The organism is Azospirillum sp. A29, assembly GCF_042604625.1.
Taxonomy (GTDB): domain Bacteria; phylum Pseudomonadota; class Alphaproteobacteria; order Azospirillales; family Azospirillaceae; genus Azospirillum; species Azospirillum palustre.
Genome location: NZ_CP170460.1, coordinates 679,501 through 793,811, shown reverse-complemented (window position 1 = coordinate 793,811; position 114,311 = coordinate 679,501). Strand labels below are relative to the sequence as shown.

At 69.3% G+C, this 114,311-nt stretch carries 97 protein-coding genes (2 of these 97 only partly in view); 55 read left to right on the top strand and 42 right to left on the bottom strand.

Going from position 1 to position 114,311, the window contains the following annotated elements:
- The 4 genes in view from ABNQ38_RS03480 to ABNQ38_RS03465 are tightly spaced (at most 5 nt apart) and all read left to right on the top strand, a layout consistent with a single transcriptional unit that may run on beyond the window.
- A protein-coding gene (locus ABNQ38_RS03480) for an extracellular solute-binding protein (protein WP_377805719.1) crosses the window boundary here: on the top strand, positions 1–177 show its 3' end. 987 nt of this gene lie to the left of the window's left edge; only the last 177 of its 1,164 coding nucleotides appear in the window; its start codon lies beyond the left edge, outside the window; its stop codon occupies positions 175–177.
- A complete protein-coding gene (locus ABNQ38_RS03475; RefSeq protein ID WP_377805718.1) occupies positions 155–1,084 on the top strand; it encodes an ABC transporter permease in 930 nt (309 codons plus the stop codon). The genes ABNQ38_RS03480 and ABNQ38_RS03475 overlap by 23 nt, the downstream gene beginning before the upstream one ends.
- On the top strand, positions 1,081–1,902 hold the full coding sequence (locus ABNQ38_RS03470; protein WP_377805717.1) for an ABC transporter permease: 822 nt from the start codon (positions 1,081–1,083) through the stop codon (positions 1,900–1,902). Before ABNQ38_RS03475 ends, ABNQ38_RS03470 begins: the two co-directional genes overlap by 4 nt.
- A gap of 5 nt (positions 1,903–1,907) precedes the next feature.
- Entirely contained in the window at positions 1,908–2,663 is a 756-nt protein-coding gene (locus ABNQ38_RS03465) for an MBL fold metallo-hydrolase (RefSeq protein WP_377805715.1), read from the top strand.
- Positions 2,664–2,687: 24 nt separating this feature from the next.
- Here ABNQ38_RS03465 and ABNQ38_RS03460 read toward each other — a convergent pair whose 3' ends face one another.
- The 12 genes from ABNQ38_RS03460 to ABNQ38_RS03405 all read right to left on the bottom strand — a co-directional run bounded on the left by ABNQ38_RS03460 (position 2,688) and on the right by ABNQ38_RS03405 (position 29,872).
- Complete coding sequence (locus ABNQ38_RS03460; protein ID WP_377805714.1) at positions 2,688–4,379, bottom strand: AMP-binding protein; 1,692 nt, start codon at positions 4,377–4,379, stop codon at positions 2,688–2,690.
- Positions 4,380–4,386: 7 nt separating this feature from the next.
- The gene (locus ABNQ38_RS03455) at positions 4,387–5,622 is read right to left on the bottom strand and encodes a beta-ketoacyl-[acyl-carrier-protein] synthase family protein (RefSeq protein WP_377805713.1); all 1,236 of its coding nucleotides are present in this window, start codon (positions 5,620–5,622) and stop codon (positions 4,387–4,389) included.
- A complete protein-coding gene (locus ABNQ38_RS03450) occupies positions 5,619–5,897 on the bottom strand; it encodes an acyl carrier protein (RefSeq protein ID WP_109047467.1) in 279 nt (92 codons plus the stop codon). Before ABNQ38_RS03450 ends, ABNQ38_RS03455 begins: the two co-directional genes overlap by 4 nt.
- An 82-nt stretch (positions 5,898–5,979) precedes the next feature.
- Positions 5,980–11,286, bottom strand: a complete 5,307-nt coding sequence (locus tag ABNQ38_RS03445) for a hypothetical protein (RefSeq protein WP_377805712.1) — start codon at positions 11,284–11,286, stop codon at positions 5,980–5,982.
- A gap of 14 nt (positions 11,287–11,300) precedes the next feature.
- Positions 11,301–12,401, bottom strand: a complete 1,101-nt coding sequence (locus ABNQ38_RS03440) for a hypothetical protein (protein WP_377805711.1) — start codon at positions 12,399–12,401, stop codon at positions 11,301–11,303.
- Positions 12,402–12,406: 5 nt separating this feature from the next.
- A complete protein-coding gene (locus tag ABNQ38_RS03435; protein WP_377805710.1) occupies positions 12,407–14,050 on the bottom strand; it encodes a hypothetical protein in 1,644 nt (547 codons plus the stop codon).
- Positions 14,051–14,122: 72 nt separating this feature from the next.
- Positions 14,123–23,896, bottom strand: a complete 9,774-nt coding sequence (locus ABNQ38_RS03430) for a DUF6603 domain-containing protein (RefSeq protein WP_377805709.1) — start codon at positions 23,894–23,896, stop codon at positions 14,123–14,125.
- 5 nt (positions 23,897–23,901) lie between these two features.
- On the bottom strand, positions 23,902–25,023 hold the full coding sequence (locus tag ABNQ38_RS03425; protein ID WP_377805707.1) for a hypothetical protein: 1,122 nt from the start codon (positions 25,021–25,023) through the stop codon (positions 23,902–23,904).
- Between the two features lie 21 nt (positions 25,024–25,044).
- Positions 25,045–27,615, bottom strand: coding sequence for a hypothetical protein (locus ABNQ38_RS03420; protein ID WP_377805706.1), 2,571 nt, complete (start codon positions 27,613–27,615; stop codon positions 25,045–25,047).
- Between the two features lie 145 nt (positions 27,616–27,760).
- Positions 27,761–28,501 carry a hypothetical protein gene (locus ABNQ38_RS03415; RefSeq protein WP_377805705.1) on the bottom strand — a complete coding sequence of 247 codons (741 nt, stop codon included), beginning with the start codon at positions 28,499–28,501 and terminating at the stop codon, positions 27,761–27,763.
- Between the two features lie 38 nt (positions 28,502–28,539).
- A complete protein-coding gene (locus tag ABNQ38_RS03410; RefSeq protein WP_377805704.1) occupies positions 28,540–29,202 on the bottom strand; it encodes a hypothetical protein in 663 nt (220 codons plus the stop codon).
- Positions 29,203–29,212: 10 nt separating this feature from the next.
- On the bottom strand, positions 29,213–29,872 hold the full coding sequence (locus ABNQ38_RS03405) for a hypothetical protein (protein ID WP_377805703.1): 660 nt from the start codon (positions 29,870–29,872) through the stop codon (positions 29,213–29,215).
- Positions 29,873–30,318: 446 nt separating this feature from the next.
- Between ABNQ38_RS03405 and ABNQ38_RS03400 the strand changes: the two genes are divergently transcribed.
- The 9 genes from ABNQ38_RS03400 (at position 30,319) to ABNQ38_RS03360 (ending at position 37,211) form a co-directional block, all read left to right on the top strand.
- Positions 30,319–31,095 (top strand): aspartyl/asparaginyl beta-hydroxylase domain-containing protein, encoded by a 777-nt coding sequence (locus tag ABNQ38_RS03400; protein ID WP_377805702.1) that lies wholly within the window; start codon positions 30,319–30,321, stop codon positions 31,093–31,095.
- 163 nt (positions 31,096–31,258) lie between these two features.
- A complete protein-coding gene (locus ABNQ38_RS03395) occupies positions 31,259–32,395 on the top strand; it encodes a PepSY-associated TM helix domain-containing protein (RefSeq protein WP_377805701.1) in 1,137 nt (378 codons plus the stop codon).
- A gap of 7 nt (positions 32,396–32,402) precedes the next feature.
- Positions 32,403–32,861, top strand: coding sequence for a hypothetical protein (locus tag ABNQ38_RS03390; RefSeq protein ID WP_377805700.1), 459 nt, complete (start codon positions 32,403–32,405; stop codon positions 32,859–32,861).
- Positions 32,858–33,181, top strand: a complete 324-nt coding sequence (locus tag ABNQ38_RS03385; protein ID WP_377805699.1) for a hypothetical protein — start codon at positions 32,858–32,860, stop codon at positions 33,179–33,181. Before ABNQ38_RS03390 ends, ABNQ38_RS03385 begins: the two co-directional genes overlap by 4 nt.
- Positions 33,182–33,194: 13 nt before the next feature.
- Positions 33,195–33,764 (top strand): DUF6162 family protein, encoded by a 570-nt coding sequence (locus ABNQ38_RS03380; protein ID WP_377805698.1) that lies wholly within the window; start codon positions 33,195–33,197, stop codon positions 33,762–33,764.
- A 24-nt stretch (positions 33,765–33,788) separates the two neighbouring features.
- On the top strand, positions 33,789–34,718 hold the full coding sequence (locus ABNQ38_RS03375; protein WP_377805697.1) for a metal ABC transporter solute-binding protein, Zn/Mn family: 930 nt from the start codon (positions 33,789–33,791) through the stop codon (positions 34,716–34,718).
- Positions 34,715–35,455 (top strand): metal ABC transporter ATP-binding protein, encoded by a 741-nt coding sequence (locus ABNQ38_RS03370; RefSeq protein WP_377805696.1) that lies wholly within the window; start codon positions 34,715–34,717, stop codon positions 35,453–35,455. The genes ABNQ38_RS03375 and ABNQ38_RS03370 overlap by 4 nt, the downstream gene beginning before the upstream one ends.
- Complete coding sequence (locus ABNQ38_RS03365; protein WP_377805695.1) at positions 35,452–36,342, top strand: metal ABC transporter permease; 891 nt, start codon at positions 35,452–35,454, stop codon at positions 36,340–36,342. Before ABNQ38_RS03370 ends, ABNQ38_RS03365 begins: the two co-directional genes overlap by 4 nt.
- The gene (locus ABNQ38_RS03360; protein WP_377805694.1) at positions 36,339–37,211 is read left to right on the top strand and encodes a metal ABC transporter substrate-binding protein; all 873 of its coding nucleotides are present in this window, start codon (positions 36,339–36,341) and stop codon (positions 37,209–37,211) included. The genes ABNQ38_RS03365 and ABNQ38_RS03360 overlap by 4 nt, the downstream gene beginning before the upstream one ends.
- Before the next feature lie 30 nt (positions 37,212–37,241).
- Here ABNQ38_RS03360 and ABNQ38_RS03355 read toward each other — a convergent pair whose 3' ends face one another.
- Together ABNQ38_RS03355 and ABNQ38_RS03350 are read right to left on the bottom strand one after the other, a co-directional pair.
- Positions 37,242–39,173 carry a MacB family efflux pump subunit gene (locus tag ABNQ38_RS03355; protein ID WP_377805693.1) on the bottom strand — a complete coding sequence of 644 codons (1,932 nt, stop codon included), beginning with the start codon at positions 39,171–39,173 and terminating at the stop codon, positions 37,242–37,244.
- Positions 39,170–40,378 carry an efflux RND transporter periplasmic adaptor subunit gene (locus ABNQ38_RS03350; protein ID WP_377805692.1) on the bottom strand — a complete coding sequence of 403 codons (1,209 nt, stop codon included), beginning with the start codon at positions 40,376–40,378 and terminating at the stop codon, positions 39,170–39,172. Before ABNQ38_RS03350 ends, ABNQ38_RS03355 begins: the two co-directional genes overlap by 4 nt.
- Positions 40,379–40,663: 285 nt before the next feature.
- Here ABNQ38_RS03350 and ABNQ38_RS03345 point away from each other — a divergent pair, with 285 nt between their 5' ends.
- The 3 genes from ABNQ38_RS03345 to ABNQ38_RS03335 all read left to right on the top strand — a co-directional run bounded on the left by ABNQ38_RS03345 (position 40,664) and on the right by ABNQ38_RS03335 (position 44,754).
- Entirely contained in the window at positions 40,664–41,170 is a 507-nt protein-coding gene (locus ABNQ38_RS03345) for a sigma-70 family RNA polymerase sigma factor (RefSeq protein WP_377805691.1), read from the top strand.
- A complete protein-coding gene (locus tag ABNQ38_RS03340; protein ID WP_377805690.1) occupies positions 41,167–42,135 on the top strand; it encodes a FecR family protein in 969 nt (322 codons plus the stop codon). The genes ABNQ38_RS03345 and ABNQ38_RS03340 overlap by 4 nt, the downstream gene beginning before the upstream one ends.
- Positions 42,136–42,342: 207 nt before the next feature.
- Positions 42,343–44,754 (top strand): TonB-dependent siderophore receptor, encoded by a 2,412-nt coding sequence (locus ABNQ38_RS03335; RefSeq protein ID WP_377805689.1) that lies wholly within the window; start codon positions 42,343–42,345, stop codon positions 44,752–44,754.
- A gap of 66 nt (positions 44,755–44,820) precedes the next feature.
- On the opposite strand, the gene ABNQ38_RS03330 is transcribed toward ABNQ38_RS03335, so the two are convergent.
- Positions 44,821–45,717 (bottom strand): LysR substrate-binding domain-containing protein, encoded by an 897-nt coding sequence (locus ABNQ38_RS03330; RefSeq protein WP_377805688.1) that lies wholly within the window; start codon positions 45,715–45,717, stop codon positions 44,821–44,823.
- A 123-nt stretch (positions 45,718–45,840) separates the two neighbouring features.
- Here ABNQ38_RS03330 and katG point away from each other — a divergent pair, with 123 nt between their 5' ends.
- The 7 genes from katG to ABNQ38_RS03295 all read left to right on the top strand — a co-directional run bounded on the left by katG (position 45,841) and on the right by ABNQ38_RS03295 (position 54,427).
- A complete protein-coding gene (katG, locus tag ABNQ38_RS03325) occupies positions 45,841–48,072 on the top strand; it encodes a catalase/peroxidase HPI (protein WP_377805686.1) in 2,232 nt (743 codons plus the stop codon).
- Between the two features lie 217 nt (positions 48,073–48,289).
- Positions 48,290–48,496, top strand: coding sequence for a hypothetical protein (locus tag ABNQ38_RS03320; protein WP_109490655.1), 207 nt, complete (start codon positions 48,290–48,292; stop codon positions 48,494–48,496).
- A 235-nt stretch (positions 48,497–48,731) separates the two neighbouring features.
- A complete protein-coding gene (locus ABNQ38_RS03315) occupies positions 48,732–49,256 on the top strand; it encodes an RNA polymerase sigma factor (RefSeq protein ID WP_377805685.1) in 525 nt (174 codons plus the stop codon).
- Between the two features lie 99 nt (positions 49,257–49,355).
- Entirely contained in the window at positions 49,356–50,396 is a 1,041-nt protein-coding gene (locus tag ABNQ38_RS03310) for a FecR family protein (protein WP_377805684.1), read from the top strand.
- A gap of 161 nt (positions 50,397–50,557) precedes the next feature.
- A complete protein-coding gene (locus ABNQ38_RS03305; RefSeq protein ID WP_377805683.1) occupies positions 50,558–53,044 on the top strand; it encodes a TonB-dependent siderophore receptor in 2,487 nt (828 codons plus the stop codon).
- 55 nt (positions 53,045–53,099) lie between these two features.
- Positions 53,100–54,245, top strand: a complete 1,146-nt coding sequence (locus ABNQ38_RS03300; RefSeq protein ID WP_377805682.1) for a PepSY-associated TM helix domain-containing protein — start codon at positions 53,100–53,102, stop codon at positions 54,243–54,245.
- Entirely contained in the window at positions 54,242–54,427 is a 186-nt protein-coding gene (locus ABNQ38_RS03295) for a hypothetical protein (protein ID WP_377805681.1), read from the top strand. Before ABNQ38_RS03300 ends, ABNQ38_RS03295 begins: the two co-directional genes overlap by 4 nt.
- A 60-nt stretch (positions 54,428–54,487) precedes the next feature.
- Here the strand turns inward: ABNQ38_RS03295 and ABNQ38_RS03290 are convergent, their stop codons facing one another.
- Positions 54,488–55,924 (bottom strand): sulfatase-like hydrolase/transferase, encoded by a 1,437-nt coding sequence (locus ABNQ38_RS03290; RefSeq protein WP_377806215.1) that lies wholly within the window; start codon positions 55,922–55,924, stop codon positions 54,488–54,490.
- Between the two features lie 165 nt (positions 55,925–56,089).
- Positions 56,090–56,530, bottom strand: a complete 441-nt coding sequence (locus ABNQ38_RS03285) for a sulfatase-like hydrolase/transferase (protein WP_377805680.1) — start codon at positions 56,528–56,530, stop codon at positions 56,090–56,092.
- Between the two features lie 661 nt (positions 56,531–57,191).
- Here ABNQ38_RS03285 and ABNQ38_RS03280 point away from each other — a divergent pair.
- A complete protein-coding gene (locus ABNQ38_RS03280) occupies positions 57,192–58,205 on the top strand; it encodes an AAA family ATPase (RefSeq protein WP_109451103.1) in 1,014 nt (337 codons plus the stop codon).
- Positions 58,195–59,082 (top strand): ParB/RepB/Spo0J family partition protein, encoded by an 888-nt coding sequence (locus ABNQ38_RS03275; RefSeq protein WP_377805679.1) that lies wholly within the window; start codon positions 58,195–58,197, stop codon positions 59,080–59,082. Before ABNQ38_RS03280 ends, ABNQ38_RS03275 begins: the two co-directional genes overlap by 11 nt.
- 222 nt (positions 59,083–59,304) lie before the next feature.
- Here ABNQ38_RS03275 and ABNQ38_RS03270 read toward each other — a convergent pair whose 3' ends face one another.
- From ABNQ38_RS03270 to napE, 6 genes are read right to left on the bottom strand one after another with little or no spacing between them, the layout of a single operon-like run.
- On the bottom strand, positions 59,305–59,976 hold the full coding sequence (locus ABNQ38_RS03270; protein ID WP_377805678.1) for a NapC/NirT family cytochrome c: 672 nt from the start codon (positions 59,974–59,976) through the stop codon (positions 59,305–59,307).
- Entirely contained in the window at positions 59,973–60,458 is a 486-nt protein-coding gene (locus tag ABNQ38_RS03265) for a nitrate reductase cytochrome c-type subunit (protein ID WP_377805677.1), read from the bottom strand. Before ABNQ38_RS03265 ends, ABNQ38_RS03270 begins: the two co-directional genes overlap by 4 nt.
- A 15-nt stretch (positions 60,459–60,473) precedes the next feature.
- Complete coding sequence (napA, locus tag ABNQ38_RS03260) at positions 60,474–62,966, bottom strand: periplasmic nitrate reductase subunit alpha (protein WP_377805676.1); 2,493 nt, start codon at positions 62,964–62,966, stop codon at positions 60,474–60,476.
- 59 nt (positions 62,967–63,025) lie between these two features.
- Entirely contained in the window at positions 63,026–63,313 is a 288-nt protein-coding gene (locus ABNQ38_RS03255) for a chaperone NapD (protein ID WP_377805675.1), read from the bottom strand.
- A complete protein-coding gene (gene napF, locus ABNQ38_RS03250) occupies positions 63,300–63,845 on the bottom strand; it encodes a ferredoxin-type protein NapF (protein WP_377805674.1) in 546 nt (181 codons plus the stop codon). Before napF ends, ABNQ38_RS03255 begins: the two co-directional genes overlap by 14 nt.
- Positions 63,846–63,858: 13 nt before the next feature.
- Positions 63,859–64,014 (bottom strand): periplasmic nitrate reductase, NapE protein, encoded by a 156-nt coding sequence (napE, locus tag ABNQ38_RS03245; RefSeq protein ID WP_109048948.1) that lies wholly within the window; start codon positions 64,012–64,014, stop codon positions 63,859–63,861.
- A gap of 356 nt (positions 64,015–64,370) precedes the next feature.
- Here napE and ABNQ38_RS03240 point away from each other — a divergent pair, with 356 nt between their 5' ends.
- The 8 genes from ABNQ38_RS03240 to ABNQ38_RS03205 all read left to right on the top strand — a co-directional run bounded on the left by ABNQ38_RS03240 (position 64,371) and on the right by ABNQ38_RS03205 (position 73,546).
- The gene (locus tag ABNQ38_RS03240) at positions 64,371–64,616 is read left to right on the top strand and encodes a hypothetical protein (RefSeq protein WP_377805673.1); all 246 of its coding nucleotides are present in this window, start codon (positions 64,371–64,373) and stop codon (positions 64,614–64,616) included.
- Entirely contained in the window at positions 64,598–66,673 is a 2,076-nt protein-coding gene (locus ABNQ38_RS03235; RefSeq protein WP_377805672.1) for a 4Fe-4S binding protein, read from the top strand. The genes ABNQ38_RS03240 and ABNQ38_RS03235 overlap by 19 nt, the downstream gene beginning before the upstream one ends.
- An 86-nt stretch (positions 66,674–66,759) precedes the next feature.
- Positions 66,760–68,709, top strand: a complete 1,950-nt coding sequence (nosZ, locus tag ABNQ38_RS03230; protein WP_377805671.1) for a TAT-dependent nitrous-oxide reductase — start codon at positions 66,760–66,762, stop codon at positions 68,707–68,709.
- Positions 68,710–68,894: 185 nt separating this feature from the next.
- A complete protein-coding gene (locus ABNQ38_RS03225; RefSeq protein ID WP_377805670.1) occupies positions 68,895–70,256 on the top strand; it encodes a nitrous oxide reductase family maturation protein NosD in 1,362 nt (453 codons plus the stop codon).
- Positions 70,253–71,179 (top strand): ABC transporter ATP-binding protein, encoded by a 927-nt coding sequence (locus ABNQ38_RS03220; RefSeq protein WP_377805669.1) that lies wholly within the window; start codon positions 70,253–70,255, stop codon positions 71,177–71,179. The genes ABNQ38_RS03225 and ABNQ38_RS03220 overlap by 4 nt, the downstream gene beginning before the upstream one ends.
- On the top strand, positions 71,176–72,000 hold the full coding sequence (locus ABNQ38_RS03215; RefSeq protein WP_377805668.1) for an ABC transporter permease: 825 nt from the start codon (positions 71,176–71,178) through the stop codon (positions 71,998–72,000). Before ABNQ38_RS03220 ends, ABNQ38_RS03215 begins: the two co-directional genes overlap by 4 nt.
- A complete protein-coding gene (locus ABNQ38_RS03210) occupies positions 72,000–72,542 on the top strand; it encodes a nitrous oxide reductase accessory protein NosL (protein WP_377805667.1) in 543 nt (180 codons plus the stop codon). The genes ABNQ38_RS03215 and ABNQ38_RS03210 overlap by 1 nt, the downstream gene beginning before the upstream one ends.
- Positions 72,542–73,546, top strand: a complete 1,005-nt coding sequence (locus ABNQ38_RS03205; RefSeq protein WP_377805666.1) for an FAD:protein FMN transferase — start codon at positions 72,542–72,544, stop codon at positions 73,544–73,546. The genes ABNQ38_RS03210 and ABNQ38_RS03205 overlap by 1 nt, the downstream gene beginning before the upstream one ends.
- Positions 73,547–73,576: 30 nt before the next feature.
- On the opposite strand, the gene ABNQ38_RS03200 is transcribed toward ABNQ38_RS03205, so the two are convergent.
- Positions 73,577–73,957 (bottom strand): winged helix-turn-helix transcriptional regulator, encoded by a 381-nt coding sequence (locus ABNQ38_RS03200; RefSeq protein WP_377805665.1) that lies wholly within the window; start codon positions 73,955–73,957, stop codon positions 73,577–73,579.
- 73 nt (positions 73,958–74,030) lie between these two features.
- Here ABNQ38_RS03200 and ABNQ38_RS03195 point away from each other — a divergent pair, with 73 nt between their 5' ends.
- The gene (locus ABNQ38_RS03195) at positions 74,031–75,011 is read left to right on the top strand and encodes an SDR family oxidoreductase (RefSeq protein WP_377805664.1); all 981 of its coding nucleotides are present in this window, start codon (positions 74,031–74,033) and stop codon (positions 75,009–75,011) included.
- A 71-nt stretch (positions 75,012–75,082) separates the two neighbouring features.
- On the opposite strand, the gene ABNQ38_RS03190 is transcribed toward ABNQ38_RS03195, so the two are convergent.
- From ABNQ38_RS03190 to ABNQ38_RS03180, 3 genes are read right to left on the bottom strand one after another with little or no spacing between them, the layout of a single operon-like run.
- The gene (locus tag ABNQ38_RS03190; protein WP_377805663.1) at positions 75,083–75,994 is read right to left on the bottom strand and encodes a U32 family peptidase; all 912 of its coding nucleotides are present in this window, start codon (positions 75,992–75,994) and stop codon (positions 75,083–75,085) included.
- A gap of 13 nt (positions 75,995–76,007) precedes the next feature.
- Entirely contained in the window at positions 76,008–76,994 is a 987-nt protein-coding gene (locus ABNQ38_RS03185; RefSeq protein WP_377805662.1) for a peptidase U32 family protein, read from the bottom strand.
- 6 nt (positions 76,995–77,000) lie between these two features.
- Positions 77,001–77,714, bottom strand: coding sequence for an SCP2 domain-containing protein (locus ABNQ38_RS03180; protein WP_377805661.1), 714 nt, complete (start codon positions 77,712–77,714; stop codon positions 77,001–77,003).
- A gap of 85 nt (positions 77,715–77,799) precedes the next feature.
- Between ABNQ38_RS03180 and ABNQ38_RS03175 the strand changes: the two genes are divergently transcribed.
- From ABNQ38_RS03175 to ABNQ38_RS03165, 3 genes are all read left to right on the top strand, one after another.
- Positions 77,800–77,994 carry a hypothetical protein gene (locus tag ABNQ38_RS03175; RefSeq protein ID WP_377805660.1) on the top strand — a complete coding sequence of 65 codons (195 nt, stop codon included), beginning with the start codon at positions 77,800–77,802 and terminating at the stop codon, positions 77,992–77,994.
- 262 nt (positions 77,995–78,256) lie between these two features.
- The gene (locus ABNQ38_RS03170) at positions 78,257–78,397 is read left to right on the top strand and encodes a hypothetical protein (protein WP_377805659.1); all 141 of its coding nucleotides are present in this window, start codon (positions 78,257–78,259) and stop codon (positions 78,395–78,397) included.
- 173 nt (positions 78,398–78,570) lie between these two features.
- Positions 78,571–78,723, top strand: a complete 153-nt coding sequence (locus ABNQ38_RS03165) for a hypothetical protein (protein ID WP_377805658.1) — start codon at positions 78,571–78,573, stop codon at positions 78,721–78,723.
- Positions 78,724–78,758: 35 nt separating this feature from the next.
- On the opposite strand, the gene ABNQ38_RS03160 is transcribed toward ABNQ38_RS03165, so the two are convergent.
- Positions 78,759–79,421: a hypothetical protein gene (locus ABNQ38_RS03160; RefSeq protein WP_377805657.1), complete on the bottom strand. Its 663-nt coding sequence runs from the start codon at positions 79,419–79,421 to the stop codon at positions 78,759–78,761.
- A 275-nt stretch (positions 79,422–79,696) separates the two neighbouring features.
- Between ABNQ38_RS03160 and ABNQ38_RS03155 the strand changes: the two genes are divergently transcribed.
- Positions 79,697–80,404, top strand: a complete 708-nt coding sequence (locus ABNQ38_RS03155; protein ID WP_377805656.1) for a hypothetical protein — start codon at positions 79,697–79,699, stop codon at positions 80,402–80,404.
- A 74-nt stretch (positions 80,405–80,478) separates the two neighbouring features.
- Here ABNQ38_RS03155 and ABNQ38_RS03150 read toward each other — a convergent pair whose 3' ends face one another.
- From ABNQ38_RS03150 to ABNQ38_RS03130, 5 genes are all read right to left on the bottom strand, one after another.
- Complete coding sequence (locus ABNQ38_RS03150; RefSeq protein ID WP_377805655.1) at positions 80,479–81,381, bottom strand: SDR family oxidoreductase; 903 nt, start codon at positions 81,379–81,381, stop codon at positions 80,479–80,481.
- A gap of 126 nt (positions 81,382–81,507) precedes the next feature.
- Positions 81,508–82,029, bottom strand: a complete 522-nt coding sequence (locus ABNQ38_RS03145; protein WP_377805654.1) for a DUF2249 domain-containing protein — start codon at positions 82,027–82,029, stop codon at positions 81,508–81,510.
- 118 nt (positions 82,030–82,147) lie between these two features.
- Positions 82,148–82,639 carry a hemerythrin domain-containing protein gene (locus ABNQ38_RS03140; protein WP_377805653.1) on the bottom strand — a complete coding sequence of 164 codons (492 nt, stop codon included), beginning with the start codon at positions 82,637–82,639 and terminating at the stop codon, positions 82,148–82,150.
- On the bottom strand, positions 82,621–82,893 hold the full coding sequence (locus ABNQ38_RS03135) for a hypothetical protein (protein ID WP_377805652.1): 273 nt from the start codon (positions 82,891–82,893) through the stop codon (positions 82,621–82,623). Before ABNQ38_RS03135 ends, ABNQ38_RS03140 begins: the two co-directional genes overlap by 19 nt.
- A 163-nt stretch (positions 82,894–83,056) precedes the next feature.
- Entirely contained in the window at positions 83,057–83,827 is a 771-nt protein-coding gene (locus ABNQ38_RS03130; protein ID WP_377805650.1) for a Crp/Fnr family transcriptional regulator, read from the bottom strand.
- An 84-nt stretch (positions 83,828–83,911) separates the two neighbouring features.
- Here ABNQ38_RS03130 and ABNQ38_RS03125 point away from each other — a divergent pair, with 84 nt between their 5' ends.
- Positions 83,912–85,042 (top strand): NnrS family protein, encoded by a 1,131-nt coding sequence (locus ABNQ38_RS03125; protein ID WP_377805649.1) that lies wholly within the window; start codon positions 83,912–83,914, stop codon positions 85,040–85,042.
- On the opposite strand, the gene ABNQ38_RS03120 is transcribed toward ABNQ38_RS03125, so the two are convergent.
- The 4 genes from ABNQ38_RS03120 to ABNQ38_RS03105 form a co-directional block, all read right to left on the bottom strand.
- Positions 85,007–85,672: an alpha/beta hydrolase gene (locus ABNQ38_RS03120; RefSeq protein WP_377805648.1), complete on the bottom strand. Its 666-nt coding sequence runs from the start codon at positions 85,670–85,672 to the stop codon at positions 85,007–85,009. The two genes, ABNQ38_RS03125 and ABNQ38_RS03120, sit on opposite strands and share 36 nt — an antisense overlap.
- Positions 85,673–85,700: 28 nt before the next feature.
- The gene (locus ABNQ38_RS03115; protein WP_377805647.1) at positions 85,701–86,702 is read right to left on the bottom strand and encodes a glutathione S-transferase family protein; all 1,002 of its coding nucleotides are present in this window, start codon (positions 86,700–86,702) and stop codon (positions 85,701–85,703) included.
- 88 nt (positions 86,703–86,790) lie between these two features.
- The gene (locus ABNQ38_RS03110) at positions 86,791–87,375 is read right to left on the bottom strand and encodes a YceI family protein (protein ID WP_377805646.1); all 585 of its coding nucleotides are present in this window, start codon (positions 87,373–87,375) and stop codon (positions 86,791–86,793) included.
- A 46-nt stretch (positions 87,376–87,421) separates the two neighbouring features.
- Positions 87,422–88,267 carry a hypothetical protein gene (locus tag ABNQ38_RS03105; protein ID WP_377805644.1) on the bottom strand — a complete coding sequence of 282 codons (846 nt, stop codon included), beginning with the start codon at positions 88,265–88,267 and terminating at the stop codon, positions 87,422–87,424.
- A gap of 123 nt (positions 88,268–88,390) precedes the next feature.
- Here ABNQ38_RS03105 and ABNQ38_RS03100 point away from each other — a divergent pair, with 123 nt between their 5' ends.
- Positions 88,391–89,317: a LysR family transcriptional regulator gene (locus ABNQ38_RS03100; protein WP_377805642.1), complete on the top strand. Its 927-nt coding sequence runs from the start codon at positions 88,391–88,393 to the stop codon at positions 89,315–89,317.
- Here ABNQ38_RS03100 and ABNQ38_RS03095 read toward each other — a convergent pair.
- Positions 89,314–91,173 (bottom strand): DEAD/DEAH box helicase, encoded by a 1,860-nt coding sequence (locus tag ABNQ38_RS03095; protein ID WP_377805640.1) that lies wholly within the window; start codon positions 91,171–91,173, stop codon positions 89,314–89,316. The two genes, ABNQ38_RS03100 and ABNQ38_RS03095, sit on opposite strands and share 4 nt — an antisense overlap.
- A 300-nt stretch (positions 91,174–91,473) precedes the next feature.
- Here ABNQ38_RS03095 and ABNQ38_RS03090 point away from each other — a divergent pair, with 300 nt between their 5' ends.
- The 6 genes from ABNQ38_RS03090 (at position 91,474) to ABNQ38_RS03065 (ending at position 98,774) form a co-directional block, all read left to right on the top strand.
- Positions 91,474–92,532 (top strand): LacI family DNA-binding transcriptional regulator, encoded by a 1,059-nt coding sequence (locus ABNQ38_RS03090; RefSeq protein ID WP_377805639.1) that lies wholly within the window; start codon positions 91,474–91,476, stop codon positions 92,530–92,532.
- A 49-nt stretch (positions 92,533–92,581) separates the two neighbouring features.
- A complete protein-coding gene (gene xylB / locus ABNQ38_RS03085) occupies positions 92,582–94,033 on the top strand; it encodes a xylulokinase (protein ID WP_377805638.1) in 1,452 nt (483 codons plus the stop codon).
- Positions 94,030–95,352 (top strand): xylose isomerase, encoded by a 1,323-nt coding sequence (gene xylA / locus ABNQ38_RS03080; RefSeq protein ID WP_377805637.1) that lies wholly within the window; start codon positions 94,030–94,032, stop codon positions 95,350–95,352. The genes xylB and xylA overlap by 4 nt, the downstream gene beginning before the upstream one ends.
- 241 nt (positions 95,353–95,593) lie before the next feature.
- Positions 95,594–96,652 carry a D-xylose ABC transporter substrate-binding protein gene (xylF, locus tag ABNQ38_RS03075; protein WP_377805636.1) on the top strand — a complete coding sequence of 353 codons (1,059 nt, stop codon included), beginning with the start codon at positions 95,594–95,596 and terminating at the stop codon, positions 96,650–96,652.
- Positions 96,652–97,974 carry a sugar ABC transporter permease gene (locus tag ABNQ38_RS03070; RefSeq protein ID WP_377805635.1) on the top strand — a complete coding sequence of 441 codons (1,323 nt, stop codon included), beginning with the start codon at positions 96,652–96,654 and terminating at the stop codon, positions 97,972–97,974. Before xylF ends, ABNQ38_RS03070 begins: the two co-directional genes overlap by 1 nt.
- Positions 97,971–98,774: an ATP-binding cassette domain-containing protein gene (locus tag ABNQ38_RS03065; RefSeq protein WP_377805634.1), complete on the top strand. Its 804-nt coding sequence runs from the start codon at positions 97,971–97,973 to the stop codon at positions 98,772–98,774. Before ABNQ38_RS03070 ends, ABNQ38_RS03065 begins: the two co-directional genes overlap by 4 nt.
- A gap of 47 nt (positions 98,775–98,821) precedes the next feature.
- On the opposite strand, the gene ABNQ38_RS03060 is transcribed toward ABNQ38_RS03065, so the two are convergent.
- From ABNQ38_RS03060 to ABNQ38_RS03050, 3 genes are all read right to left on the bottom strand, one after another.
- On the bottom strand, positions 98,822–99,943 hold the full coding sequence (locus ABNQ38_RS03060) for a TAXI family TRAP transporter solute-binding subunit (RefSeq protein ID WP_377805633.1): 1,122 nt from the start codon (positions 99,941–99,943) through the stop codon (positions 98,822–98,824).
- Positions 99,944–99,991: 48 nt separating this feature from the next.
- The gene (locus ABNQ38_RS03055) at positions 99,992–101,329 is read right to left on the bottom strand and encodes a hypothetical protein (protein ID WP_377805632.1); all 1,338 of its coding nucleotides are present in this window, start codon (positions 101,327–101,329) and stop codon (positions 99,992–99,994) included.
- Positions 101,330–101,770: 441 nt separating this feature from the next.
- On the bottom strand, positions 101,771–102,325 hold the full coding sequence (locus ABNQ38_RS03050) for a sugar O-acetyltransferase (RefSeq protein ID WP_377806214.1): 555 nt from the start codon (positions 102,323–102,325) through the stop codon (positions 101,771–101,773).
- A 323-nt stretch (positions 102,326–102,648) separates the two neighbouring features.
- Between ABNQ38_RS03050 and ABNQ38_RS03045 the strand changes: the two genes are divergently transcribed.
- Positions 102,649–103,059, top strand: a complete 411-nt coding sequence (locus ABNQ38_RS03045; RefSeq protein WP_377805631.1) for a hypothetical protein — start codon at positions 102,649–102,651, stop codon at positions 103,057–103,059.
- A 98-nt stretch (positions 103,060–103,157) separates the two neighbouring features.
- Here ABNQ38_RS03045 and ABNQ38_RS03040 read toward each other — a convergent pair whose 3' ends face one another.
- Positions 103,158–104,348: a plasmid replication protein gene (locus ABNQ38_RS03040; protein WP_377805630.1), complete on the bottom strand. Its 1,191-nt coding sequence runs from the start codon at positions 104,346–104,348 to the stop codon at positions 103,158–103,160.
- A gap of 908 nt (positions 104,349–105,256) precedes the next feature.
- Between ABNQ38_RS03040 and ABNQ38_RS03035 the strand changes: the two genes are divergently transcribed.
- From ABNQ38_RS03035 to adhE, 8 genes are all read left to right on the top strand, one after another.
- On the top strand, positions 105,257–106,132 hold the full coding sequence (locus ABNQ38_RS03035; protein WP_377805629.1) for a helix-turn-helix domain-containing protein: 876 nt from the start codon (positions 105,257–105,259) through the stop codon (positions 106,130–106,132).
- Between the two features lie 11 nt (positions 106,133–106,143).
- Positions 106,144–106,812, top strand: a complete 669-nt coding sequence (locus tag ABNQ38_RS03030; protein WP_377805628.1) for a hypothetical protein — start codon at positions 106,144–106,146, stop codon at positions 106,810–106,812.
- 82 nt (positions 106,813–106,894) lie between these two features.
- Complete coding sequence (locus ABNQ38_RS03025; protein WP_377805627.1) at positions 106,895–107,971, top strand: UV damage endonuclease UvsE; 1,077 nt, start codon at positions 106,895–106,897, stop codon at positions 107,969–107,971.
- Positions 107,972–108,135: 164 nt separating this feature from the next.
- Positions 108,136–109,650, top strand: coding sequence for a PAS domain S-box protein (locus ABNQ38_RS03020; protein WP_377805626.1), 1,515 nt, complete (start codon positions 108,136–108,138; stop codon positions 109,648–109,650).
- Entirely contained in the window at positions 109,640–110,335 is a 696-nt protein-coding gene (locus ABNQ38_RS03015) for a response regulator transcription factor (protein ID WP_377805625.1), read from the top strand. Before ABNQ38_RS03020 ends, ABNQ38_RS03015 begins: the two co-directional genes overlap by 11 nt.
- Positions 110,336–110,459: 124 nt before the next feature.
- Positions 110,460–110,900 (top strand): response regulator transcription factor, encoded by a 441-nt coding sequence (locus tag ABNQ38_RS03010; RefSeq protein WP_247879936.1) that lies wholly within the window; start codon positions 110,460–110,462, stop codon positions 110,898–110,900.
- A gap of 154 nt (positions 110,901–111,054) precedes the next feature.
- The gene (locus ABNQ38_RS03005; RefSeq protein WP_377805624.1) at positions 111,055–111,783 is read left to right on the top strand and encodes a helix-turn-helix domain-containing protein; all 729 of its coding nucleotides are present in this window, start codon (positions 111,055–111,057) and stop codon (positions 111,781–111,783) included.
- Positions 111,784–111,943: 160 nt separating this feature from the next.
- On the top strand, positions 111,944–114,311 hold the 5' portion of the coding sequence (adhE, locus tag ABNQ38_RS03000) for a bifunctional acetaldehyde-CoA/alcohol dehydrogenase (protein WP_377805622.1). It continues 290 nt past the right edge of the window; the window shows 2,368 of its 2,658 coding nt (coding positions 1–2,368); its start codon is at positions 111,944–111,946; its stop codon lies beyond the right edge, outside the window.

The following is a 114,311-nucleotide window of genomic DNA, read 5'->3' as shown; positions in this document are numbered from 1 at the left end:
AACTGGTATCCGGGCATCGATGCCACCTACGTGCAGCCGAAGCTGGATGCGCAGACCTGGGCCAAGCTGTTCACCGACGTGAAGCCGGACGAGCTGGCGAGCAAGGGCAAGCCCTTCCCGCTGTCGGACTACTTCACCGACATCATGGAAGCCTATGAGCGCACCGTTGCTAACTGAGGCGGCCGGCCGTCCGGCTGCCCTCCCCCGCTCGCGCGGGGGAGACGGCGCCCCCGCCCTGCCCGCCGCCAGGATCGTTCCCGACTGGCTGTGGGGCGTGCTTCTGGTCCTGCCGGCGCTGGCGATGGTGGCGCTGTTCTTCCTCTATCCGCTCGGCCTGTCGGCGGTCAGCGCCTTCCAGGGCCGCGACGGCGGCTGGACGCTGGCGAACATCGCCAAGGCGTTTGAGCTGTACAGCCTCGACATGGCCTTCACGCTGGCCATCGTGCTGCTGTCCTCGGCGCTGGTGGCCGTGCTGTCGGTGGCCATCGGCGGCTATCTGACGCTCGGCGAGAACCGGCTGGCGGTCACCCTGCTGCGCTGGCTCTACCGCTGGCCGCTGTTCATCCCCTTCATCGTCGCCGCCCAGATGATGCGCTCCTTCCTCGCCAAGAACGGGTTGATGAACAACCTGCTGATCGGCGGCGGCATCATCGAGCCGTTGCAGGCGGCGAGCCTGCTCGACTGGCGCGGCGTGGTGGTGACCTTCGTCTGGAAGCAGACGCCCTTCGTGGCGCTGATGGTGGCAGGTGCCATGGCCTCGCTCGACCGCTCGACCATCGAGGCGGCGCGCGATCTCGGCGCCGGGCGGCTGCGCATCCTGGCCGAAATCGTCGTTCCCCAGGTCCGGCCGACGCTGGTCGTCGGGCTGATCCTCAGCTTCGTGACCATGCTGTCGGTGATGTCGGTGCCGATGATGATCAACCCCAACAGCCCGACGATGATCACGGTGGACATGGCCTATCGCATCAACGCCCACGGCGATTACGGCGTTGCCAATGCTCTCGGCTTCGTCTCCTACGCCATGGCCGGTCTGGTCGGCTGGTTCTACCTGCGGCACGGCGTGCGCCAGGGCGGTGCGCGATGACCTCCTTCATTCCAACACGGGCGCTCGCCTGGATTCCGCGCGGGCTGGCCCTTGGACTACTGGCCTTCGTCATCTTCGGGCCGCTGACCAACCTCGGCCTGTGGGCGGTGGCGGAGAAATGGTACTTCCCCCACACCCTGCCCCTGCAATACGGCTTCTCCTTCTGGGAGCGGGTGTTCGCCCCGCGCTCCAACGCCATGGCGTCGCTGGCGACCAGCGTCACCATCGCGCTGCTGACGGTGGCGGCCTGCCTCATCGTCTCGGTTCCCGCCGGCTATGCGCTGGCCCGGCTGCGGCTGCCCTGGCGGGGCGCGATCCTGCTGGCCTTCCTGCTGCCGCAGGCCTTTCCCAGCGTCGCCGTCTACATCAACGTGGCGCGCATCTTCTACACGCTGGGGCTGAACGGGACGGTGGCCGGCGTGGTTCTCGTCCACACCGTCCATGGGCTGGTCTTCTCCGTCTGGATCACCGCCGCCGCCTTCGCCGCCGTCGACCGCTCGCTGGAGGAGGCGGCGCGCGACATGGGCGCCGGCCCCCTGCGGACCTTCTTCGGCATCACCCTGCCGCTGGCGGCGCCGGGGGTGATGGCAAGCTCCATCTTCGTCTTCCTGGAATCGCTGGACGAGTTCACCGGCACCTATTTCGTCGGGGTGCCCGACATCTCCACCCTGCCGCTGCTCATGTTCAACGCCGGCATGGGCGGCAATTTCCAGATCGCCGCCATCACCGCCCTGATCCTGCTGGTACCCTCGGTGGGCTTCATGCTGGTGATCGAACGTTTCCTGAAGGCCGACGTGCTGGCCAAAGTCGGACATTGACCCCCATGGACATCCAGGCTCTGGGCGTCGGCGAAGCGGCCGACCCCTCCTTCGCCAATTCCTCGCTGATCGTCGCCGCCAACGGCTTCCGCCTGATGATCGACTGCGGCCATTCGGTGCCGCCCGTCCTGTGGCGCGAAGTGCCGGACCCCGACGCCATCGACGCGCTCTATTTCACCCACCATCACCCCGACCATTGCTTCGGTCTGGTGCCGACGCTGATCCGCTGGACCGACGACCGCCGCAGCAAGCCGCTGGACATCGTCACCACCATCGGCGGGTGGAAGCAGCTGGCCCTGCTGTTCCAGGCCGGCGCCACCGATCCCGAGCGGTCGCTCTCCTTTCCGCTGCGCTGGATAGAAACCCAGGAAGACGGCACGCTCGGCCCCTTCCACCTGCGCACCGCCCTCACCCGCCACTCCATGCCCAACCGCGCCATCCGGCTGGAGGCGGGCGGCGTCGCCTTCGCCCATTCCGGCGACGGCCGCGCCACGCCGGAGTCGGAAGATCTCTTCCGCGGTGCCGACCTGCTGTTCCACGAGTGCCTGACGGTGGAGCCGGATCCGCTTCAGCCCTTCCACGCCGCCTTCAGCCAGCTTGCCGATTTCCCCGAACGGCTCGGCGTCCGCGCGATGCGCCTCTATCATGTCCGCATGGGCGAACGGGACCGGCTGGCCGCCGCCTGCGCTGCCGACACGCGGATGAGTCTCGCCCAGCCGGGGGAGCGGATCGCCCTCCAGCCTCAAGCGCCTGCCGCCTGACCCGGCGGTCCGCCGCGATCCCGGTCAGGCCAGCTGCGGGATCGCACCGGCCTGCCAGCGGCGGCGGATGACCGCGGTGCGCTTCTTGCCGCTGGAGGTCTTCTCGATGGTTCCCTTCGGCACGACGGCGATGTCGGTCGGCACGAAGCCGAAGCCGTCGAGGATGCAACGCCGGATCGCCGTCAGCCGTCCGCTCACGACCGGCGGCGGCGACGTGGCGTTTCCTTCGACCAGCAGCACCTGACGCGGCCCGCCGGGCTCGTCGGCGGCGAACAGCACCGCACGTCCAGGGCCGACGAACGGCAGCGATTCGACCTCCAGCTCGACATCGGCGGGGATGACGTTGCGGCCGCCCACCACCAGCATCTCGTCCTTGCGGGCGACGAAGAACAGCTCGCCATCGTGCAAGAAGCCCAGATCGCCGGAGCGCATCCATCCCCGGCCGAGCGCCCGCTGCGTCATCGCCTCGTCCCGCCAGTAGCCGGGGGTGAGGCAGGGGCCGGCGACCGTGATCTCGCCCAGCCTCAGCTCGCCGAGCGGACATCCCGCCTCGTCGCGCACGACGAGGTCGCAGGCATCGTTGGGCCGGCCGACCGAGACGAGTTCCAGCGCTTCACCGTCACCACCATCATCGCCGTCATCGCCGGTCAGCACCCGGCCCCCCGGAGCGATGCGCACGCGCAGCCGGCGCAGCCCCGGTTCGCGACTGTGGGTGCAGCCCAGCGTGTATTCCGCCATGCCGTAGCCGGCGCGCAGCTGCGATGGCGGCATCCCCAGCGGCGCCAGCACCGCCGCCGCCTCGTCCAGCACCGCCGGGCTGATCTTCTCGGCGGCGACATAGAGGACCAGCGCCGACAGATCGCAGCCGCGGCCATGCAGGCGGCGCACCCCGCGCAGCGTCGCCGCCAGCACCGAACTGGTGGAGAAAGCCAGATCGCTGCCCCGCGCGGCCATCGCGGCGAACCAGCGTGCCGGATTGCGCATGTACCAGGCGGGGGGTGCCACCATGGCATCGGCGCCGGTGAACAGCGGCAGCAGAATGCCGATGAACAGCCCCATGTCGTGATAGAAGGGCAGCCAGGACGCGATGGAACGCGGCGGCCGGCCGCTGCCGGCAGCCGCATAATTGTCGGCGAGCTGGCGGAGCTGCGCCATCGCCATGGCGTGGGTGACCATCACGCCCTTGGGCTGCCCGGTGCTGCCCGAACTGAACTGGATCAGCGCCAGCCCGTCGGCCCTGCACTCGCCATCGCCGCCGGTCGGAGGCGACCGCTCGAGCGGCGCCTCCAGCGCCTCCACCGTGGTCAACAAAGGGTCGAGCTGCGGAACGGCGACGGGACGGTCGGTCACCACCAGCCGGGCATCGCTTCGCCGCGTCACCTCCAGCAGGAAGCGCAGGAAGCCGCCGCCCCGGTCGGTGCCGCCAGCCATCTCCGAAGCCGTTCCCGAGGTCATTCCCGACAGGGGCCGCAGCGGCACCGGCACGGCTTGCAGCTGCCACAGCGCCAGCAGCAGGCAGACCGCGGACGAGCCGGTGTCGAGCAGCATCACCACGCGGTCGCCCGGCCGGATGCCGCGGGCTGCCAGCCCGGCGGCGATGGCGCCGGAGCGGGTCCGCAGCTCCGAAAGCCGCCGGTCCATCCCTTCGGCGGGAAAATGCCACAGCGGGTCGCCTGCCGCCCCGCCATGGTCGAGCCAGTTCAGAAGCCCCGCCATCGCCGCCTCACACCGCCCGCACGGCAATCGCCGCATTGACGCCGCCGAAGGCGAAGGACTGCGAGACGGCGGCGTCGAAGCGATGGGCGCGCGCCTCGTTGGGAACGCAGTCGATGTCGCAGTCGGGGTCGGCGCCCTGGTAATTGACGGTCGGCGGCACCACGCCACGGGCGAGGCCGAGGATGGTGGCGATCAGCTCCAGCGCACCGGCGGCGCCGAAGGTGTGGCCGATCTGCGATTTGGTGGAGGACATCATCAGCCGCGCCGCATGGGGACCGAACACCGCATGGGCCACCGCCGTTTCCACCCGGTCGTTCAGCGGTGTCCCGGTGCCGTGGGCACTGAGATAGCCGATCTCATCGGTGTTGAGCCCGGCGTCGGCCAGGGCCTGCATCACCGCCCGGACCGGGCCGCGGATCGTCGGCTGCACGGTGTCGGTGGCGTCGCTCGACATGCCGAAACCGGCGATCTCCGCCAGCACCGGGGCGCCGCGCCTGTCGGCGGACTCCATCGTCTCGATGACCAGGATGCCGGAGCCTTCGCCCAGCGCCAGCCCGGAGCGGCCGGTGGAGAAGGGGCGGCAGGTGTCGGAGGCGATGGTCCGGGCCGCGTCGAAGGCGCGCATCACCGCATAGATGACGTTGGCTTCGGTCCCGCCGGTCAGCGCGCGTTCGGCATAGCCGTGACGCACCATCGTCGTCGCCTGCGAGATGGCGTGCGACCCCGAGGCGCAGCCGGTGGCGATGACGAAGGACGGCCCGAGGATTTCATGCTCGATGGCGATCATGCCGCAGGCGGCCTGATGGTTGGTGCGCGGCACCGTGGTCGGATGGGCGCGCGGCCGGCGGTTGGCGAACAGATGGATGGCCGTCTCTTCGCGCGAGATCTCGCCGCCGCCGCCGCAGCCGAGCACGATGGCCGCATCGGTCAGGTCGACGGAGGTCAGGCCGGCCCCGGCGATGGCCTCCCGGGCCGCCAGCAGCGCATACTGCACGAAGGGTTCGCAGGTCAGCAGCTGCGCCTCGCTGAAATGATCCAGCGGCCGGTAGCCGGCGACGGTCGCGGCCGGACGGACGACCTCCATCGCCTCGAAGGTCCGGCGGGTGGGCTGGATGGCCGTGCGCGCCTCGGTCACGCCCTGCCAGAAGGCGGGAAGGCCGACGCCGAAGCCGGTGACGGCGCCCACGCCGGTCACCACCACCCGGTGCGAGCCGTCGGGGCGGCGGTACCGACCGCCTGTCATGCCGTCACCTCTCTGGTGGCGGCCAGACGCCGGACCAGCACCTCCAGCTCGCCGCAGGTCTCGAAGACATCCAGCCCCTCGTCGACGATGCCGACGCCGAACAGCTCCTCGATCTCGAAGGTGATGGTGATGACCTGGATCGACGCCAGCCCCAGCCGGTCGAAGCGGGTGTCGGGAGTGAACTCGGTCTCACGCAGGCTGGGCACGACCTTGACGATACAGTCCTTGATACCGCCCCAGACCGGGCTGTCGGCGAAGGGGGTGGAGTCGGGCATCGGCGTTCCTTCGGTTGAGGTCGATCGGGTATCGGGGATCAGGGATCAGGGATCAGGGATCAGGATGGCGGCGCGGGCCGGGTCAGCCGGTGGTGACCGGCAGGTCCAGCTCGCTGGAGACCGGCGCCTGTCCGTTACCGGAGATGGTCAATGTTAGCACAGTCGAGGCCGATGGCGCTGTAATGGTTGTCTGTCCCGTCTGTTTTATCGTGTCGAGCGGAACCGATATCGCGGATTGGTTGCCGATTGCCAGGGTTGCCGACGTCGCGTTCAATGTCTGGTAGCTGACCGTCACGGTGGCGCCCGGGGTGGCCGGGCTCGGCGTCGCGCTGAGGAGCTGGACCTGGAGATACGGCCCCGGACCGAGATGGGCGACCAGCGGCCCGCTTCCCGCACCCGGACCATAGGCGGTCAGCGTATAGTCCTGACCGCTGCTGCTCACGGTCGGCGATCCGGGAGACGGATTGACCACGTTGTAGGTGACCTGGGTCAGGGTGGAGTCGGTGTAGCGGAACCAGCGGATCCGCACCGGGTTGAAGGTGACCGTCGCCGTCCGGTTGACCGGCCCCTGATAGCCCAGAGCCTGCAACGAGAAGGTCACGCTGGACTGGTTGCCGGTCAGGTAGCTGCCGGGAACCACGGTCTGCTGCCCCTGGGCGCCGACGCGCTGCGCACCGCTGGGGGTGGACAGATAGAGCGGGGTGACGGCGTAGGTGCTGCTCCAGTTCAACACCGCGCTGGCGTCGGTGTCGATCGGGCCGCTGGGATCGCAGGACAGCGTGGCGCTGACCGGCCCGAGATAGGCGGTGGTGACGTCCTGCTTGAACTGACGGTCGTCGGTGTAGAGCTGGAGCGTGTAGATCGTCTGTGCCTGCGACACCGGCATCTGCAGACTGTCGGTGAAGCTGCTGCCCTGCACCGGGCGCTTGATGTTGCCGGGCTGGATCAGCACGTAGCTGCCGCCCGAAACCGTCCAGTTCAGCGTCGTCGACTGCCCCTGCGCGACGGTGATGGGGTTGGTGTAGAATTGCTGGATCGCCAGCGGCTGGTTGGTTTTGGCGATGGTGACGGCCGTGGTGCCGCCGCCGGTGAAGCTTTCCTGGATCGGGAAGGCGGCGGTGCCGACCGCATCGTTGACCACCAGATTGTTGAAGTAGACCGACAGGCTTGCTCCCGCCGCCAGGGCCGGGCCGGTCAGCTTGATGTAGGGCGGGTTGGTGCTGAAGAAGGGCAGGGCCAGCCACGTCGGGGTGCTGGTGGTCACCGAAACCCCGCCCAGGCTGGTGGCGATGGCGTCGGCGCCGCTGCCCACCGGAATCTTGACGTAGATGGTCTGGGTGCCCGTCAGCGCGGTCGTCGCGTTGGGGTTAGTGACGGTCAGCGTCGGCGCGGTCGTCGCGCCGACGATCAGACTGTTGGGGTCGAACCGGTATTGGTAATAGGGCGGCGTGGTCGCTGTGGGGGCCGCTGCCATGGCTTTGTACCTCTCGTGGAACTGCATGTGGGCGAGTTTCTGGTCGGCGACGGCCCGGGTCGTCATGGGCGAGCCGCCGGACTGGCTGCTGGAGGGGGTGGGAACCAGCCCCAGCCAGCCTTCGCGCGCCGCCGGTATGGCCGTCGGCAGAAGCGCCTGGGGCTGGCTGCTCTTCAGGTTCGCGACCGTCTCCCACACGGTGACGCCGGTCCTGGCGATCCACGACCAGGTGCCGGAGACGTTGCCGGGCAGCGGCATCTGCACCTCGCGCGGGTCGATCAGCAGTGGGCCGACACGGAAGGTCGCCAGCAGGGTGTTCATCGCCGAAACGACCCCCGGCGGCAGCGAGACCGTCTCCACCGGCAGGATGCCCGAGACGGCGGGGATGGACCCGCGCGGGTCCATCAGCACCGTCAGCCGGTGGACCGGCCCGTCGGGCAGCAGGGTGAAGGACGGGTCGGGGTTCAGATAGCCCGAGGTCGTGGCCGGGCTGTCCGCCGCCAGCAAAGCCGGCAGCCGCGCCATCGCCCTGCCGAGGTTGCTGCGCGGGTTGCCGGTCCGCGAGGACAGGGCGCGGCGCACGGTGCCGAAGGCGGTGTCGAAGCCGCGCAGCGGATTCAGCAGCGAGTAATCGTCGTCGAGGAAGAAGCCGAGCGCACCGTTGCCGTCATAGGCGATGTCGCCGACATAGACGGGGAAGGGCATGGCGGTGACGCCGCCGTCGTCGTTCTGGCTGGTGGCCGCCCAGGACTGGTCGTAGGCCGGGTCGCCGTCGAGATGAAGGGCGATGTCCGCCCGCACCACCGCCACCGGCTGCCCGATCAGCACCGCGAGATTGTCGCCGTCCGGCTGCGGCGTCGCCGTGGTGCGCCACAGCGTGACGTCGATCACGTCCAGCAGATCCTGCAACGCCTGATCGCCGGAGACCGGCCCCTGGGCCAGCAGCCCCTGCACGAAGCCGAGAAGATGGGCGTTGCCGATGGCCGGCGGCGACCCCAGAGGCAGGTTCAGCCCCGGCGCTGGATCCCAGCGGATGCCGCGGCCGTTGTCGGTCTCCACCGGCAGGATCTCGCCCAGCGGCGTCCCGTCGGCGGCGAATACCTGCACGCTGTTGTCCAGATGGTTGGGCAGCAGCCAGCCGGCGACCGGGCTGGTCAGGTTGGACGAGTTGGTGGGTATCGCATCGTCCTCGGCGTCCAGCAGGGTCAGCGCCACGCGGGCCGGCTGCTGGATGCGCGGCGCCACCTGGACGAAGCGCTTGTTGTCCTGGCCGCCGGCGTCGGGGGTGGCGACGCTCTTGGAGCGGATCGGCAGCACGTCCTCGCCGGGGTTGGTGGTGCGCAGGATCTGTCCGAAGGCGTCCACCACCCAGAGCTGGTTGATGACGTAATGGCCGGACCGAACCGGGTAGAAGCCCGGCGCGCTGCCGTCGGTCCCGCTGCCCGGCAGCGGCACGACGGACGGCGCCAGCTCCAGCCAGGATTCGACCGCCGGGTCGTCGCTGGTCAGCTCCGTCATCTGGCCCTGCTGCATCAGCATGAAGCCGCCGAAGCCGCTCAGCGCCTCGGTGACGATGTCATACTCGGCGATGTCGGCGGCGGCCTGGGTCAGGGCGTCCTGCTGATACTGCGGCAGCTCGTCGAAATTGGGATTGAGCGTGACCAGATCGTTCAGTTTCTCCGCCAGCCCGGCGGCGATCTGGGTGCCCACCAGCGACCGGCCGCTGATGGTCTCGCTCGCGGTGCCGATGGCGGTGCCGGTCCAGCTGTAGTCGAACCCCTCCAGCGTCCAGCCGTCGAGCATGCCGGCGGCGGCGGCGGCGGTCGGATACCAGGTGACCTGCCAGTCGATGTAGAGCGGCGTCCAGGGCGGCGACCAGGGCAGAACCGACCGCTTCAGCGGCACGACGCCGGTGAAGCCGACGGCGGCCCCCACCGTCTCCTCGGTGTAGGGGGTGGCGGGGGTGGCGTTCCACGGTGCGGTCTGCTGGGCGGCGATGGTGGCGGCCAGCGTGTCCAGCTGCGCGGATGTCGGCGTGACCCCGGCCTTCTGATAGGCGATGGCGGCCAGGAAGCGCGCGTTCGAGGTGTCGAACAGCATCACCTCGACCAGATAGTCGGTCATCTCCTTCGGCACGCCGGAACTGGCCGGCGGCAGGGTGGGGACGCGGCTGGTGAGATCGTTGGCATCGATGGTCTGGGTGGTGCCGCCGACCGGCTCGATCACCGTCAGCGCCGACACCGTCTGGCCGGTGAAGCGGCTGAATAGGCTGTCCTCGGGGCCGCCGTCGGTTCCGGGAGGCAGCAGGCGGGTGTCCTGCTGGGCGCCGGCCACCATGACCGTCGTCGCCGCCGGGGCGTGGAACCGCGTGTTCCCGTTGCTGGACAGCACGAATTCGCTGCCGAGCAGGCCCAGCAGCGCCGTTTTGTCGGTCTCGACGGCGGCGGCCTGGACGGTGCGCTGGGCGTCGAGCGTCGTCAGGGTGGCCATGACGGCGTCGATGGCGTCCTGGACCGTCTGGGTATCCGGCGAGAAGGGGCCGAGCTGCTGGAGCTTGTAGACCAGCGCGAAGAGCTGCCAGACATTCGAGGCGATCAGCTGGCTGGTGCCGTCGAGCGCCGCCTGATCGTCGTTCAGCGCGGTCAGCGCCTGGGTCTGGGCCGGCGACAGGTCCACCGTCTGCAGGGTCCGGCCGCGGTCGGAGGGATCGTAGTCGGGCCGCGCCACCAGCCAGACGGTGCCGCCGTCGGCCTTGGCGAAGCGCGCCTCCAGCGTCCGGGTGGCGAACACCGAGGGCTGCTGGAGATAGTCGAACACCAGATCCTGCTGCACCGCGAGGATCAAATCCTCCAGATCGGGCTGGTTCAGGATGGTGGCCATCCAGGCGGCAATCGCCTCGACGCCGGTGCCGCCGACGGCGACCGACACCGGATTCTGGCCGTTCAGCACCAGGTCGCGCGGGTAGCTCTGCTGCGGTCCGTTCCACGCCATGCCGAACACCATGCCATGGCACAGCGTCTGGCTGGCGAGCTGCATCTGGATCGCCGGGATGGTCGCACCCCCGCTGATCGGATTGGCCGCCTGCCAGTCCTGCCAGGCCGCCTCCGCCGCCGCCAGCCCGGACTCGCCATGGACGTTGAGCAGCAGCGTGTTCAGGATCGATTGCCACTCGTCCTCGGTGGTGAAGCCCTGCGGGTCGGCATCGGTGACGCCCAGCAGCGGATCGAAGCCCGAGGGGCTGTACCAGCCGAGCATGGCGTAGGTGACGCTGCCCGAGGACACGTCCGACAGGCTGTCGTAGAAGCTCAGGACGTTCAGCGTGTTGTCGTAGGTGACGACCCAGCTGACGGAGCCCGGCCCGACCGACCGCAGCAGCGGCTGCGCCGGACCGGCGGGATTGGTCCAATTGTCGAAGGTGAAGGCGCGGCCGACCCACTGGGTGTTGCCGGTCTGGACGGGATCGGGATAGGTGTTGCTGCCCTCCCCCATGTCGCCCAGGAAATCGCCCTGCAGCACCCACACGGTGAACACCGGAGCGGTGCCGGGCGTGGCGACCACCGAGCGGGCCACCAGCCAGCGGTTCGGGATCGGCGGGAACAGGACCGATCCGTCGGGCTGCTGCTGGCCCTGGCGGTAGCCCATCGGCAGGGTCGCCTGCAAATGGGCGCCGGTGCCGGGCGGGGCGTTGGTGGGACGGAGCTGGAAGGGTTGCGGCTCGGGATCGACGTTCGCCGGGACCTTGCGGTAGTCGATGGCGAGCTCAGCCCAGCTGCCCTGCTGGTTGGGAACGCCGACCAGCAGGCATTCGATGCCGATCGGCACGAACAGGCTGGGACCGGGCCACAGCGGATCGACGATGGTGTCGGACGCGGCAGCGGCAGAGGCGGCGGCGGTGTTGGACTGGATATCCGTCATGGTCTGCGCTCCGATCAACCCGCGATCCGGCCCACGGCGGGGGCGGTGGCTTCGGCCGGGGCGCTGACGCCCCACTGGCCCGTTGGGGCGGTAACGCCCCATTGGAAGGACTGCATGCCGGCCGCCCGCACCATCTGCACGGCGAACTCGGCGGCGGTGAAGGTGCCGGCGCTGTCCAGCGCGCCCAGCGTCTTCATGGCCGTCTGAAGCGACGCGGCCGAGGTGGCGACGTCGAGCACGCCGGCCGCCGCACCGCTGCGCATGGAGACCGCCGCCTGCTGGCCCTGGATCTGCTGGCCGGCGGGATAGCCGCCATAGCCGAGTCCGCGCAGGAAGCTCATGTAGCCGCTGGCGAAGCTGGTGGTCGGACGGACGCCGAAATGCAGGCTTTCCGGCGGCTGGAGGAAGTTCACCACCCGGGGCAGCCCGTCGAACAGGGCGATCAGCACATCGTCCGACAGGCGGTCGAGCCGCAGGAGCGGCAGCTTCTGGGTGGCGGCATCGTCGGCATAGGCGCTGACCTCCACCCCCGGCCAGCCGGAAACCGCGGCAGAGCGGATCAGCAGCCCGGTGATCGGACCGGTCGCCGTTCCGCCGTCGGCGCTGGATTGGGCCGCGGCGGCCTTCAGCGCGGCACCGGCGCGGCTGTGGCCGCTGGTCGCCTTGGCGCGCAGCGACGGACGCACCGTCGAGCTGTGCGACAGCGCCTGATCGACCAGCTGTTCGATGGTCGCCATCATCTGCACGGAATCGGCGCTGGTCGACAGCCCGATGCTCACCGCGCCCTCCAGCAGCCGGTGGATCCAGTTGAGGTCGACATAGAAGAAGCGGATCGACTCCTTGGGCAGCATCCGCCCGTCGGGCGTGATGTACTCGAACGGCACGCCGTAGAGCAGCGCCGCGCGGGCCAGCCAGTCGATGACGGCGGGAGGCGGGTCCGGCAGCTCGACGGTGGGCTGCGTGGCCGCCGCACCGGAGGCGGCGGGAGCGACGGCGGCCGGCAGGGCGACGCGGGCGTGCGCCGGGCCGGAGCGCAGCGCGGCCAGCGCCGGGGCGGTCGCCGTGTCGATGAGCGCCTGCAAGGTGGCGGCGCGGTTGCTGATGGCACGGTCCATGACGATCACTCCGCGGAAGGGCCGAATACGTGGTCGAGCAGCGCCTCCAGCGGATCGGCGGCGCCCGCCGCGGACTCCGCGGCAGCGGCAGCCTTCACGCCGGCACTCCGCAGGCCGTTACTTTGCAGGCCGGGAGCCGCCGCGACCGGCGGCCGGTCCTCGCGGCGGATCCGGCGGGGAATGCCGGACAGGCTTCCGCCGTCGGCGGCGGGAACCACCGCCGCCCGCCCCGCCAGCCCGGCGAACGCTTCGGCCAGCGCCACGGCGGCGGTCTGGTGCGAGAGGGCCAACGTGCGCCCGCCGCTCCCCGGCCCGGCGGCCGGCAGCGCGCGCATCGTCTCCGCCGTGACCGGCAGCGCATCGGCGACCTGCCCGAGCACCACATTGGCGGCGACCGCCTGGTGGAACTCCTTGCGCCACAGGAACATCAGGCGGGCGAAGGTGGAGTCCGACAGGGCGAGCAGCCGGCCGATCTGCCAGGCTGCGGCCTGCGACACGTCGAACAGCGCCGTGGTCGGGTCGTAGCGGATCGCCTGATCGCTGAAGACGAACGGTCCCAGCCCGTCGGCCTTGGTCGGCACCGCACTGGCCGGGCCGCGATACCAGGCCGTCGCCTGCTCGCCCACCCGCATGCGGTAGGTCAGCGGCACATAGCCCATCCCGAGCCCCATGGCGGCGATGGAGGACGGGTCGTCGGCGTCCCCCGAACCGTTGCCGTTGCCGGAGGCCGGGATCGGCAAATGGGGCATCTGCACCAGATCGACGCCGCCATTGTCGGGCAGGGCCTGCATGATCTCGATGAAGTCGCCCTTCGACACATCGGCCTGCACCTTCCACCACGCCAGCGACGCGAAGCGGATGGTGGTGTAGGTGGAGGGAATGGTGCTGCCGGCCAGATGGTCCTGGTGCCCCTCCAGCGAGACCAGGAACAGGTAATTCACCGCCCCCGGCTGAAGCGTCCGGTTGCCGACGACGATGGAGAAGGTGCCATCCTCGTCGAGCCCCAGGATCTCCTTGTGATCGGTGTTGACCTCGCGCACATGGGCCAGCCAGGACAGGTCGGCCAGCGTCGGGGCCACCGACTGGAACAGCGCCACCGGCAAATCCAGCAGCAGCAGGCCCGTCTGCATCTCGGCCTGCGAGACGCCCGACAGCTGCGGTCCCAACACCGCCGGGTTCGTCGGCTGGACCAGATCGGACACCGTCCCGCTGTGCACGGGCGAGGGGGCGGCGACCGAGCCGGCATCGCCGCCCAGCTCGGCGGCGGTCACCGTGAGCAGGCCGATCCACGGCGCCGGAACGCTGTCCGCCGGCGGGACGCTGCCGTCCAGCGTGCGTTCCCACGGCAGCGTGCGCCGGCGCAGCACCACATTGGGCAGCGTGTTCTCCCAGGAGCCCGTCTGGTTGGCCGGCGGCATCACCGATTGCAGGTCGCCGGGCGCCAGGGCGAAGCGCGGCCCCTGGATCTGCAAGGTCTGCACCGCCGTGTAGGTGGGGGGCGTGTCCTGATCCTTGATGCCATCCACGGTCTGGGTGGCGCTCAGCCGATAGGTCCCGGCAGGCAGCGGCGGCAGGGCCGCCTGGCTGAACCGGATCTGGCCGGGTTGCAGCGCGTCGCCGTCACCGGCCAGCGCGATCGCGTTCGACATGTGGGATCCCCTTCCTCACGAACCTGTCCTGCCAATCGCCCCCACCCCGCCGGGGCGGGGGCACCCGCACCCCTACGCCGCCTCGCTACGGACGAACCGCAGCAGGGTCGGGCTGCCGGCCTTCGCCGATCCGGCTTGTCCCAGGCCTTGGCCCAGGCCCGGACGCGGCGCCACGCTGCGTCCCAGCGCCGGGAGCGACAGCCCGTCCCAGCCGGCCTCCACCTCGGCCGGCGTGCCGGCCAGCCCGTAGACGCCGGCCAGCCCGTAGACGCCGGCCAGCCCCTCGACGCCGCGCACCAGGACGGCATGCCGCTCGCCGTCACCGGCGGCTTCGGCGGGCACCGCCGTGAACGACGACGCGTCGTAGAGCAGGATGGTGCCGTCGCCGGCCGCGATCCGGGCCACCGGGGTCGCCGCGACGCCGTACTCGACCGTCCAGGGGGAACCGGTCGCGGCGATCTTCACCGTCACCGCATCGGCATCCGCCCTGCGGTCCAGCACCACCGCGACGGTCCCGACGGTGTGGCCGAAGACGGTCTCCACCCAGCCCGGCGCGGTGCTGCCGACACCGGTCTGGATGCGGTTGCGGGTCAGCATCGCCGCCCCTTCCACCGGCCCCCGTGCAGCAATTGGTGCCGCATCGCGCGAGCCGCGCTGCGGGCGCGGTCCGGCCTGGGGCCGCACGGTGCAGCCGCTGCCGAGCAGGGTGTAACGGCCGGCCTGGACCAGCGTGCTGTGCCGGTTCCAGCCCGCGACCGCCGCCGTTCCGGCACTGTCCACCCCGACCAGCGTCACCTGGGCGGTGTCTTCGGGCAAAGCCTCGGCAGTGCTGCCGGCCGGCGAGACCAGACGGCTGGACAGGATGCGGCCGGCCTTGTCGAAGGCGTGGACCATCACCGGGGTTCCGCCCGTCAGTTCCAGCATCGGCGCTCCCGCCCCCCGTCCGGCATCGAACACCGCGACGGATCCCGGCTGGAGGCTGAGGCCGGCCTCGATGGCGGACGGCGCGGTCCCTGTACCGGCGAGCGTCCGGGCACCGCCGCGCGTCGGGCGGACGTCGGCATCGGCCCAGCGCATCGTCACCCGCGGCGTCGGCAGCAGCACCGATCCCTTGCGGGCGCTCCCCCCGGCCGCACCGACAGCCGCAGCGCTGGCCGACTGGATGCGCCGCGGCGCCGCTGCGGGCAGCGCGTAGGCCTGCGAGGTGCCGAGCAGCCGCGGGGCGAGCGGTGCCTCCACCGCCGCAACCCGGGCGGCGCGCTTGGGCTGCGGCGCCGCCAGCGCCTGCGGACCGGAGGTCGCAAGGTCGAAGCCGAGCTTGGCGAGGCTGGGCGCCGCCTGGAAGATCTGGTCGGCGAAGCTCGCCATCACCGACAGGTTCTGGTCGACGATGACCGCGACCTGGGCGTCCTCAAGCGCCTGCATCACCTGGCTGCGCAGGGTCGAGGGCGTCGGCGCCATGATGCTTCCCATCAGAACGGCGAAGCGGCCGTCCTGCGACAGCGCCGCCGGTGCGGTGTAGACGGGGGTGACGGCGAAGGGCAGCGGCAGCGGGTCGGCCTGCTCGTAGCCGAAGGAGGTGAGCAGGTCCATCGGCTCCAGCGTGTCGACCACATGGTCGCCGGTGGCGGCCAGGGTCATGCCGAAGGCGGCACCGGCGATGAAGTCGGAGGACGGCTTGCCCACCGGGTCGAAGGCCTGCGTCGACCACATTGCCGCCGCCGCACCGCCCGACAGGGTTGCCGGCGTCAGGCCGGGCCGGTCGATGGACAGGGTGGTCCAGACCCCCTGATCGTCCTGCGATTCCAGCGTGACGGCCATCCCGGTCGCGATGTCCGGCAGATCCATCGGCGGAATGCCGAGCGACGGGCTGGAGGCCTGATAGCTGGACTCCGCCACGGTGACGGTCGAGGCCGGCATCACCGACCGCAGGTCGATGGCGAAGGGGGCGGACTGGACCGTCGGCCCGAACTCACCGGTATCGCTCAGCAGGCCGCTGCTGACCTGGATGTTGACGACCACCTGGGTGGCGTCCGCACCGTCCGTGTTGCCGGAGGAGGTGCCGTCCCCCTCCGCCGCCGCCAGCATCATCGACGCCGCGCGCGCGGAAGCCTGTGGAGCCGTCTGCGAGTCCGGCTGCGGCAGCATCCGCGCCTCGAACTCCTCCCAGCTCAGCGGCTGGGTGCTGGACAGGTCCTGATCCTGGTCGCCGAAGGGGATGGTGAAGGAGATGACGTACCAGCTGACCTTGACCTTGCCGGCGGTGGGCGGCCCCCACAGCTCCAGCCCGGCCCCCAGCTCGGCGGTCAGCGTCACCTTGACGCCGGCGACCTCGAAGCCGAAGGACACGCCGACCGACACCTGCACCCCGGCATAGTAATAGAAGGGCTGCCAGGCGATCAGGAAGTCGGCCCCGGCGTTGAACCAGGCCTTGAGCGGCCCGGCCTTGAACAGCGCCTTCAGATAGCCGCCGGCCATGATCATCGACGGCGTCAGGGCGAAATAGGTGCCGCCCGACACGCCGACCGTCATGACCGACGTGCTCAGCACCGGCCAGTCGAAGCCCAGCCGCGGCACGTTGGGGTAATGGTCCGGCGGCTGGAAGGACGGGTTGTAGCCGCCCAGCGTGATGACGAAGTCGCCGGCATAGGGGTTCGAGCCGAACCAGAATTTCGCGGCGAAGCCGCCGGTCAGCTTGCAGTCCTTCGCCAGCAGGAACGAGCTGGGGGTGAGCTGGGCGGTGACCGAGATCTCGCCCTCGTCCGGCTTGAACGAGGCGACCAGCGCCAGCTCGATGTAGGCCAGCGCCGAGGAGGGCGAGACCTGCGGCGGCAGGGTGGCGGTGGCGACGCCGATGACGTCGATCTCGAACTCCCGCCCGAACTTTACCAGCAGCATGGCGAAGACGTCGAGGATCTGGAAGCTGGAGAATTTCAGGCCGGCGGCGACCCAATAGCTGCCGATCTGCGGGTAGACGTCCTGCGACAGCACGGCGAGCGCGCTGGCCGGCGTCGGGTCGCTGCCGAAGGTCGCCTGGGAAATGGCGCCCTGGATCAGCGGGAAGGACATGATGTTCCCGGCATCGGGAACGATGATGTTGCGGTTGACCGAGAAGCCGCCGGCCACGCCGTTGACGAAGAAGGCCGGCACGCCGCCCAGCGGCGCGTTCAGGTTCAGGAAGACGAAGAAGGACACCGCCTTGTCGCCGTCGGGCTTGTCCGGATCGACCGGGATCAGCGCGAAGGAGCCGACGGCGTAGAGCGAGAAGCTGCCCGCCTTGACCAGAAGCTGGCCGTCGTAGCGCAGCGGGTCGTTCTGCTTCAGCAGCCCGCCCGACACGCTGACCGAACCGCCGCTGAACGACACCGACAATCCCGCCAGATCCAGGCTGTACTGGCTGTAGTCGGTGATCTGGGTGACGTTCACGCTCACCGACAGGTCGATCAGCTCGACGTCCAGCCCGGCCAGCGTCAGGCCGCCGTCGAACAGGACGCTGCCGATCTTGGTCGGGTTGTCCCAGCCGATGCCGACCTTGTTGGCATGGACCGGGCCGAAGCTGCGCTGCACCGGCAGCCAGATGCGCGTCTGGCTGCTGCCGCTGCTGTCGTACAGGTCGACGCCCAGGTCATGGCCCGACATCCAGCCGGCACGCATGGAGAAGCCGGGATTAGCCGCCGGATTGCCAGCCGAGGCGGTGTCGCCCGATCCCAGCAGGTTCTGCGCGACCGGGTTGGTGTTGGCGCCCGGCGTCAGCGTGTCGGGGGCCAGCGAGATGGCGATGTCCTCGACATCGACGCCGCCGCCATAGGCGGTGATCGGAGCGGACTGGGCGAAGTCGAAGGTCAGCAGGCCGCGCGGCTTGATCTTCGCCAGCTGGAAGCGGCTGAAATCGACCAGCGGCGCGCCCGTCTTGCCCTGGAAATCGACGCCGATGTTGATCAGGCGCAGCTTGACCGCGGTGAAGTCGGGGATCAGCCCGTCGACCGGCAGATAGGCCGCGACGCCGGGCTGGTACTGCGACGGGTCCGCCCCGGTCAGCGCGATCCATTCGGTGTCGGTGGCGCCCAACTGGAAGACCAGATAGGGCACCTGCTTCAAGGACAGGCCGGTGGCGGCGAAGCGCACGCCATAGCTGCCCGCCGGTCCGGGTTCCAGCCAGATGCCGCCGCCGTCGGGGAAGGATAGCACCTGGATCTGCGTCTGGGTCAGCGCCTTGAGGAAGCCGGCCAGGAAGCCTTCGACGCCGAGCGACTGCAACGACGCCAGATCGTTCAGCGCATAGGCCCCATCCTCGGTCACCAGAAGCTGCGACGCGGTCAGCACCTGCCCCGCCGTCAGGGTCGAGCCGGTGAACAGCGGTGCGTTCAGCCAGCTGACCACCGTCTGGGTGTTCAGCACCACGACCGAGACGTAGCGCGGCAGCACCTGCACCATCACCCCTTCCAGCCAGACGGCGAGCGCCGCCTCAAGCCGGCCGGCATAGCCGTCGCCCGTCGCCACGCCGAACGGCAGCGGCAGCAGCTCGGCGTTCAGGCTGCTGGAGACGCCGGCCTTCATCAGGGGATCGACCGCCGCCGCGACACCGCCGCCGGCACTGTCGTAGGACACCGTCAGGCCCGGCCCCTGGCCGAGCGCGATGATCGCCTGGGCCGACAGCCCGAACTGCACGCGCGCCTCGGGCGTGCCGGTCAGCGGCACGCCGACGCCGGTCGGGGCCAGCGCCACCACCACGCTGTCGGCGGCGGTGACCGACAGGGTCGCCCAGATGCCGGCGAGCGTCTCGGCGCCGACGGTGCGCACGCCGGCCATGACGGTGACCGGCACCGATTTGGACGGCGCATAGACCAGCAGGCCGCCGTCGCTCGACACGCCGCTCAGCGCCAGCTGCAACAGGCCGGCGACGGCCGACGCGGTGGCCGCCGCCTGCTCCGGCTGCAATCTTTCGCGCAGCCATGCCAGCGCCGCCGCCTCCAGCGCCGCCGCGTCGGGCTGCGCCGCAATGAGGGACTGCACCAGAGCGTTGATGTCCAGCGAGGCCGCGGTGCTGCGCAGCGCCGTGACGAACTGCGTCAGCGTCGTATCGCCCTCGGCGGCGAGCTGGTCGAGCAGCTTCTGGGTCAGCGTCTGCAACAGCGTCTGCGCCACTTCGGCGGCGACCTGGAGGACGAAGGTCTGCCAGCCGCCGAACGGCACGAGGTCGAGCACCGGCTTGCCGTCACCCTCCTCGCCGACCGTCAGCGTGAAGCCCTTGTCGTAGCCGCCCTGCAGGAACAGCGGCTGGTCCAGGCCGGGGATGGCGGCGGTCAGCCGGCCGCTGCCGCTCAGGCCCGGCTGGTAGTTGGCGGTCAGCGACAGGCCGAAGCCCATCGACTGCAACTCCGCCCCGGCCAGCAGCGGCATCGCCTCGCTGAGAGCCGGCGCCACCGTGAACAGGCCGGTCGCCGGGTCGGCGGTCACCGTCACCTGCAAGCCATAGGGCAGGCCGGACAGCAGCACGCCGCCTGTCGCCTGCGCCAGGGTCAGCCCCCCGGCGGTCCCGGACGGCAGGCTGCCCAGCACCTTCTGGATCTGCGCGATGTTCAGCAGCCCGTCCTGGCCGACCACCGCGTCCGACAGCAGCCAGTCCACCGGATTCTCGAACAGCCCGAGCGCCGACTTCATCTGCCAGACGCCGGTGTCGGGATCGGGGTCGGCCAGTCCGAATGCCTGGAACAGGCTGCGCGCCAGCGGATATTTGGCGAGCAGCATGTCGTCGACCGCCTCGGCGACGAAGGTGGCCAGCACATAGGCCGGACCGACGGCGGCGAGCTGGTCGATGAAGGCGCTCTGGTCGAAGGGCCAGATCACCAGCGGCGTGGGCTGCGGGACCGAACCGTCGCCCCAGACCAGCGAGACCGTCACCGTGGGTGCGCTGCCGCCGACCGTGTAGGTCAGGGTGGACAGGACGCTGAACCCGGCATCGGGCAGGAAGCAGTCCAGCGTGGCGGCGATGGTGCCGGTTTGCAGATCGACGCGCACGGTCATTGAGGGGTCGAGGAATGATCCCACCGTGAAGCCGCCGCGCGGCAGCGTCAGCGTCATGATCCGGCCGTTGGCCGTGGTCAGGGTGCAGGGGCCGACGGTGAAGCTCTGCGAGCCGTGCGTCATCGCCGCGATGACCGACGAGCGGGCATCCGGATCGGACAGCAGGGCGGTCAGTCGCTGCGACAGCTGGGAAGCGGGGGCGCGGGCGACCGCCAGGATCGCCTCGGCATTGGCGGCATAGCCGTGATCCGCGTCGGTCACCAGCCCGAGCCCGGCCAGCATCGCCAGCAGCGGCTCCGGCATCGCCGGCAGCGAGAATCCCAGCGTCGCGTCGATGGCCTGGAACAGCAGCGGCTGCACCGTCGCGTCGGCCAGCGCCGCCATCAGCCGGTCGGTCAGGAAGCCCAGAGGGTTGGACGCCAGCGCCGTGAAGCCGCCGGGGTCGATGCCGTAGGGACCGTCGGCACTGGCCGCCGGCACCGCCAGCCCGAGGTCGGCGAGGACGCCATAGACCAGTTGGAAGGTGTCGTCGCCCTTGAAAGCCGCGGCGGCCACGCCGATGGCGGCGTTGACGATGGACAGCAGGGCGCTGTTGGCCGACGGATCGAGCGTACCGTCCAGCACAATCACCGTGCCGTCGGTCTGCTTCGCCGCCAGGACCGGGGTCGCGGCGAAGCTCGCCGTTCCGCCCGACAGATCCATGGTCAGCACGACGCCCAGCGTCACGCTCTCGACGGCGACGCCGTCGACCGTGACCAGGGTGCCATTGGCGCCGCTCAGCACAGTCTGCACCGACAGGCCGGGAACGCCGGAGGCGGCGACCGGCTCGCCGGTGCTCCAGGAGATGCCCATCGGGTCCAGCCGCACGCTGGTCACCGCGGTGATGTCGCCCGCCGTGCAGGACAGCAGCGTCGACAGTCCGGGGACCGCCATGGTCTGGCCGGAATCCTGCCACAGCGTGCCTTGCAGGTTCCACGGCACGTCGAGCGGCACCCGGTAGGGATCCAGCTGGGTGCCGGTGCCGGCGACGGGGGCCGCGGTTTCGGCGGTGCCGTCGATTGCCCAGCCCAGCAGGCCCAGCACCGCGGCGGCGCGGTCCGGCGTGGACAGCACCGCCTTCAGCTGGGCCCGCACCTGACCGATGGGATCGGTGAAGCTGGTGGGGGCCAGCACCGGCATGCCGTCGGGCCAGTCGATGCCCTGCGGCATGAACGGCCCCAGGTTGGGCAGCAGCCCCAGCCAGCCGTCGAGCGCCAGCCCGCCGCGGCGCTGCGCGCGGTAGAGCGCCACGCCCAGCACCCCGGTCAGGATGGCGCCGAAGGTGGCGGCCTGATCGGTGACCAGCTGCGACAGCCCGGTGGCGTCGGAATAGTTCATGTCGGTGCCGACCGGCTCCGGCACGCCGTCGACCACCAGGGTCGGAGCCGCCACCGACATCGACCAGTGCCAGCCGTCGTAAGGGCTCCAGTAAAGCGACAGCCCGCCCTTGTCGATCTGCAACGAGGCTCCGGCCACCGCGGGCGTCGAGACGCCGGACGGCAGCGCGCCGTAGACGCCGATGCCCGGCAGGATCTGCGCCGACCGGATGCCCTGGCCGGCAGCCGCGCTGGCATCGAGTCCCAGCGCCTCGATGCGGAAGGCGAGGTCCAGCGTGTTGCTGGCGATCGGCAGGGTCGCGCCGACGCCGAGGCCCAGCACCAGCCGCTTGGCCGCACCATTCGAGGTCTGGGCGTCGGCGATGTAGGCGACCAGCGCGGCCGGACTGCCCGCCGGACCCAGAATCATGCTCCAGGGATCGCTGTCGGTGCCGGACCCGGTCACGCCGCCACTGCTGCCGCCGACCTGCCGCAGCACTGTGCCCAGCGCTTCCACCATGAAATAGAAGGGCGGCTGACCGTCGACCTCGACGTCGCCGCGGATCAGCGCCGCCCAATAGCGGCTCAGCGCCGCGACGGGAAACTGGATGGAATTGGGCAGGCCGGACAGGCTGAAGGGCGGCGTCAGCGACGACGGCCAGGCGGTGGCGCCCTGCGGCGGAGCGACGCCGAGCAGCGCCGCCAGCGACGGTCCGACCTCGCTGTCGGTGCCCAGACCGAACAGCGCGTTGAAGGCGTCGCCGATGGCGGCGTTCAGTTCGGCCTCGGCCGCCGCGACGAGGTCGCCGGGCTGGGTCAGGTCGATGGTGGGATAGCTGCCGGTGGGCGTCGTCACCGACAGCAGCGAGAAGGCGGGCTGAACCGTGGCACCGCCGGCAGCGACGATGACCGACATGCCGCCGGCCAGCGCGCCGAAGCTGTAGGTGCCGCCGAGGATGGTCCCGCTGTAGAGCGGCTGGGCGATGTCCTTGTTGGCCAGCAGGATGCCGGCCTTGAAGCGGCCGGGGGCCACGCCCTCTACCCCGCCGCCGGTGGCCAGCGTGAAGTCGAGGATTTCCAGCCCGGCGCTGCCGGTCACCGCGGCGCTGGAACTGCCCAGCACCAGCGCCGTGGAGGCGAAGGCCAGACCGGGATAAAAATGGCGCAAGCCCGCCGTGTCGGTCCCGGTGCCGGCGGTCAGCCGCAGGGTGCCGACGCTGCTCACACTGAGGACGGGCACCGCGAAGGGATCGTCGCGCGTGCCGCTTCCCGACACCGTGGCGTCGGTGCCGGTCAGCCCGCCGACGGCGCCGCCCACCGCCTTCATCCAGGCGGACAGGGTCGGCCCGTCGGTGGCGAGCGCGGTGAACCAGTCGACGAAGGGCCGCGCCACGTCGCCGCCGCTCACCGCCAGGGCGATGAAGCTGTCCCAGCGCAGGATCGGCAGCAGCACGCCGTCGACGCCCGGCACGCTGGCGCCCAGCCCCAGCGCCGGCAGCAGGTAGGACAGCGACGGCTGGTCGCCGACCAGCTTGCCCAGCGCCGTCACCGCCAGCGCCGCGGCCGTCGCCAGGATCTCGGCGCCGCTGATCGCCTGGAGGTCGGCCAGCGTGAAATCGCGGGCGCCCGGCGCGGTGGGCAGGGTCAGCTGCGTGATGACCAGCGAGACGTTCACCGCCGGATCGGTCGCGGGCGACAGGTCGACCGTCAGCCGCACGCCAGTGAAGGAGAAGCCGGCCGCGTCGATCAGCGGCCCGTCGCCGCCGGTGACCTCGAAGCCCATGGTGAAGGGATGGCCGGCCTGCCCGACCACCACCTCGACGCCGCCGTTGCCGAGCAGGGCGACCGGCACCATGCCCCAGACCTTCAGGTCGATGCTGGAGGGGCCGTCGGCCACCAGATCCAGCTCCGCCTTCTCATCCGTCCCCAGCGTCACCGTGGTGGTGTACATCACGCCGAGGCCGAACACCGTCGGCGGCTCGCCGCTGCCGTTGCTGTCGGACGACACCGGCTGGGTCGCCAGATAGAGGCCGCTCGGCGTGTCGGTGCCGGGCTTGTTGATCGGATACCAGGTTCCCAGCGCCCCCGGCTCCCGCACCGGAATGCCGAGCGAACTGCCCGAGGCCTGCCCGATCAGCTGGGCGATCACCAGGGCCAGCGTGACGGCGTTCTCGCTCATTCCCTGGCCGGTCTTGCCCACCGGGTCGGTGAACCAGTCGGGGTTGAGCTGATAGACGCCCTCCTGCCCATCCACCGGCAGCAGCAGCCCGCAGGCGACCGCAAGCTGGATGGCCGGAGCCTCGACGCCCGCCGCCTCGATCAGGATGGGGCTGGTCGCGCTGGTCAGGTCGACGGCCAGAAGATTCTCGGCCAGAAGATCCGCGGCTGCGGCCCCCCGCAGCGCATTGGAGCGCGCCGGGACGATGTCGGTGCGCGCGGTCTCTGTGGTCTCGGGCTCTATGGTCACGGGTGTCACTCCCCTGTGCGAAGCCATTGCACCAGCGCCGGCCGGCCCGGCCGGCCCGGCGCTCCGTCGCGTCCGGCATGTCCTGTCAGTCCGTCGGGAAGGCCGATCCCCCCGGCCCCGCCGGCTCCCCCCGCGCCGCCGGCGCCGGGTGCGCCGTCCGCGACGTCGAGGTCGAAGGCGGACCCCGGCTGACGGACATGCACGTCGAGCCGCAGCAGCCCGGCATCGCCGCCGGCCCCGCCGTCGCCGCCTTCGCCGCCATGGCCGCCGTCGCCGCCCCGGCCCATCCGGTGGAATGCGACGGCATGGCCGTAGGCCCCCGGCCCGCCGCTGCCGCCGCTGCCGCCATGGCCGCCGCGGCCCGGCCGCACCAGCAGCCGGGACCGCCCGGTCACCGTGTGGACGGTGACCGCCATGTCCCGCAGCGGCATGCCGTTCAGACCCGGCTCGCCGGCTTTGCCGCCCCCTCCGCCGCCGCCGTCCGGCCGGTCGGTGTTGCCCATCGGTCCGGCACCGCCGCTGGCGCCGGGGTCGCCGTCGCGGCCGTCGGCGCTGGCCAGCAACAGAGTCGCCGGTTCGACGCTGTCCGCCGTCTCCGGCCGCGCGCCGACCAGCTGCCCGACCACCAGCCGGGCCGCCCCGCCCTGCACCGTCAGCCGCGCGCCCTCCATCAGCGTCAGCCGATGCACATACAGCTCCAGCGGGTCGCCGAACGGCGTTTCCAGCGTCAGCTCGGCGCCGGGACGCAGGACGATGCCGTCCAGCGCATAGCGCACCCAGGTGTGGCGGAAGGTCTGCGCCGGTTCGACGAAGGAGCGTTCGGGCACCCAGGAGATCCGCATGGCCCGCCCGTGCCGGGCGCTGTCGAGCCAGCGCCGCCGGAAGCTCTCCGGATCGATGCCGTGGAAGGACAGCTGGCGGTCCATGAAGGCGCGGGCATCCGCCGGCATCTCCTCGTGGGCGATGGTCTGCGGCCCGGAATAGCGCGGCAAGGGCGGGTCGAAGGGGTCGATCACCCGGTTCCTCGCCGGCCTGGGCCAGCTGGAGACCACGCCGGCCTTCACGGCGGGCCTGTCAGGCACGGCGGCGGACGCCTCGGCCTTGTCGGGCAGGGTCTTGGTGGGCATGGCAGCGCTCCGAACCGGCCGTCAGGAGGAGGAGGAGACGAATTGCAGGGTCGACGGGGTGCCGGGTTGCCCCGGCTGGCCCGGATAGCCGGGATTGCCCGATGTGCCCGGAGGTTGCCCGGCACCGCCCGGCCCGCCTGTGCCACTCGCCCCGCCGGCTCCCCGCAGCCCGCCGAAATCCTCGAAGACCACGCTGGTTCCCGGCTCCATGGTGTCGTATCTGATGACGATCGCCGTGCCGTTGGCGCCGTTGCCGCCCCGGCCGCCATCGCCGCCCTGGCCGCCCCTGCCGCCGGCGGCACCCGAGCCGCCATTGCCACCGGCGCCTCCAGCCCCGCCCTGACCGCCGTCGCCGCCCTGGCCGCCGACCACGCGGACGACGAAAGTGCCGCTGATGGTGCCGACGGAGAAGGTAAAGGGCGATGGCAGGATCCCATTGGCCCCCCACCCCCCGCTTTGTCCCGCTCCGCCGTTCCCGCCCGGATAACCGGGAGCACCTTGAACCCCTGTCGGACCCTGCCCTCCCGGGCTGCCATTGGTCCCGTTGGCTCCCTGCACGATGATATTGGGGTTGGCGGCGGCGCTCGCCGCCATGGAGGTCATGGAGCCGACGGCAAGATGCGCCGGGCTTTCGACCGACAGGGTCGCACCCGGTTCCAGCAGGATGGAGCGGGCGAGCAGGCGAAAGGCCGGGCTCCCGGGCGAGCCGATGTGCAGGCTCTGTCCGGCCCGGATCAGGATCGCGTTGGTGGCGAAAACCCGGCTCCCTCCGGCGAAGACCTGCGCCGGGGCGAGCGTGCTGACCCTCGGGTCGGCGGAGAGCACGATGCGGCCCTGGTGAGCGGCGGTGTCGAGGACCGGACCGGCCAGATGCCCGGGATGGAGTCCGTGGAACTCCGCCATCCTGGACAGGAAGGGCGTCAGCTCCGGCTCGGTCGACGCGACGATGCGCGGCGCGGCGGTGGCGGCGAGCAGGCCGAGCCGGCGCGCGTTTCCAGGCAATGCGGCCACCGGTCCGGCGGCAGCCTGCATGGCGAAGGATTGCGCGCCCGCCGAGGCCTGGGGGTTCAGCAGCGAGGTGTAGAGGGCGAGCGCATGGCCGGTGGTGCTGTTGACCGGGCTCAGCATTCCGCCCGAAAGCCGCATGGCCGTCGGTAGCGGAGCCATCAGCGACAGTCCCGGATTGGCCGCGATCACGTCGTTCGGCCGCAGGAGCTGGTAGCTGACGCTGCCGAGCGCCGACTGGTAGGCGCTCTGGAAGGCATAGTCGCCGAAACGGACGGTGCCGAAGCCGTAGACCGCGGCGGCGGCGGGGATGCCGCTTTGGGGAGCCAGCGCCTGGTTGTAGGCGGCGAGCGCGGCCAGGGCACCGCCGAAGTCATGGCCGGCGAACACCAGCGGCTTGCCCGCCACGCCGGGAACTCCCGACAGGGCGGTGAACAGCGCCGCCGCATAGCCTGGATAGAAGCTGTAGAGCCCCTGGAGGATACGGCCGCCGGAGGTGAACCAGGGCAGCGGCAGCAGGGACCCGTTGCCCATGAAGGCCAGCAACTCGATCCACGAGCAGGCGCCGCGCGACGCCACCACCGTCCGGTCACCGGACGTGTAGATCGACGCCCAGGTGACGCCGCCGACCACGACGTCGGCCGCCCGCGTGTAGCCGGACGGCAGCGGCTGCGACAGATCCGGATGCTGGAAGCGCCCATAGGCCGCCGTCGTCAGCAGAGCCAGCGTGTAGGCGAGGTCGCCGCTGTAGCCCGCGGGAACAGGCGTCACCGTTCCGCCTCCGGCCAGCTGCGGCTGCGGCGCGCCGTAGGCGGTCTGGTAGAAGGCCGGCGTGCGCTCCAGCCAGGGCACGTCGGAGGGGGGGACCGACGCGGTCAGCGTCTGGGCCGCACCGCTGAAGGCGAAGCCGTCGGGGGCTCCGGCGATCGACGGATAGAAGTCGATCCCATTGAGGTTGCACAGGAAGACCGATCCCAGCGCCGCCGTCACCGCCGCCGCATAGGAGGCGTTGCCGTAGGCCGGGGTCGAGAAGGAATAGCAGCCGGCCGCGCCGACCGGGCTGGTCATGGAGCCGCCTTTGCCATCCGGGCCGGTCTGTCCCGGCCGCAGGTCGAGGGCGGCCAGCTGCGCCAGCGGCCCGGCCGGCCCCATGCCGACCACCAGCAGCGGCACGTTCGAGGCGTATCCGGGCACGAGCTTCAGCTTGGCGACGGCGGCCCAGATCTGCGCGTGGATCGCGTTGTAGGCCAGCGAATAGCCCAGGGCGATCAGGGAGTCGTTGCTGCCGACCTTCAGATAGGGCGGTAGCGTGGTGGTGGCGCTGAGGAAGGACTGCTCGAAGAACGAGATGAAGGTGGGCCAATCGACCCCGACCGCCAGCACCGCGACGGGCCCGTCGATGCCGGCCACCGTGCCGGTGGCGAGCAATCCCTGGCCGCCGCCCGATGCGACGGAGCCATTCGCGAAGGTGGTCACGAGATTCAGGGTCGCCGGGAGGTAGGCTTGGCTGAGGTCTCCGCCCGCAATGTCGACCAGATCGAGCAGGGCGTTGGCGGTGGTCGCAGAATACTGGCTGACGCTTCCCATGGCACCAGGGCTCCCGGCGTGAGGATGTTGGCGGAGGAATGGGGAAAGGGGGGCGGCGAGAGTCCGCCGGGAGGCGTCGGGCGCGCCGATCACGGCGTCCCGATGCCTCCCGCCGATGGCTCCCGGGCGCCAATCGGGCAGCCGGTCAGGCCGCCGATGCCGTGGTGGTGGGATACCTGACGATGGTCTGGGTGCCGGACTGGCCCGGATTGCCGGGGATTCCCGCACGGCCGCCGCCGGCGTTCGCACCGGCCACCGCGTTGCCGCCGGCCTCGTTCGCACCACCGGCACCACCGGCGCCGCCCTGGCCGGCAGAGCCGCCGGACCCGCCGGTGCCGCCCGGCGTCAGCACCAGGATGTCGCCCGGATCGGTGTCCCAATAGACGGTCACCGATCCGCCATTGCCACCATTGCCGCCGTTCGCACCGTCACCCCCGGTGCCGCCGTTGCCGCCGGCACCGCCCTGGGTGGTGGGGCATTGCGGATTCTTGCCGCTGCTGTCGGTGCAGACGGCCTGGTTCTTCCCGCCGTCGCCGCCGGCGCCGCCGGCACCGCCGACACCGCCGTCGCCGCCATTGCCGCCATCGCCGCCCTGGGCCAGGACGGTCAGCGAGCCGGACAGGCTGCCGTAATGAAGGATGAAGGGAGGCGGCGCCCCTCCGGAGGTGCCGGGGGTGCCGGAGCCTCCGACCGAACCGCCGCCGCCGGCCGTGCCGTTGGTGGCGCAGGTGCAGGTGTAGGTGGTGCCGCAGCAGCCCTTCTTGGGAGTGGCGCTTCCGGGGTTGCCGGGCACGCCCGAAGGTCCGGCGCCGCCGGCCGTGCCGGCTGCGCCGTTGGTTCCACCGGATCCGCTGATCAGGATCTGAGCGTTGATCGAGTTCGTCATGTCAGGTGTCCGTTCTCGACGATGTTCGTGGGGTGGCGTCAGCCGTTGTTGGGCCGCATGGTCATCGTCGGTCCCTGGCCGGCCGGCGTGTTCTTGCCGGTGGCGCCGGGCGATCCCGGGCTGCCGCCCGCGCCGCCGGCATAGCCGCCGGAGCCGCCGCCCCCCCCCTGGCCGAACGTCGTCGCATTGAGGCTGTAGGTCGGCGAGCCGACGATCTCGTCGTACAGAACGACGATGGCGGTGCCGATGGCCGCGCCGTTGCCGCCTGCGCCGCCATTGGCGCCGTTGCCGCCGTTGCCGGTCTGGCCGGCCGGCATGCTGGCCCCGTACTGGCCCTGGCAGCAGCCGACCACGCTGGCGCCGGCACCGCCGCTTCCGCCCGCGCCGCCATTGCCGCCATTGCCGCCGGTTCCACCGTTGCCCCCGGTGACCAGGGCATTGAAGGCGCCGGAGACCGTCCCGACCAGGAAGGTCAGGCTTGCCGGGCAGCTGCCGTCGCTGCCGGGCGAGCCGCCTGTCCCGTTGCCGCCGGTACCGCCGTTGGTCGCGCTGGTCGGCGCCGTGGTGCAGGACGCGTTGTTCTTGCCGCCGCAGACGCCGCCGGTCGCATTTCTGCCCGAGGGGCCCTGTCCGCCGGGGCTGCCGCTGGTGCCGGTCGTCCCATTGGTGCCGGTCACGGTGATGTTGTAGATGACACCCATTGGGCAGCCCTCACAGCATATTGATCTGGGCGGCCTTGAAGGTCACCGGGATGAGGATCTGGATCTGTCCGCCCTGCTGCACGGTGACGGTGCCGAAGATGGCGACCGCGCCGAGGACAGGGTCCTGGGTGACGTACGGGCTGTTGGGACCGATGACCAGGGGGTTGCCCGGCGTGACGGTGATGTCCTGGCCGGTGGTCAGCAGAACCTGGTTGGGGAAGCGCAGGGCGTTGATCACCGGCTCGAAGGCCTTGACCTTCTGGCTGTCGCCATGGATGAAGGCCATCATCGCCTGGCCGATGGTCTTCTGGTCGGCGGGATGGATCAGGCTCTCCAGCGCGCAGTTGTCGTTGCGCGCCCGTTCGATCGCCTTGTCGAAATCGGTCTGCACCGGCTGGGTCGGGTAGCGGACGCTGCGGTCGGCATGCGGGTTCGCCGCGAAGTGGTCGTCGGAAATCCCGGCGATGTCCTTCAGCTGCTGGACCGACTGCAGGGTGACCAGCTTGGAGCCCAGATTGTCCTCCGACGGGTCGGAGGAGATCACCATCGGACCCTTGTGGGTCTCCGGGCCGAACGACCGGCCTTCGAGCTGTTCGAGGGTCAGGTCGACGGGCTTCACCGCCTTGTTCAGAAACGCGACATGCTGCTCGCGGTACGAGGCAAAGCTCACGATTATTCTCCCATTCATATATGGATGTTTGTCAGACACACGCCGATGCTTCACGGTCCGGCAAGCCACTGCTTGACGATCGGGTTTCGGGTTTCGTGGGAAAGTATTTGTTTTTTATGTGCCGGCGAATTGTGCAATTGATGCTCTTATTGTGTCAATAACAAACAAACATAATTTTTTCGATTATCAGAACTGTGACAACAATTTGAAATCTAAAAGCCATTTGCATGCGAATGTACTGTTTAAAATCACACCAACGTGGGCAAATTATTGAAATCAATGCCTGTGTATGATTACGAAATATCTCCACACCCCGTGGACACCGAAGCAAAACATATGTCAATATAATGGAGATTAGCGCACAACCCGGCCGATCAGGAGGCCGCGAGGGCCGGTGCTTCGGCGGCCCGCCTCCCACACATCCTTGTTTCCAAGGGGACTCCAGTATGCTGACCCTGCAGAAGACCGATCCCAACGGGCTGATCCCGACCCTGCGGCGCTGGCGCCGCAACATGTCGCTCTACAAGTCAGGAGCCCTGTTCAACCCGCTGTTCGACCTGCACACCGGCGGCGCTTCCCGTCCGGTGTTTCACGACATCGACCGGGACATGCCCGCTCTGCGCCGGATCGATGCGGCCTACGACACCATCCGCGGCGAATTCGACCAGGTGCTGGCCGCCTACGAGCGGCTGCCCTCCTACCACAGCATCGACACCGACGTGATCCACTCGTCGGGCCGGCTGCAACGCGACCGGCGGTGGAGCGTGTTCATGCTGACCTGTTTCGGCCGTGTGCCGCAGGCCGCCCGGACGCTGGCGCCGCGCACGCTGGAGCTGGTCCGGGATATTCCCGGCGTCTATCAGGCGATGTTCTCGATTCTGGAGCCGGGCAAGAGCGTGCGCGCCCATGAAGGGCCGTCGCGCATGTATCTGCGCTATCACCTGGCATTGCGCGTGCCGACGGTCCGGCCGCCGCACATCCGGGTGAAGGACCGCATCCATCAGTGGAAGGAGCGCGAAAGCGTGCTGTTCGACGATTCCTGGGATCACGAGGTGGTCAACGACAGCCCGGAACTGCGCGCGATCCTGATGATCGATGTCGCGCGCCCGATGCCGGCCCCCTTGCGGATGGTGGCCAAGGGCATGGCGACGATGGCCTCGCTGCATTATGCGCCCCGCATCGTCCGCACCATGGACGCGCTGGTGCCGCCGCCGGGCCGCTGAAACCGGGCGCTGAACGGGGCGCTGTCGCCGCGGACGGGCGTGCGCCCGGATTTCGACCCGCATCCGAAAAAATGAGAATCCTTCGCATTTCATCCTGAGGCTGGAGGCCCGCCCGTTCGTCTGAAGGGGAAGGGCGAGGATGTCCCGTGCGGAGAGGATCGAGATGAGTGGTGGCAAGTCGCGCACGCGGCTGTGGTTCCTGTGGCATTCCTGGCTGGCGATGCCGATCTGGGCCTTCCTGTTTTTCATCTGCGTCACCGGCACCATCGCCGTGGTCAGCACCGAGATCACGTGGCTGGTCGATCCGTCGATGCGGGCGTCGGGCGAGGGGCAGCCGCTGCCGCCGAGCGCGCTGATCGCCGCGGCCGAAGCGGCGGCCCCCGGCGGACAGGTCGCTTCGCTGAGCTGGGGCGGCTCCCACATGGCGGTGGGCGCCGAGATGGCGCTGCCCGACGGCACCTTCACCACCGCCTGGGTCAACCCGGTGACCGGCGCGGTCCAGGGCCTGTCCCCCGGCAACTCCTTCCGCCAGTTCATCCGTGCGCTGCACGGCTGGCTGATGACCTTCCCGACCGGCTGGTATCTTGTGACGGCGCTGGCCATCCCGCTGGCCGGCTCGCTCGCAACCGGGCTCGTGGTCTACAAGCGCTTCTGGAAATCCTTCTATCAGCCGCGCATCAGGTGGAAGCAGGCGCCCCGCGTGATGTGGGGCGACCTGCACCGCGTCGCCGGCACTTGGTCGATCTGGTTCATCGCCGTGATCTCCGTCACCAGCCTGTGGTTCCTGATCTACATCGCCCTGTTCCATCTCGGCATCGGTCTGGGCGGCGGCAAGGCGCCGGTGATGGTGGCCCGCGACCAGATTCCGGTGGCGGCGGTCAGGCCGAAAACCGACGCGGACGCCGTGGTGGCCGCGGCCATGGCCGCCCTCCCCGACATGCGGCTGCGCTACCTGCGGCTGCCCGACACCGCCTACGACACGGCGTCGGTGATCGGCTCCAGCGGGCAGGTGCCGCTGCTGCCGGACATCGTCCGCGTCAACCCCTACACCGCCGAGGTGATCGTCGTGGAGGGCGGGCTGGAGGGCGCGTCGGGCGTCGAGCTGACCCGCACCATCATGCGGGCGCTCCACACCGGCGATTTCGGTGGCCTGCCGGTCAAGCTGATCTGGTTCGCCTTCGGCTCGCTGATGAGCCTGCTGGTGTTCAGCGGCATGCTGATCTGGACCAAGCGGACGGCGCGCGCCACGGTCGAGGCGGTGCGCGGGCTGAGGACGGCGAGGGCATCCTCCAATGCATAAATTCTCAATGCCCAAATCCTGGCATCGCGGCAAATTCCATCTCAGCGCGCTGATGATGCTGGTGCCGCTTCCCTTCCTGCCCAACTATTTCAGCCCGAAGCCGATCTTCGCCCCGCCCGAGATCCGGCGGGACGTCAGCGCAGGCCCCTTCGCGATCACGCTCGTCACCTACGACGAGTCGCCGCATCGGGCCGGCAACGGCGAGTGGATGAAGGAATACCACGTCCATCTCCGCCCGGCCGACATCGACAAGGTGCGCGGCGTCTTCCTGCGCGTCGGCAAGCCGCGGAACCTGCGCGCGGCGGGCGCGCTCAGCTTCGGCAACCCGTACGAGCGGGAAGCCGAGGTGGCGGTGCCGGCCGAGCCGGCCGGGACCGAGGAGCTGTGGGTGACGGTCGAGGACTGGAGCGGACGGATCCATCAGACCGCGACCCCGCTGGCCGGTTTTCTGGGAGGAAAGCGATGACTGCCCGTATCCATGCCCTGGCGGTCGCCGCCGCCCTGGCGGCCCTGTGCGCCGCCACCGCCGCCCACGCCCATTACCCGGTCTGCGAATGCAGGATGGCGGACGGCCAGACGGTGGTCTGCACCGGCGGCTTCTCCGACGGCTCGAAGGCGCCCGGCGTGGTGCTGGACGTGATCGCCTACGACGAGCAGGTGCTGGTCAAGGGCAGGCTGGGCGAGGATTCCACCCTGTCCTTCCCGCGCCCGGCCCAGGATTTCTACGTGCTGTTCGATGCCGGCCCCGGCCACACGGTCGAGATCGAGCACAGCGCCATCAAATAGGGTTCTCCACCCCATGCATCACCAGATCGTCCGCCGTGCCGGCGCCGAGCGCGAGACCCTGTGGGTCCTGCTCGCCGCCGGCCTGATCCTCGCCACCGCCACGGCGGCGGTCGGGCTGCGGCCGGCACCGGAAGCGGAGGCTGCCCTGGCCCCCCACCGGATCGATTCCCGCACCGCCCTGACCGCCGCCGAACAGGGGCTGCACGCCGACCTCAAAATGGCGGCCGCCGAGATCGCCGCCCTGCGCAGGACCGACGGCCGGGCGCCGTCCCCGGCCGAGCTGGCGGCCCAGGCCCTGCCGCCCTTCGCCGCCGACGCCAGCGCCGCGGCGCGCGGCGGCCATGCCTGGACCCTGGCGGAAGCCGGCGGGACGGTCGCCTATGCCGGCCTGTCCGCCGATCCCGTAACAGCGGGGTCTCTGGTCCTGCTGCTGGACGGCGACGGCCATATGGACGGCCATGGCCCCGGGATCTGGCTGAAGCGCGCCGCAGAAGCACCGCCCGCCCGCCTCGACGAGGCGTCGCTGGCCGCCGCCGGCTGGAAGCGGATCACCTCCACCTTCACCGCCGGCGTGACCCGATGAGTGTGCCCCGATGAGTGCGACCCGATGACCCTTTCCCTGAACCGCCGCCGCTTCCTCGCCGCCACCCTGGCGGCCGGCGCCCTTCCCGCCGGCGCCAACGCTGCCGCCGAGCGCAAGCGCTTCGGCATCACCTTGCACCCCTATTATTCCTATGTCGCCAACATCGTCGGCGACAGGGCCGAGGTGGTGCCGATCATCCCCGCCGGCTTCAACCCGCATGCCTACGAGCCGCGGCCGGAGGACATCCAGCGCATCGGCAGCCTCGACGCCATCGTGCTGAACGGCATCGGCCACGACGATTTCGCCGGACGGATGATCGCCGCCTCGTCCAAGCCCAAGCTGCCGGTGGTCGAATCCAACGCCGACGTGCCGCTGCTGCCCGCTGCCGGGGCGATGGCGCAGGCGGCGACGCGGGCATCGGGCAAGGTGGTCAACCCGCACAGCTTCCTGTCGATCACCGGCTCGGTTCTTCAGGTCGCCACCATCGCCCGTGAACTGGGGCGGCTCGACCCGGCCAACGCCGAGGCCTACACCGCCAACGCCCGGACCTACTCCCGCCGGCTGCGCCAGCTGCGCGCCGACGCGCTGGGCAAGCTGGCAAGCGCCGGCGACACCCGCCTGCGGGTCGCCACCATCCACGGCGCCTACGATTATCTGCTGCGCGAGTTCGGGCTGGAGGTCTCCGCCGTCGTCGAGCCGGCCCACGGCATCGAGCCCAGCCCGGCCCAGCTTGCCGAGACCATCGCGACGATGCGCAGGCTCGACGTGCAGGTGATCTTCTCGGAGCTGAACTTCCCCAGTGCCTATGTCGAGACGATCCGCCGCGAGACCGGCATCCGGCTCTACAGCTTCTCCCACGTCTCGCACGGCGACTACACCGCCGACCGGTTCGAGCGCGAGATGACCCGCAACATGGACACGCTGGTCCAGGCGATGCTGGAGACCGGACCGTGAGCGGCAGGAGAGCGAACGGCCCAGCCATCCTGTTCGACCGCGTCGACCTGACGCTCGGCCGCACCGCCATCCTCGAACAGGTCTCGCTCGCCGTGGCTCCCGGCGCCGTCCACGCGGTGGTCGGCCCCAACGGCGGCGGCAAGTCGTCGCTGATCCGCGCCCTGCTGGGACAGGCGCCGCACCGCGGCACCATCCGGCTCGACTGGACGGGCGATGCGCCCGGCACCATCGCCTACGTCCCGCAGGCGGTCGAGTTCGACCGCGGCCTGCCGCTGACGGTGGAGGATTTCCTGGCCGTGCTGTGCCAGCGCCGCCCCGCTTTCCTCGGACCGGACCGCCGGCTCGGCTACGGCGAGGCGCTGGCCCGTGTCGGCATGGCCGGCAAGGGCCGCCGCCGCTTCGGCGCCCTGTCGGGCGGCGAGCGCCAGCGCGTGCTGCTCGCCCAGGCGCTGATCCCGGCGCCCGACCTGATCGTCCTCGACGAGCCGATGACCGCGCTCGACGAGGCCGGCGTCGCCATCTTCGAAACCCTGCTGGCCGAACTGACCGCCGCCGGCACCACCATCCTGTGGGTCGAGCACGACCTCGCCCAGGTGCGGCGGCTGGCGACGCGGGTGTCGGGGCTGAACCGGCGCGTGCTGTTCGACGGCCCGCCGCCGGAGATGCTGTCGCCCGACCGGGTGCTCGGCCTGTTCTCCGCCGTCCCCCGCACCATGGCCGGGGCATTGGCGTCATGAGCTTCGAAACACTCCGCGCCCTGATCCAGGGCTGGGCCGCGGCCGGGTGGCTGCCCGCCGGCCTGACCCACGGCTTCCTCGTCAACGCGCTGCTCTCCGGTCTGGTCATCGGCCCGGTGCTGGGCGGGCTCGGCACGCTGGTGGTGACCAAACGGCTGGCCTTCTTCTCCGAAGCGGTCGGCCACGCCGCGCTGACCGGGGTCGCCATCGGCATCCTGGTGGGGGAGCCCTACACCGGCCCCTATGCCAGCCTGTTCGGCTACTGCCTGCTGTTCGCCCTGCTGGTCAACTACACCCGCAACCGCAGCAACCTGACCTCCGACACGCTGATCGGCGTCTTCCTGTCGGTGTCGCTGGCCCTCGGCGCCAGCCTGCTGCTGGTCCTGGCGAGCCGGGTCAACATCCACATTCTGGAAAACGTGCTGTTCGGTTCGGTGCTGACGGTGGACGACCGCGACCTGACGGTTCTGCTGGCGGTGGCGCTGGGCGTCACCCTGCCGATGCTGGCGCTGTTCAACCGGCTGCTGCTGGCCAGCTTCAACCCGGCGCTGGCGCGGGTGCGCGGCGTGCCGGTGAAGGGGCTCGACTATCTGTTCATCGTGCTGGTGACGGTGGTCACCGTCGCCTCGGTCAAGATCATCGGCGCCATTCTGGTCGGCGCCCTGCTGGTGATCCCTGCCGCCGCCGCCCGCGTCGTCGCGACGTCGCTGCGCGGCTTCTTCCTGCTGTCGGTCGCCTTCGCCAGCGTCGCGGCGGTGGCCGGCATCCTGCTGCCGGTGCAGTTCGCCCTGCCGGTGCCGTCGGGCGGCGCCATCATCCTGGCGGCCGGGCTGCTGTTCCTCGGCGCGCTGCTGGCGCGTCTGGTCATGAGAGGGGACGAGGGATGAGACGCATCACGCTCGCGGCGCTCCTGCTGCTGGCGACGGCCCCGGTCGCGCAGACCGCCGGTGCCGAAACCGTGCTGGCCGGGCATCCGGTCACCGCCGGGCTTGCCCGGGCGCTGACCCGCGGCACGGCGGTGGAGGTCGAGGCGGCGGTGCCACCCGCCATCCCGATGGGCCGCCAGCACTCCTTCCTCAGCGGGCGCGGCGAGACCAAGTTCGCCGAGACGGCGCGCAAGGCCGACGCGGTGCTGACCCTGCGTTCGGTCTGGGCGGAGGATCCGCTCTATCCGCTGGCGCGGCGCGCCAACATCCGGCTGGTCGAGATCGACGCCGCCCGGCCGGTGGACGGCGCCCTGCCCGGCATCGCGCTGCGCGACGGCGCCGCCTTCCCCTGGCTGGGCGTCGCCAATGCCGGGCGGATGGCCGACATTCTGGCCGCCGATTTGCGGCGCCTCTACCCGGCCTCGGCCGCCGCCATCGACGCCAACCTCGCCAAGCTGAAGCGCGGCCTGCTGGCGCTCTCCTCGCAGACGGCGCAGAGCTTCGCCGCGCTGCCCGACCCGTCGGTGGCGGCGCTGTCCGACCGCTTCGCCATGCTCGCCGCCGATTTCGGCCTCGACCTGCGCAAGGTCTGGACCCGCGACGACCGCGACTGGACGCCGGAGCGTCTGGCCGAACTGACCGCCTTCCTCCGGGCCGAACGCATCCCGGCGGTGCTTCACCACCGCCAGCCTGCCCCGGAGATCGCCCAGGCCGTCGCCGACGGCGGCGCCCGCCTGATCGTGCTGGACAGCCTGGAAAGCGGCCCCCCCGCCGCCATCGACACCGCCCTGGCGAAGATCGCCGAACAGCTGGAGGCGGGGCTGCGCTGAGCCCCTCCCCCTCCCTGCCTTCCCCCCGCCCTACTCGCTCGACAGCGCCGCCACCGGGTCGAGGCGGGCGGCGCGGCGGGCGGGGATCAGGCCGAAGACCAGTCCGGTCACCACCGCCGAAGTCACCGCACCGGCGATGGCGGTCGCCGTGAAGAGCACCGGCATCACGAACAGCCCGACCAGCACCCCGCTCGCCAGCCCCAGCGCCACCCCGACCAGACCGCCCAGCCCGGCGACCAGCGCCGCCTCCATCAGGAACTGCCGCTCGATGTCGGCGGCCCGCGCCCCGGCGGCCATGCGGATGCCGATCTCGCGGGTCCGCTCGGTCACGCTGACCAGCATGATGTTCATCACCCCGATGCCGCCGACCAGCAGGGTCACCACCGCGGCGCTGCCGAGCAGCAGCGTCATGGTGTCCTGCGTCTCGGTCGCCGTCTTGATGCGCGCGGTCACGTCGCGGATCTGGAAATCCTCCTGCCCATGCCGCCTGGTCATCAGGGCCTTGATAGCGTCGCGGGTCTCGGCGATGCGTCCGACATTGTGGACCGACACCAGGATCAGCTGGAGGTCGGGCTTGCCGACCAGCCGCTGCACCCCGGTGGACAGCGGCACGAACACCCAGTCGTCGGTGTCCTGGCTGCCGGTGAGGTCGCCCTTCTGCCCCATCACGCCGGTGACCTGGAAGGGGATGTTGTTGACCTGCACATGCCGGCCGAGCGGCGACTCCCCGTTCGGGAACAGCCGTTTCGCGACATTGTGGCCGAGCACGGCGACCGCCGCCCCGGCCCGCTCGTCGGCGGCGGTGAAGAAGGAGCCGAGCGCCACCGGCCAGCGGTGGGTCAGCGGCAGCGAGGCCGAGGTCGCCAGCCCGCTGGTGCGGTGGTCGATGTTGCCGTAGCGCACCATCACCGGCATGTCGAGGTAGGGCATGACGCTCTCGACGTTGGGAAGCCGCAGGATGGCCTCGCCGTCCGCCTCGGTCAGCGGCGTGGTCGGCAGGCGGGGGTCGCCGCTGCCGGCCAGCACATAGACCAGGTTAACCCCCAGCGCGCCGACCCGCGCCATCACCGCCCGCTTGGCGCCCTCGCCGATGGCGAGCAGCGCGATCACCGACGCCACGCCGATGACGATGCCGAGCAGGGTCAGCGCCGTCCGGAAACCGTTCGCCCCCAGCGAGCGCACCGCCGCCGTGAACGCCTCCCCGGCGCTGGTCCAGACGGAGGCCGGGGTATGGCGCTCCGCCGGGGCCGGAGCGGGAGCGGTGGTACCGAGCCGCCTGCCAGTGTCGGCGACGATGCGCCCGTCCCGCATCTCCACCACCCGGTCGGCGGCTTCGGCCACCTTGCGGTCGTGGGTGATCAGGACGATGGTGCGGCCCTCGGCGGCCAGCTCGCGCAGCAGGGCCACCACCTCGGCGCCGCTGGCGCTGTCGAGCGCGCCGGTCGGCTCGTCGGCCAGGATCACCGGCGCGCCGTTCATCAGCGCCCGCGCGATCGACACGCGCTGCTGCTGGCCGCCCGACAGCTGGTTGGGCCGGTGGTGGCGGCGCTCCCCCAGCCCGAGCCGGCCGAGCAGGGCCGCGGCGCGGCTTTCCCGCACAGCGGCGGGCAGACCGGCATAGCGGCCCGGCATCTCGACATTCTCCTGCGCCGAGGTGCCGGGGATCAGGTGATAGTGCTGGAAGACGAAGCCGAAACCGTCGCGCCGCAGCGCCGCCCGCTCGTCGCCCTCCAGTTCCGACACGTCGCGCCCGCCGACCCGGTAGCTGCCGGAGGTCGGGCGGTCGAGCCCGCCGAGGATGTTCATCAGCGTCGATTTGCCCGAGCCGGAGCTGCCGACGATGGCGACGAACTCCCCCGCCTCGACGGTCAGCGAGACGCCGCGCAGCACCTCCACCGCGACGCCGCCGCCGGTGGCGTAGGTCTTGCGGATGTCCTCCAGGACGAGGAGGGGGGCGCTCACAGCCGGAACCCGATGCGGGGCGGGCGGCCGTCGTCGGTCCGCCAGCCCACCACGATCCGCTCGCCCTCGGCCAGCCCCTGCAGGATCTGGGCGTTGAAGCGGTCGCGCACGCCGATGCGCACCTCGCGCGTCACGACGGCGCCGCCCTCCCCGATCATCGCGACGCTGTGCCGCCCGGACGCCTCATCCGTCGCGGTGAGCGCCGCGACCGGGACGGTCAGCGCATCCTTCGCCTCGGCGGCGACGAAGAAGACCTGGGCGGTCATTTCCGGGCGCAGCTCGCCGCGCTCGTTGGCGACCTCGAACAGGGCGGTGTAGAGCACCACGGTGCTGGCCCCCGTCCCGCCTCCCGACGCCGCCGCGCCGTTGGCGGAGCCGCCGGTCACCGGCTTCGGCGGCGCCGGCAGGATCTGCTGCAACCGCGCCGTCCAGCGCCGGCCGGGATGGCCGAGCGTGGTGAAGTAGAGCGGCATGCCGTCGGTCAGGCGGGTGACGTCGGCCTCCGACACCTGGGTCCAGACGGTCATGGCCGACAGATCGGCGATCCGCATCAGGACCGGCGCCTCGTAGGTCGAGTTGATGGTCTGGCCCTGGCGGGCATCCACCGCGATCAGCGTGCCGCTCATCGGCGCATAGATGCGGGTGTAGCCGAGCTGCGCCTCGTCGGCCTGGAGGGTCGAGTCCGTCTGGCGGATCTGGGCGAGCGTGGCGTCGACCTGGGCGGCGGCGGTGCGCGCCTCCATGCGTGCCTGATCGTAGGACTCGCCGCGCCCGGCCTCGACCCGCCGCAGCGCGGTCTGGCGGGCAAGCTGGGCCTGGGCGAAGTCGGCGCGCGCCCGCAGCTCGTCCAGCAGGGCGGTCAGGCGGGCGCGCTCGGCGCGGCCTGCCTCGACCTTGGCCTGTTGCAGGGCGGGGTCGATCTCGGCCAGCAGCTCGCCCTCGCGCACCATCTGCCCGACCTTGACATGCAGCCGCATCAGCTGGCCCGACACCTGGGCGCCGACATCGACATAGGCGCGCGGCTGGATCTTGCCGAGTGCGGTCACCGTGTCCTCGACCGTGCCGCGCCCGATCACCGCCAGTTCGGCGGAGGCGGCCGGATCGCCGGGACGCAGCAGGGCGGCGGTGGCGAAGCCGGCGACGACCACCCCAACGGCGAGAACGGCCCTGTACCGGCGGCGGGCGGGCGGGGGTGATCTGGTCATGGCGGCGGTCGCTGTCCCTGGTGGAGATGAAATGCGCGAATGCGTGTCGTTCTCAACTATAGACGTTTGCCGGCCCCTCGATCCTCACCACGGAAGCGACACCATCCATACGGACGGAAACGGGCGCACAGACCGCCTCCACGTCATGACGACCGCCGCAGGTCACCCCCTCACCTCCGTTTCGCAAAGTTTTTTGCAAAGGCCGATGTATTGATTGCGAATGATTATCATTCATGGTTAGGACTGGATATCCGATGGATCGCTGGAACGGGTGTCGCCGAGGTCATGGCTGAAAGAGACCGGTCTTCCCTGTTGGGTCTGCTGCTCGTCCATTACGAGGAGATGACCGGCCATCTGGCCCGGCGCCTCGGATCGCTCTGCCTTGCCGAAGACGTCGTGCAGGACACCTACCTGCGCCTGCGCAGCCTGACCGCCCTGCCGGAGATCGACAACCCGCGCTCCTATCTGTTCCGCATGGCCGACAACATCGCGCTCGACCGGCTGCGGGCGGAGACCCGGCGCGGACGCCGCTTCGCCCCGGCCGAGCTGGGGATGGAGCGCCCGCTGGAGGAGCCCGACGCGGAAACCGCCCTGGAGCACAAGCAGCGGCTGGAACGGCTGAGCCACGCGCTGGCCGAACTGCCGCCGCGCTGCCGGGAGGTGTTTCTGCTTCACAAATTCGATGGATTGAGCCATGCCGACATCGCCGCGCGCCTGGGCATTTCGCGCAGCATGGTGGAGAAGCATGTGATGAAGGCCTTGGCCCATTGCCGCGACCGGCTGGCGTTGTGACAGGGCACGACAAGGATCGTGACGCCGGTCGCGGCGGACAGGCGGAGCCCTCCGGCGGCGCGCGCGAGGCGGCGCTGGCATGGTTCGTCCGGCTGGAGTCCGGCGATGCGGATGCGGCCGACCGGGCGGCCTTCGCCGACTGGCTGGCACGGGATCCGGCCCATCGGCAGGAGTATGACCGGCTGTCCGGCGTCTGGGGCGATCTCGACCGCGTGCCAGACCCGCGCCGCGCCGTCCGCGCGCTGCCGACCCGGCGCCGGCTGCTGGCATTCGGGGTGGGCGGGGCCGCGGCCTGCGCCGCCGGGCTCGGGGGCACGGTGGTCCTGACCGGCTGGCCGGGCGAGATCCGCACCGGCACCGGCGAGCGGCGCTCGCTGGCGCTTGCCGACGGCTCGTCGGTCGAGCTCGACGCCGGCAGCGCGCTCGCCGTGGAGTTTTCCGCCGCGGAGCGCCGGGTCCGCCTGATCGACGGCCGAGCGCGCTTCGTCGCCGCGCCCGATCCGGGGCGTCCCTTCGCGGTGGCCTGCGCCGACGGCAGCGTCACCATGATGGACGCCACCGTCACCGTGCACCGCCGGCCGGACGATGTGGTGGTCGCGGTCGAAAAGGGCACGGCCACGCTGGCGGCGGGGAACCGGCCGCCGGTCCATCTCGCCGCCGGCCATTGCCGCAGCTACGGTCCCGACGGCCCCGGCCCCCTGCTGCGCGACGGGGTGGCGGCGGAGACCGCGTGGCGGCAGGGGCGGCTGGTCTTCCAGGCGCAGCCGCTCGATGCGGTGGTCGCCGACCTCAACCGCTACCATCCCGCCCGCATCCTGCTGTGGGACCGCCCGCTCGCCGCTCTGCGGGTCGATGGCAGCGTCGACATTGCCCGCCCGGACGCGGCGCTCAACGCCATCGTCCGCACCTTGCCCGTGCGCACGATGCGGCCTTTTCCCGGATTGGTCATCATCCGTTCCGTCTAGCCGGATCCGGAGAGTTTTTTTGCGAAGGGGGGTGAGGGACCGCCCTTCGGCCAGCGTCCTGACTCACCGAATGGCAAATGCAACTCATTCGCATTTTTGGGGGTCGTAGCGATGGTTGGTACTGGGGCGCGCCCGACAGGACGGGCGGTCGGGGGACAGGTGGCCGGGGGACGGGCAAATGGCCGGATCGGTTGGAAGCCGGTCCTGATGGGGATGCTGCTGGCGTCGACCGCGCTGCATGGCGCACAGGCGGCGTCCACCGCCGCGGCCGTTCCGCAGGTGGCGCAGCAGACCGGCACGCGCGCCTTCGCCATCGCCGGCGGCCCCCTGCCGGGTGTGCTGGCCGCCTACGGTCAGGCCGCCGGGCTTCAGGTCCTCTACCCGACCGACATCGCGCAGGGCCTCTCCTCCCCCGGCGTGACCGGAACCATGGCCCCGCGCGAGGCGCTGGTGCGTCTGCTGACGGGGACCGGACTGACCGCGCGCTTCGTCGATGCCGACACGGTGACGCTGGAAAAGCCGGTCAGCGGCAGCGACGGCGCGACGATGCTCGATACGATGACGGTGCAGGGCGTCGCCTCCAGCGACCGCGGCCGCAGCGAGGGCAGCGGCTCCTACACCGCCACCGGCCCGTCGACCAGCGCCACCAAGCTCGACCTGACCCTGCGCGAGACACCGCAGTCGGTCAGCGTCATGACCCGTCAGCGCATGGACGACCAGGGGCTGAACGAGATCCGCGACGTTCTCAACCAGACCGTCGGCGTGTCGCGGCAGCAGTCCGCCGCACTCGGCAGCGACGGCTCCGAGATCTATGCCCGCGGCTTCGCCGTCAGCAACTATCAGGTTGACGGCATCCCGCGCTCAACGGTGTACGGCTTCGGCGACAGCATCTCCGACATGGCGCTGTTCGACCGTGTCGAGGTGGTGCGCGGGGCGGCCGGCCTGCTGAACGGCGTCGGCGATCCCTCCGCTGCGGTCAATCTGGTCCGCAAGCGTCCGACCCCCACCGTCCAGGGCTATGTCCAGGGACAGGGCGGTTCCTGGAACCGCTACCGCGGCGAAGCGGACCTGTCCGGCCCGCTGGTCGAGAACGGCCGCCTGCGCGGCCGCGTCGTCGGCGCCTATCAGGACGGCGACAGCTTCATCGACCGGCTGCACGAACGCAAGAAGGTGCTCTACGGCGTTCTGGAGGCCGACGTCAGCGACGACACGCTGTGGACCGCCGGGATCGAATACCAGAAGCACAGGTCGGACGACGCCTCGCGCGCCGGCTTTCCGCTGTTCTTCGCCGACGGCGGCAGGACGGACTTTTCGCGCTCCTTCAACAGCGGCGCCGACTGGGCCTATTTCACGCACGACAACCTGACCGTCTTCAGCGACGTGAAGCACCGCTTCGGCAATGGCTGGACGGCGACGCTGAATGTCGAGCACAGCACGCGCGAATATGACGGCCTGCTCGGCTACGGCGTGCGCGGCACCCTCGACCGCGACGGCACCGGCATGGGGATCTGGCCCGGCCGCTGGAATTCGACCCTGCAACAGACCTCCATCAACGCCGACGTGACCGGCCCCTACGAGCTGTTCGGGCGAACCCACGATCTGATGGCCGGCGTCGGCGGCTATTACGCCAAGCGCAGCGGGCTCGACTATCCGCTCTGGTACATCGACGGCTACGACACCTCGATTTCCAACTACTACAGCTGGAACGGCCGCATCGCCCAGCCGACGCTGAACCCGACAGGCTGGTCGCAGACCAACGAGCGGCAGATGGCGGCCTATCTCGCCACCCGCCTGCGGCCGACCGACGCGCTGTCCGTCATCCTCGGCAGCCGCATCAGCCGCTGGGAGCAGAGCGAGGAGAGCCACCCGAACGATGCCGCCGGCACCGCGGACAAGCGGTCGGAGAACGGCGTGCTCACCCCCTACGCCGGCATCGTCTTCGACGTGACCGACATCTGGTCGGTCTACGGCAGCTACACCAGCATCTTCAAGCCGCAGGACTACAAGGACGTCGCCGGCAAGAGCCTCGACCCGATCGACGGCGACGCCTATGAGGCCGGGGTGAAGGCCGAGTTCTTCGGCGGCCGCCTGAATGCCAGCGCCGCCGTGTTCCTGATCCAGCAGGACAATCTGGCCGTCGCCGACAGCGGCCGCTTCACCCCCGACGGCGGGCAGGCCTACAAGGCGGCCAAGGGCGCCAAGAGCAAGGGCTTCGAGCTGGAGCTGTCCGGCGAGATGCTGCCCGGCTGGCAGGTCGGCGGCGGCTTCGCCCACACCACCGTGAAGGATGCCAGCGGCCAGCGACTGCTGACCTATGTGCCGCGCGACACGCTGAAGATGTTCACCACCTACCGGCTGCCGGGCTCCTGGGACCGCCTGACCGTCGGCGGCAATGTGAAATGGCAGGGCGACATCTACAACGGCACCGGCAGCCGGCGCGCCGAGCAGAGCAGCTACGCGGTGGTGGACCTGATGACCCGCTACCGGATCACCGAGAAGGTTTCGGCCACGCTGAACGTCAACAACCTGTTCGACAAGAAATACATGACCAGCATCCAGAGCTACGGCTATTACGGCGAGCCGCGCAACGCGATGCTGTCCCTGCGGGCGACCTGGTAAGCGGCGGGCGGACCCGCAATTCTCCGCATGGTTTCGCCGCCCCGCCGAAGCCGGACCGAAGCCCGATCATGACTCCGCCGGCCGGCCGAGCAGTTCCGTCAGTTTCAGGAACTGGCCGGCCAGCGGACTTGTCCGGCGCCAGACCATGCCGACGGTCCGGGAGGGCTGGGGATCCGTGAAACGGACGACGGAGACCGCACCCGAACCGGTCTCCACCCCCACGGCCATCTCCGGGATCAGCGTCACCCCCAAGCCGGCCCTGACCATCTGGACCAGCGTGGAGAAGGAGTTCGCCTCCAGCGCCTTCCGCGGCGTGGAGGACGGCATGTTGCAGAAGGACAGGGCCTGATTGCGGAAGCAGTGCCCTTCCTCGAGCAGCAGCAGCCGCATCTCCCGCAGCATTTCCCCGGTGGGCACCGGCTTCCCCGCATCGTCGGCCGGGCGGACCAGCAGGAAATCCTCGGTGAACAGCGCCGCCTCGGTCAGCGACGGCTCGAACACCGGCAGGGCGACGATTGCGGTGTCGAGCCGGCCCTCCGCAAGCTCCTCGATCAGTTTCGAGGTCATCGCCTCGCGCACCTCGATCTCGACCTGCGGGTGCTCCCGCGTGATCGCGCCGATCACGGCCGGCAGCAGATAGGGGGCGATGGTGGGGATCATGCCGATGCGCAGCCGGCCGCTGATCCGGTTGCGCGAGAGCTGGGCAAGCTCCCCCAGCTGGTCGACCGAACGCAGGATGTCGCGGACGCGCAGGGAGGCCTCCTGCCCGAAGGCAGTCAGGCGGATGTTCCTGCCGCCCCGCTCGACCAGTGCCGCCCCCAGCGCCTCCTCCAGCTCCTTGATCTGCATCGACAGGGCGGGCTGCGAAACGGCGCAGGCCGCCGCCGCGCGTCCGAAATGGGCGTGCTGCGCCAGCGCATCGAAATAGCGAAGCTGCCGGAGGGTGACGGACCCGGGAATCATAAGCTTGCCTTATCGCAGCAATCACCAAAGACCATTTTACCTGATCGTGCGTTAACCATACAGTTTTATCCACAGAGCATTCAGTGCCGCCACGCGAATCCGCAAGCGAAGCAGGAGGAACCGATGGACGCGAAGACCGACGAGAGCGCAGGCAAGTGCCCGTTCAGCGGGGGAGGCGGGGGAAGCGCAGGCGGTGGTGGCGGCGGAGGCCGGGGCCGCAGGAACCGCGACTGGTGGCCGAACGCGCTCGATCTCGAAATGCTGCACCGGAATTCGGCCCTGTCCGATCCGATGGGCAAGGATTTCGATTACGCCAGGGAATTCCAGTCGCTCGACCTCGACGCGGTCATCAAGGATCTGCATGCCGTGATGACGGACTCGCAGGACTGGTGGCCTGCCGACTTCGGTCATTACGGCGGCCTGATGATCCGCATGGCATGGCACAGCGCCGGCACCTACCGCATCACCGACGGCCGCGGCGGCGCCGGCACCGGCCAGCAACGGTTCGCGCCGCTCAATTCCTGGCCGGACAACGCCAACCTCGACAAGGCGCGCCGCCTCCTGTGGCCGGTCAAGCAGAAATACGGCCGCAAGCTGTCCTGGGCCGACCTGATGGTTCTGGCCGGCAACGTCGCCCTGGAATCGATGGGCTTCAAGACCTTCGGCTTTGCCGGCGGCCGCGTCGACGCCTGGGAGCCGGAGGAGCTTTTCTGGGGTCCGGAGGGCAGCTGGCTCGGCGACGAGCGCTACAGCGGCGAACGCCAGCTCGCCGATCCGCTGGGCGCGGTGCAGATGGGCCTCATCTACGTCAATCCAGAGGGGCCGAACGGCAATCCCGACCCGGTGGCGGCAGCCCGCGACATCCGCGAGACCTTCCGCCGCATGGCGATGAACGACGAGGAGACCGTCGCGCTGATCGCCGGCGGCCACACCTTCGGCAAGACGCATGGCGCGGGCGATCCGTCCTTCCTCGGCCCGGAACCGGAAGCCGGGGCGCTGGAGGACCAGGGCGTGGGCTGGAAGAGCAGGCACGGCACCGGGTTCGGCGCCGACGCCATCACCGGCGGCCCGGAAGTGATCTGGTCCCAGACCCCGACGAGGTGGAGCAACCACTTCTTCGACAACCTGTTCAAATTCGAATGGGAGCTGACCAAGAGCCCGGCCGGTGCGTGGCAATGGCAGGCGAAGGACGCCGAGCCGTCGATCCCCGGCCCGGCCGCGGACTCCGCGAAGCGCCTGCCCACCATGCTGACGACCGACCTGTCGCTGCGCTTCGACCCGGCCTATGAAAAGATCTCGCGGCGCTTCTACGAGAATCCGGACCAGTTCGCAGACGCCTTCGCCCGCGCGTGGTTCAAGCTGACCCACCGCGACATGGGGCCGGTTGTCCGCTATCTCGGCCCGCTCGTCCCGAAGGAGACGCTGATCTGGCAGGACCCGGTCCCGCCGCTCGATCATCCGCTGGTGGACGATGCCGACGTCGCCGCCCTCAAGACCCGGATACTCTCGTCGGGCCTTTCGGTCCCGCAGCTGGTTTCGGTCGCCTGGGCGTCGGCATCCACCTTCCGCGGCTCCGACAAGCGCGGCGGCGCCAACGGTGCGCGCATCCGCCTCGCCCCGCAGAAGGATTGGGAGGTCAACGAGCCGGCGCAGTTGCAGACAGTGCTGCAAACGCTGGAAGCCATTCGGACGGACTTCAACGCGGCGGCCGGCGGCGGCAGGAAAATCTCGCTCGCCGACCTGATCGTGCTTGCCGGCGGTGCGGCCATCGAAAAGGCGGCCCAGGATGCCGGCCTGACCCTCCAGGTGCCGTTCTCGCCCGGCCGCACGGACGCCTCGCAGGAAGAGACCGACGTCGAGTCCTTCGCCCCGCTCGAACCGCGCGCCGACGGCTTCCGCAACTATGTCAACGGCAGCAGGCAGCAGTTCATGATCCCGGAAGAGGCGCTGGTGGACCGGGCGGCATTGCTGCGGCTGACCGGCCCGGAGATGACGGTTCTCGTCGGAGGCCTGCGCGTTCTCGGCGCCAATGCCGGCGGCGCCAGACATGGCGTCTTCACCGACCGGCCGGGGACGCTGACCAACGACTTCTTCGTCAACCTGCTCGACATGGGCACGGAGTGGCAGCCGCCGGATGCGGACGGCATCTACGAAGGGCGGGACCGCAGGACGGGGCAGCCGAAATGGACGGCGACCCGCGTCGACCTGATCTTCGGGGCGCATTCGCAGCTCCGTGCGGTCGCGGAGGTCTATGCCTGCCGTGACGCGCACGAGAAGTTCGCGACGGACTTCGTCGCCGCCTGGACCAAGATCATGAACGCGGACCGCTTCGATCTGGCCAGACCGTCCCACTGACGCGGACGGACTTCGCCGGGAGGCGCCCCGGCCCCTAGAGTGTGATCGGTTCAAGCGGAATCGCTTGAAGCGTGAATCACACGGAAAACCAAAAGCTTAGAGTCTGTCTGATGCTTATTGAAGCATCAGACAGACTCTAGGAGCGGGGCGCCTCCACAGGTCAACTCCACAGGTCAACTCCATGGGCGGACCGATGAGGAACATGGGAGGCTCGATCATGAGCGACCGCCAGACACAGACCGACCGCGAGTGGCTGATCTTCATCGAGAGGGACATCGATGCTCTCGACCGGCAGATCTACCACGCGCGATGGACGATCACCCAGTCGAAGACGGCCCTCGAACGGCTGTGCGCCGCCCGCGACTCCCTGTTCGCCCAGGCGCAGGAGATCCTGGACCGCCTCGACGGCAAGCCATCTCCATAGCCGGCAGCGGCATTCCGCCACCGGCCCCGTGACAACGCCCGGTCCGGACAGGCGGGACAGCGTCCGATAATAAGAATGGTTCGCATTCTAAGCTCGGTGCGGCTATACCGGTGCGACCGGCGTTCCGGGCGATGGCCCCAGGACTGCCGGCTCCCCTGCACCCGGCAACCCGCGCATCCGTGACCGACACTTTCCGCCCTCCCCTCCCCGCCGACCTCCAGCCCCGGCACGGCCGATGACAGGCACCGTCGGCACCTGGGCGCGCAAGATCGCGGAGCTGTTCGATGCGCATCGGCTGCGGGTGGAGCGTGCCATCGCGCGGCGGACCGGCGATCCGCAGACGGCGGGCGATCTGGCGCAGGACGCCTTCCTGCGGCTGGCCCGCCTGCCCGACGGCGAGGCGGTCCAGAATCCGGCGGGCCTGCTCTATGTGGTGGCCGACCGCATCGCGCTGGACCATTGCCGGGCCGCCCGGCGCCAGCGCCTGCGCGAGGCCGGTCCGCCCGACGATGATCTGCCGGCCGCAGGGCCCGCCGCCGACGCGCTGGTGGAGCGGACCCAGACCATGGTCCGGCTGCGCGGCGCCATCGATGCCCTGCCCCCCAAAACCCGTGAGGTGTTCCTGCTCTACCATGTCGAAGGGCTGCCCTACCGCGCCATCGGCGAGCGGCTGGGCATCTCGCCGCGCACGGTGGAGTACCATCTGCGCACGGCGCTGGAACAGTGCCGCGCCCACATGAGGCGGCGCCCGCTGCGCTGACCGGCGGGGTTCGCGTCCCGACCGGTCATTTTCTTTGAGGGATCTGCCTCCGCGGGTCGTCTTCCACTACACGAGGCAAACAGGAGCTTGCGGCAAGACGTGACGGATCATCGGGACGACCAGCGCAGGGAACGGGCTGACAATGGATCCGACGGCACCGGATCCGATGGGGACCGGCTGTTCTCCGAAGCCAACGCGTGGTTCTTCCGCCTGCAATCCGACGACCACACCCCGGCGGAGCGTGCCGCGTTCGCCGAATGGCTGGCCCGCAGCCCGGCCCATGCCGATGCCTGGACCGGCCTGCAAACCCTGCTGCACGACCTGAAGGAACCGGCCCGTGCCGCCCACCGTGCCGCTTATGCCGGGTCCCGCAGCGCGCCGTCCCGCCGCCCGGCGGCGGCCGGTGTCCGGCGCTTCGCCGCGGCGGTGGCGGTCCTGCTGGTTGTCGGCGGGCTCGGCGTCTGGCGCGGACCGACGCTCTACCAGAATGCCGTCGCCGATCAGGTGACCCCGGCCGGACAGCGCCGGACCTTGACCCTGCCGGACGGCTCCACCACCGAGATGAACGGCGGCACCGCACTCGTGCTCGATTTCCGGGACGGCGAGCGGCGCGTCCGCGTCCTGCGCGGGGAGGCGTGGTTCCACGTCACCCGCGACCCCGACCATCCCTTCGTGGTCGATGGCGGGGCCGGCGCCGCCCGCGTGCTGGGCACCCAGTTCAGTGTCCGGCGCGAGGACGGGCGCACGACCGTCACCGTCGGCGAAGGGCTGGTGGAAGTTTCCGCCCATCCCGGCCCCGACAGCCACGCCCCCTGGCCCGACAGCGTCCGCCTGCACGCGGGCGAAAGCGCGGAGGCCGGTCCGCTCGGCCTGAACGGACCGCGGGCGGCCGATCCCGCCGTCGCCTTCGCATGGCGCCAGGGGCAGATCGTCTTCCGCCAGCAGTCGCTGGCCTCGGTCATCGCCGCGCTGAACGGGCAATGGCCGGGCCGGGTGGTGCTGCTGAACGACGAGGCGGCGGAGCGCGTGGTCTCCGGCGTCTTCGCGCTCGACCGGCCGGATGCCGTGTTCGATGCGCTGGAGCGCGGCCTCGGCGTCCACGCCACCCGCATCACCCCCTACCTGACCCTGCTGCGCTGAAAAATGCTGCTGGCCTGAAAAAACCTCCCAGGGATCTCCGCCGTCCCATCGTCATGTCCGGAAAAGAAGAGAATGAGACGCAGTCGCAGAACGCGGCGCGGTCTCTCACCGGATATCAGAGGCGAGCGATGGCATTGGCGAAGTTTGGGGCAAAGTTTGACGTGAAGGGTGAATGTCGGGGCAGCGTCCAGGGCGGTCCGTCCGGCCGTGCGTTCCTAAAGCGGCTGTTCCTCGGGCGGCTGCTGGCGACGACGGTACTGATCGCGCCGGGGCTCCTGCTGCCCGGCATTCCCGCGGCGATGGCTCAAACCAGCCCGGCCGGCACCTCGGCAGGCGCCGTCAGCTTCGCCATCGCGCCGCAGTCGGTCGACGGGGCGCTCGCCGCCTTCTCCGCCGCCACCCGCATCCAGGTGCTGACCCCCGGCGCCGTGACCCAGGGCGTCGCCTCCCCCGGCGTCAGCGGGGCGATGACCGCGCGCGAGGGGCTGAACCGCCTGCTGTCCGGCACCGGGCTGGTCGCCCGCTTCCTCAACACCGAAACCGTCACGGTCGAACGGGTGGCCGCCGGCGGCGCCGTCCAGCTCGATCCGGTGCAGATCGAAGGCAACCGGACCGCCACCGGTCCCGGCGCCCTGCCCCCGGCCTTTGCCGGCGGACAGGTGGCGCGCGGCGGGCGCATCGGCGCGCTCGGCAACCAGGACGCGATGGACGTTCCGTTCTCCGTCACCGGCTACACCGCCGAGACCATCCGCAACCAGCAGGCGGAGACGATTGCCGACGTGCTGGCCAACGACCCGGCGGTGCGCAGCAGCCTCGGCTACGGCAATTTCGCCGAGAGTTTCGTCATCCGCGGCTTCCAGCTGGCGGGCGAGGATCTGTCGGTCGACGGCCTCTATGGCACGGCGCCGCGCCAGATCGTCGCCACCAACATGTTCGAACGGGTGGAGGTCCTGAAGGGCGCCAACGCCTTCCTGAACGGGGCGGCCCCCAGCGGCTCCGGCATCGGCGGCGGCGTCAACCTCGTGCCCAAGCGGGCGGAGGACGAGCCGCTGACCCGCCTGACCGCCAGCTATGCCATGGACAGCCGGCTCGGCCTGTCCGCCGATGTCGGCCGCCGCTTCGGCGACGCCAATCAGTTCGGCGTGCGCGTCAACGCCGCGGTCCGCGGCGGCGACACCGCCGTCGACGACGAGAAGCGGACGCTGAAGCTCGGCTCCCTGGCGCTGGACTACCGCGGCGAGCGCGCCCGCGTGACGCTCGACGTCGGCACCCAGACCCAGCGGGTGGAGCAGGGCCGCCCGGTGGTCTATTTCGGCAGCTTCGTGCCGCCCGTGCCGTCGGCCTCGCAGAACTACGCGCAGCCCTGGACCTATTCGCAGATGCGCGACACCTTCGGACAGGTCCGTGCCGAATACGACATCCTGCCCAACCTGACCGCCTACGGCGCCTTCGGCCTGCGCAGCATGCGCGAGGACGGCGACTACGGCTCCCCCACCGTCACCCGTCCCGACGGCACCGGCACGGTCAGGCGCCTGACCGTCCCGCGCGAGGATTTCACCAGCACCGGTCAGGCCGGCGTCCGGGCCGACCTGCACACCGGCCCGGTCCGCCACCAGCTGAACGCCGGCGCCTCCGCGCTGCGGACCACCAACAACAACGGCTTCGAATTCGGCACCACCACCGCCATCAACCTCTACCGCATGGTCGGGATGCCGCGCTCGGCCACGACCTCGGCCAGCGGCATGACGGGCGACCTGCCGAAGGTCAGCGAGTCGGTGCTGCGCAGCCTCTACGCCTCGGACACGCTGTCGATCCTGGACGACCGGGTGATGCTCACCGCCGGCCTGCGCCAGCAGAACATCCAGGTCCGCGGCTACAACCGGGCCAACGGCGCCCGCACCTCCGATTACGACCAGTCGGCGCTGACCCCGGTTGTCGGGCTGGTGGTGAAGCCGCTGAAGGAACTGTCGCTCTACGCCAACCGGATCGAGGGGCTGGCGCAGGGGCCGACCGCCCCGTCCACCGCGGCCAATGCCGGAGAGATCTTCGAGCCCTACCGCTCGGTCCAGTACGAGGTCGGCGGCAAGCTCGATTTCGGCAGCTTCGGCGGCTCGCTGTCGCTGTTCCAGACCACCCAGCCCAGCGGCGTCACCGACGCCTTCACCCGCCTCTACAGCGTGTCGGGCGAACAGCGCAACCGCGGCATCGAGCTGATGCTGTATGGCGAGCCGGTGCAGGGCCTGCGCCTGCTGGGCGGCGCCACCGTCATCGATCCGGAACTGACGGACACCGGCAACGCCGCGACCGAAGGCAAGGACGCCGTCGGCGTGCCGCGCCACCAGTTCAACGCCAACGTCGAATGGGACCTGCCCTTCCTTCCCGCCTCCTTCCCCACCGTGACGCTGACCGGCCGCGTGATCCACACCGGGTCGCAGTATCTCAACACCGCCAACACGCTGAAGATCCCGAGCTGGACCCGCTTCGACGTCGGCGCGCGGATGATCGCCGACGTGCAGAACCGTCCGGTCACCATCCGCGCGGCGGTGGAGAACGTGACCGACAAGGCCTATTGGGCGTCGGCCTACGGCGGCTACCTGAGCCAGGGCGCCCCGCTGACGGCCAAGCTGTCGGTCTCGGTCGATTTCTGACCGGCCGGGGCAGTTCTAATGGCGGCAGTCCTGAAGAGGGCATGAGGTGCTTGCGATGACCAACCGAACCATCCGGGTCTGGACGCTGATTCACAAATGGACCAGCCTGATCTGCACAGTCTTCATGCTGCTGCTGTGCCTGACCGGCCTGCCGCTGATCTTCCATGACGAGATCGAGGCGCTGACGGCGGAACACACCCTGCCGCCGATGCCGGCCGAAACGCCGCTGAAGTCGCTGGACGAGGCGGTGGCCACGGCGCTGGCGACCTACCCCGGCGAGCGCCCGCTGTTCCTCAGCTTCGACGAGGACCGGCCGGTGGTGAACGTCACCACCGGTCCGGGGGCCCGCCCGCCGGTGTCGCAGATGCACATCTCCGCCATCGACCTGCGCAGCACGCGGATCCTGGCCGACCTGAACGACGACAAGGGCTTCATGCATGTGATGCTGCGCCTGCATGTGGACATGTTCGCCGGCCTGCCCGGCGAGCTTTTCCTGGGATTCATGGGCTTCCTGCTGTTCGTCGCCACTGTGTCGGGGGTGGTGATCTACGCCCCCTTCATGCGCAAGCTGTCCTTCGGCACCGTGCGGGCCGGGCGCAGCAGGCGGCTGAAATGGCTCGACCTGCACAACATGCTGGGCATCGTCACGCTGATGTGGGTGGTGGTGGTCGGGCTGACCGGCGTCATCAACACCCTGTCGGTGCCGCTGGTCGCCTATTGGCGCTCCAACGAGCTGGCGGCGATGATCGCTCCCTACGCCGGCAAGCCGGTCCCGGAGCGCTTCGCCTCCGTCGATGCCGCCGTCCGCACCGCGATGGCGGCCGCCCCCGGCATGCGTCCGCAATTCATCGCCTTCCCCGGCGTGCGCTTTTCCAGCAACCACCATTACGCGGTCTGGCTGAAGGGAGCCACGCCGGCCACCAACCGCATCCTGACCCCCGCCCTGATCGATGCCGAGACGGGGGCCTTCACCGACATGCGCTCGATGCCCTGGTACATGCTGGCGCTGCGGCTGTCGCAGCCGCTGCATTTCGGCGATTATGGCGGGCTGCCGATGAAGATCCTGTGGGCGGTGCTGGACGTGCTGACCATCGTCATCCTCGGCAGCGGTCTCTATCTCTGGTTCGCCCGCCGCCGCACCGCGCAGGACCGCACCGCCGCTCCCGCCCTGCGCAGCGCCGTCGGGGAGGCCGCGGAATGAAGCCGCGCGCCCCCCTTTCTCTGCCGGCGATCTTCGGCATTCCCGCCGCGATAGCACTCGTGACCACCGCCGGACTGGTCACGGCATTGCTGGACGACGGCTTGATGGACGCCCTGTCCTGGGCGGCGCTGTCGGTGCCCGTGCTGGCCGCCGCCCGGTCCTGGCGGAACCGCGAGCGCTGACGGCTCCTCCCGACCCCGGCAGAAGGCGGGGGCCTTGTCTTGCAAGGCCCCCGCACCCCGTTACGCCGGAACGGACTGCCGCACGTCCAGCCCGGCCCGCCGCTCCACATCCGCCAGCAGGGCGGCGAGGCGGTCGGCTTCGGCCTGGACCGCCGCCGCGTCGTACCAGCCGGGCAAATTGTCCTGGTCGGTGCGCGCCGTCGGGGCCTGCCCGGTCACCTGCACGAGGTTGGTTTCCTCGTTCGGGTCCCGGTTCAGGTCGTACATCTCCCATTCCAGCAGAAGCGGGTTCGCCGGGTCGAAGTAGCGGGCCAGCTTGGCGCCGTCGGTGCGCACGCAGCGGATGTGGTTGGGCTGGCGCACCGGGCCGGGGGACAGCTCCGGCACCGGCTTGACCTTGAAGTCGCCGGCACGCACCGCCTCGACGGTCCGGCAATACACCTCGTAGGCGCCATAATAGTCGGGTTCGGTGATCCGGCCGCCCTCGACCGGCTGGGTCACCTTGTCGTCGGTCATGAACAGCACGCCTTCGCGCGGCTGGCCGTTGGGGTAGGTCACCGGCGTGCCGGGGGCCTTCAGCACCGGGGTCAGGTCGACGCCCGGCAGCGGCGCCATGGTGTGGTGCTTGCCCAGCTCGTCGGCCGCCTTGTCCAGGGCCTTGCGGCCGACGCCGGTCAGGCCCAGCACGGTGGGCACGAGGTCGGCGTGGCTGGTCACGGCATCCACATGCCTCAGCGAGGTCCCGTCGCCGCCCATCGAGGCCGGGAAGCGCACCACCATCGGCACATGCACGGCCTCCTCATAGGCGACGTGCCACTTCTCCAGCATCATGTTGTGGGCGGCCCCCAGCTCGCCATGGTCCGCCACGAAGATCACGATGGTGTTGTCGGCCTGGCCTGAATCCTCCAGCGCCTGGAGCACGCGGTTGATCTGCGGATCGACCTGGGAATGCAGCCAGCCATAGAATTGCAGCAGCTGGATGCTGTAGCCCTCCGGATCCTCGGAGAGCTGGAACGGGATGGTGAATTTCAGCGCCAGCGCCGCCGCGGCTTCCCAGTCGGCGGACCCGGCCACGTCCCCGGCGGCGCTGACGGCGCCATGGCTCGCCTTGGCGGACAAGGCGAGGCCGATCTTGTAGGCGGCGTCGAACTGGCAGGACGGCTTGGTCGACAGATCCTCGTTCCAGGTCGGAATCCGACCAGCGCAATCCTGCGGGAAGCCCTGCGGGTTGAGCGGCATCGCCATGGTGCCTTCGGTCGGCGGATAGGACGACTGCCCCTGGAGGGGCACATCGAGCGGGCCGAACACCGGCTGGGTCTTCGCCGTGCTTCCATCGATCGGCGGCAGGGCCTGCGAAATCACCGTGGGGTATGTCGTGATGTCGTGGGGGTTGGTGAAGGACACCACCGCGAACCACGGGCGTTCGGCCGCATCGGTGGCCGCGGTGCCGGGGCCGGGCCGCGCCTCGTCCGCCGAAACCCCGTAATTGTAGGGCAGCGCCAGCCCGCGGCGGCGCAGGAACAGGCAGGCGTTGTCGGCGAAGCCGGCGTCGCGGTAGAGGCCCAGGTTGTTGATCGCCGCCCCATGGGGCTCGGGATAGGACAGCTCCCAGTCGGAGAAGCCGTAACGGGTCAGCGAATGGCCGGCCGGGTTGCTGACATGTCATTTGCCGAAATAATGCGAGGAATAGCCGATGGCCTGCATCCAATGGCCCATAGTGGGATGGCCGTCGGCCTCCAGCCACGGGAAGCGCGCCGCGTTGCCGTCCTTGAACATGCCGTCGGTCTGGGTCACGCCGGTGCGGTTGCCGTACTGGCCGGTGAACATCACCGCACGGCTGGGGGTGCAGGCGCTGGAGGCGATGGTGTGGTTGTGCAGCGCCACCGCGTTCCTGCGCAGCCGGGTCAGGCCGGGAAAGAAGCGGGCGTACTCGTTCTCGCCCACATCCGCCTCGCCCCGGAAGCCCAGGATCCGCTTCAGCGGTTCCGCCAGCCCGCCCTTGGGGCCATAGGAGAAGCGCGGGTAGCGGTATTGATCGACGGAGATCAGCAGGATGTTGGGCTGCGCGCCGTCGCGCTGCGGCCGGTTGGCCTTCTCGGTCATGGCAGTATTATCCTTTGCGATCCATATCGGGGAAAAGCAACGTCAATCGGTAATCGGCCTTCGGAAAAGGAATGAATTTCCGTTGCGGAAGCTGGCCCGAGTCCAGTCTTCTCCGTTTACCCCTTAAGGGTAATTTGATAATATTCAGGGCGACAAATGGTGATGGCGGTAAATTTCACTTAAGCGCCGTAAATTTTATTCATACCGATGTACGTATTTTTCTCTAAGATCACTTCATATCTTTTGAAATCTCTGCTGTAATGCAGAAAACCGAATTTCCTGCAGCACACCGCTTCCAACTCCTCCGAATGCATGCCTCCCCATGTGGGACAGCCGAGACTGAACCACGCGCGCGGACTTTACGGGCGTATTTGGGTGCTGCCTGCTTCGTCATGTCGACCTCTGCCTCTCAGGAAACGGGGCCTCCGCGAAACCCGGAGCGGTTCAGTGCCGGTTGCGACGCTACGGCTTTTCGAGGCGTTCCTTCGGCGAACCGTTTCATGCGTCCAGCGAGTGCGGCTTATGGGTGCTGCCGTAAGGCTTTATGGTTCCATCCAGACGGATGTGGGCTGGGCGATGCGCGGCCATATGGCATGCGTTTCCTTGACCATTGTAGCGTCTACCCCTACCCTCCGGCCCGGTTCATGCTGGGGAGGGGACGGTGAAGGGCGACGAGTTGCGGACCCATCGGGAAGCGAAAGGACTGTCGCAGTCCGAGTTCGCCGTCTGGCTGAACGAACGGCTGCAACGCCGCTACGACAAGCAGAAGATCAGCCGCTGGGAAAATGACGCGGAGCGCATCCCGGCGGCGGTCGATGCGCTGATGACGCGCGAAATCAACGGGCCGGAGCCGGAAAGGCTGGGCGGCCCGGCGTTGGTCGTCGTCGTGGCGAACCAGAAGGGCGGCTGCGCCAAAACGGTGTCGGCGGTGAACATCGCCTCGGCTCTGGCGATCAAGGGCTACGCCACCATGCTGATCGACTGCGATCCGCAGGCCAACGCCACCCAGCATCTCGGCATCGACTCCTACACCATGGAGACGGAGGGCAAGACCCTCTACTACGTCATGCATGGCGATCTGGAGCTGGACGACATCCTGGTCACCGTGCCGGAAAGCGGCCTGCGCGTCGCCCCTTCCTCCATCCGTCTCGCCGAGACCGAGGTGGAGCTGGGCAAGGAAGCCGGCGGCGACTTCATCATGAAGGAGAAGATCGCCGCGGCGAAGCGCAGCTTCGACTTCATCGTCATCGACACGCCCCCCAACATCGGCGAGCTGACCAAGAACGCCATGGTCGCCGCCCACACCGCGGTCATTCCCTGCCAGACCGAGAAGTTCAGCCTGCTCGGCATGGCCTTCCTCTTGGAAAACGTCACCAAGATCCGCCGCCGGATGAACACCGGCCTGTCGGTGCTCGGCATCGTGCCGACCATCTTCAAGCAGCGCGAACGCAACGACCGCGAGGTTCTGGAACAGATCCACGAGGAATACGGCCCGCATCTGCGGGTTTTCGATCCGGTGCCGAAGGCGTCGGTCTATGCCCAGGCGACCTCGGTCGGCCGTGCGGCGGTGGAAGCGATGCCGGACGTGGCCGGCGCCGCCGTCTACCGCGATGTCGCGTCCGCCCTGGCCGAGGAACGCACCGCCCGCATCAAGGAGGTCGACCGTGTCGCGTAGTCTTCTCGGCAAGGCAACCAAGCCGGCGCAGAGCGCCACCGCAGCCGCCAGGATGAAGGACGCGCTGTTCGGCCTCAGCCGCCATGCGCCGCATCTGGTGGAGGTGCCGGTCGACCGCATCGCCCCCAACCCGAACCAGCCGCGCCGCGAGTTCGACGAGGATGAGCTGCGCGGCCTAGCCTCCTCCATCGAGCGTCACGGGCTGCAACAGCCCATCGGCGTGCGCCAGACCGCCGACGATAAGTGGCAGCTGGTCTATGGCGAGCGGCGGCTGCGGGCGATGCGGATGCTGGGACGGGAGACCATCTTCGGCATCCTGTTCACCGGCGACGACGACGAGGAGATCGCCATCGTCGAGAACCTCCAGCGCAGCGACCTGAACCCGCTGGAGGAATCGGATGCGCTGGCCCGGCTGGCCGAGCGGCACGGCTACTCCCACCGCCAGCTTGCCGAGGCGCTGGGCCGCAAGAAGACCTACGTCACCATGATGCTGTCCTTCCAGCGTCTGGCCCCGGCGATCCGCGAGGACTATCCCCTGCTGCGCCCGACCAAGGCGAAGCTGGAGGCGCTCGCCGCCATCGACGACCGGGACGAGCAGCTCCGCGCCTGGGAAAAGCTGAAGCGCGCCGAGATGGGTCCCCTGCCCTCCTCCCCGGCGGCACCCGCCGCCGCTCCGTCAAGGCGCGAGCCGGTCAGCGCCCCTGTCGGCATCGCCTCCAGCGCCCTGCCCGCCCGGACGGCCAAGCCGGTGTTCCAGGCCCGTGATGTGCTGCGGGAACTCCAGGCCAAGCCGCAGTCGCTGTCCGACACCGACCGGCAGGCGCTGGCCGACATGCGCAGCGCCATCGACGCGATCCTGGCCGCGGCCGGACAGTAAGACCGGTCGGAATCCGACCACCCGTCTCGCAGTGGTCGGATTCCGACCGGGATCACGACCTCTCACACTTAACCTCCCTCTCCCCCCGGGGAGAGGGTCGGGGTGAGGGGGAACCACAGGGTGGATCCAGCCGGAGAGCGGAAGTGCGCGATCCTTGGAGATCCTCCCCGCGCATCCCCCTCACCCTAACCCTCTCCCCGGGGGGAGAGGGGATCCCCACAGTCACCGCCCCTCTCCGCCCGCAGTCGCCAGCCAATGCCCGATGGGCTTCTGCGGGGTGTCGGACACCTCGCTCCAGCCCGGCGGGACGCCATGCATGTCGGGCAGGCGGTGGGCGATGCCCTTGTGGCAGTCGATGCAGGTGCGCTCGCCGGTGAACAGATACTGTTCGTGGATGCGCGCCGCCCGCGCCCCCTGCTTGGTGATGTCCATCGAGTCCGCGCTGTGGCAGTTGCGGCATTCCAGCGAGTTGTTGGCCTTCAGCCGCGCCCATTCATGCTCGGCCAGTTCGCGGCGTTTCGCGACGAACTTGTCGCGGGTGTCGATGGTGCCGAAGATCTTGCCCCAGACCTCCTTCGACGCCTGCATCTTGCGGGCGATCTTGTCGGTCCACTGGTGCGGCACATGGCAGTCGGGGCAGGTCGCCCGCACGCCCGACCGGTTGGTGAAGTGGATGGTCTGCTTCATCTCCTCATAGGGGTTCGCCGCCATCTCGTGGCAGCCGATGCAGAAGGCCTCCCGGTTGGTCGCCTCAAGGGCCGTGTTGAAGCCGCCCCAGAACATCACCCCGGCGATGAAGCCGCCCAGCGTCAGGAAGCCCAGGCTGAAGGTTCGGCTGGGGTGGGAGATGGTCTGCCACGCCGTCTTCAGCGATACCGGGATGCGCGCCTTCATCGACGGTCCCCCCTGTCCGACGGCCGGCTGACCAAGGTATCCAGATCCTTGAAGCTGTTCGGCACGATGGGCTGCGCCGTGGTCTGCGGCACATGGCACTGCATGCAGAAATACCGCCGCGGCGACACGGCGCCCAGCGTCTGGCCCTCGCGGTCAACGTAATGGGTGATGCTGACCATCGGCGCCTGCACCGCCTCGGTGAAGCGGCGGCTGTGGCAGGTCAGGCATTGGTTGTTGTTCAGCGTGATCTGATAGTCGCGGACATTGTGCGGGATGACCGGCGGCTGTTCGGGATAGTTGCGGGCGACGCGGCGGTCATCGGTGACGTCCGGCGGGATCGGCGGGGCAGGGTTCTGCTCCACGAAATTCAGCGGCGGGCGGAAGGGCGAGTCCAGCCGCAACGGTGGCGCGCCTTCAGCCGACAGCATGGCCGGCACAAGGAAGGGCAGGGCCGCCAGCGCGGCGAGGTGATGGGGACGCATAGCTCAACTCCTCCCTCACACGGCCACGATCTTGGCGGCGCATTTCTTGAAATCGGTCTGCTTGCTGATCGGGTCGGTGGCGTCCAGCGTGCATTTGTTGATCAGCCGGGCGGAGTCGAACCACGGCACGAACACCACCCCGCGCGGCGGCTTGTTGCGCCCGCGCGTCTCCACCCGCGTGATCATCTCGCCGCGGCGGGAGACCACCTTCACCTCCGATCCGCGGCGCAGGCCGCGCGCCTTGGCGTCGTCGGGGTGCATGAAGACCATCGCCATCGGCATCGCCCTGTACAGCTCCGGCACCCGCATCGTCATCGACCCGCTGTGCCAATGCTCCAGCACCCGGCCGGTGACCAGCCACAGATCGAACTCCTGGTCGGGCACCTCGGCCGGCGCCTCGTAGGGGAAGGCGAAGACATTCGCCTTGCCGTCCGGGTTGCCGTAGAAGCGCACCCCTTCGCCCGTCTTCACGAACGGGTCATGGCCCTCGCGGTAGCGCCAGCGCGTCTCCTTGCCGTCCACCACCGGCCAGCGCAGGCCGCGCACCTGATGGTACCTGTCGAAGGGCGCCAGATCGTGGCCGTGCCCACGGCCGAAATCGGCATATTCCTCGAACAGCCCCTTCTGGACGTAGAAGCCGAAAGCGCGCGATTCGTCGTTGGCATAATCAGGATCGATCTCCGACACCGGGAAGCGGTCCACCGTCCCGTTGCGGTACAGCACGTCGAACAGCGTCTTGCCGCGGTAGGACGGGTTGGCGTCCAGCACCGCCGCCGGCCACACCTCGTCGGTGGTGAAGCGCTTGGAGAACTCCATCAGCTGCCACAGATCCGACCGCGCCTCCCCCGGTGCGGTGACCAGCTGGTGCCAGAAATGGGTGCGGCGTTCGGCATTGCCGTAGGCGCCCTCCTTCTCCACCCACATCGCCGCCGGCAGGATCAGGTCGGCGGCGGACGCGGTGACGGTGGGGTAGGCGTCCGACACCACGATGAAATTGTCAGGGTTGCGGTAACCGGGATAGGTCTCGTTGCCGCTGTTGGGCGCCGCCTGGAGGTTGTTGTTCACCATGATCCAGTAGGCGTTGAGCTTGCCGTCCTTCAGCATGCGGTCCTGCTGGACAGCGTGATAGCCGATCTTGGCCGGCAGCAGATCCTTGGGCAGCTTCCACGCCTCCTCGGTGTGGGCGCGGTGGGTCGGGTTGGTCACCTGCATGTCGGCGGGGAGCCGGTGGGCGAAGGTGCCGACCTCGCGCGCCGTGCCGCAGGCCGACGGCTGCCCGGTCAGCGAGAAGGGACCGTTGCCCGGCTCGGAGATTTTTCCGGTCAGCAGGTGGATGTTGTAGGCCATGTGGTTGGCCCAGACGCCGCGGACATGCTGGTTGAACCCCATGGTCCACAGCGACATCACCTTCACCTTCGGATCGGCGTACAGCTCGGCCAGTGCCGTCAGCCGCTCCTTCGGCACGCCGGTCAGCTCCGCCGTGTAGTCCAGCGTGTAGGTGCTGACGAATTTGGCGAAGGCGTCGAAATCGATGGGCTTGGAATCGGTCGGGTCCTTGGCGTTGGCCGCCCGCACCTCCAGCACGCTTTCCGGCCGCAGCCCATAGCCGATGTCGGTCTGGCCGAGCCGGAAGTTGCAGTGCTTCTCGACGAACTCCCGGTTCACCCGGCCGGTCTGGACGATGTGGTTGGCGATGTAGTTCAGGATCGCCAGATCGGTGCCCGGCGCGAAGATCATCGGGATGTCGGCCAGCTCGAAGCTGCGATGCTCGAAGGTCGACAGCACCGCCACCTTCACATGGCTGTGCGCCAGCCGGCGGTCGGTGATGCGGGTCCACAGGATGGGATGCATCTCCGCCATGTTGGAACCCCACAGGACGAAGGCGTCGGCATTCTCGAAATCGTCGTAGCAGCCCATCGGCTCGTCCATGCCGAAGGTGCGGATGAAGGCGACGGCGGCCGACGCCATGCAGTGGCGGGCATTCGGGTCGAGGTTGTTGGTGCGGAAGCCGCCGCGCATCAGCTTGGACGCGGCATAGCCCTCCCAGATCGTCCATTGGCCGGAGCCGAACATGCCGACGGCGTCCGGCCCCTTCTCCTTGATGACCCGCTTCCACTGGCTCGCCATCTCGTCGAAGGCGCGGTCCCAGGACACCGGCTGGAACTCGCCCTCCTTATGGTATCGCCCGTCGCGCATCCGCAGCAGCGGCTGGGTCAGCCGGTCCTGCCCATAGAGGATCTTGGACAGGAAATAGCCCTTCACGCAGTTCAGCCCGCGGTTCACCTCGGCCTGCATGTCGCCGTGGGTGGCGACGACGCGGTTGTCCTTGGTCGCGACCATCACGCCGCAGCCGGTGCCGCAGAAGCGGCAGGGCGCCTTCGACCATTTCAGCGTGGCGTCCTCCCCCGCCACCAGGGAGCTTTGCGCGGCGGCCGGCAGGCTGAGGCCCCCGGCAGCGGCGGCGGCGGCCACCGCCTGTGCCTTGATGAAGTCGCGACGGTCCAACATGGGCGTCCCCCTCTTCTTCTGGTGTCCGGAACCGGCTGGCGGGGCAGGGCAGGGCGGTGTCAGGTCTCGACAACCCCTGCCCGGTCGATGTGATGAAAGACCATGACGGCGGAGAACACGCCCTCCAGCAAATGCAGCGCGGTCATCCGGTCGGCGATCCAGCCCTCGTGCGGCCCTTCGACGGTGACCACCATCTTGCCGGGCTGCTCGATGTGAAGCTCGGTGCCGGGCATGGTCGCGATGACGGCGCGCACCGCCGCCTGCCGCTCCGGCCGCACATGCAGCAGCAGCGAGGCGAGATGCCGTTCGCCCGCCGTCCCCGCTCCCGTGATGTCAGCGCGCGGCATGGGCTGGGCTCCCGGTTTTGTGAGGGGCGCTCCGGTGGGTGAGGGTGACGGCCCCGGACGGGCAGGCGGCGACGCAGGCACCGCAGCCGGTGCAGGCCGCATCGTCGATCCGGGCATGGGCGGCGCCGCCCGGCGCCGGCTGGAAGCGGATCGCCCCTTCCGGGCAGGCATCCTGGCAGCTCCGGCACACCACCCGCTGCACCGCGAGGCAGGAGGGTGCTATGGCGGGGCGCAAGGCCCAGGGCTTCATCGTCCGGTCGAAGATGGGTTCGGTGCAGGCCTCGGCGCAGGCGCCGCAGAAGCTGCACTCGCCGCGGGCGAAATCGACCTCGGGATAGCCGCCGTCGCCCGCCCGCAGGATCGCCTCCGGACAGGCTTCGGCACAGGCGCCGCAGCGGGTGCAGAGCGAGGTGAAATAGTCGGGACGGGACCAGGGGGGGTGGATGGGCGGCGGCCCGGCCACCGGCCGCCCACGCAGAAGGCTCCGCCTGCTCCGGTTTACGGCCTCGCTGTCTAAACCATCCTCGGCCATCGGGCAGCTCTCCTCAGACCGGCGGCGGACCGGGCGGCCCCAGGATCAGTTGCGACATCCACACGACGAAGCCATAGCCGCCGACCACCGCGACCGACAGAACCGGCCAGATGAACACCGCCAGCAGCAGGAACATGGCGAGTTCGCGCCGGCGGGTTCCGCGATCCATTGGCGGGCGCGGGTCGTCAGGGCGGGAGGCATCGAAACTGCGGACTGCGCTGGATTGTCGGGCTGCGCTCATCGGATGCGGCCTTCTGCTCGATCTCAGGCTGACAATTCCAACCAAGAATTGCCGGGATCGTTTCGCAAAAACACCCTTCCCCGAAGGGTTATGCCATCGGAGGAATAGCGCCGGGCCGCGGCCTCCCTTCCCCCAATAGTTGTTGATCTGGCGCAATTCGCACAAGGCCCCCCCGGCGCACTTGACCGCGGTCAAGAACTCCCCCGGCGCCAAGCGCTTTCATGCCCTCCGAGACACCAATGCAGACACCGCCGCAAGGTGGCGAAAGCCGGAGGATGGCCGTCGTGAGGTTCAGGCGCGTACAACGTTGGGTGGGATCGGCGCTCGTCGCCCTCCTGCTGCTGCTGACCGGGATCGCCCCAGACTTCGCCACGGCGGAAGCCGCCGACAGCGGCCGGCTGCTGCCCTATCTGGCGAAGCTGCAACCCTCCGACCTCGTTCCCGGCGCCGACCGTTTCGGCCAGCCCACCCCGAACGCCCCAACGTCCCCGTCTACAAGGGCGATGCGGTGGTGGGCCATGCCTATCTGACCTCCGACTTCGTCAACACCACCGGCTATTCCGGCCGGCCCATCGACGTGGTGGTCGGCCTCACCGCCGACGGCACGGTGACCGGCGCCCGGCTGATGGACCATCACGAGCCCATCGTGCTGATCGGCATCCCGCCGGCCCGCATCAATGGCTTCATCAACGGCTATGTCGGCAAGAACGTGCTGACGCTCGCCACCCAGAGCGCCGCCAGCCCGCCGGTCGACATCGTGTCGGGCGCCACGGTGACGGTGATGGTGATCGGCGATTCCATCATCCGCTCCGGCAAGAAGGTGATGCAGAGCCTTGGCAAAGCCGGGCCGGACAGCGCGCCGACCATCGTCAAGTCCGTCGACCTGTCGAAGACGGCGGTGGAGGACTGGACGGCCCTGATCGGCGAGGGTTCGGTCCGCCGCCTGACCCTGACGGTGGGGGAGGTGAACGCCGCCTTCGAGAAGACCGGCCGGGCGGAGGCCATCGCCCGCGCCGAGGCCGGCAGCCCCGACGAGACCTTCATCGACCTCTATGCCGCCTTGGTATCGATCCCGTCCATCGGCCGCTCGCTGCTGGGCGATGCCGAGTACGAGACGCTGACCCGCCGGCTGAAGCCCGGCCAGCAGGCGGTGTGGGTGGCCGGGCAGGGGCGCTATTCCTTCAAGGGATCGGGCTATGTCCGCGGCGGCATCTTCGACCGGGTCGAGATGATCCAGCATGAGGGCTCGATCCGCTTCCGCGACAAGATGCACAAGCGCCTGGGCAGCGTCGCCGCCGCCGGTGCCCCCGATTTCCCGGAAATCGGCCTGTTCGTCCTGCCGGAAGGCACCGAGTTCAATCCGGCCGAGCCCTGGCGCCTCCAGCTTCTGGTCCAGCGCGCCATTGCCGCGCTCGACAAGGTGTTCGTCACCTTCGACCTCGGCTACCAGCCGCCCGACAAATACCTGAAGACCGAGCAGCCGGCCCCCACAGTCGCCCCGTCTCCCGACCCGTCCGCCAGCCACAGCGCCGCCATCCAGGCCGCCGGTGCCGAGGCCGCGGAGGAGGCCGCCGAAGTCCCGCTGTGGCAGCGCATCTGGCAGAACCGGCAGCTCGACGTCGCCGTGCTGACCTCCGCCATCCTGCTGCTGACCGGCATCTTCTTCTTCCAGGACCAGCTGACCAAACGCCCGAAGCTGTACGAGCGCGTCCGCACCGCCTATCTGGTCTTCACCCTGGTCTGGCTCGGCTGGTACGCCACGGCCCAGCTGTCGGTGGTCAATGTCCTGACCTTCGCCAACGCGCTGCGCACCGACTTCCGCTGGGACTATTTCATGATGGACCCGCTGGTGTTCATCCTGTGGTTCTCGGTGGCGGCGTCGCTGCTGTTCTGGGGCCGCGGCGCCTTCTGCGGCTGGCTCTGCCCGTTCGGCGCGCTTCAGGAGCTGGCGTCGAAGGCGGCCAAAAGGATCGGCATCCGCCAGATCACCGTGCCCTTCGCCCTGCACCAGCGCCTGTGGCCGATCAAGTACATCGTCTTCCTGCTGCTGTTCGGCGTGTCGCTGCAATCGCTGGGCACGGCGGAGAAGGCGGCGGAGATCGAGCCGTTCAAGACCGCCATCATCCTGCATTTCATCCGCGACTGGTGGTTCGTCGCCTTCGCCGTGGCACTGCTGGCGGCCGGGCTGGTGATCGAACGCTTCTTCTGCCGCTATCTCTGCCCGCTGGGCGCGGCGCTGGCGATCCCCGGCCGGTTGCGGATGTTCGACTGGCTGCGCCGCTACAAGGAATGCGGCAGCCCGTGCCAGCGCTGCGGCAACGAATGCCCGGTGCAGGCCATCCACCCCGACGGCTCGATCAACCCCAACGAATGCATCCAGTGCCTGCACTGCCAGATGCTCTACCACCACGACCACAAATGCCCGGTCATGATCCAGAAGCGGCAGAAGCGCGAGAAGTGGCAGGCCGCCGAGGCCAAGCTGGCCGCCGAAAAAGAGGCAGCCGCCCGCAGCGCCCAGACCCACAGCACCGTCGCCACCGCCGACCCGGCCACCGGCCGGCTGACGATCCGGCCGCACGGATCCTGACCCACACACCCTTACCCCGATAACGGGACCCGGTCGCAACGGGCCCCATGACACCCCGCAAGGCGGGGGCAGCGAAGGAGCAGACCATGTCGAGCGAGACCAACAACAGCGCAGGCGTCAACCGCCGCGCGCTACTGGGCGGAACGGCGAAGGCGGCGGCCCTTGCCGGCCTCGGCGGTGCCGTGGGCGGGGCGACCGCCGGCGGCATCGCCGGCAGCGCCCTGTTCGGCGCCACCGAGGCGATGGCCGCCAACGCCCAGGCCGGCCACCTCAACGCCGAAGTGAAGCCGGGCGACCTCGACGAATATTACGCCTTCCATTCCGGCGGGCATTCCGGCGAAGTCCGCATCCTCGGCCTGCCGTCGATGCGCGAGCTGATGCGGATTCCGGTCTTCAACCGCTGCTCCGCCACCGGCTGGGGCATGACCAACGAGAGCCGGAAGATCCTGACCGAGCATATGCTGCCGGAAACGAAGAAGTTTCTGGAGACGCGCGGCGGCATCTACCTGAACGGCGACGCCCACCACCCGCACATGTCCTTCACCGACGGCACCTACGACGGCCGTTACATCTTCATCAACGACAAGGCCAACACCCGTGTCGCGCGCATCCGCTGCGACATCATGAAGACCGACACCATCATCGAGATCCCCAACGCCGCCGCCATCCACGGTCTGCGTCCGCAGCGCTACCCTCGCACCGGCTACGTCTTCGCCAACGGCGAACAGCGCGTGCCGACCCCGAACGACGGCCGCGAGCTGACCGCCACCAAGGCCTACAAGTCGCACTTCACCGCCATCGACGGCGACACGATGAAGATCGCGTGGCAGGTCTGGGTCGACGGCAACCTCGACAACACCGACGCCGACTATCAGGGCAAATACGCTTTCTCCACCTGCTATGACTCCGAAGAGGGCGTCACCGCGGCGGAGATGACCAGCGGCGAGCAGGACTGGGTCGTCGTCTTCAACCTGAAGCGCATCGACGAGGCGGTGAAGGCCGGCAAGATCCAGGCGGTGAACGGCGTGCCGGTGGTCGACGGCCGCCACGGCAGCCCCTACACCCGCTACATCCCGGTGCCGGCCAACCCGCACGGCATCAACGCCGCCCCCGACGGCATCCACGTCACCGTCAACGGCAAGCTGTCGCCGACCGTCACCGTCTTCGACGTGCGCCTGCTCGACGACCTGTTCGACGACAAGATCAAGCCGCGCGACGTGGTGGTCGCCGAGCCGCAGCTCGGCCTCGGCCCGCTTCACACCGCCTATGACGGCCGCGGCAACGCCTACACCACGCTGTTCCTCGACAGCCAGCTGGTGAAGTGGAACATCGACAAGGCGCGGCGCGCCTTCAAGGGCGAGAAGGTCGATCCCATCGTCCAGAAGCTGGACGTCCAGTACCAGCCCGGCCACAACCACAGCTCGATGGGCGAGACCAAGGAGGCCGACGGCAAGTGGCTGGTGTCGCTGAACAAGTTCTCCAAGGACCGCTTCCTCAACGTCGGCCCGCTGAAGCCGGAGAACGACCAGCTGATCGACATCTCCGGCGACGAGATGAAGTTGGTGCATGACGGCCCCACCTTCGCCGAGCCGCACGACACGCTGATCGTCCACCGCTCCAAGGTGAACCCGCGCTCGGTCTATGACCGCAACGACCCGCTGTGGGAAGAGGCGCGCCAGCAGGCCAAGAAGGACGGCGTGGTGCTGGAGGATGACGCCAAGGTCATCCGCGACGGCAAGAAGGTCCGCGTCTACATGTGGCAGCGCGCCCCGGCCTTCGGGCTGGAGGACTTCACGGTCAAGCAGGGCGACGAGGTGACCGTCTATGTCACCAACATGGACGACATCGACGACCTGACCCACGGCTTCAGCATCACCAACTACGGCGTCTGCATGGAGGTCGGCCCGCAGGCGACAGCCTCGGTCACCTTCACCGCCGACCGGGCTGGCGTCTACTGGTACTACTGCCAGTGGTTCTGCCACGCCCTGCACATGGAGATGGCTGGCCGCATGATCGTCGAGCCGTCCTCGACCTGATCGCCTGAAAGACCTCCCTCTCCCGCCCCGGGAGAGGGAAGGGGCCCATGGCACCGCCATGGGAAGGGTGAGGGATGATCCAAGGATAAAAATCCATGTTCGGATCACCCCTCACCCTCCCGCCTTCGGCGGGTCCCTCCCTCTCCCGGGACGGGAGAGGGGATCCCCCAACCAACGGACGCCCCATGCCTCTCCGCACCGCGACACTCCTCGCCGCCGTCCTGGCTCTGCCGGCCCCGGCGCTCGCCGCCACGGCGACGGTCGCCCCCGGCGGTCTGGAGGCGGCGCTGGCGTCCGCGGCGCCCGGAGACACGCTGGTGCTGGCCGCCGGCGTCCATCCCGGCCCGCTGACCGTCCGCACCCCGGTCACCCTGACCGGAGAGCCGGGGGCAATCATCGACGGGCAGGGCAGCGGCAGCACGCTCACCATCCTCGCCCCCAACGTCACGCTGCGGCATCTGGAAATCCGCAATTCCGGCCTCAGCCTGATCGACCAGAATGCCGGCGTCTTCCTCGGCAAGGAGGCCCGCGGTGCGGTGGTCGAGGACAACCGCCTGCGCGACAATTTGATCGGCGTCTATATCTGGGGCGCCGCCGACAGTCTGGTCCGCCGCAACGACATCGTCGGCCGCACCGACCTGCGCGTGTCGGAACGCGGCAACGGCATCCAGCTGTGGAACGCGCCGGGCACCCGCGTGCTCGACAACAGCGTGCGCGAGGGGCGCGACGGGCTGTTCACCACCTCGTCCCGCAAGAACGTCTTCTCCGGCAACCGGTTCGAGCATGTCCGGTTCGCCGTCCACTACATGTACACCAACGATTCCGAGCTGACCGACAACGTCTCGGTCGGCAACAATGTCGGCTATGCGGTGATGTTCTCCAACAACCTGCTGATCCGCAACAACCGCTCCAGGGCGGACCGCGAACACGGGCTGATGCTGAACAACGCCAACAGCTCGCGCATCGAGGGCAACCTGATCGAAGGCCGCTTCGCCGGCGCGCTGTCCGACGCCGGCGAGGCGCTGCCCGACAGCGACATCCCGCGCGACAGCGAGGCGATGAGCGACCGGCTGCGCAGCGGCACCTGGAAATGCGTCTTCATCTACAACGCCAACAAGAACCGCTTCACCGGCAACCGGTTCGACGGCTGCGAGATCGGCGTCCATTTCACCGCCGGGTCGGAACGTAATAGCCTGACCGGCAACGCCTTCATCGGCAACCGCACCCAGGTCAAATATGTCGGCACCCGCTATCTCGACTGGTCGGAGAATGGGCGCGGCAACTACTGGTCGGACAACGCCGCCTTCGACCTGAACGGCGACGGCATCTCCGACGAGCCCTATCGCCCCAACGACGTGGTCGACCGGGTGATGTGGGAGTATCCGGCGGCCAAGCTGCTGATGAACAGCCCCGGCGTCCAGGTGATCCGCTGGGCGCAGAAGCAGTTCCCCGCCCTGCACCCCGGCGGCGTGATCGACAGCGCCCCCCTGATGACGCCGCCCCCCATGTCCGCATCTGTCCAATCCGCCGAAAGGAAACAGCCATGACCGACTTCACCGCGGAGGTGCAGGGCGTCACCAAGCGCTACGGCGAGACCGAGGCGGTGCGCGGCGTGGACCTGACGCTGGCGCCCGGCGAATGCGTGGCGATGGTCGGCCACAACGGCGCCGGCAAAAGCTCGCTGATCAAGCTGATGCTCGGCCTGACCACCCCGACGGCGGGCCGCATCCGCGTCCTGGGCGGCGACCCGGCCAGCGCCGCCTGCTCCCCCATCCGCCGCCGGATCGGCTTCCTGCCGGAGAATGTCGCCTTCCACCCCAGCATGACCGGGCGGGAGACCCTGGACTTCTACGCCCGGCTGAAGGGCGCCTCCCGGCGCGACAACGACGCGCTGTTCGAAAAGGTCGGCCTTGAACCGGCCGCGATCAGGCGCCGCGTCTCCACCTACTCCAAGGGGATGCGCCAGCGCCTGGCCCTGGCCCAGGCCCTGCTCGGCGGCCCGAAGCTGCTGTTCCTCGACGAGCCGACCACCGGCCTCGACCCGGCGCTGCGCCAGAGCTTCTACGCCATCGTCGCCGAACTGCGCGACCAGGGCACCACCGTCCTGCTGTGCAGCCATGCCCTGACCGAGCTGGAAGGGCAGGCCGACCGCGTCGTGGTGATGAGCCGGGGCCGCAAGGTCGCCGATGGCTCGCTCGCCACCCTGCGCAGCCTCGCCCAGCTGCCGGTCCGCATTCGCCTGACCCTGCCGACCGGCGAGATCGACACACTGGCAGCCAGAGTGGGGGAGGGCGCCGCCCTGACCCGGCTGGCCGGCGGCGTGGTCGAACTGGCCTGCGCCAACGACGACAAGGTCGCCATGGTCCGCCGCATCTCCTGCAACGGCTTGGCCGTCGATGACATCGAAATCCTCCAACCCAGCCTGGACGAGATGTACGCCCATTTCCTGCGCCGGGAGGCCGCCGAATGAACACGCTCCTGATCATCGCCGGCAAGGAACTGCGCGAGGCGACCCGCAACCGCTGGGTCGTCGCCACCACCCTGCTGATGGCGGCGCTGGCCCTGACGCTCAGCTTCCTCGGATCCGTCCCCACCGGCACGGTCGGCGTCGGCCCGGTGGAGGTCACCATCGTCAGCCTGTCGAGCCTGACCATCTTCCTGCTGCCGCTGATCGCCTTGCTGCTGTCCTTCGACGCGGTGGTGGGGGAGATCGACCGCGGCACCATGACGCTGCTGTTGTCCTACCCGGTGGCGCGCTGGCAGCTTCTGCTCGGCAAGTTCCTCGGCCATGCCGCGGTGATCGCGCTGGCGACGGTGGTCGGCTATGGCGCCGCCGGGGTGGCGCTCGCCATGGGCGGCACCGCCATCGGGCCCGACAGCTGGCGTGCCTTCGCCGCGATGATCGGGTCCAGCGTGATGCTGGGGGCCGCCTTCACCGCGCTCGGCTATCTCGCCTCCACCATCGTCCGCGACCGCGGCACGGCGGCCGGCATCGCGGTGGCGGTGTGGCTGTGCTTCGTCCTGCTCTACGACATGGCCCTGCTCGGCATCCTCGCCAGCGGCAGCGGCCTGGGGGTGGAGACGCTGAACTGGCTGCTGCTCGCCAACCCGGCCGACGCCTACCGCCTGTTCAACCTGACCGGCTTCAAGGGCGTCCGCGCCTTCGCCGGCACCGCCGGCCTCGCCGCCCATGTCCAGCTCTCGGTCCCGCTGCTGCTGGCGGTGATGGCCGGCTGGATCGCCGCCCCGCTGGCGCTGGCCGCCGCCCTCTTTTCGAGGAAGCAGATCTGATGCGCACCCTTTCCATCCTGCGAACCGCCCTTCTCGCCGCCGCCCTGCTGCTGCCGCTCGCGGCCTGCAAGCAGGAAAAGGCGGAGGTCGCCCCGCCGCCGCCCGCCACCCTGACCGCCGACGCCATCGGCCATTACTGCGGCATGAACCTCGCCGACCATTCCGGCCCCAAGGGCCAGATCCTGGTGAAGGGGCAGGAGCGGCCGATCTGGCTGTCCTCCGTCCGCGACACCTTCGCCTTCACCATGCTGCCGGAGGAGCCGAAGGAGATCGGCGCCATCTACGTCACCGATGTCGCCAAGGCCAAGGACCCCACCGCCCCCGACATGACGGCCTGGGTGGAGGCGCGCAAGGCCTGGTACGTGCTGGGCAGCAAGCTGCGCGGCGGCATGGGCGAGGCGGAACCCTATCCCTTCTCCGACAAGGCCGCCGCCGAACGCTTCGCCGCCGCCAACGGTGGCACGGTCCTGCGCTTCGCCGACGTGCACGAGGACCAGATCCTCACCCCGCCCGCCGCCACCATGGCCGAGGGAGAGCACTGATGGTCACCCGCCGCCGCTTCCTCGCCATCGGCGCCGTCGCCGCCGGCCTGTCGCTTCTGCCGCACCGCCTGCTGCGGGCGGAAGGGGTTCCCGTCCGGGTCTGGCGCGGCGTCGCGCTCGGCGCCGACGCCAGCCTGTCCATCGCCCATCCCGATCCCGCAGAAGCCGACCGCCTGATCGCGCTGAGCCTGGAGGAGGTCGAAAGGCTTGAGCGCGTCTTCAGCCTCTACCGCCCCGACTCCGCGCTGCGCCGCCTGAACCGCGACGGCTGGCTGGACTCCCCGCCTGCCGACCTCGTCCGCCTGCTGTCCGAGGCCGCCGCCTTCGGCCGCGCCACCGGCGGCGCCTTCGATCCCACGGTGCAGCCCCTGTGGCAGCTCTATGCCGGCCATTTCGAACGCGCGAACGCCGACCCCGCCGGCCCGCCGGAAAGCGCCGTCCGCGCCGCCCGCGCGCTGGTCGATGTCCGCGCCCTGCGGGTGGAGCCCGACCGCATCGCCTTCGCCGCCGCGGGCATGGCGGTGACGCTGAACGGCATTGCCCAGGGCTACGTCACCGACCGCGTGACCGAGCGCCTGAAGGCCGAGGGCATCGGCAACGTCCTGGTCGACATGGGCGAGTTGCGGGCGCTCGGCCACCACCCCTCCGGCCGTCCCTGGACCGTCGGCCTCGCCGATCCGGCGAACTTTGATTTGGCCAACCCGGACCGCACGACAACCACCGTGGAACTCACCGGCGGCGCGATGGCGACCTCGGGCGGCTATGGCACCCGCTTCGACGCCGCCGGCCGCTTCACCCACCTGTTCGATCCCGCGAGCGGGGCCTGCGCCGCCCAATGGTTGGCGGTCACCGTGCAGGCGCCGGACGCCACGACGGCCGACGCCCTGTCGACCGCCCTGTCGGTGGTGGCGGCGGAGCGGGTTCCGGCCATCCTGGCCGCCCATCCCGGTGTCACCGCCCGCTTCACCCACCCCGACGGCCGCATCCTGCGGCTGCCGGCCTGAAGGACGGGGACGAGACCGGCCTCCGCGAGCCTAATCCGCCAACTGGGATTCGTAGCGCAGAGCCCAGTCGCGCAACGTGGCGAAGGTCGGCATCAGGTCGATGCCCGCCTGTGACAGCCCATATTCCACGCGAGGGGGCACGTCGGCGTAAGCGGTGCGGATGACGATGCCGTTGCGCGCCAGATCGCGCAGCTGCTCGGTCAGCATGTGCTGAGTGATACCTGGCAGCGCGCGGCGCAGTTCGCCGAAACGCATCGGTCCAGCGACCAGGCTGCACACGATCTCGATTTTCCATTTGCCGGTAATGGCCCTGATCGCGCGCTGAAAGCGCAGGACGTCGATCTTCTGCGGCCCCGTGCAGTCTTCGCAATCGTTGCCGTAAGTACGCGGCTCGACAGTCTGTTTTTCCATACTACCTCTGAAAATCCATCCTACTTGCTCCTTTTCACTTATATAGGCGAAAGTCGGGGCAAGGAGAAATCGCATGAGCAAAATTCTTGTCACGGGTGGATCGGGTTTCCTCGGCAGCCATTGCATCGCCGCAGCGCTGGCGGCGGGCCACGAGGTCTGCACGACGCTGCGCAGTCCCGACAGGATTCCGCAGGTCCGCGCCATGCTGGCGGCGGCAGGTGTCCATCCCGACCGGGAGGTGACTTTTCATGCCGCCGATCTGAAGCGGGACGACGGTTGGGCCGACGCCGCCGCGGGCTGCGACTACGTCCTGCACACCGCATCGCCTTTTCCGGCGGCCCAGCCGGAAGACGCCGACGACCTGATCGTGCCGGCGCGCGACGGCGCGCTGCGCGTGTTGCGCGCGGCAAGCGACGCGAACGTGAAGCGCGTCGTTCTCACCTCCTCCTTTGCTGCCGTGGGATATGGCCCGGAACCGGCCGGGCACGTCTACACCGAGGAAGACTGGACCCCCGTTGACGCCCCGAACCAACCCTACATCCTGTCGAAGACCATCGCTGAGCGCGCCGCCTGGGACTTCGTCAGGACTAGCGGAACGCCGGAGTTGAGCGTCGTCAATCCGACCGGAATATTCGGACCCGTGCTCGGGCCTCCGCTTTCGATATCGATAAACATCGTCAAGGGACTGCTGGATGGCGCCTTTCCACCCGAGTTGCCGGACATGCGGTTCGGCGTCGTCGATGTGCGGGACGTGGCCGACCTGCACCTGCGGGCCATGACCGAGCCGGCCGCGGCCGGTGAACGGTTCATTGCGGTCAGCGGCGAGCCGCTCTCTCTGCTGAAGGTCGCAGCCATCCTGCGCGAACATCTTGGCGAACTGGCCGCGAAGGTCCCCAGCCGGAGCGCGCCGCCCTCTCCCGACACCCGCCATCGGCGCTCCAGCAGCGTCAAGGCCACACAGCGGCTCGGCTGGTCGCCGCGGCGGAGCGAAGAAGCGATCCTTGCCAGCGCGGAAAGCCTGATCCGATTCAAGCTGCTCGACGCTCTCGACTGAGAGGCGATTTCAAGGGATCGCCCCCGGCCGGAGGCGATCATCGGGCGCAGCCTGCGCGCGTCGTGCCTTTCTCACGCCACCCGCAGAGCCCCCGCGGTGTCGTGGTAGAAGCCGTTGACCAGCGGCGCGTCGATCAGCCCGCCCAGTTCGGCGGCGACCTCCGCCCCGTCGCGGCGCCCGTCCAGCACCGCCCGGAAGGCCTCGGCGACCCGCACCATGTCCATCGCCTGCGGCGACAGGCGGAAGCGGTCCACCCCCATCGCCACCAGCGCCGGCATCTCCGCCGCCAGGCACAGGCAGCCGTGCGACATCGTCTGCGTGCCGTTGACGGTCAGGAAGGGCTGGCCGTCCATCGTCGTCACCGGCATGCCGTCCGGGTCGTTGCCGCAGACGAACTGGCAGCCGTCCTTGTGCAGCCCATGGGCGCGCGCGTGATAGCAGCGGGCCGAGATGGCGAGCGGCGCCCGCCCCCAGACCTGCACCTCGGTCTCGATCCCCAGCTCCCGCCCGGCCTTCGCCAGCACGGCGACGGTGGCCGCCGGCAGTTCCGCCGGCAGCGACACCGCCACCGCCCCGCGCCCGGCCATCCAGCCCAGCGTCGCCTCGTTGTAGACGTTGATTGTCGGCCCGACCGCATGGGGCCGCCCGGCCAGCAGGGCCAGCGCCCCCATGTCGTTCGCCTCGATAAGGCCACCCTCCGGCAGCCCGGCATCCGATCCCACCAGATCGCGCATCGCAGAACGCTCGCGCTCGCTGCCGACCAGGATCGGGCTGGCGAGCCACACCGTCTTGCCGGCGGCGCTCAGCCGCTCGATGACGTCGCCCATCGCCTCGGCGAAGAAGGGCGCCCGCTTGAAGCAGACGATCTCGCCGACGATCACGGTGTCCACCGGCGCCTCGTCGGCGATGCGGGCGTAGAAGTCGCGCCAGCGGTCGACCGGCCAGTTGAACAGCACCGGCCCCAAAGTGAGTGACGCAGTCATTCCGAAAAACCCCTTATCGCCACGCGCGGGTGTAAGCGCCGGTGGTCTGGGTCCCGCCCTCGACCATCGCCTGCAAATCGATGTGCGGCACCGGCCGGCCGGCGGCGAATGTTTCCAGCGCCTCGCGATAGGCGCGGACCACCGCGGCGATATAGGCCTTGCCGCGCTGCCGCCCTTCGATCTTTAGCGCCCGCACGCCGGCCGCCTTCAGCTCTGGCAGCAGATCCATGGCGTTGAGGCTGGTCGGCTCCTCGAACAGGTAGGCCGGCCCGCCCCCGGCGACAAAGCGGCCCTTGCACAGCGTCGGATAGCCGGCCTGCTCACCCTCGCCGAACACATTGATGGTGAAGCCGCCCAGCGTCGAGGCCAGCGACCCGCCCCGCTGCTCGTAGCGGACATGGTTGGCCGGCGAACAGACGCCCTGCTTGTTGGGCGACAGGCCGGTGGCGTAGGAGGACAGCGAACAGCGCCCCTCCGCCATCGGGCAGAGGCCGCCGAAGACGAACACCTCGGTCTCGATGTCGATCTCGGCGTTCAGCCTAGCGATTTCCGGCACTGTCAGCACGCGCGGCAGCACGACCCGGCGCACGCCGAAGGCCTCGCGGTACAGCCGGATCGCCTCGACATTGGCGGCCGACGCCTGGACCGACAGATGCAGCCGCAGGTCGGGATGGCGCTTCGCGGCATAGGCCAGCAGCCCCGGATCGGCCATGATGACGGCATCCACCTTCAGCCGCGCCGCATCGTCCACCGCTTTCTGCCAGGGGGCGAGATTGCCCGCCTGCGGGTAGGTGTTGATGGCGACATAGACCTCGACGCGGCGCGCATGGGCGTAATCCACCGCGTCGGCCACATCCTGCCGGGTGAAGTTCAGGCCCGGAAAATTGCGGGCGTTGGTCTCGTCCCGGAAGCCGAGATAGACGGCGTCGGCCCCGGCATCGACGGCGGCGCGCAAGGCGGCCGGCGTCCCCGCCGGGCAGATCAGCTCGAAATTGTCCATGATCCCTTACGCCCCCGTTCCCGGCAACGTCCTGGGCGGAGTGCCGGGCAGCGTCGCCGCCGTCCCGCCGAGCCGTGCCTCCAGCCGCTCGATCCCGCGGCGCAGCGGTGGCGGCAGCAGCCGGCGCGCCGCGTCGATCCGGTCCAGCACCGGCCCGGCACTGCGCCGCAGCACCGGCAGGGCGCGGGCCAGCGGCCCGACGATGGAGGCAGCGTCGGCCACCAGATCCATCTCGTCCTCGCCGTCCAGCGTGTTGCGCAGCGCGAGGATCAGCGCGGTGTCGCCGGAAATGCTCAGCTCGCGCCGGAAGAACAGCGCATCGCCGTCGATCCGCCCTTCCAGCAGGTCGAGCAGCTTGTCATAAGGCCCCCTGACGACGGCATCGGCATCGGCCCCCGCCTCGCCCACGCCGTCGGCGCCGCGCGGCAGGGCATGCAGCGACAGATCCGGCCCGACGCGCATCAGCAGGGCGACCGGCGCGTCCACCGGCTCGATCAGCACGCGGGCGTCCGGCATCTCGCGCAGGGCCTCGAAGGCGCGTGGATGACGGTCGGCCAGCAGCCGCAGCAGCCGGGCGAGCAGCGCATCGCTGGCCCGCCGCCCCAGCCTGGGCACCAGCCCCAGCCCGGCCCGGCTCAATCCGGTCTCGAACCGGCGGGCCCGCTCGCCGGCGGGGGAACTGGAAACGGAAACAGTCTGTGCGACATCGGGATCGCGCATGGGCGGCTTCCCTCCTCATCGGTCATTCCGCCGCCCATGAAAGCCGGTAACCGCCTGACGTCATTGACCTCGGTCAAGTTCAAGCTTGAAAAAGCCCTTGCGTCAGGCCGCGCTCGCCGGCCCGGAGCGGCCGCTCAAGGTCGTACAGCCGGCGATCCTCCCGGCCGATGCGGTGTTTCAGCGCAGCGACCCGAAGGACCGCCGCGGCCTGCGCGAGGGATTGCGGCAGGTGGCCGATTTTCCGGCCGAAGCATCCGTCATGCCTTCCCTGTTTGTATGAATCTCAACGGTGCATTGCATGCATGTGCGTTGACATTGTAGGTCTCAACGGAGCATACAGTCACTCATTGTATGCAGACATTGCTTGGATTTCCTTCCGGAGGCCCATGCGATGCCATCCGAACAGGAGTGGCCGCCTCTTCGCCACAGCCCCGCCGCCTGCGCTTCCGCCCGCAGACTCCGCAGACAAGGACCCGCGCCCGACCCGACTGCCGTCGGTTTCCCCTGACGGAAGACGGCGTCGCATCCTGGAGACGTTCAAAATGTACGACTGGTTCCCTTTGGTCTTCTTCCCGTTCAAGATCATCGTGTTGGGCACGGGAATGTTCTTCGCCATCAAGTGGCATCACGACAAGGCGAAGCAGGAACGGGCAAAAAAGGACAGCGAAGCCGGCAGACCGTAAGCGCCCGCCGAAGCTGCCGGGCGCCGCTCGATCCGCGCTTCGAAACAGGCCGGGCTGTGGCCCCCCTCACAGCGCCGGAAGCCGGATGCGTCCAGGATCGCCCCATCGCCGCCGACCGTCCCCGGTCGATTGAACGGCACCGAGATGTCAGCCCTTTCGGACGGAGCGATCCCATGACCATCCTCTGCATCAGCGCCGCCACGTCGATCCTGAGCCTGGGCCTGCTGGCCGGCTTCGACCTCTGCGCCTCTCTGCCGCCGAAAACCGCCGGGGCAAGGGCCGCCGCTTCCGCCCGCCGGCGGTCCGGCGAGGACATGATGGGGTGAAAGGGGCATGCGCCGAAGGCGACGGGACACTGTCCCTATTCGTTTCTGATCACCCTGTTGACGGCCTTGGTTATATCGGGGCTGCTCTTGCTCCTGACCCAGTTTCCGGCCTCGGTACAATCGTACCTGATGGCCTTCGCACGGACCTGGATGGCATGAGGGGCTTTGACATCCACATCCTTGGTTCTTCCCGTCTTTTTGTCCAGGACGGGCATCGTCATTTTTGTATTGCTGACGATCACCTTCATCTCTATCGCATGCACATACAGCTTTGCCAGTTCCGCCCGTTTATCCTTCTCCGTGACGGCCCGCGAAATGGCCTTCTCGACCTCGGATTTATCGATGTTGAAGAACTGGTTGGAAATAATCAGAAGCTCTTTCACCTTCAACTCTACCGCACTGTGCCGCTTGTTCGTCGTTGCGGTAAGGGGCGTCAGGTTTTCGCTCACCCCCGGTCCACCCATGTTGTCGTTCAACAGATGGCCGGCGATCCACTTGACCTTCGGATGGTCTCTTCTCAAAGCGGTGATGCAGCGCGGGGCGTTTCTCTGCGGCTTGCTGCCGTAGTTGGAAGACGCAATGGCGCCCGGCCCCATGATCACATGCACGGATGTGCCGCCACCGCCGCCCGCCAGCTCCCTGCCCCATTTCGGGGCCATGAAATATATTGGAACGGATGGAATCTGTACTCTGGCCATCGGAGACCCTCATTCTCGTGACTGACGGGTGAGCGCCCAGGCGGCGTCGCGTCGATTGACGAGGGCTATTCTAATCATACTTGCTTTCGAAATTTAATACTCGCGTCAAAGTTATCGAAAACAACCAATGCGTTTTCCGCCACGATCGGTCTCGGCATTTCGTCCGGGAAGGGTCTGCAAGCCATCTCCAACCCGTCTTTGCAAAAATGACATCCTTAGAAGAATAATTTCCTATAACCTTTCCGCGACCGTCCCCTCAGTCGCGGAGCCACGCCATGCCTCTCGATCCCCGCAGCTTCACCGACGACAATTTCCCCCGCTGGGCCGAAGAGCCGCCGACCCCGTCGGACGGCGCGCTGGTCCCCGGTTCGCAGTTCCATGAGGAACAGTGGATCATGGCCGCCGGCATGCTGGCGCGCGGCAACAGCTTCCTTCAGGTCTCGCGCGCCATGGGGTGCAGCCGCACCACGCTGTGGCGGGCCTATTACGGCTCCAAGGATTTCCGTCACAGGGTCCGGTGGGAACGGCAGGCGCTGAACCGCGAGGCTGAACTGCGCCTGTCCTCGCTGCGGGTGCTGGTGGTCGAGCAGATCGAGCGGCTGGTCACCTCCGGCGATCCCGCCACCGTGCGCTGGCTGGCCGAGCGGCTCGGCCTCATCCCCGGTCTCGGGACCGCCCGCACCGCCGCGCGGGACAGTCGGGAGGTGGCACCGGAGGCGAGGCCGGAAGACAGGCCGCGGGCGCCCCGCCCGGAAGACCCGCCCGCCGTCACCGTTCCCGAACTGGATGACGACGACATCCCCGGCGCTCTGCGCGAGCGCCATCCGCCCAGCCCGGCGATGGTTGCCGCCGTGCTTGCCCAGCCGGAGGCCGCCGGGCCGAAGGGCGTCTTCCCCTATACGCTCAACCAGTACGAGGAGTATCCCAACCTCAACCCCGGCCCGGTCGGCCGCCGCGCCGCCGGTGCCTTCGGCCGGCGGTAGAGGGGCGGCCGGGCGATGGAACATCCGCTGGAAAACGTTCCACACCGTTCCATCCTCCCCCGAAGGATCCTTCCTTACGGTTGCCCGCTGCCGCCCGCCGCACCGTAGACATGGCCGGTGGTGAAGCTGGCGTCCTCCGCGGCGAGCTGGACATAGATGCTGGCAAGCTCGGCCGGCTGGCCGGGGCGGCCGAACGGGGTCTGGCTGCCGAACTGCTTCAGCTTCTCCTGGCTGGCGCCGCCGCTGACCTGAATCGGGGTCCAGATCGGGCCGGGAGCCACGCCGTTGACGCGGATGCCCTTGTCCGCCAGCTGCTTGGCCAGCGACTTCACGTAGTTCATCGTCGCCGCCTTGGTCTGGGCATAGGCGTAGAGGTCGGGCGTCGGGTCGTAGGCCTGTTCCGACGTGGTGCCGATGATGACCGATCCCGGCTTCAGGTGGGGCAGGGCGGCCTTGATGATCCAGAAAGGGGCGTAGATGTTGGTCTTCATCGTCGCGTCGAACTCCTCGCTGCTCAGGTCGAGGATCGACGGGATGGCCTGCTGGCGTGCGGCGTTGCAGACGACGATGTCGAGCCCGCCCAGGCCGGCGACGGCATCGGCCACCAGCTTTTTGCAGAAATCCTCGTCGCGCAGGTCGCCGGGGATCGCCACCGCCTTGCGCCCGGCCTCCTCGATCAGGGCGACGACGTCCTGGGCGTCGGGCTCCTCGGTCGGGAAATAATTGATGGCGACGTCGGCGCCCTCGCGGGCATAGGCGATGGCGGCGGCCCGGCCCATGCCGGAATCGCCGCCGGTGATCAGCGCCCTGCGCCCGGCCAGCCGGCCGGAGCCCTTATAGCTGGTCTCGCCATGGTCGGGCGGCGGATCCATGTCGCGGGCCAGCCCTGGCCAGGGCTGCGACTGGCCGTTGAAGGGCGGGCGCGGATATTTCGTGCGGGGGTCCTGCGGCGTGACGGTGTCGTCCTTGCGGTCCATGCCTGTCTCCTGATCCGGCGTTCTGTGTGCGATGCGGCGATGCCTCGCACACAGAACCGGACGGGGACGGAAATGGTTGCCGCAACCCTGCCAATCAGCGAAACGGCCATCAGCGGAGCGGGCTTCTCAGCCGCACATACCGCCGCAGCAGGACCCGTTGCGCCGGGCCAGCAGCCGTTCATAGGCGATGCTGACCACGCCGGCCGGCGGGATCACGCCCTGCAACAGCGCCAGCACGTCGCCCTCCGGCGTGCCGGGCGGGATATCCGTCACCTCGCAGACCGAGGCGCCGCTGCCGTCCGGGCCCAGCGTCGCATCGCCGGCCGCAACCGTCACGTCGCCGTTGCGGGCGATGCTCACCCGCAGGCTGGCCGCCGCCGCCCCCTCGGGCCGGGCAATGCGGACCTGCCAGACCTCGGGCCCCTGTTGCAGATACTCCCAGGAGAAGCTGGCGCCGAACAGGCTGAGCAGCTGGTGGTGCAGCGGGCGCGGGTCATGGTCGTTGACCAGCGAGAAACCGTCGCCGGGCGTCAGATCCTGCACCGACGCGAAGATCAGCTGATGGCGCTGGTAGGGCGGGATCGCGCGGAGATCGAGAACCGGTTCGGCCTGGGCGGCGGGCGCGGTGGGCGCAATGGGGGAGGTCATGGTCGGCATCGTCGTCCGTCTGGTCTGTGGGGGAGCGGCAGGATCGCCATGTCCCCCTGTAGCCCGGATCGCCGCCCCCTTCTTTGCTCCAGCACAAACCCCGGAACGGGTCGGGCGCTCAGCCGCTCATCGCGACGGCGAAGGCCCGGTCCTCATCGGCCGACAGCAGGGCGTCGGTGGCCGGCACCAGCGTCGTCTCCTCCTTCTGGATGTGCAGCACCAGCACCCGGACCAGCTCCTCGCCGAAGCTGCGGAAGACCGGCCAGCTGTCCCAGTCGAACCCCTCCCGCAGGGCCAGGGCGCAAAAGCGGGCCAGGCGGCGGGCAATCGGGCGCATGTGCTCGTGGTCGTCCAGCAGGTCGGCCGTCCATTCGTGCCCGCCCGCCGCGGCCAGCGCCGGGAACAGCGCCTCCTCCGCCGCGAAATGGCTGTCCAGCGGCCCGTCCAGTTCGGCGGCGAGATCGGCGACGATGTCCCGGTCCTCCGCCGTCAGCACCGGCAGGCTGTCCTCGCCATGGCGACCGAACAGGGCGTCCAGCCGGTCGAGCAGCTCCATCACCCGGCGGTGGTCGTCATGCAGGAGACGTCCGGTCAGGCTGTCGGTGTGCATCGCACGGTCTCCCCGGAAGAGGTTGCGGAAGGAATGGTCCGCCCGTCCACAGCGGCGAATTCCCCGGCGGCGAATTCGTCCAGCAGGGCGCCAAGCTCCAGCCCATAGGCCCCGGCCGCCTCGCGCACCGTCATGAAGGGCGCCATGGCGCAGCCGGGGCAGGCGAGGCCATGGCGCAGCAGCACCGGCACCACCGCCGGCCGGCCGCTCATCAGCTCGGCCATGGTCAAATCGGCCATCGTCAAATCAGCCATGGCCAAATCGGCAGGGGACGGTTGGACGGCCATCTCGGCATGCTCCGGCACCGGGGGACAGGCTGCCACCCTAACCGCCCGGCCGCGGCCGGTCTTTGCGCCACCGCAACCCCGCCCGCGGTCACTGCCGACCCATCACTCCCGCCCCATTACTCCCGCCCCATTACTCCCGCCTAGGCGCCGGGGACGGCAGATCCTCGGCGATGGCGACCAGCGCATGGGGCTTGCGGATCACCACCTGCTGCCGGCCGCTTTCGACGATGCCCTGGCTTTCCCAGGCCGACAGGGTGCGGCTGACGGTGTGCAGCGTCGTGCCGGTCATCTCCGCCACATCCTGGCGCGACAGCGGGAAGTCGATCTCCACCCCGGCCTCCACCCGCCGCCCGGCGTGGCGCACCAGCCGCAGCAGGGCGTGGGCGATGCGGCGCTCCACCCGCTCCGTCGCCACCTCGCGCAGGCGGTTCTGCACTTCGCGCAGCCGCCCGCCGACGATCGACAGCGCGTTGCGGGCGATGGCGGGATGGCGGTCTATCAGCTCGGTCATCGCAACGGCCGGCCAGGACAGCTCGACGCAGTCGGCCACCGCGACGGCATCGGCCGGATAGAACCCGTCGGTGAAGATCGCCAGCGTGCCGAACATCTCGCCGGGGCCGATGAAGCGCATCACCACCTGCTGCCCGTCGGGGCCGGTCTGCACGATCTTCACCCGCCCGTCGATCAGCGCATGGCCGGCCGCCGCCGCTTCGCCCTGGCTGAAGACGGCGGTGCCGCGGACATGCAGCCGGGGCCGCGCCAGCGCAACGGCCTCGGCCAGCGCCTCGGCATCCAGCCCGGCGAACAGCGGCATGCCGCGCAGTATGGCAGGATCGGGGGGCGGGGGCATGGCGGTCGTCCTGGCGCGCTGGGCGGGATCGGGGGCGTGATCGGCATCCATTCGTGCACGACTTTGTTGCGGGTCAAAGCGCGAAATCCAGCATGGCGCCAGAATGCCCGCAGCATCCCAGCGAAGGCCCCCACCATGCCCACCCCCATCACCAACGCCATCACCAGCGCCCATCGGCCGATGTACCCGGCGGCGGCCCTCTATGCGGCGCTCGCCGTCCCGCTGTGGCTGGCGCAGGTCGGCGGCCTGCTGCCGACGGGCTGGTCGCCGGCCGTGCATGCGCACGAGATGACGCTGGGCTATGCGCTGGCGGTGGTCGGCGGCTTCCTGATGACCCGGCTGTCGCGTCCGATGGTGGCGGTGGCCCTCCTGTCCTGGCTCGCCGGCCGGCTGGCTTTGCTGCTGGGGCTGCCGCCGCTGCTGGCCCTGCCGCTCTGCTTCGCCTATCCGCTGCTGCTGTTCGTCGTCGCCGGCCTGCCCTTCCTGCGCACCAGCCGCAGCGGCCACAACGCGGTGTTCGGCCCGCTGATCGGCGCCTTTCTCGGTGCCGAGGCACTGTTCTGGGCGTCGGAACTTGGCTTTGTCCCCGCCAGCGGCCAGCCCGTCGCCCTGCTGCTGATCGCCACGCTGCTGCTGACCATGGGCGGGCGCGTCATCCCCGCCGCCACCGCCGGAGCCCTGCGCCGCCAGGGCGTCACCCTCGCGCACCGGGTCCAGCCGAGGCTGGAGGCGATGGGCATCGCCGGGGCCGCCCTCTGCCTGCTGTCGGCCGCCAGCGGCCTGCTGCCCCTCGCCGGGGCCGCCGGGGCCGCGATGGCCGGAGCGAGCGCGCTGCTGCGGCTCGCCCGCTGGAAGCCCCATCTGCTGCTGCGCCGGCCGGAGATCGCCAGCCTGCATCTGGGCTATCTCTGCCTCGGCGCCGGCTGGCTGCTGACCGCCGGCACGCCGCTGCTCGATCTGCCGCCCGCCGCCGGCTGGCACATGCTGGGGGTCGGCGCGCTCGGCATCCTCGCCAGCGCCATGATGATCCGCACCACCCTGCAACGCGAGGCGGAGCCGGAGCGGTTCCCACCCCCCGCGACCGTCGCCGTCGGGTTCATGGCCGCCGCCGCGGTTCTCCGCCTGACGGCGGTCGGGTGGCCGTCGATGACGCTGCTGACCGCCGCGGCGGTCTTCTGGACCCTCGGCCAGCTGCTGACCGCCGGGGTTCTGCTCACCCGGCCGCGGCGGTCACGCCGACGGCAGGACGCGTTGCAGGAAATCTAGGCCGAGCTGCGCACCGGCGGCGGTGATGGTGTGGGGAACGCCGCGCAGCAGATGCTCCTCCACCGCAAAGCCGGCGGAGCGGAAATGCGTGGCGGCGGCCTGCACCACGGCGGGCGGCATGATGCTGTCCGCCGCACCGCCGACCATCAGAATCGGGGGACGCCGTCCCGATCCGTCCGGTGTCGCCACCGGCGCCGCGATGCGGCCGGCGAAGGCGACGACCGCGCCGCAGCGCTCCGGATCGGTCATGGCGAGATGCAGCGCCATGATGCTGCCCTGGCTGAAGCCGACCAGCGCCACGTCGGCGGGAGCGACGCCAACCCGTCCCCGTTCGGCCTCGATCAGCCCGGCCAGGACGGGCAGGGCGGCGGCGACGCGGGCGGGACGGTTCTCCTCCGTCACACCGGCGATGCTGAACCACTGATGCCTGTTGCCCATGTCGAAGGGCTGCGGCGCGTCGGGCGCCACGAAGGCGGTGTCGGGCAGCGCCCCCCGCCATGCCTGGGCCAGCGGCATCAAGTCGGCGCCCGACGACCCGACACCGTGCAGCAGGATGACCAGCCGCCGCGCCACGCCGGAGGCCGGGGCCAGACTCAGGACATCGTCGGAACCGTCTGCTGTGCTGCTCATGGAAACCACCCTTCCTGCCGTTGCCGTGTCACGCCCGCTGCCAGATGCCCTTGCCCGGCAACCGGTCGCGGTCGTGGCTGCGCTCGAAATCGAGCGCCGGCCCCTTCGGCACGATCAGCGTCGGGTTGATCGCCGGGTTGGTGTAGTAGCCGGTCTTGATATGGTCGATCTTCACCGTCTCGCGGATGCCCGGCCACTGGTACAGCTCGCGCAGATAGGCCGACAGGTTCGGATAATCCTCGATCCGCCGCAGGTTGCACTTGAAGGCGCCGTGATAGGCGGCGTCGAAGCGCACCAGCGTCACGAACAGGCGCCAGTCGGCCTCGGTCAGATGCTCGCCCGCCAGATAGCGGCTGACCGACAGCCGCTCCTCCAACCGGTCGAGCGTGGCGAACAGCGCGTCGAACGCCTCGTCGTAGCTGGCCTGCGACTTGGCGAAGCCGCAGCGGTACACGCCGTTGTTGACGGTCGTATAGACCAGCTCGTTCCAGCGGTCGATCTCCGGCCGCAGCGGCTCGGGATAGAGGTCCAGCCGGTTGCCGGTCAGCCCATCGAAGGCGCTGTTCAGGATGCGGATGATGTCCGCCGACTCGTTGTTGACGATGCGGCCTTCCTGCCGGTCCCACAGCACCGGCACCGACACCTTGCCGGTGTAGGTCGGATCGCTCGCCGTGTAGAGGCTGTAGTGATGGCGGAAGCGGCCGACGCGTGGTCCGCCGTCCTGCTCCTCGCCATAGACCCAGCCGTCCTCGCCCAGCACCGGCTCGGCGGCGGACATGCCGATCACCCCCTCCAGCCCCTTCAGCGCGCGAAAGATCAGCGTGCGCGAGGCCCAGGGGCACAGATAGGAGACATAGAGGTGATAGCGCCCGGCCACCGCCGGCACTGTCGCATTCCCCTCGGCATCCGGCTCGCCGTCCGGCGTGATCCAGTCGCGGAAGCGGGTCGGCTCGCGGTGGAAGGCGCCGCCCTTGATCTCGCTGGCCGCGATGTCGCCCTTTTCCCAAACACCGTTCACAAGCTGCGGCATCGCGGTTCCTCCTGTCCATCTTGCACATATGCGAAGGGGCCGGCGAACCGGCCCCTCTTACTCTGCAACAGTCGAAGACTGCCGGCGATCAGGACTTGACCGCTTCGATCTCGATCAGCAGCTGGATGTCGTCGCCGATGGCCGGGGCGCCGTACTTCATGCCGAACTCGGTGCGCTTGACCGTGCCGCGGGCGGAGAAGCCGGCGGTTTCCAGCTTGCTGGCCGGGCTGACGCCGTCCTTGTTGAAGGTGACGTCCAGCACGACCGGCTTGGTCACGCCCAGCATGGTCAGGTCACCGTGCAGCTTGCCGGTCTTGTCGCCGGTCTTCTCGATCTTCGTGCTCTTGAAGCTCATCTTCGGGAACTCCTTCGCATTGAAGAAGTCCGGCGAACGCAGGTGTTCGTCACGCTTGGCGTGGTTGGTGTCGACGCTGGTGGTGTCGATGGTGACACTGACCGTGCTCTTCTCGACGGCGTCCTTGTCGAAGCTGATGTCGCCGCCGACCGTGTTGAAGCGGCCGATCACGTTGGAGAAGCCGACATGGTTGACGATGAAGGCGACGGCCGTGTGCGCCGGATCGATCTTGTAGTTGACCGGGGCGGCGAAGGCAGGGGAAACGGCGCCGACGGCGGTCGCGGCGAACAGGGCGGCGGCAAACAGGGTCTTCTTCATGAACGCAACTCCGAAAGCGGATTCGATTGGAAGGATAAGGGGAGGATCAGTAGGGCGACGCTTCGCCGCCGCTCAGCGCGAAGGCCGCGCCGATGGCGACCAGCGCCGGAAGGACCGCGACCACCGTGACGGCGGCCGACGTAGCGGCGCGGCCGATCAGACCGTCGCCCTGGGGAAGAAAGCGGCGCACATGGCCGGCGAACAGGGCGGGCAGCGCCAGCAGCAGCACCGCGGCCTGGGTCTGGGTGAACAGGGCCAGCACGGCGGCCAGCAGGACGGCGATGCCGGTGGCGACCCGGCCCGACAGGCCCCAGCCATGGCGCTCCACCGGCCAGTTCCACAGCAGGAAACCGCCGGCCGACGCCGCCAGCGCCAGCGCCATCTGGGCGATGGAAGCCGAGGAACCGATCAGCGCGGTACCGCCGACGGCCAAGGCCAGGGCCAGCAGCGAGGCGGCCGGCGCCGTCGGGCTCTCGCCGCCATGCGTCTGCGAACCGCGACCAAAAGCGACCCACGCCGCCGTGCCGAGCAGGACGGCGAAGCTGACGATCGCCGGCGCGGAGTCGAGCGCGGGCAGGGCGATCCACAGCAGCGACGCGGCCAGCCAGACCGCCAGCACCGCCGAAGCGACCCGGCCGCGGACACCGGCCACATCGGCGACCACGCCGATCAGCAGTCCGGCGGCGGATGCCCAGAACAGCTTGCCCATGCTCGACGGCGGCGGCAGGGCCGGAAGGCCGATCACCATCGCGAAGACGACCAGGAAGCCGGCGGCGATGCCGGCCGCCGCCAGCGGGCGGCGCAGCAGGTGCAGCGCGCCGACCAGGATCAGGCTGACCAGCAACGGCAGCACGCTGGATTGGACGAAGGGGTCTTGAAGCAGCTCGGACATGGGGGAAAGCCGGGTCTCGGTAGGATGGCGCAGGTTGCGCTTGGCCGGGACCCTAACCTGTGCTCTGGTAAGCGCAAATTCGGGAGATTTGCAAAAAGCATATGCATAAATGAGCGGGAATAAATGATAGGTAGCAGCAATTGGGATGATTTTCGCTATCTGCTGGCGGTGGCGCGGTATGGGTCGCTATCGGCGGCGGCGCGCGTCCTGGGCGTGAACCACAGCACGGTTCTGCGCCGGGTGACGGCGCTGGAGCAGGCGATGGGCGCGCGCCTGTTCGACAAGCTGCCCGGCGGCTATGCGCTGACCGCGGCAGGTGACGAGATGCATCGGGTGGCGCAGAAGATGGAGGAGGATCTGGCCGCCGCCAACCGCCTGCTGTCCGGCCGCGACACCCGGATCAGCGGCAGCCTGCGCGTGACCACCGTCGACATCCTGACGCTCTATGTCCTGCCGCGCCACATCGCCGCCTTCCGCCGCCGCCACCCCGACCTGCGGGTCGATCTGGTGGCGGCGGAGGCCTCGCTCAGCCTGACCCGGCGCGAGGCCGACGTGGCGATCCGCGCCACCACCAGCCCGCCGGAGAATCTGGTCGGCCGCGCGGTATCCGGCCTCGCCTTCGCCGTCTATGGCGGCGCCGGCTATCTGGAAGAGGCGGGCACCGGCGGCGATCTCGACCGCCACCCCTGGGTCGGGCTGGACGAATCCTTCGACCACACCAACCTCGCCGACTGGATGAAGCGGACGGTCCCGGCGGGCTCGGTCCGCTACCGCGTCAATTCGGTTGCGGGTGCGGTGGAGGCGGTGCGGGCCGGCATCGGACTCGGGCTGCTGCCCTGCGGCGTGGTCGACCGCGACCCCGCCTTCCGCCGCATCGGCGAGCCGGTAGCGGAGGCCGATGCCAAGCTCTGGCTGCTGACCCACGAGGATCTGCGCCACATGGGCCGCGTCCGCGCCTTCCTCGACTTCATGGCCGACGCGCTGACCCGCGAGCGCGACCTGCTGGAGGGGCGCTGTCCGCTCTCCCTCCCGATATCCCCCTCACCCTAACCCTCTCCCCGGGGGGGAGAGGGGACCCCGTCGGCGCCGCGGGAAGCCTGCATCCCATAGCCCGGCCGACCCGCCCGGTGCGACCCCCGTCGCCGGGTGGACCATGTGAACTGCGGATCGTCGACGATCAGGTGCCGGTGGTCCGACAGCCGGTTGCGCTCCAGCCAGCCGACCGCCGCCTCCAGCTCCGACAGCGTCATTTCGGAGCGCGCCTTCTTCATCAGCCGCTTCAGCACGGCATTGTAGATGTGGTAGCCGGTCGGCCCCTCGGCGACGAGGTTGTTGTCCTCGTCCTCGATCACCTGGGCCGCGACCAGCTGGCCGATGCGCTGGCGCAGGTGATGCTCCGCCGCACTCGGTGTCAGCGGCAGCTCCCCCGGATCCCTCCCCTGCGTGCCGAAATCCGGCCCCGGCGCCACCACCGCGAAGCTCAGCGCCGTGGCGTTGGATTCCAGCGGGATGATCTCCGGCTCGCGCTCCGCCGACCGTTCGAAGGGAAGCTCCTGCTGCGGCCGGCGGGTCTTCACCATGGCGCGGGTGCCCTGCTGGGTCTCCACCATGGTGCGGAACTGTTCGAACAGCGCGTCGGAGGGGTGGTAGATCAGCGCCCGCTGCCGGTCGTAGGGGCCGCCATGCGGGTCCACCCGCGTCGCCCGCGCGATGGCCTGCTCCAGCCAGGGGCGGGAGCGGATGTGCGTCAGGCAGGCGACATGGGTGATCGACGGGGCGTCCAGCCCCTCATAGGCCATGGCGACGGACACCAGCACCGCCGGTTCGGGGCGCAGGCGAAACGCGGCGACCACCTCCTGCGCGTCGCGGCACTCGGAAATGGCGAGCCGCGCCATGCGGCCGGCCTGCGCCTTCGGCATCCAGCCTTGCAGCGTCTCCAGATAGAAGCGCGCCGTCCCCTGGTCGGGGGCGATCACCAGCAGCTTGCCCAGCCCCGCATCGTCGCGGCCCGCCGGCAGTTTCATCTCCGCCCGCCGCTTCGCCCGATGTTCCCGGCAGGAGCGGTAGGCCTCGCGCAGCATCGCCTGGGCGAAGCCGGTGCGCAGCGCCGTGAACAGGGCGTCGCGCGTGTTCTCCCCCGCCTTCGACAGGGAATCGACCCAGCGGTTGGTCCGCTCCGCATCCAGCCAGGAGGCCGTCCCGTCCATCGCGCCGAAGGTCACCGGCAGGATCGCCTTCTCCGCCAGCGCCTGCCGCCGCGAATAGCCGACCACCGCCCAGCCCGGCGCCTTGAAATCGACCTCCCGCACCTTGCGCGTTCCCTGCGGCGCACGGTAGGGCAGCCACAGGATCGGCCGGCCGTCAGCGCGCTCCAGCGTCCCGCTCATCAGCAGACGGGCGGACGCATTTTCCAGCAGCGGCAGGATCGACCGGCTCCAGGCGGTTTCCTCCTCCACCGCTGCCATGCGGTCGGTATCGAACACCGCCGGCAGATGATGCAGCTCGTCCACCGCCAGCAGATAGCGGTGGCGGCGGAACTCCTGCAGATGCAGGTCCGGCGCTGCGGCCACCGCCTGATAGGTCGTGACGTAGCCCTGCAGGCCGCGGCAGAGGTCGCGCCCGTTCTCCGCGGCGCGCAGGGCAAGGTTGTGTCCCAACACCTCGCGCCAGCGCGGATCGACGAAGGCCTCCTCCGCCTGCTGGCGCAGGCTGTCGCGCGGCACGATCCAGCAGACCCGGTCGATCCGCCCGGCCTTGTGCAGCGCCGCCGCCATGATCACCGGCAACAGAGATTTCCCCCCGCCGGGCGTCACCGCCGCCAGAACGTCGCGAACCTCCGTCTGCTGCTGGCCGATGGCGTTGGCGATGGCGCTGACCAGTTGCTGATGGGTTCTCAGCTGCGGCATTCCACCCTGCTGGCTGTGGCACGAGGGAGGAGCAAGCCTAAAGTGCCGGGAGTCCCCCGGTCTTGAGCGCAATCGTAGGTAACAAGCCCCAGGGGGAGTAATGCCGCCACCGGCCGGGGAGAGCGATTCGCGTCTCCTAAGCCTTATGAGCACACCGCCCCGCGGTACTCTGATGTACGCACCTGAAATTCCGCATGTGCGAACTGGCCCGGCGCCGCATCCGTCCGCCAAATGGCAGAGCACAAGCTGAAGCTCAAGATTTGAGTTGCGCACCTCAAAACGCAGGAATATGTTCGCGGCATGAACAATCAAACCAGCGACGGACCCCTGACCCTGCGCGATGTGGCGGCTGCGGCCGGCGTCAGCCTTGCGACCGCCGACCGGGTGGTCAACGGGCGGCCCGGCGTCAGCGACAAGACCGCGCGCAAAGTGCAGGACGCGGTGCAGCGGCTGGGCTTCCGTCCGCTGGCGGCGGCGGCGGAGCTGGCGCGGGCGCGGTCCTGGCGCTTCGCCGTGATCCTGCCCGGCGGCGGCAACCGCTTCATGATGGACATCGCCGACAACATCCGCGCCCAGGCCGGCTGGTTCCGCGCCCGCCGCATCGGGGTGGAGATCGTCGAGGCCGACGTGTTCGACGCCGACACCCTGGCGACGCAGCTGGCCGCCCTGCCGGGCCGCGTCGACGGGGTGGCGCTGGTGGCGCTCGACCATCCCCGCATCCGCGCCGCCATCGACGATCTGGTCCAGGGCGGTATGGCGGTGGTGACGCTGGTGTCGGACGCACCGTCGTCGCGGCGCCAGCATTATGTCGGCATCGACAACATCGCCGCCGGCCGCACCGCCGGATCGCTGGTCGGCCGCTTCCTCGGTCCCCCGCGCGCTGGAGAGGCTGGCGGCTCCGTCGGCATCGTCACCGGGTCGGGCAGCCTGCGCGACCATGCCGAACGGCGCTTCGGCTTCGGGCAGGTGCTGGCGGAGGAATATCCCCATTTGACCCTCCTGACCCCGGTGGAGGGCCGCGACGATCCCGACCGCAACCGCGATCTGGTCCGCCGCATGCTGGCCGACACGCCAGATCTGGTGGCGATCTACAACACCGGCGAGGGCTCGGTCGGCATCGGCGAGGCGCTGGCCGAGGCCGGTCTCGCCCGCAAGATCCTCTGCGTCGGGCACGAGCTGACGCCGGCCACCCGTCGCATGCTGCTGGACGGCAGCTTCGCCGCCCTGGTCGCCCAGGATCCGGGGCACGAGGTGCGCTCGATGGGCCGGGTGCTCCACGCCCTGGTCACGGGCCAGGAGATCGTCGCGGCGCAGGAACACATCAGGGTCCAGGTCATCCTGCGCGACAACCTGCCCTGACGGGGCAGTCGAAAATCGCCCTGACGGGCAACAGAAAAGGTCGACAGTCATGTTTCTCGGGATCGACATCGGCACCTCGAGCGTCAAGGCGGTTCTGACCGACGCCGACGGGGCCGTCGCCGGCAGCGCGTCCCGCCCCTGCACCGTCTCGCGCCCGCATCCCCTGTGGTCGGAGCAGGAACCGGAGGATTGGGTCGCCGCCGCCGTCGCCGCGGTGGACGAGCTGGCAGACCGCCAGCCGGAGGCACTCGCCGGGGTGCTCGGCATCGGCTTCTCCGGCCAGATGCATGGCGCGGTGTTGCTGGGCGCCGACAACCGGGTGCTGCGCCCCGCCATCCTGTGGAACGACGGCCGCTCCCACCGCCAATGCGCGACCCTGGAGGAAACGCTCCCGACGCTGCGTACCCTCAGCGGCAACATCGCTATGCCCGGCTTCACCGCGCCCAAGCTGCTGTGGGTGGCGGAGGAGGAGCCGGAGGTGTTCGCGGCGCTGGCCAAGGTGCTGCTGCCCAAGGCCTATGTCCGCTGGCGCTTCACCGGCGCGATGGTGGAGGAGATGTCGGACGCCTCCGGCACGCTGTGGCTCGACGTGGCAAAGCGCGACTGGTCGGACGATCTGCTCGCCGCCACCCGGATGACCCGCGCCCACATGCCCGATCTGGCGGAAGGCTCCGACGCCGTCGCCCGGCTGTCGCCCGAACTGGCCCGCCGCTGGGGAATGCGAAATCCGCCGGTGGTGGCGGGCGGGGCAGGGGATTGCGCCGCCAGCGCCGTCGGGCTCGGCGCCATCGCGCCGGGCGACGGTTTCCTCAGCCTCGGCACCTCCGGCGTGGTGTGGCGGACGACCGACCGCTTCCTGCCCAACCCGGCGATGGCGGTCCATGCCTTCTGCCACGCGCTGCCCGGCGTCTGGCATCAGATGGGCGTCATGCTGTCGTCCGCCGCCTCGCTGGCCTGGGCCGCCTCCACCCTCGGCGCGCCGGAGGCAGCGCTGCTGGCCCCGCTCGGCGACGCGGTGGACGGCCCCTCGCCGGTCGCCTTCCTGCCCTATCTGTCGGGCGAGCGCACTCCCCACAACGACGCCACCGTGCGCGGCCTGTTCGCCGGCCTGTCGGCGGAGACCACGCGCGACGCGATGGTCCAGGCGGTGCTGGAAGGCGTCGCCTTCGCCGCCCGCGACAATCTCGTCGCCCTGGGGGAGGGCGCCCCGACGGTCTTCGACCTTGCCGGCGGCGGCTCCCGCTCCGGGCTGTGGGCGCGCATCTGCGCCGACGCGCTCGGCGTCACCATCCACCGCATCGAGGACGGCGAGGTCGGGGCGGCGCTGGGTGCCGCCCATCTCGGCCGCATGGCGGCGACCGGGGAGGCGCCCGCCACCGTCTGCCGCAAGCCCCGCCGTCTTGAGACCTTCACCCCCGATCCGGCCCGCGCCGAGGCGTACAGCCAGGCCTGGCTGCGCTGGCGCCGGCTCTACCCCCTTGCCAAGGAGTTCGCGTCTTGAGCACCGCCTCTTTCTTCGGCGACCTGTCCCCGGTGGCCTATCGCGGACCGGACAGCCGCGACCCGCTGTCCTACCGCTGGTACGACAAGGACCGCGTGGTTCTGGGCAAGCGGATGGAGGACCATCTGCGGCTCGCCGCCTGCTATTGGCACAGCTTCTGCTGGCCGGGCGGCGACCCGTTCGGCGGCGAGACCTTCCAGCGCCCATGGATGCGCCCCGGCCAGGACCCGATGGCGGCGGCCCGCGCCAAGGCCGATGTCGCCTTCGAGATGTTCCGCCTGCTCGACATCCCCTTCTTCTGCTTCCACGACCTCGACGCCGCGCCGGAGGGCTCAACGCTGGTCGAGAGCGTCGACAATCTGAAGGCCATCACCGAACTGTTCGCGGCGAAGATGGAGACCGCCAAGGTCCGGCTGCTGTGGGGCACCGCCAACCTATTCTCCAACCGCCGCTACATGGCCGGTGCGGCGACCAACCCGGACCCGGACGTCTTCCTCTATGCCTGCGGGCAGGTGCGCGCGGCGCTGGAGGCCACCCACGCGCTGGGCGGCGCCAACTACGTCATGTGGGGCGGCCGCGAGGGCTATGAGACGCTGCTGAACACCGACCTGAAGCGCGAGCTGGACCAGATGGGCCGCTTCCTGGCGATGGTGGTGGAGCACAAGCACAGGATCGGCTTCGACGGCCCGATCCTGATCGAGCCGAAGCCGCGCGAGCCGACGAAGCACCAGTACGACTTCGACGTCGCCACCGTCTACGGCTTCCTGGAACGCTACGACCTGCTGGCCGACGTGCGGGTGAACATCGAGCAGAACCACGCCATCCTCGCCGGCCACAGCTTCCAGCACGAGGTGGGGTTGGCGCTGGCGCTCGGCATCTTCGGCTCGCTCGACATGAACCGCGGCGACGCGCTGCTGGGCTGGGACACCGACCAGTTCGCCAACGACATCGGCGAGCTGACGGTGGTCATGCACGACATCCTGAAGGGCGGCGGCTTCACCACCGGCGGCCTGAATTTCGACGCCAAGATCCGCCGCCAGTCGCTCGACCCCGCCGACCTGCTGCACGGCCACATCGGCGGCATCGACAGTTGCGCCCGTGCCCTGCTGCAAGCAGCGCAAATGCTGGAGGACGGCGCCCTGACCAAGCCGCTGGCCGAGCGCTACGCCGGCTGGGACGGTGCGGAGGGACAGGCGATCCTGTCCGGCAAGCGCGATCTCGCCACGCTGGCCGAACGGGCGCTGACCTCGGGCCTCAACCCCCAGCCGCGCTCCGGCCGGCAGGAATATCTGGAGAACGTCGTCAACCGCTACGTCTGAGCGGGGATACCTACAACAATCACCGGACCAAGTCCCCTCTCCCCCCTGGGGAGAGGGTTAGGGTGAGGGGGTCGCGCGGCAAGGATCTTCAAGAATCCCGCACGTCCCGCTCTCCACCAAATCCACGCTTCGCATCCCCCTCACCCCGACCCTCTCCCCGGGGGGGAGAGGGGGATTTGGGAGACTTCTCGTCGATCAACAAGGCCGCCGCGACCGGACGGCCACATAAGGAGGAAACACGATGAAGCACCGCCTCACCGCGACCGCCGCCGGCCTGTTCCTGACGCTGGCCGCCGCCACCACCATGACCTCGACGGCCGCACTCGCCGCCGGCACCACCGTCGGCGTGTCCTGGTCCAACTTCCAGGAGGAGCGCTGGAAGACCGACGAGGCGGCGATCAAGGCCGTGATCGAGAAGGCCGGCGGCAAGTACCTGTCGGCCGACGCCCAGTCCTCGCCGGCCAAGCAGCTGTCGGACATCGAATCGCTGATCTCCCGCGGCGCCAACGCGCTGATCATCCTGGCGCAGGACAGCGACGCCATCCGCCCGGCGGTGGAGAAGGCGGCGGCGGAGGGCATCCCGGTCGTCGGCTATGACCGGCTGATCGAAATCCCGTCGGCCTTCTACATCACCTTCGACAACAAGGAGGTCGGCCGGCTCCAGGCGCGCAGCGTCTTCGCGATGAAGCCGAAGGGCAACTACGCCTTCATCAAGGGCAGTTCCACCGATCCCAACGCCGACTTCCTGTTCGCCGGCCAGATGGAGGTGCTGAAGGCCGCCATCGACCGCGGCGACGTCAAGAATGTCGGCGAGGCCTACACCGACAAGTGGCTGCCGGCCATCGCCCAGCAGAACATGGAGCAGATCCTGACCAAGAACGGCAACAAGGTCGATGCCGTGGTCGCCTCCAACGACGGCACCGCCGGCGGCGCGGTCGCGGCACTGGCGGCGCAGGGGCTGGCCGGGACCGTGCCGGTGTCGGGCCAGGACGGCGACAAGGCGGCGCTGAACCGCATCGCGCTCGGCACCCAGACGGTGTCGGTGTGGAAGGACGCCCGCGAACTCGGACGCCGCGCCGCCGAGATCGCCATGGATCTGGCCGGCGGCAAGAAGATGACCGACATCTCCGGCGCCACGACCTTCGATGGCGGTCCGAAGAAGCAGAAGATGACCTCGCTGTTCCTCACCCCGATCGCCATCACCAAGGACAACCTCGGCCAGGTGATCGACGCCGGCTGGGTGACCAAGGACGTGGTCTGCCAGGGTGTGAAGCCCGGCAGCGTCAAGGCCTGCAACTGATGGCGGAGCCGTCCACCACGCTGTCTCCGGCGCCTTCCTCGGAAGCGCCGGCCGGACGGCGGGCCGGCATCGGCGACGCCCTGCGCGCGCTGGAGCTGGACACCCGCATGGTCGGGATGATCGGGGCGCTGGCCATCGTCTGGATCGGCTTCGACATCCTGACCGGCGGCGCCTTCCTGACCCCGCGCAACCTGTGGAACCTGTCGGTGCAGACCGCGTCCGTCGGCGTGATGGCGACGGGCATGGTACTGGTCATCGTCACCCGCAACATCGACCTGTCGGTGGGCTCCATCCTGGGCTTCACTGGCATGGTGGTCGGCGTGCTCCAGGCCCGCATCCTGCCGGAAATCTGGGGCTTCGACAATCCGCTGACCTGGGTGGTTGCGGTGCTGGCGGCGGTTGCCGTCGGCGGGGCGGTCGGGGCGGTGCAGGGCGCCGTCATCGCCTATCTCGGCGTGTCGTCCTTCATCGTCACGCTGGGCGGTCTGCTGGTCTGGCGCGGGGCGGCGTGGTGGGTGACCACCGGCCAGACGGTGGCGCCGATGGACGGCCTGTTCAAACGGCTGGGGGGCGGCTTCGAGGGCGCCATCGGCGCCGGGCCGAGCTGGATGGTCGGCATCGCCGCCGTCCTGCTCTCGGTCGCCGCCATCCTGGTGACGCGGCGGCGCCGGGCCGGCTTCGGCTTTCCCGTCCGGCCGCTGTGGGCGGAAGGGGTGGTGATCCTGCTGGTCGCCGCCGCCATCGTCGGCGCCGTGCTGGTGGTCAACGCCTATCCGCTTCCCGTCCCGGTGGTGCGCCGGATGATGGAGGCGCAGGGGCTGTCCACCGACGGCGCGCTGCCCTTCGTCGCCCACGGCTTCGCCATCCCGGTGCTGATCGCCGTGGCGGTGGGGGTGGCGATGACCTTCCTGTCGCGGCGCACCCGCTTCGGCCGCTATGTCTTCGCCATCGGCGGCAATCCGGAGGCGGCGGAGCTGTCGGGCATCAACACCCGCCGGGTGATGGTGATGGTGTTCGGGCTGATGGGGGCGCTGTGCGGCCTGTCCGCCTGCATCGCCACCGCCCGGCTGAACGCCGCCACCAACGCCAACGGCACGCTGGACGAGCTGTATGTCATCGCCGCGGCGATCATCGGCGGCACCTCGATGGCCGGCGGCGTCGGCACCATCCTGGGGGCGATGCTGGGGGCCATGGTGATGCAGTCGCTGCAATCCGGCATGGTGCTGCTGGGGGTGGACGCGCCGATGCAGAACATCGTCGTCGGCCTCGTCCTGGTCGCCGCGGTCTATGTCGACACGCTCTATCGCAGGGGGCTCAAATGACCGCTCTTGCCTCGGCTGTCCCGCAGTTGGCGGCAGCCCCGCTGGTGGAGATGCGCGACGTCTCCATCGCCTTCGGCGGCATCAAGGCGGTGGACGGCGTCAGCATCGACCTCTATCCCGGCGAGGTGGTCGGGCTTCTCGGCCACAACGGCGCCGGCAAATCGACCCTGATCAAGATCCTGTCCGGCGCCTACGCCGCCGACCATGGCGAGATCCGGGTCAACGGCGAGCCGGTCCACATCGCCAGCCCGCGCGACGCCAAGCGCTGCGGCATCGAAACGATCTACCAGACGCTGGCGCTGGCCGACAATGTCGATGCCGCCGCCAACATCTTCCTCGGGCGGGAGAAGCTGACCGCCTGGGGCACGCTGGACGACCACGCGATGGAGGCGGAGGCGCGCAAGGTGATGGGCCGCCTCAACCCCCATTTCCGCCGCTTCAAGGAGCCGGTGAAGGCGCTGTCCGGCGGCCAGCGCCAGTCGGTCGCCATCGCCCGAGCCATCCATTTCGACGCCCGCGTCCTGATCATGGACGAACCGACCGCAGCGTTGGGCCCCGCCGAGACCCGGCAGGTCGGCGAGCTGGTGAAGCAGTTGAAGCAGGAGGGGATCGGCATCTTCCTGATCTCCCACGACATCCACGACGTGTTCGATCTGGCCGACCGCATCCATGTGATGAAGAACGGCAAGCTGGTCGGCACCGCCCGCGTCTCCGACGTGACCCAGGACGAGGTGCTGGGCATGATCATCCTCGGCAAATGCCCGCCCGGCGCCGTTCCCGGACCGGGGGCGGCGGCCTGATCTCCGGGCGCCTTCCACCGAAGTGCTGGAAGGCGCCCAATCGCCTCCTATTGCGGCGAGCGCGCCTGCCACAGCAGGAACTGCTCGAACAGCTTCTCCGCCTGCTGGGGCGGCACCCCGCGCTGCTCGACGAAGCTGCGGAACTCCTCCTTCCTGGCGGCGGCGGTCTGCGGCTCCTTCGCCGCCGACGCCTGACGCAGCCATTGCTCGGCCGGCTCGAAGCGGGTCCAACCGGGCACGTCGGCGGCCAGATTGACCTCCTTCCATTTCGGATGGCGCGGCGGCTTCAGGAACTCGTCGAACTTGCTGAAGAAGGCATCGACGAAGCGGGCGACCTTGCGGTGCCGTTCCAGGTCGCGCTCCCAGCCATAGACCGCCATCACCGCGCCGACCGCCACGGTGTCGACCTGATCGCCGGGCGCGATCAGCCCGTCATAGTCGGCGCTGGTCAGGCGCGAGGGCAGATAGGTGTCGAGCAGCGCGGCGCTCATCGGGATCGACAGGAAATGCAGCCCGTCCCCGGCCTTCAGGTCGCGGAACAGCCGGGTCGGCTTGCCGGCGACATAGGCCATCGCCGCGATCTCCCCCTTGCGCAGCTTTTCCAAAGCCAGCGCCTGGTCGTTCGCCTGCGGCTCCACCCGGATGCCCAGCATGTCGAAGACCAGCGAGGCGGTCATCGAGGTCCCGCTTCCCTGGACGTCGACATTGACCTTGCGGCCGGCCAGATCCTCGATCCGCGTCACGTCGGGCCCGGCGAGGATGTGCAGTTCCTCGTTGTAGAGCTTGGCGATGTATTTGATGCGCCGGTCGAGGTTGGGCAGGAGCCGTTCGCGCTTGGCATAGGCCAGCACGTCGGACTGCACGATGCCGACATCGATCCCCTTCAGCAGCACGACGTCCTTCAGGTTCTGGACCGAGCCCTTGCCCAGCATCGGGAGGACGCGCAGCGTGTCGCCGTCGTCCAGCACCGACGCCAGATCGGCGGCGATGCGCACATAGGTGCCCTCGACCCCGCCCGACACGATGCCGACGGTGCCGCTGTTGGCATTGACGCCGCGCGGATCGGCGGCCGACGCCGTGCCGGCGAGGCCGAGCACTCCGCCGGCGATGCAGGCTCCCACCGCAAGCATGCGGCCAAGCGCCAGCAAACGGACCAACGATGCCTTCATGATGCTTTTTCCCCCCTCGATGGCTGCGCCCGGCTATCTGGCCCCCAACTATCGCGATTTTCCGGCGAGCCAGTCGGTCAGTTTCTTCAGTTGCTGTTCGGCATCCCCGCTGCCGGCGGCGACCGCCCGCCGGTACCATGCGGCGGCCTGCTCCGGATCGGGGGCCAAGCCGCGGACATGCAGCCGCTCATGCACCAGCGGGTCGTGGGTCCGGCCGAGCGCGAAGGCCGCCTTCGCATTGCCGGTTTCGGCGACCATCTGGTAATAGAGCCGCGCGCCCGCCAGATCGCCGTGGGCGAACAGGTCGTCGCCCCGCTTCATCAGCGCCGCCTCCGGAATGCTGGACGGCAGCTTGGCCGGTTTGTGCACCACCTCCTCCCGCTTCTCCGCCCGCGGCGGCTCCGGCGGAGGAGCGGTCACCGCCGGAACGGCGGCGAGGGCGACGGTGGCCGGCGGGGGGGCAGCTGGGGGCTCCGGCGGCGGCTGAACGGCTGCCGGGGCCTCGGCCGGCGGGTCGGCCGGCGGAGCGACGGAAGCGGCTTGCTGCTCCGGCACCGGGATTGCCGGTGGGTCGGCGGGCAGACTGGCCGGTGCCTCGACGACCTCCGGTTCGCTTTGCTGCGGCTCCGGCGGTACAGGCGGGGAGGAGCTTCCGGACACCGCCGGTTCCGCCATGTCCGACTTTACCGCCGCCTCCACGACCTGCGCCGGGCCTCCCTGCGACGAGCCCCCCTGCGCCGGAGGGTTGGCGGCTGCATCGGCGACCGCAACAGCTTCGGCAATCGGCACCGCCAGCGTCACCGCCTGTCTGGCGACCACGCCGCCGCCATGATCGGTCACCGCCGTGATGTGCAGCGTCAGCGGAGCGGCGGTTTCCGGCGGCACGCTCAAAGTCAGGTCCGACAACTCCTCCTGCGGCACCTTCCAGGCCCCGTCGCCGCTCCGCTGGCCCCGCGACAGGCTGGCTCCCTCCGGCAAATTGTCGATCACTACATAGGTGACCGCCTCGTACTGCGGGTTCGGCTGGCCGTAGGGAGAGGTGACGGCGATGGACAGCGGGATCGGCTGCCCCGGCACGCCGCCCGATGTCTGGGCGGCGACGAAGGGCATCAGCCGCCAGTCGGTCGCCGCCTCGGCGGATTTCGGCAGCACCGTCGTGTGGGTGGCGACGGTGTCGACCTGCCGGGCGTTGGCAGGCGGCTTCTCGCGCACGACAAGCCAGGAGTCGAGCGTGCTGTCGGCCCCGCCATCCTCGCCCGGCGCTTCCCCGGCCGCCAGCAGGCAACAGCCGTCGAGCCGCCCGGTCACCCCATCAAGTTGCATCGGCAGCGCCAGAACCGTCAGCACGGCAAAGCAGGGGCGGACGCTGCCTGAGCCTGGGAGCAAGGACTGCCCGGCCTCCCGTCCGCGGCGGCGATGCAGAAAATCGCCGTGGGATAGGAAACGGCGCAGAAAACGGGGCTGCGTCTCGCGCATGTGGCATCCTCCCAGACAAAATCCCTCAAAACCCGCCTCGCCAGCAGATCGAATTCGGGACTTTTGAAAGACATGCGGCGATGTTTTACGCCGTCGATTGTTTCGAAATATTTGTTATCTTACCGATCTCTCGGGATCGTTTTATTTTAAGTGACAACCAAAGAAAAACAACCATCCCGTAGAGGGCGTTTCCCGTTTTGCGGCAAAGGGAGGATTACTCCGTAATCTTCGGATCCGCATCGGGCGGGGAGGTTCCGAACCCGGCCGCGGCATCCGCCACCGGAACGGGGTGCCACCACCGGTCGTGGCCGCACCCCATGAGCGGGATTTCAGGAAAAAGCGAAAGGCGGATCAACGCACCCTGGCCGGGTTTCCCATCACCGTGGCGCCGGCCGGCACGTCGCGCGTCACCACGCTTCCGGCACCGACGATGGCGTCGTCGCCGATGGTGACGCCCGGCAGGATCAGCGCAGCGCCGCCGATCCAGACATTGCGACCGATGTGGATGGGCCGCCCGAACTCCAGCCCGGCCTCGCGGGTGGCGAAATCGCGCGGGTGGTCGGCGGTCAGGATCTGGACGCCCGGCCCGATCTGCGTCTTGTCGCCGATGGTCACCGCGACGACGTCCAGGATGACGCAGTTGAAGTTGAGGAACACCCCGGCGCCTAGGCTGATGTTGTAACCGTAGTCGCAATGGAAGGGCGGGCGGATGACCGCTCCCTCGCCCACTGCGGCGAGCCGCTCCAGCAGCAGCGTGCGCCGGTCGCCGGACGGCAGGGCGAGCGCGGCGTTGTAGCGGACCATCCACTCCTTGGCGGCGGCCTGATCCGCCTGGATTTCCGGGGCCGAGGCGTCATAGAGATCGCCAGCCAGCATCTTTTCCTTTTCGCTGCGTCCATCGGACATCTGCATCGCTCATCTCCCAAGTGCATGCCCGCCGACGGTTGTCCGCCGGGGGGAGGCGATTAGAGCAGATGTCGGCCGGCCATGTGCCGACGCTTGAGGATGACCGGCACCCCACACATGGCGCGCCCTGGTTCGCGCCACCCTCGCAAGGTGTGACATACTTATACTTGTATGTATCTCATTATTATGTCCTAAAAAATGTATCTTTCTCTTGAGAACAACCTGATGCGCAATTAACGTCATCCTCATACGCGCATTCAATCCAACCTCACGGGCGAGTGCGCGCGTCCATGCTCCCCGGTCACGTGCAGGAGGATTCAGCGATGAAAAAACGGTTTGTTCTGGCGTTCGCTTTTGCCGTCGGCCTGTCGGGTCTGTTCGCAACCGCGGCGTCGGCGGCGACTTATGTCTGCGCCTCCGAAACCAACTGCGATAATTATACTCCGATCACGGCGACGCAATTGGCGCTGACCGCGCCCGATACAACGATCACCGTCCAAATGGCGCTGCAGCAATCGGCGGACGAGTCGCTCAAGAATGGCTACAACAGCATCGCGAAGACCGACCTTGGCATTACCAAATGGTGGCACAAGGGCGGCAGCACGACGCTCGATCAGACCTATTATCACATTACCGTCAGAATCTACAAAGACAACAAGTGGACCAAAACCTGCCACGCTTATGCCCTCAACATCGGCACGACCACGCCGAAATATCAGGCGACTTGCCAGTAACTGCTCAATCGTTTCTGGTCACTTGAAGAGGACGGCAAGCGGCCGGCGATTGAGGGCAAGCGTAAAGCCTGATGCGTCAGGCTTTACGCTCGACAGTGTCAGCCCTCGCCTTGGCCGCTGCGCGCACCCAGCAGAGCGCCGCGGCGGCGGCGCAGTTCGACGCTCTGGCCGGGGGAGATCGGCAGGAACTCCTTCGGTCGTTCGTCGCTGCCGGCGATGGTGCGGAAGGTGGCGGCGTTCGCCTCCTGGACGACGTTGCCGCGGCGGACCTGATCGAGGAATTTCTGGCTCGGCATCATGATGTATTCGATGTCGTTGATGCGCCGGCCATCCTTGGACACCGTCTTCTCGACCTGATCGAGGATTCCCTCCTCGACCAGCGATTCGACGGCGGAGGTCACGGTGCGCAGCGTGTCGCGCCGCCGGCTCCACTCGTTCATGCCGCTGTTGTTGATGATGTCGTCGGCCGACAGCGTCATCGGCGGCACATCGTGAACGCCGTCGGGCAGGCGGCTGAGGTCGAGGTCGCCATATTCGATGGACAGGCGGTTGTAGAGCCAGCGCGCCACCGGACTCTTCAGCCGCATGATCCACTGATAGGAGATCGGCTTGAATTCCAGGTTGCGGATGGCCGAGGCGACCAGTGCGTTGAACTCCAGATAGGTGTCGTTCTCGTCCTCCTCGCCGCCTTCGCCGGTGCGCGGACGGATGTAGAGGGTGGGGAAGACCGAGGATTCCAGCACCGGCCGCGCCGATTTGCGGCCGTTCTCCGGCATCTTGCTGATGATCATCCGGGTACGGGCGAGGATCTCCAGCGCCTCGCGGATCTCGGCCGTGTCCATGGTGCGGTTGACCGCGCGCAATTCCCGCCGGATCTCGTAGAGCGAGAAATGCACGCGCACGCGGTCCTGCTTGTCGCCCATCAGCGACAGGCGCGAGCGGTCCATGGCGAGGCGGCGCACCACCTGCTCGACGATCTGCTCGCGCTCCGACGGGAACACCTCATACTCGACCATGCGCTTTTCCGCCGGATCCTCGCCGGGGCCGGGCTTGGCCGGGCGGTAGATGCGGGCGGGCTGCAAGGTCAGCGAGAACAGGGCGTCCTTGAAGGGAAACTCCTTGTGGACCGACTGGACGAACGCGTTGGCGGCCGGCAGCTCCGGCTCGGTCCCCCGGCCTTTCGACACGAACACGAATCGCGGTGCCGTGTCGTAAAGCGCGATCATATGGGACTGACTGCGGTCCTCCATCTCGAACAGAGTCAGCTGGACCGCGTTCGCCTTGCTCATGCCTCATCCCTCCTCGCCACAGGCCACGATAGGGGCTCGTGTCGGACGGAGGCAACCGGCGGAGAGGATTGAAGCCCGAAGCCTGTGTCCCATTTGGCCGCGTTTGTGTAGGAACAGGCCGCGCCTGTGTCCCGAATGCCCGCGGTTGGACCGGAGCGCCCCCGGCCAACATCGACCGATTGGTCCCGCCCAGCGCGAATCGCGGGCGGAACGACGAAGCGCGGGCATTCGGGACACAGACTCGGGTTCGCCGATTCCACCGATTCCACCGTGCCGCGGCGACGAAGCGCGGGCAAATGGGACAGCCCCGGACATGGCGGACGCCAAACGCGAGCATTCAGGACACAAGCCGGGCCGCCGGGCATGCGGCGGACCGCCCAACCGCGGGCAAATGGGACCGAATGGAACCGAATCCCCTCTCCCTGGGGAGAGGGTCAGGGTGAGGGGGATGCACGGCGAGGATTCTCGGGAAAGCGCGCGGCGGCTCCCCTGGCCAATTCCCTTTTCATGAATTTTACCGAACAATCACAATAGCTTATTGCAGCCATCGACCCATTGCACCCCCGCAAGCTCAGCCCGACGACAGTCCGCCCGCCGAACCGCGAGCAAGTGGGACAACCTGTCCAGGGGACCGGCGGCGCGAATCCGGTGAAGCGCGGGCAAACGGGATCGGATCCGATTCGCAGTGCTGGCGCGACCAAAGCCGACCGAACCGCGGGCAAAGGCGACAGGGTCGCGGGTCGATGGGACAGAATCGCGGGCCAACGGGACACAAACGACTCTGTCCCATTTGCCCGCGATTCGACGGCCGGCACGACCGGCGGAATCCTTGCCCGCAAGTTCACCGGCCGTCCGGCAGCCTCACCCGCTGGCACCCGGCCGTTTCCCATGCCTTGCGGAGTTTCCCCATGTCGCCCAAATCGTCGCCGTCCACATCGCCCCCATCCGACGGACACCCTCTCGACACCCGCCGATGGGGCCGGATTCCCGCCTGGTGGCTCGACCATCCCGGCCTGGAGGCCGACGGCTTCGCCGTTCTGGCGGCGCTCGCCACCTTCGCCGACGACAGCGGCCTGTGCTGGCCGTCGCAATCGACGCTGGCCGCCAAGCTCAAGCGGTCGCGCCCGACCGTCAACCGCATCATCCAGGCATTGAGCGACCTCGGGCTGGTCGGCATCGAACATCGCCGCGGCCGCGACGGCGCCCGCCTGTCCTGCCTCTACCGCCTGCGCTTCACCCCGCTGGACGGCAGCGGGCCGGATACGGAACAGCGGGATGCCGCCGCCGAACATCGCCCTGTTCCGGCGGCCGACAGGGATGACTCCGTCACGCACATCCCCTGTCCGCCGGCGAGTCAGGAACAGGTTCAATTCAAACAGATTCCGGACTCGCTCGCTTCGGGCGAGCACACGGGGACACAGGCGGGCACGGAAGCGGGCGCTCAGTCACGACCGCAGGAGGTTCCGGAAGGCTGGATGCCGACCGCCGACGATCTCGCCTGGGCCAGGGCCCGCCATGCCGAGATCGACCTCGGCCGCCATGTCGAGGGCTTCATCCTGCGCTGCCGGGCCCATGGCTACCGTTACCGCGACGTCTCCTCCGCCTGGAGGGCATGGCTGTCGCAGGACGCCGCCGTCGGCAAGGCTCCCACCCTCTCCGGCAACCGCCCGGCCTTCGCCGCACCCGCCCACAAATCCGTCATGACCGAACAGCGCCTCGGTGCCTGGAGTGCAGCCGCCGACGAACTGCGCCGACGCTCCGCCACCGCTCCCGCTTGGCGATGAAGGGACGACCGATGACCGCAGGATCCAGAAGGGCCGCCCCCGGTAGGGCGACCGTCACCGCTTTGTCGCGGCCCCACCTTCCAACGTCGCCGGCCGCCGCCTTCGACCCGACCCTGCCTGCGCCCCAGCGCCGGATCCGGCTGACCGCCGCGCTGCCGCCGCCGCTTCAGGAGCTGCTGGCCCAGGGCCGCACCGACCGGCGCCCGCGCTTCGGCGAGGATGGCTTCGACGGCATGATCGAACAGTGGTTTCCCCCGGCGGGCGTCACCGCCGCGCAGGCGTCGCTCGCCCGCCAGACCCTGGAGGAGCTGTCCGGGACCGTGCTGGCACCGGCCGATTGCGACCATCTGCTCGGTCGCGTGCTGACCCTGCTCAGCCATTTCCCGGCCAAGGGTCTGTCGCCCGAGGTCGAGCGGATGATGGCGCTCGACTGGGCCGAGGATCTGGGGGAATACCCGGCCTGGGTGATCGACGCAGCCGCCCGCCACTGGCGCCGCAGCCGGAAATGGCGCCCCTCCATCGCCGAGATGCGCGCCCTGTGTGAGGAGCTCTGCGCCCCGGAACGCGCCCTGGCCGACCGGCTGCAAGCCCTTGCCGACGCTGTGCCGTGCGGAGCGGCGGCCCCGGATCCGCGGGCACTTGCGACGGGAGCGCTGCGCCGCATGGGCCAGATGGGATGACCCCGGCCGCAATCGGCCTGCGGTGGAAGCGCCGGGTCTGCGGTCCATATTAAGCGGCCCGTCCGCTTCCTCATGCCGACCGATGCCCGACACCTCCGCTCCGATGCCGCCGTCCGCCGCCCGTTTCGGCTGGTGCTGCCAGTATGTTCCGCCCGATGGCGACGCCGGACTTGCCAAGCGCATGAATCCCGGCACCGTCACCATCGCGACGTTGAGCAGGCTGAGCCCGGCCCGTGCCGAGGAAAAGCTGTCGGAGGTCCTGCGCCGCAACCTCCAGGCCCTGCATCTGCAACTGGACGAGGTCGCCCGGCATCCGGCCTACCGCCGCCTGCTGCGCGTCAACAGCGGGCTGCTGCCGGCCTACACGCACGAGGTCGGACGGCCGCTCTACCGCCAGCCCGGTGTCCAGGCGCTGGTGCGGAACGGGCTGGAGCATGCCGGCCGCAAGGCGATGGCGGCGGACATCCGCATCGGACTGCATCCGGACCAGTATTGCGTGCTGAACAGCGCCAATCCCTCCACCCTCGACAATGCGGTGGCGGAGCTGGAGTACCATGCCGACATCCTGCGGATGATGGGTCTGACCGGCGGCTGGCATCCGCGGGGCGCACACGTCAACATCCATGGCGGCGGGCGCGGCGAGGGGATCGCCGGCTTCCGCCGCGGTTATGCCCTGCTGTCGGAGGATGCACGCAACCTGCTGACGGTCGAGAACGACGAGATGTCCTTCGGCCTGGACGACCTGCTGCCGCTGGCTGACACGGTGCCCATCGTGCTCGACCTCCACCATCATTGGGTCCGCACGCAGGGTGAGTATCTGCGTCCCGACGATCCGCGCATCGCCGTGGTCGCCGGCTCCTGGCGCGGGGAGCGGCCGGTCGCCCACATCAGCGTGTCGCGCGAGGATCTGCTGGCCGACTGGCCGGCCGACAGCCTGCCGGACTATGCCGCCCTGGCGGCGCGCGGGCTGACGACCAGGGATCTGCGGGCGCATTCGCAGCGCATGTGGAACCATGCCGTCAACCGGCTGGTGGCGGAGCATCTCTCCTGGGCCGATTTCGAGGTGGAGGCCAAGGCCAAGAACCTCGCCGTCGACGATCTGGAGCAGGACGCCCTGCTGAGCGGCGCCATCTCCGCCCCGGCTTCCGCCGGTCCCTGATCGCTGGACCCCGATCGCCGGTCTTGACCCATGGTTGCACTCAACTACTCTGTTGCCGACGAAGAAAAGAGGTCGAGGGTTGGGACGTGGCGGACGATAGCCGGGATGATAACCGGGCCGATGACCGGGAACGGAACCTGGGTGCTCTGTCGCAGTTGCAGGCGATGCTGGACACCGTGCCCGACGGGGTCGTCATCATCGACGACCGCGGCCGGATCACGTCGTTCAACCCCGCCTGCGAACGGCTGTTCGGCTGGACCGCGGCGGAGGTGGTCGGCCGCAACGTCAACATCCTGATGCCCGCCCCCTACCGGGAGGAGCATGACGGCTATCTGGAGCGCTATCACCGCACCGGAGAGCGCCGGATCATCGGCATCGGCCGCGAGGTGACCGGGCAGCGCAAGGACGGCTCCTGCTTCCCGATGGATCTGTCGGTGGGGGAGGCGAGCCAGGACGGCCCGCCGGTCTATATCGGCATCATCCGCGACCTCACCGCATCCAGGCAGGCCGAGACCGCGCTGCGCGAGCGCGAGGCGCGGCTGGCCTCCATCCTCCAGACGGTGCCGGAAGCCATCATCGTCATCGACGAGAGGGGGCTGATCGAATCCTTCAGCCTGGCGGCCGAACGGCTGTTCGGCTATGCGGCGGCGGAGGTGGCCGGGCGCAACATCAGCATGCTGATGCCGTCGCCCTACCGCGAGCAGCATGACGGCTATCTGGAGCGCTATCACCGCACCGGAGAGCGCCGGATCATCGGCATCGGCCGCATCGTGTCGGGCCAGCGGCGCGATGGCTCGGTCTTCCCGATGGAGCTGGCGGTGGGGGAGGTGCTGCTCGCCGGCCGGCGCTGCTTCACCGGCTTCGTCCGCGACCTGACCGAGCGGCAGGCCACCGAGCGGCGCTTGCAGGAACTCCAGTCGGAGCTTCTGCATGTCAGCCGGGTCAGCGCCATGGGCCAGATGGCCTCGACGCTTGCCCATGAGCTGAACCAGCCGCTGACCGCCGTCATCAACTACGCCAAGGCCGCCAAGCGCCTGATGGAACGCCCGGAAACGGTGTCCAAGGCGATGGACATGGTCGACAAGGCGAGCGCCCAGGCCACCCGCGCCGGCCAGATCATCCGCCACCTGCGCAGCTTCATCGAGAAGGGCAAGACCCACCGCTCCGTCGAATCCCTCAACAAGGTGGTGGAGGAGGCGAGCGCGCTCGCCCTCGTCGGCGCCAAGGATCGCGGCCTGCATGTGCGCTTCGACTTCGAGCCGGCCGATCCCCAGGTGCTGATCGACAAGGTGCAGGTCCAGCAGGTGATCCTCAACCTCGTCCGCAACGCCATCGAGGCGATGGGCGGCGCGCCGGGCGGGCAGCGGGTGCTGACCGTCCGCACCGGCCCCGAGCCGGCGGACGGCGGCTTCCGCCGCGTCTCCGTCACCGACAGCGGTCCCGGCGTGCCGGAGACTGTGCGCGCCCAGCTGTTTCAGCCCTTCGTCACCACCAAGAGCAGCGGCATGGGGCTGGGCCTGTCGATCTGCCGTTCGATCATTGAAGCCCATGGCGGCCGCCTGTGGCTGGAGCCGGCTGCCGAATTCCCCACCGAGCCGCCGTCCACCGGCGCCAGCTTCGCCTTCACCGTCCCACTGTCCACCTCCCTGTCCGCATCGGATGCCGCCGATGCCAGCTGACGTTGCGCCCGACATGACCGCCGACCTCACCGTCTTCATCGTCGATGACGACGACGCCATCCGCGATTCCCTCCAAATCCTGCTGGAATGCGCCGGCTTCCGGGCGGAAAGCTTCGACACCCCGCTCGGCTTCCTGGAGTCCGACGCGCCGTCGCGGCCGGGCTGCCTGCTGGTCGATGTCCGCATGCCGCAGATGAGCGGCCTTGACGTCCAGGAACGGCTGACCCGCGACGGCCACGCCATCCCGGTGGTGGTGATGACCGGCCATGGCGACGTGCCGCTCGCCGTCCGCGCCATGAAGGCCGGCGCGGTCGATTTCGTCGAGAAACCGTTCGAGGAGGAGGCGCTGCTCGCCGCCGTCCGCTCCGCCCTGGCCCGCGCGGCGGACAGCCGGACGGCGCAGGATCCCCCGCCGGCCCCCGCCCCGGAACAGCCGGCTCCACCGCCCGCCGCCGCCCCGCCGGAGGTGCTGGCCCGCCTGTCGGCCCTGACGCCGCGCGAAATCGACGTGCTGCGCTGGCTGGTGGCCGGAAAGTCGAACAAGGTCATCGCGTTCGAGCTGTCGATCAGCCCGCGCACCGTGGAAATCCACCGCGCGCGGGTGATGGAGAAGATGCAGGCCGACAGCCTGCCCACCCTGGTCCGCATGGCGATTGCCGCCGGTGTCGTTCCCGGCGGCGGCTGATCTGCATCAAAAGCGCGCCGCATACGCATTGCTCCGTATATCGGCGCCCCCGGCCTCCTTTTATCTTCCATGACGCGCCGCACCGTCGGCGCTGTTTGTCTGTTATGGAAGTTCGGAGGTCGTCATGGATCGCCTGGGCAATGAGTCGGGCAACGAGCCCGGCAGCGGGCCCGGCAGCGTGTCCGGCGGGATGCCGGGTGCCGGCATCGTCCACATCGTCGACGACGATGAGCCGGTCCGCGACTCGCTGAAAGCGCTGCTGGAAGCCTTTTCCTTCGATGTGCGGGACTTCTCGTCCTGCCGCGAATTCCTCGACCGCTACGACGGAAACCCCAAGGGCTGCCTCGTTCTCGACCTGCACATGCCGGTGATGAGCGGGCTGGAGTTCCTGGAACGCCATCGCGGCGACCTGCACGGCATGCCGGTCATCATGGTGTCCGGGCGCGGCGATCCCGCGACCTTCGCCCGTGCCAGAGAGGCCGGCGTCATCGCCGTGCTGGAGAAGCCGTTCGACGAGGACCAGCTGATCGACATGCTGAACGGCCTGATGCCGGCCGCCGCCTGATACGGCCACCCGATATGTAGGTATACTTACGTACGCAAACTTCCTTAGGTACATCACCGAACTGCACAGGGCGACAGGGGAAAGTTAGCTTCGGGCCATCGGATGCACACCGGGACGAACCGGACCGCATCGCACCGTCAAGGCCGAGGTCACCATGTCCACGCACGCCGCCATTGCCGCCCACGCCAACCGCGCCGTTCCTGGTTACCTGGTCTCCGCCCTGGCGATGACGCCGAACGCCGCGGTCGGTGCCGCCCTCCAGCCGCGCAACCCCGCCGACCCGCTCGCCAGCCTGGGCCACGCCAAGGTCTACGAGCGTGAAACCACGGTCTTCACCGAGGGCGATGCCGCCGGTTCGGTGTTCCGGGTGATGAGCGGCATGGTCCGGCTCTACAAGATGCTGCCCGACGGCCGCCGCCAGATCATCGGCTTCCTGCAGGCCGGCGACATGATGGGGCTGGCCTTCGCCGCCCAGTATCTCTACACCGCCGAAACCGTGACGGCGACCACCATCCGGCGCATCCCGCGCCTGGAGCTGGACGCCCTGATGGATGCCCAGCCGGCCTTCGCCCGCAAGCTGCTGTCGGCCACCACCTCGGAGCTGGTGGCGGCGCAGGACCAGATGGTTCTGCTCGGCCGCAAGACCGCCGCCGAGAAGGTCGCCACCTTCCTGCTGCGCCTCAGCGACCGCAAGGGCGGCGAGCAGACCATTGACCTGCCGATGGGCCGCAGCGACATCGCCGACCATCTCGGCCTGACCACCGAAACCGTGTCGCGCACCCTGACCAAGTTGAAGTCGAGCCGCCTGATCCGCATCCTGGTCGGCGGCAAGCTGGACCTGCTGGACCGCGACGCCCTGGCCGACCTCGCCGGCGGCTTCTGACCCCCACCGCATCCTTTTAAAAATTCTGGCCGAACATCGGGCGCTCCAAATGATTTTTGGGCGTCCCGGAGCGCGGCGATGCGCCCGAACGGCGCCCTTCCCCACACATCACCGCGACGGCGTCATCGCACGGGCCGCGGACAGCAAGTGGATGATGACCATGACCGTTAAAACCCTTTCCGACCTGAACGCCCTGATCGCGCGGGTGAAGGCGGCGCAGGCGCGCTTCGCCGACTATCCGCAGGAGAAGGTCGATTTGATCTTCCGCAGCGCGGCTCTGGCCGCCGCCAACGCCCGCATCCCGCTCGCCAAGATGGCGGTGGCGGAGACCGGCATGGGCGTCATGGAAGACAAGGTCATCAAGAACCACTTCGCCGCCGAATACATCTACAACAAGTACAAGGACGAGAAGACCTGCGGCGTGCTGTCCGAAGACAACGACGCCGGCATCCTCACCATCGCCGAGCCCGTCGGCCTGATCTGCGGCATCGTCCCCACCACCAACCCGACCTCCACCGCCATCTTCAAGGCGCTGATCGCGCTGAAGACCCGCAACGGCCTCGTCCTCTCCCCCCATCCCCGCGCCCGCAAATCGACCTGCGAAGCCGCCCGCCTCGTACTCGCCGCCGCGGTCGAGGCCGGCGCCCCCGACGACATCATCGGCTGGATCGACGAGCCCTCGCTCGAACTCTCCAACGCCGTCATGCACCACCCCGACATCGCCCTGATCCTCGCCACCGGCGGGCCGGGCATGGTCAAGGCCGCCTATTCCTCGGGCAAGCCCGCCATCGGCGTCGGCGCCGGCAACACCCCCGCCGTCATCGACGAGTTCGCCGACATCAAGCGCGCCGTCGCCTCCATCCTGATGTCCAAGACCTTCGACAATGGCGTGGTCTGCGCGTCGGAACAGTCAGCGGTGGTGGTCGAGGCCGTCTATGACGCCGTGCGCGACCGCTTCGCCCACCATGGCGGCTACATCCTGTCGCCGCGCGAGGCCGACGCCGTGCGCAAGGTGCTGCTGACCGACGGCCATCTCAATGCCGACATCGTTGGCCAGCCCGCCCATGCCATCGCCGCCATGGCCGGCCTGAACGTGCCGCTCGCCACCAAGGTTCTCATCGCCGAGGTTTCGGACGTGGACGACAGCGAACCCTTCGCCCACGAGAAGCTGTCGCCGACCCTGGCGCTCTACCGCGCCAAGGACTTCACCGAGGCCTGCGACAAGGCCGCGGCGCTGGTGGCGCTCGGCGGCATCGGCCACACCTCGGCGCTCTACACCGACCAGGACCGGCAGGCCGACCGCATCCGCCATTTCGGCGACAAGATGAAGACCGCCCGCATCCTGATCAACACGCCGTCGTCGCATGGCGGCATCGGCGACCTCTACAACTTCCGCCTCGCCCCGTCGCTGACACTGGGCTGCGGTTCGTGGGGCGGCAACTCGATCTCGGAGAATGTCGGGCCGCAGCATCTGATCAACAAGAAGACGGTGGCCAAGCGGGCCGAGAACATGCTGTGGCACAAGCTGCCCAAGTCGATCTACTTCCGCCGCGGCTGCCTGCCCTTCGCGCTGGAGGAACTGCGCGGCAAGAAGCGCTGCCTGATCGTCACCGACCGCTTCCTGTTCGAGAACGGCCATGTCAACGACAGCGTCCGCGTGCTGAAATCGCTGGGGCTGGAGGTTGAGACCTTCTTCGAGGTCAGTGCCGACCCGACGCTGGCGGTGGTGCGCAAGGGCGTAGCGCTGGCGAATGCCTTCCAGCCCGACGTGATCCTGGCGCTGGGCGGCGGCTCGCCGATGGACGCGGCCAAGATCATCTGGGTGATGTACGAGGCGCCTGAGGTGGCGTTCGAGGATCTGGCCCTGCGCTTCATGGACATCCGCAAGCGCATCTACACCTTCCCCAAACTGGGGGTGAAAGCGCAGCTGGTGGCGGTGCCGACCACGTCGGGGACGGGATCGGAGGTGACGCCCTTCGCCGTGGTGACCGACGAGCGGACGGGCACGAAGTACCCGATCGCCGACTATGAGCTGACGCCGAGCATGGCGATCGTCGATGCCAATCTGGTGATGGACATGCCCAAGGGCCTGACGGCGGCGGGCGGCATCGACGCGGTGACCCATGCGCTGGAGGCCTATGTCTCGGTGGTGGCGAACGAGTATTCCGACGGTCAGGCCCTGCAGGCGCTGAAGCTGTTGAAGGAGCATCTGCCCTCGGCCTACCGCAACGGATCGCAGGATCCGAAGGCGCGGGAGCTGGTTCACAATGCGGCGACGCTGGCCGGCATCGCGTTTGCCAACGCCTTCCTCGGCGTGTGCCATTCGATGGCGCACAAGCTGGGGGCCGAGTTCCACATCCCGCACGGCATCGCCAACGCGCTGCTGATCGCCAACGTGATCCGCTACAACGCGGCGGACATCCCGACCAAGCAGACGGCGTTCAGCCAGTACGACCGGCCGAAGGGCGTGGCGCGCTATGCGCAGATCGCCCGGCATCTGGAGTTGGGCGGCAGCCGCGACCATGAGC

Excerpts from the sequence above, each read along its gene's own strand:
- ABNQ38_RS03475 (WP_377805718.1), top strand. The coding sequence starts at position 155 with ATGAGCGCACCGTTGCTAACTGAGGCGGCCGGCCGTCCGGCTGCCCTC.
- ABNQ38_RS03470 (WP_377805717.1), top strand. The coding sequence starts at position 1,081 with ATGACCTCCTTCATTCCAACACGGGCGCTCGCCTGGATTCCGCGCGGG.
- ABNQ38_RS03465 (WP_377805715.1), top strand. The coding sequence starts at position 1,908 with ATGGACATCCAGGCTCTGGGCGTCGGCGAAGCGGCCGACCCCTCCTTC.
- ABNQ38_RS03460 (WP_377805714.1), bottom strand. The coding sequence starts at position 4,379 with ATGGCGGGGCTTCTGAACTGGCTCGACCATGGCGGGGCGGCAGGCGAC.
- ABNQ38_RS03455 (WP_377805713.1), bottom strand. The coding sequence starts at position 5,622 with ATGACAGGCGGTCGGTACCGCCGCCCCGACGGCTCGCACCGGGTGGTG.
- ABNQ38_RS03450 (WP_109047467.1), bottom strand. The coding sequence starts at position 5,897 with ATGCCCGACTCCACCCCCTTCGCCGACAGCCCGGTCTGGGGCGGTATC.
- ABNQ38_RS03445 (WP_377805712.1), bottom strand. The coding sequence starts at position 11,286 with ATGACGGATATCCAGTCCAACACCGCCGCCGCCTCTGCCGCTGCCGCG.
- ABNQ38_RS03440 (WP_377805711.1), bottom strand. The coding sequence starts at position 12,401 with ATGGACCGTGCCATCAGCAACCGCGCCGCCACCTTGCAGGCGCTCATC.
- ABNQ38_RS03435 (WP_377805710.1), bottom strand. The coding sequence starts at position 14,050 with ATGTCGAACGCGATCGCGCTGGCCGGTGACGGCGACGCGCTGCAACCC.
- ABNQ38_RS03425 (WP_377805707.1), bottom strand. The coding sequence starts at position 25,023 with ATGCCCACCAAGACCCTGCCCGACAAGGCCGAGGCGTCCGCCGCCGTG.
- ABNQ38_RS03420 (WP_377805706.1), bottom strand. The coding sequence starts at position 27,615 with ATGGGAAGCGTCAGCCAGTATTCTGCGACCACCGCCAACGCCCTGCTC.
- ABNQ38_RS03415 (WP_377805705.1), bottom strand. The coding sequence starts at position 28,501 with ATGACGAACTCGATCAACGCTCAGATCCTGATCAGCGGATCCGGTGGA.
- ABNQ38_RS03410 (WP_377805704.1), bottom strand. The coding sequence starts at position 29,202 with ATGGGTGTCATCTACAACATCACCGTGACCGGCACCAATGGGACGACC.
- ABNQ38_RS03400 (WP_377805702.1), top strand. The coding sequence starts at position 30,319 with ATGCTGACCCTGCAGAAGACCGATCCCAACGGGCTGATCCCGACCCTG.
- ABNQ38_RS03395 (WP_377805701.1), top strand. The coding sequence starts at position 31,259 with ATGAGTGGTGGCAAGTCGCGCACGCGGCTGTGGTTCCTGTGGCATTCC.
- ABNQ38_RS03390 (WP_377805700.1), top strand. The coding sequence starts at position 32,403 with ATGCCCAAATCCTGGCATCGCGGCAAATTCCATCTCAGCGCGCTGATG.
- ABNQ38_RS03385 (WP_377805699.1), top strand. The coding sequence starts at position 32,858 with ATGACTGCCCGTATCCATGCCCTGGCGGTCGCCGCCGCCCTGGCGGCC.
- ABNQ38_RS03380 (WP_377805698.1), top strand. The coding sequence starts at position 33,195 with ATGCATCACCAGATCGTCCGCCGTGCCGGCGCCGAGCGCGAGACCCTG.
- ABNQ38_RS03375 (WP_377805697.1), top strand. The coding sequence starts at position 33,789 with ATGACCCTTTCCCTGAACCGCCGCCGCTTCCTCGCCGCCACCCTGGCG.
- ABNQ38_RS03365 (WP_377805695.1), top strand. The coding sequence starts at position 35,452 with ATGAGCTTCGAAACACTCCGCGCCCTGATCCAGGGCTGGGCCGCGGCC.
- ABNQ38_RS03360 (WP_377805694.1), top strand. The coding sequence starts at position 36,339 with ATGAGACGCATCACGCTCGCGGCGCTCCTGCTGCTGGCGACGGCCCCG.
- ABNQ38_RS03350 (WP_377805692.1), bottom strand. The coding sequence starts at position 40,378 with ATGACCAGATCACCCCCGCCCGCCCGCCGCCGGTACAGGGCCGTTCTC.
- ABNQ38_RS03345 (WP_377805691.1), top strand. The coding sequence starts at position 40,664 with ATGGCTGAAAGAGACCGGTCTTCCCTGTTGGGTCTGCTGCTCGTCCAT.
- ABNQ38_RS03335 (WP_377805689.1), top strand. The coding sequence starts at position 42,343 with ATGGGGATGCTGCTGGCGTCGACCGCGCTGCATGGCGCACAGGCGGCG.
- ABNQ38_RS03330 (WP_377805688.1), bottom strand. The coding sequence starts at position 45,717 with ATGATTCCCGGGTCCGTCACCCTCCGGCAGCTTCGCTATTTCGATGCG.
- katG (WP_377805686.1), top strand. The coding sequence starts at position 45,841 with ATGGACGCGAAGACCGACGAGAGCGCAGGCAAGTGCCCGTTCAGCGGG.
- ABNQ38_RS03320 (WP_109490655.1), top strand. The coding sequence starts at position 48,290 with ATGAGCGACCGCCAGACACAGACCGACCGCGAGTGGCTGATCTTCATC.
- ABNQ38_RS03315 (WP_377805685.1), top strand. The coding sequence starts at position 48,732 with ATGACAGGCACCGTCGGCACCTGGGCGCGCAAGATCGCGGAGCTGTTC.
- ABNQ38_RS03300 (WP_377805682.1), top strand. The coding sequence starts at position 53,100 with ATGACCAACCGAACCATCCGGGTCTGGACGCTGATTCACAAATGGACC.
- ABNQ38_RS03295 (WP_377805681.1), top strand. The coding sequence starts at position 54,242 with ATGAAGCCGCGCGCCCCCCTTTCTCTGCCGGCGATCTTCGGCATTCCC.
- ABNQ38_RS03285 (WP_377805680.1), bottom strand. The coding sequence starts at position 56,530 with ATGACCGAGAAGGCCAACCGGCCGCAGCGCGACGGCGCGCAGCCCAAC.
- ABNQ38_RS03270 (WP_377805678.1), bottom strand. The coding sequence starts at position 59,976 with ATGAAGGCGCGCATCCCGGTATCGCTGAAGACGGCGTGGCAGACCATC.
- ABNQ38_RS03265 (WP_377805677.1), bottom strand. The coding sequence starts at position 60,458 with ATGCGTCCCCATCACCTCGCCGCGCTGGCGGCCCTGCCCTTCCTTGTG.
- napA (WP_377805676.1), bottom strand. The coding sequence starts at position 62,966 with ATGTTGGACCGTCGCGACTTCATCAAGGCACAGGCGGTGGCCGCCGCC.
- ABNQ38_RS03255 (WP_377805675.1), bottom strand. The coding sequence starts at position 63,313 with ATGCCGCGCGCTGACATCACGGGAGCGGGGACGGCGGGCGAACGGCAT.
- napF (WP_377805674.1), bottom strand. The coding sequence starts at position 63,845 with ATGGCCGAGGATGGTTTAGACAGCGAGGCCGTAAACCGGAGCAGGCGG.
- napE (WP_109048948.1), bottom strand. The coding sequence starts at position 64,014 with ATGGATCGCGGAACCCGCCGGCGCGAACTCGCCATGTTCCTGCTGCTG.
- nosZ (WP_377805671.1), top strand. The coding sequence starts at position 66,760 with ATGTCGAGCGAGACCAACAACAGCGCAGGCGTCAACCGCCGCGCGCTA.
- ABNQ38_RS03225 (WP_377805670.1), top strand. The coding sequence starts at position 68,895 with ATGCCTCTCCGCACCGCGACACTCCTCGCCGCCGTCCTGGCTCTGCCG.
- ABNQ38_RS03220 (WP_377805669.1), top strand. The coding sequence starts at position 70,253 with ATGACCGACTTCACCGCGGAGGTGCAGGGCGTCACCAAGCGCTACGGC.
- ABNQ38_RS03215 (WP_377805668.1), top strand. The coding sequence starts at position 71,176 with ATGAACACGCTCCTGATCATCGCCGGCAAGGAACTGCGCGAGGCGACC.
- ABNQ38_RS03210 (WP_377805667.1), top strand. The coding sequence starts at position 72,000 with ATGCGCACCCTTTCCATCCTGCGAACCGCCCTTCTCGCCGCCGCCCTG.
- ABNQ38_RS03205 (WP_377805666.1), top strand. The coding sequence starts at position 72,542 with ATGGTCACCCGCCGCCGCTTCCTCGCCATCGGCGCCGTCGCCGCCGGC.
- ABNQ38_RS03200 (WP_377805665.1), bottom strand. The coding sequence starts at position 73,957 with ATGGAAAAACAGACTGTCGAGCCGCGTACTTACGGCAACGATTGCGAA.
- ABNQ38_RS03195 (WP_377805664.1), top strand. The coding sequence starts at position 74,031 with ATGAGCAAAATTCTTGTCACGGGTGGATCGGGTTTCCTCGGCAGCCAT.
- ABNQ38_RS03190 (WP_377805663.1), bottom strand. The coding sequence starts at position 75,994 with ATGACTGCGTCACTCACTTTGGGGCCGGTGCTGTTCAACTGGCCGGTC.
- ABNQ38_RS03185 (WP_377805662.1), bottom strand. The coding sequence starts at position 76,994 with ATGGACAATTTCGAGCTGATCTGCCCGGCGGGGACGCCGGCCGCCTTG.
- ABNQ38_RS03180 (WP_377805661.1), bottom strand. The coding sequence starts at position 77,714 with ATGCGCGATCCCGATGTCGCACAGACTGTTTCCGTTTCCAGTTCCCCC.
- ABNQ38_RS03170 (WP_377805659.1), top strand. The coding sequence starts at position 78,257 with ATGTACGACTGGTTCCCTTTGGTCTTCTTCCCGTTCAAGATCATCGTG.
- ABNQ38_RS03165 (WP_377805658.1), top strand. The coding sequence starts at position 78,571 with ATGACCATCCTCTGCATCAGCGCCGCCACGTCGATCCTGAGCCTGGGC.
- ABNQ38_RS03160 (WP_377805657.1), bottom strand. The coding sequence starts at position 79,421 with ATGGCCAGAGTACAGATTCCATCCGTTCCAATATATTTCATGGCCCCG.
- ABNQ38_RS03155 (WP_377805656.1), top strand. The coding sequence starts at position 79,697 with ATGCCTCTCGATCCCCGCAGCTTCACCGACGACAATTTCCCCCGCTGG.
- ABNQ38_RS03150 (WP_377805655.1), bottom strand. The coding sequence starts at position 81,381 with ATGGACCGCAAGGACGACACCGTCACGCCGCAGGACCCCCGCACGAAA.
- ABNQ38_RS03145 (WP_377805654.1), bottom strand. The coding sequence starts at position 82,029 with ATGACCTCCCCCATTGCGCCCACCGCGCCCGCCGCCCAGGCCGAACCG.
- ABNQ38_RS03140 (WP_377805653.1), bottom strand. The coding sequence starts at position 82,639 with ATGCACACCGACAGCCTGACCGGACGTCTCCTGCATGACGACCACCGC.
- ABNQ38_RS03135 (WP_377805652.1), bottom strand. The coding sequence starts at position 82,893 with ATGGCTGATTTGACGATGGCCGATTTGACCATGGCCGAGCTGATGAGC.
- ABNQ38_RS03130 (WP_377805650.1), bottom strand. The coding sequence starts at position 83,827 with ATGGATGCCGATCACGCCCCCGATCCCGCCCAGCGCGCCAGGACGACC.
- ABNQ38_RS03125 (WP_377805649.1), top strand. The coding sequence starts at position 83,912 with ATGCCCACCCCCATCACCAACGCCATCACCAGCGCCCATCGGCCGATG.
- ABNQ38_RS03120 (WP_377805648.1), bottom strand. The coding sequence starts at position 85,672 with ATGAGCAGCACAGCAGACGGTTCCGACGATGTCCTGAGTCTGGCCCCG.
- ABNQ38_RS03115 (WP_377805647.1), bottom strand. The coding sequence starts at position 86,702 with ATGCCGCAGCTTGTGAACGGTGTTTGGGAAAAGGGCGACATCGCGGCC.
- ABNQ38_RS03110 (WP_377805646.1), bottom strand. The coding sequence starts at position 87,375 with ATGAAGAAGACCCTGTTTGCCGCCGCCCTGTTCGCCGCGACCGCCGTC.
- ABNQ38_RS03105 (WP_377805644.1), bottom strand. The coding sequence starts at position 88,267 with ATGTCCGAGCTGCTTCAAGACCCCTTCGTCCAATCCAGCGTGCTGCCG.
- ABNQ38_RS03100 (WP_377805642.1), top strand. The coding sequence starts at position 88,391 with ATGATAGGTAGCAGCAATTGGGATGATTTTCGCTATCTGCTGGCGGTG.
- ABNQ38_RS03095 (WP_377805640.1), bottom strand. The coding sequence starts at position 91,173 with ATGCCGCAGCTGAGAACCCATCAGCAACTGGTCAGCGCCATCGCCAAC.
- ABNQ38_RS03090 (WP_377805639.1), top strand. The coding sequence starts at position 91,474 with ATGAACAATCAAACCAGCGACGGACCCCTGACCCTGCGCGATGTGGCG.
- xylB (WP_377805638.1), top strand. The coding sequence starts at position 92,582 with ATGTTTCTCGGGATCGACATCGGCACCTCGAGCGTCAAGGCGGTTCTG.
- xylF (WP_377805636.1), top strand. The coding sequence starts at position 95,594 with ATGAAGCACCGCCTCACCGCGACCGCCGCCGGCCTGTTCCTGACGCTG.
- ABNQ38_RS03070 (WP_377805635.1), top strand. The coding sequence starts at position 96,652 with ATGGCGGAGCCGTCCACCACGCTGTCTCCGGCGCCTTCCTCGGAAGCG.
- ABNQ38_RS03065 (WP_377805634.1), top strand. The coding sequence starts at position 97,971 with ATGACCGCTCTTGCCTCGGCTGTCCCGCAGTTGGCGGCAGCCCCGCTG.
- ABNQ38_RS03060 (WP_377805633.1), bottom strand. The coding sequence starts at position 99,943 with ATGAAGGCATCGTTGGTCCGTTTGCTGGCGCTTGGCCGCATGCTTGCG.
- ABNQ38_RS03050 (WP_377806214.1), bottom strand. The coding sequence starts at position 102,325 with ATGTCCGATGGACGCAGCGAAAAGGAAAAGATGCTGGCTGGCGATCTC.
- ABNQ38_RS03045 (WP_377805631.1), top strand. The coding sequence starts at position 102,649 with ATGAAAAAACGGTTTGTTCTGGCGTTCGCTTTTGCCGTCGGCCTGTCG.
- ABNQ38_RS03040 (WP_377805630.1), bottom strand. The coding sequence starts at position 104,348 with ATGAGCAAGGCGAACGCGGTCCAGCTGACTCTGTTCGAGATGGAGGAC.
- ABNQ38_RS03035 (WP_377805629.1), top strand. The coding sequence starts at position 105,257 with ATGTCGCCCAAATCGTCGCCGTCCACATCGCCCCCATCCGACGGACAC.
- ABNQ38_RS03030 (WP_377805628.1), top strand. The coding sequence starts at position 106,144 with ATGACCGCAGGATCCAGAAGGGCCGCCCCCGGTAGGGCGACCGTCACC.
- ABNQ38_RS03025 (WP_377805627.1), top strand. The coding sequence starts at position 106,895 with ATGCCCGACACCTCCGCTCCGATGCCGCCGTCCGCCGCCCGTTTCGGC.
- ABNQ38_RS03020 (WP_377805626.1), top strand. The coding sequence starts at position 108,136 with ATGCTGGACACCGTGCCCGACGGGGTCGTCATCATCGACGACCGCGGC.
- ABNQ38_RS03015 (WP_377805625.1), top strand. The coding sequence starts at position 109,640 with ATGCCAGCTGACGTTGCGCCCGACATGACCGCCGACCTCACCGTCTTC.
- ABNQ38_RS03010 (WP_247879936.1), top strand. The coding sequence starts at position 110,460 with ATGGATCGCCTGGGCAATGAGTCGGGCAACGAGCCCGGCAGCGGGCCC.
- ABNQ38_RS03005 (WP_377805624.1), top strand. The coding sequence starts at position 111,055 with ATGTCCACGCACGCCGCCATTGCCGCCCACGCCAACCGCGCCGTTCCT.